The sequence below is a fragment of the Stenotrophomonas sp. a6 genome (assembly GCF_030913325.1).
GTDB lineage: Bacteria > Pseudomonadota > Gammaproteobacteria > Xanthomonadales > Xanthomonadaceae > Stenotrophomonas > Stenotrophomonas maltophilia.
Genome location: NZ_CP133161.1, coordinates 1,875,527 through 1,986,893, shown reverse-complemented (window position 1 = coordinate 1,986,893; position 111,367 = coordinate 1,875,527). Strand labels below are relative to the sequence as shown.

At 65.5% G+C, this 111,367-nt stretch carries 108 protein-coding genes and 1 tRNA gene (2 of these 109 cut by a window edge); 40 read left to right on the top strand and 69 right to left on the bottom strand.

Annotation, left to right across the window (positions count from 1 at the left end; genetic code table 11):
- The 11 genes from Q9Q79_RS09305 to hisS all read right to left on the bottom strand — a co-directional run.
- A protein-coding gene (locus Q9Q79_RS09305) for a calcineurin-like phosphoesterase family protein (RefSeq protein WP_172711738.1) crosses the window boundary here: on the bottom strand, positions 1–959 show its 5' portion. Its footprint begins 631 nt before the window's first position; the window shows 959 of its 1,590 coding nt (coding positions 1–959); the start codon lies at positions 957–959; its stop codon lies off the left edge, out of view.
- A gap of 154 nt (positions 960–1,113) precedes the next feature.
- Entirely contained in the window at positions 1,114–1,734 is a 621-nt protein-coding gene (hisIE, locus tag Q9Q79_RS09300) for a bifunctional phosphoribosyl-AMP cyclohydrolase/phosphoribosyl-ATP diphosphatase HisIE (RefSeq protein ID WP_012480037.1), read from the bottom strand.
- The gene (gene hisF, locus Q9Q79_RS09295; protein WP_005409431.1) at positions 1,724–2,500 is read right to left on the bottom strand and encodes an imidazole glycerol phosphate synthase subunit HisF; all 777 of its coding nucleotides are present in this window, start codon (positions 2,498–2,500) and stop codon (positions 1,724–1,726) included. Before hisF ends, hisIE begins: the two co-directional genes overlap by 11 nt.
- Positions 2,494–3,228, bottom strand: coding sequence for a 1-(5-phosphoribosyl)-5-[(5-phosphoribosylamino)methylideneamino]imidazole-4-carboxamide isomerase (gene hisA, locus Q9Q79_RS09290; RefSeq protein WP_114618757.1), 735 nt, complete (start codon positions 3,226–3,228; stop codon positions 2,494–2,496). Before hisA ends, hisF begins: the two co-directional genes overlap by 7 nt.
- Positions 3,225–3,827, bottom strand: a complete 603-nt coding sequence (gene hisH, locus Q9Q79_RS09285) for an imidazole glycerol phosphate synthase subunit HisH (protein WP_087803382.1) — start codon at positions 3,825–3,827, stop codon at positions 3,225–3,227. The genes hisA and hisH overlap by 4 nt, the downstream gene beginning before the upstream one ends.
- Entirely contained in the window at positions 3,824–4,897 is a 1,074-nt protein-coding gene (hisB, locus tag Q9Q79_RS09280) for a bifunctional histidinol-phosphatase/imidazoleglycerol-phosphate dehydratase HisB (RefSeq protein WP_005409428.1), read from the bottom strand. The genes hisH and hisB overlap by 4 nt, the downstream gene beginning before the upstream one ends.
- A complete protein-coding gene (hisC, locus tag Q9Q79_RS09275) occupies positions 4,894–5,988 on the bottom strand; it encodes a histidinol-phosphate transaminase (RefSeq protein WP_005409427.1) in 1,095 nt (364 codons plus the stop codon). The genes hisB and hisC overlap by 4 nt, the downstream gene beginning before the upstream one ends.
- Positions 5,985–7,280: a histidinol dehydrogenase gene (gene hisD / locus Q9Q79_RS09270; RefSeq protein ID WP_201862124.1), complete on the bottom strand. Its 1,296-nt coding sequence runs from the start codon at positions 7,278–7,280 to the stop codon at positions 5,985–5,987. Before hisD ends, hisC begins: the two co-directional genes overlap by 4 nt.
- A complete protein-coding gene (gene hisG / locus Q9Q79_RS09265) occupies positions 7,277–8,188 on the bottom strand; it encodes an ATP phosphoribosyltransferase (RefSeq protein ID WP_099524030.1) in 912 nt (303 codons plus the stop codon). The genes hisD and hisG overlap by 4 nt, the downstream gene beginning before the upstream one ends.
- A 34-nt stretch (positions 8,189–8,222) precedes the next feature.
- Positions 8,223–8,531, bottom strand: coding sequence for a YerC/YecD family TrpR-related protein (locus Q9Q79_RS09260; RefSeq protein WP_005416326.1), 309 nt, complete (start codon positions 8,529–8,531; stop codon positions 8,223–8,225).
- Between the two features lie 312 nt (positions 8,532–8,843).
- A complete protein-coding gene (gene hisS, locus Q9Q79_RS09255) occupies positions 8,844–10,238 on the bottom strand; it encodes a histidine--tRNA ligase (RefSeq protein WP_005413164.1) in 1,395 nt (464 codons plus the stop codon).
- A 126-nt stretch (positions 10,239–10,364) separates the two neighbouring features.
- Here hisS and Q9Q79_RS09250 point away from each other — a divergent pair, with 126 nt between their 5' ends.
- Positions 10,365–11,117 (top strand): helix-turn-helix domain-containing protein, encoded by a 753-nt coding sequence (locus Q9Q79_RS09250; protein WP_065183926.1) that lies wholly within the window; start codon positions 10,365–10,367, stop codon positions 11,115–11,117.
- A 102-nt stretch (positions 11,118–11,219) separates the two neighbouring features.
- Here Q9Q79_RS09250 and thrC read toward each other — a convergent pair whose 3' ends face one another.
- Genes thrC through thrA form a run of 3 tightly spaced genes read right to left on the bottom strand, consistent with a single transcriptional unit; the run spans position 11,220 to position 15,951 of the window.
- Entirely contained in the window at positions 11,220–12,506 is a 1,287-nt protein-coding gene (gene thrC / locus Q9Q79_RS09245) for a threonine synthase (protein WP_065183927.1), read from the bottom strand.
- Positions 12,507–12,535: 29 nt separating this feature from the next.
- Positions 12,536–13,450: a homoserine kinase gene (locus Q9Q79_RS09240; protein WP_109337426.1), complete on the bottom strand. Its 915-nt coding sequence runs from the start codon at positions 13,448–13,450 to the stop codon at positions 12,536–12,538.
- The gene (gene thrA / locus Q9Q79_RS09235; protein WP_099605854.1) at positions 13,447–15,951 is read right to left on the bottom strand and encodes a bifunctional aspartate kinase/homoserine dehydrogenase I; all 2,505 of its coding nucleotides are present in this window, start codon (positions 15,949–15,951) and stop codon (positions 13,447–13,449) included. Before thrA ends, Q9Q79_RS09240 begins: the two co-directional genes overlap by 4 nt.
- A 27-nt stretch (positions 15,952–15,978) precedes the next feature.
- Here thrA and Q9Q79_RS09230 point away from each other — a divergent pair, with 27 nt between their 5' ends.
- A complete protein-coding gene (locus tag Q9Q79_RS09230; RefSeq protein ID WP_165710189.1) occupies positions 15,979–16,272 on the top strand; it encodes a hypothetical protein in 294 nt (97 codons plus the stop codon).
- Between the two features lie 35 nt (positions 16,273–16,307).
- Here Q9Q79_RS09230 and Q9Q79_RS09225 read toward each other — a convergent pair whose 3' ends face one another.
- Together Q9Q79_RS09225 and Q9Q79_RS09220 are read right to left on the bottom strand one after the other, a co-directional pair.
- Positions 16,308–17,258 carry a DMT family transporter gene (locus Q9Q79_RS09225; protein ID WP_005409418.1) on the bottom strand — a complete coding sequence of 317 codons (951 nt, stop codon included), beginning with the start codon at positions 17,256–17,258 and terminating at the stop codon, positions 16,308–16,310.
- Between the two features lie 119 nt (positions 17,259–17,377).
- On the bottom strand, positions 17,378–18,076 hold the full coding sequence (locus tag Q9Q79_RS09220; protein WP_005409417.1) for an AraC family transcriptional regulator: 699 nt from the start codon (positions 18,074–18,076) through the stop codon (positions 17,378–17,380).
- An 81-nt stretch (positions 18,077–18,157) separates the two neighbouring features.
- Here Q9Q79_RS09220 and Q9Q79_RS09215 point away from each other — a divergent pair, with 81 nt between their 5' ends.
- Positions 18,158–18,937, top strand: a complete 780-nt coding sequence (locus Q9Q79_RS09215; protein ID WP_201862123.1) for a DUF6491 family protein — start codon at positions 18,158–18,160, stop codon at positions 18,935–18,937.
- Here the strand turns inward: Q9Q79_RS09215 and Q9Q79_RS09210 are convergent.
- The 3 genes from Q9Q79_RS09210 to Q9Q79_RS09200 all read right to left on the bottom strand — a co-directional run bounded on the left by Q9Q79_RS09210 (position 18,934) and on the right by Q9Q79_RS09200 (position 20,903).
- Positions 18,934–19,986, bottom strand: a complete 1,053-nt coding sequence (locus Q9Q79_RS09210; RefSeq protein WP_012480021.1) for a linear amide C-N hydrolase — start codon at positions 19,984–19,986, stop codon at positions 18,934–18,936. The genes Q9Q79_RS09215 and Q9Q79_RS09210 overlap by 4 nt on opposite strands.
- A 69-nt stretch (positions 19,987–20,055) precedes the next feature.
- Complete coding sequence (locus Q9Q79_RS09205) at positions 20,056–20,469, bottom strand: DUF6691 family protein (protein ID WP_005409414.1); 414 nt, start codon at positions 20,467–20,469, stop codon at positions 20,056–20,058.
- Positions 20,466–20,903, bottom strand: a complete 438-nt coding sequence (locus Q9Q79_RS09200) for a hypothetical protein (RefSeq protein WP_005413154.1) — start codon at positions 20,901–20,903, stop codon at positions 20,466–20,468. Before Q9Q79_RS09200 ends, Q9Q79_RS09205 begins: the two co-directional genes overlap by 4 nt.
- Before the next feature lie 86 nt (positions 20,904–20,989).
- Here Q9Q79_RS09200 and Q9Q79_RS09195 point away from each other — a divergent pair, with 86 nt between their 5' ends.
- The gene (locus Q9Q79_RS09195; protein ID WP_012480019.1) at positions 20,990–21,310 is read left to right on the top strand and encodes a metalloregulator ArsR/SmtB family transcription factor; all 321 of its coding nucleotides are present in this window, start codon (positions 20,990–20,992) and stop codon (positions 21,308–21,310) included.
- 15 nt (positions 21,311–21,325) lie between these two features.
- On the opposite strand, the gene Q9Q79_RS09190 is transcribed toward Q9Q79_RS09195, so the two are convergent.
- Genes Q9Q79_RS09190 through Q9Q79_RS09170 form a run of 5 tightly spaced genes read right to left on the bottom strand, consistent with a single transcriptional unit; the run spans position 21,326 to position 27,142 of the window.
- On the bottom strand, positions 21,326–21,460 hold the full coding sequence (locus tag Q9Q79_RS09190) for a hypothetical protein (protein ID WP_005413152.1): 135 nt from the start codon (positions 21,458–21,460) through the stop codon (positions 21,326–21,328).
- Positions 21,461–21,514: 54 nt separating this feature from the next.
- The gene (locus Q9Q79_RS09185; RefSeq protein WP_012480017.1) at positions 21,515–22,648 is read right to left on the bottom strand and encodes a hybrid sensor histidine kinase/response regulator; all 1,134 of its coding nucleotides are present in this window, start codon (positions 22,646–22,648) and stop codon (positions 21,515–21,517) included.
- Positions 22,645–23,220, bottom strand: a complete 576-nt coding sequence (locus tag Q9Q79_RS09180; RefSeq protein WP_005409409.1) for a chemotaxis protein CheB — start codon at positions 23,218–23,220, stop codon at positions 22,645–22,647. Before Q9Q79_RS09180 ends, Q9Q79_RS09185 begins: the two co-directional genes overlap by 4 nt.
- Positions 23,220–24,044: a CheR family methyltransferase gene (locus tag Q9Q79_RS09175; RefSeq protein ID WP_005409408.1), complete on the bottom strand. Its 825-nt coding sequence runs from the start codon at positions 24,042–24,044 to the stop codon at positions 23,220–23,222. Before Q9Q79_RS09175 ends, Q9Q79_RS09180 begins: the two co-directional genes overlap by 1 nt.
- Entirely contained in the window at positions 24,041–27,142 is a 3,102-nt protein-coding gene (locus tag Q9Q79_RS09170; RefSeq protein WP_201862122.1) for a response regulator, read from the bottom strand. Before Q9Q79_RS09170 ends, Q9Q79_RS09175 begins: the two co-directional genes overlap by 4 nt.
- Positions 27,143–27,320: 178 nt before the next feature.
- Between Q9Q79_RS09170 and Q9Q79_RS09165 the strand changes: the two genes are divergently transcribed.
- Together Q9Q79_RS09165 and Q9Q79_RS09160 are read left to right on the top strand one after the other, a co-directional pair.
- Entirely contained in the window at positions 27,321–28,457 is a 1,137-nt protein-coding gene (locus tag Q9Q79_RS09165; protein WP_201862120.1) for a PAS domain-containing sensor histidine kinase, read from the top strand.
- On the top strand, positions 28,447–28,806 hold the full coding sequence (locus Q9Q79_RS09160) for a response regulator (protein WP_005409405.1): 360 nt from the start codon (positions 28,447–28,449) through the stop codon (positions 28,804–28,806). Before Q9Q79_RS09165 ends, Q9Q79_RS09160 begins: the two co-directional genes overlap by 11 nt.
- A gap of 31 nt (positions 28,807–28,837) precedes the next feature.
- Here Q9Q79_RS09160 and Q9Q79_RS09155 read toward each other — a convergent pair whose 3' ends face one another.
- Positions 28,838–29,404, bottom strand: a complete 567-nt coding sequence (locus Q9Q79_RS09155) for a TetR family transcriptional regulator (protein WP_201862118.1) — start codon at positions 29,402–29,404, stop codon at positions 28,838–28,840.
- Between the two features lie 172 nt (positions 29,405–29,576).
- Here Q9Q79_RS09155 and Q9Q79_RS09150 point away from each other — a divergent pair, with 172 nt between their 5' ends.
- Positions 29,577–30,407, top strand: coding sequence for a universal stress protein (locus Q9Q79_RS09150; RefSeq protein ID WP_012480012.1), 831 nt, complete (start codon positions 29,577–29,579; stop codon positions 30,405–30,407).
- On the opposite strand, the gene Q9Q79_RS09145 is transcribed toward Q9Q79_RS09150, so the two are convergent.
- The gene (locus Q9Q79_RS09145) at positions 30,355–31,248 is read right to left on the bottom strand and encodes a helix-turn-helix domain-containing protein (protein WP_005409402.1); all 894 of its coding nucleotides are present in this window, start codon (positions 31,246–31,248) and stop codon (positions 30,355–30,357) included. The two genes, Q9Q79_RS09150 and Q9Q79_RS09145, sit on opposite strands and share 53 nt — an antisense overlap.
- 146 nt (positions 31,249–31,394) lie before the next feature.
- On the opposite strand from Q9Q79_RS09145, the gene Q9Q79_RS09140 reads away from it, so the two are divergent.
- Entirely contained in the window at positions 31,395–31,955 is a 561-nt protein-coding gene (locus Q9Q79_RS09140; protein ID WP_024956894.1) for a GNAT family N-acetyltransferase, read from the top strand.
- A 7-nt stretch (positions 31,956–31,962) separates the two neighbouring features.
- Here Q9Q79_RS09140 and Q9Q79_RS09135 read toward each other — a convergent pair whose 3' ends face one another.
- The 3 genes from Q9Q79_RS09135 to Q9Q79_RS09125 form a co-directional block, all read right to left on the bottom strand.
- Complete coding sequence (locus tag Q9Q79_RS09135; protein ID WP_012480009.1) at positions 31,963–32,427, bottom strand: GNAT family N-acetyltransferase; 465 nt, start codon at positions 32,425–32,427, stop codon at positions 31,963–31,965.
- Between the two features lie 173 nt (positions 32,428–32,600).
- On the bottom strand, positions 32,601–33,083 hold the full coding sequence (locus Q9Q79_RS09130) for a hypothetical protein (RefSeq protein WP_099485193.1): 483 nt from the start codon (positions 33,081–33,083) through the stop codon (positions 32,601–32,603).
- A 253-nt stretch (positions 33,084–33,336) separates the two neighbouring features.
- A tRNA-Arg gene (locus Q9Q79_RS09125) sits at positions 33,337–33,413 on the bottom strand.
- Between the two features lie 183 nt (positions 33,414–33,596).
- Here Q9Q79_RS09125 and Q9Q79_RS09120 point away from each other — a divergent pair.
- The 7 genes from Q9Q79_RS09120 to Q9Q79_RS09090 all read left to right on the top strand — a co-directional run bounded on the left by Q9Q79_RS09120 (position 33,597) and on the right by Q9Q79_RS09090 (position 40,261).
- A complete protein-coding gene (locus tag Q9Q79_RS09120; protein ID WP_012480007.1) occupies positions 33,597–35,129 on the top strand; it encodes an aldehyde dehydrogenase family protein in 1,533 nt (510 codons plus the stop codon).
- A complete protein-coding gene (locus Q9Q79_RS09115; RefSeq protein ID WP_201862116.1) occupies positions 35,129–35,968 on the top strand; it encodes an SDR family oxidoreductase in 840 nt (279 codons plus the stop codon). The genes Q9Q79_RS09120 and Q9Q79_RS09115 overlap by 1 nt, the downstream gene beginning before the upstream one ends.
- A gap of 179 nt (positions 35,969–36,147) precedes the next feature.
- Positions 36,148–36,432, top strand: a complete 285-nt coding sequence (locus Q9Q79_RS09110; protein WP_005413144.1) for a DUF4190 domain-containing protein — start codon at positions 36,148–36,150, stop codon at positions 36,430–36,432.
- A 4-nt stretch (positions 36,433–36,436) separates the two neighbouring features.
- Positions 36,437–37,207, top strand: a complete 771-nt coding sequence (locus Q9Q79_RS09105) for a class I SAM-dependent methyltransferase (RefSeq protein WP_201862115.1) — start codon at positions 36,437–36,439, stop codon at positions 37,205–37,207.
- An 8-nt stretch (positions 37,208–37,215) separates the two neighbouring features.
- A complete protein-coding gene (locus tag Q9Q79_RS09100) occupies positions 37,216–38,271 on the top strand; it encodes a quinone-dependent dihydroorotate dehydrogenase (RefSeq protein WP_024956899.1) in 1,056 nt (351 codons plus the stop codon).
- Between the two features lie 8 nt (positions 38,272–38,279).
- Positions 38,280–39,341 carry a UDP-N-acetylmuramate dehydrogenase gene (gene murB, locus Q9Q79_RS09095; RefSeq protein ID WP_005409364.1) on the top strand — a complete coding sequence of 354 codons (1,062 nt, stop codon included), beginning with the start codon at positions 38,280–38,282 and terminating at the stop codon, positions 39,339–39,341.
- A gap of 32 nt (positions 39,342–39,373) precedes the next feature.
- A complete protein-coding gene (locus tag Q9Q79_RS09090) occupies positions 39,374–40,261 on the top strand; it encodes a DMT family transporter (RefSeq protein WP_032966688.1) in 888 nt (295 codons plus the stop codon).
- A gap of 153 nt (positions 40,262–40,414) precedes the next feature.
- On the opposite strand, the gene Q9Q79_RS09085 is transcribed toward Q9Q79_RS09090, so the two are convergent.
- The 3 genes from Q9Q79_RS09085 to Q9Q79_RS09075 form a co-directional block, all read right to left on the bottom strand.
- On the bottom strand, positions 40,415–41,455 hold the full coding sequence (locus Q9Q79_RS09085) for an aminoglycoside phosphotransferase family protein (protein WP_012480001.1): 1,041 nt from the start codon (positions 41,453–41,455) through the stop codon (positions 40,415–40,417).
- A 99-nt stretch (positions 41,456–41,554) separates the two neighbouring features.
- On the bottom strand, positions 41,555–42,589 hold the full coding sequence (locus Q9Q79_RS09080) for a heparan-alpha-glucosaminide N-acetyltransferase domain-containing protein (protein WP_099497624.1): 1,035 nt from the start codon (positions 42,587–42,589) through the stop codon (positions 41,555–41,557).
- Positions 42,586–43,176 (bottom strand): TetR/AcrR family transcriptional regulator, encoded by a 591-nt coding sequence (locus tag Q9Q79_RS09075; RefSeq protein ID WP_024956902.1) that lies wholly within the window; start codon positions 43,174–43,176, stop codon positions 42,586–42,588. Before Q9Q79_RS09075 ends, Q9Q79_RS09080 begins: the two co-directional genes overlap by 4 nt.
- Positions 43,177–43,319: 143 nt before the next feature.
- Between Q9Q79_RS09075 and Q9Q79_RS09070 the strand changes: the two genes are divergently transcribed.
- Positions 43,320–43,745 (top strand): DoxX family protein, encoded by a 426-nt coding sequence (locus Q9Q79_RS09070; protein WP_088430215.1) that lies wholly within the window; start codon positions 43,320–43,322, stop codon positions 43,743–43,745.
- Here the strand turns inward: Q9Q79_RS09070 and Q9Q79_RS09065 are convergent.
- Together Q9Q79_RS09065 and Q9Q79_RS09060 are read right to left on the bottom strand one after the other, a co-directional pair.
- Positions 43,718–44,521 (bottom strand): APH(3')-II family aminoglycoside O-phosphotransferase, encoded by an 804-nt coding sequence (locus tag Q9Q79_RS09065; RefSeq protein WP_201862114.1) that lies wholly within the window; start codon positions 44,519–44,521, stop codon positions 43,718–43,720. The two genes, Q9Q79_RS09070 and Q9Q79_RS09065, sit on opposite strands and share 28 nt — an antisense overlap.
- 41 nt (positions 44,522–44,562) lie before the next feature.
- Entirely contained in the window at positions 44,563–45,066 is a 504-nt protein-coding gene (locus Q9Q79_RS09060; protein ID WP_076738959.1) for a DUF2938 domain-containing protein, read from the bottom strand.
- A gap of 55 nt (positions 45,067–45,121) precedes the next feature.
- On the opposite strand from Q9Q79_RS09060, the gene Q9Q79_RS09055 reads away from it, so the two are divergent.
- The 3 genes from Q9Q79_RS09055 to Q9Q79_RS09045 are packed head-to-tail and all read left to right on the top strand — an operon-like array spanning position 45,122 to position 47,275.
- Entirely contained in the window at positions 45,122–45,787 is a 666-nt protein-coding gene (locus Q9Q79_RS09055; protein WP_005409356.1) for a metalloregulator ArsR/SmtB family transcription factor, read from the top strand.
- Between the two features lie 14 nt (positions 45,788–45,801).
- Positions 45,802–46,530 (top strand): GNAT family N-acetyltransferase, encoded by a 729-nt coding sequence (locus tag Q9Q79_RS09050; RefSeq protein ID WP_087803434.1) that lies wholly within the window; start codon positions 45,802–45,804, stop codon positions 46,528–46,530.
- A 28-nt stretch (positions 46,531–46,558) separates the two neighbouring features.
- On the top strand, positions 46,559–47,275 hold the full coding sequence (locus Q9Q79_RS09045; protein WP_043035046.1) for an SDR family oxidoreductase: 717 nt from the start codon (positions 46,559–46,561) through the stop codon (positions 47,273–47,275).
- Here the strand turns inward: Q9Q79_RS09045 and Q9Q79_RS09040 are convergent.
- Positions 47,269–48,780, bottom strand: coding sequence for an MFS transporter (locus Q9Q79_RS09040; protein WP_171968860.1), 1,512 nt, complete (start codon positions 48,778–48,780; stop codon positions 47,269–47,271). The genes Q9Q79_RS09045 and Q9Q79_RS09040 overlap by 7 nt on opposite strands.
- A 120-nt stretch (positions 48,781–48,900) precedes the next feature.
- On the opposite strand from Q9Q79_RS09040, the gene Q9Q79_RS09035 reads away from it, so the two are divergent.
- Together Q9Q79_RS09035 and Q9Q79_RS09030 are read left to right on the top strand one after the other, a co-directional pair.
- Positions 48,901–49,803 (top strand): LysR substrate-binding domain-containing protein, encoded by a 903-nt coding sequence (locus Q9Q79_RS09035; protein ID WP_201862147.1) that lies wholly within the window; start codon positions 48,901–48,903, stop codon positions 49,801–49,803.
- A 63-nt stretch (positions 49,804–49,866) separates the two neighbouring features.
- Positions 49,867–51,813 (top strand): EAL domain-containing protein, encoded by a 1,947-nt coding sequence (locus tag Q9Q79_RS09030; RefSeq protein ID WP_201862113.1) that lies wholly within the window; start codon positions 49,867–49,869, stop codon positions 51,811–51,813.
- Here the strand turns inward: Q9Q79_RS09030 and Q9Q79_RS09025 are convergent.
- Positions 51,810–52,421, bottom strand: a complete 612-nt coding sequence (locus tag Q9Q79_RS09025; protein WP_060380552.1) for a TetR/AcrR family transcriptional regulator — start codon at positions 52,419–52,421, stop codon at positions 51,810–51,812. The genes Q9Q79_RS09030 and Q9Q79_RS09025 overlap by 4 nt on opposite strands.
- Positions 52,422–52,525: 104 nt before the next feature.
- Here Q9Q79_RS09025 and Q9Q79_RS09020 point away from each other — a divergent pair, with 104 nt between their 5' ends.
- A complete protein-coding gene (locus Q9Q79_RS09020) occupies positions 52,526–53,602 on the top strand; it encodes an MBL fold metallo-hydrolase (RefSeq protein WP_059034253.1) in 1,077 nt (358 codons plus the stop codon).
- Positions 53,603–53,629: 27 nt separating this feature from the next.
- On the opposite strand, the gene Q9Q79_RS09015 is transcribed toward Q9Q79_RS09020, so the two are convergent.
- Positions 53,630–54,127: a DNA-binding protein gene (locus Q9Q79_RS09015; protein WP_012479990.1), complete on the bottom strand. Its 498-nt coding sequence runs from the start codon at positions 54,125–54,127 to the stop codon at positions 53,630–53,632.
- Between the two features lie 513 nt (positions 54,128–54,640).
- Here Q9Q79_RS09015 and Q9Q79_RS09010 point away from each other — a divergent pair.
- Complete coding sequence (locus Q9Q79_RS09010; RefSeq protein WP_201862112.1) at positions 54,641–57,760, top strand: discoidin domain-containing protein; 3,120 nt, start codon at positions 54,641–54,643, stop codon at positions 57,758–57,760.
- Positions 57,761–57,818: 58 nt separating this feature from the next.
- Here the strand turns inward: Q9Q79_RS09010 and Q9Q79_RS09005 are convergent, their stop codons facing one another.
- From Q9Q79_RS09005 to Q9Q79_RS08965, 9 genes are all read right to left on the bottom strand, one after another.
- Positions 57,819–58,796: an ABC transporter substrate-binding protein gene (locus Q9Q79_RS09005; protein ID WP_024956912.1), complete on the bottom strand. Its 978-nt coding sequence runs from the start codon at positions 58,794–58,796 to the stop codon at positions 57,819–57,821.
- 15 nt (positions 58,797–58,811) lie between these two features.
- The gene (locus tag Q9Q79_RS09000; RefSeq protein ID WP_080334809.1) at positions 58,812–60,557 is read right to left on the bottom strand and encodes an amino acid ABC transporter permease/ATP-binding protein; all 1,746 of its coding nucleotides are present in this window, start codon (positions 60,555–60,557) and stop codon (positions 58,812–58,814) included.
- Positions 60,554–61,105, bottom strand: a complete 552-nt coding sequence (locus Q9Q79_RS08995) for a GNAT family N-acetyltransferase (protein WP_005409345.1) — start codon at positions 61,103–61,105, stop codon at positions 60,554–60,556. The genes Q9Q79_RS09000 and Q9Q79_RS08995 overlap by 4 nt, the downstream gene beginning before the upstream one ends.
- Positions 61,102–62,322 carry a M20 aminoacylase family protein gene (locus Q9Q79_RS08990; RefSeq protein WP_099473017.1) on the bottom strand — a complete coding sequence of 407 codons (1,221 nt, stop codon included), beginning with the start codon at positions 62,320–62,322 and terminating at the stop codon, positions 61,102–61,104. The genes Q9Q79_RS08995 and Q9Q79_RS08990 overlap by 4 nt, the downstream gene beginning before the upstream one ends.
- A gap of 4 nt (positions 62,323–62,326) precedes the next feature.
- Complete coding sequence (locus tag Q9Q79_RS08985) at positions 62,327–63,670, bottom strand: LLM class flavin-dependent oxidoreductase (RefSeq protein WP_005413124.1); 1,344 nt, start codon at positions 63,668–63,670, stop codon at positions 62,327–62,329.
- Between the two features lie 17 nt (positions 63,671–63,687).
- Positions 63,688–64,665: an MsnO8 family LLM class oxidoreductase gene (locus Q9Q79_RS08980; protein WP_005409342.1), complete on the bottom strand. Its 978-nt coding sequence runs from the start codon at positions 64,663–64,665 to the stop codon at positions 63,688–63,690.
- 14 nt (positions 64,666–64,679) lie between these two features.
- A complete protein-coding gene (locus Q9Q79_RS08975) occupies positions 64,680–65,042 on the bottom strand; it encodes a DUF3088 family protein (protein WP_005409341.1) in 363 nt (120 codons plus the stop codon).
- Between the two features lie 157 nt (positions 65,043–65,199).
- A complete protein-coding gene (gene msuE, locus Q9Q79_RS08970; protein ID WP_111150897.1) occupies positions 65,200–65,781 on the bottom strand; it encodes an FMN reductase in 582 nt (193 codons plus the stop codon).
- 52 nt (positions 65,782–65,833) lie between these two features.
- Positions 65,834–68,410 carry a TonB-dependent receptor gene (locus Q9Q79_RS08965; RefSeq protein ID WP_201862111.1) on the bottom strand — a complete coding sequence of 859 codons (2,577 nt, stop codon included), beginning with the start codon at positions 68,408–68,410 and terminating at the stop codon, positions 65,834–65,836.
- A gap of 434 nt (positions 68,411–68,844) precedes the next feature.
- Here Q9Q79_RS08965 and ftrA point away from each other — a divergent pair, with 434 nt between their 5' ends.
- From ftrA to Q9Q79_RS08950, 3 genes are all read left to right on the top strand, one after another.
- Positions 68,845–69,846: a transcriptional regulator FtrA gene (ftrA, locus tag Q9Q79_RS08960; RefSeq protein ID WP_154267848.1), complete on the top strand. Its 1,002-nt coding sequence runs from the start codon at positions 68,845–68,847 to the stop codon at positions 69,844–69,846.
- 94 nt (positions 69,847–69,940) lie between these two features.
- The gene (locus tag Q9Q79_RS08955; RefSeq protein ID WP_201862110.1) at positions 69,941–70,375 is read left to right on the top strand and encodes a BLUF domain-containing protein; all 435 of its coding nucleotides are present in this window, start codon (positions 69,941–69,943) and stop codon (positions 70,373–70,375) included.
- A gap of 23 nt (positions 70,376–70,398) precedes the next feature.
- Positions 70,399–70,950, top strand: coding sequence for a chemotaxis protein CheW (locus Q9Q79_RS08950; protein ID WP_224481844.1), 552 nt, complete (start codon positions 70,399–70,401; stop codon positions 70,948–70,950).
- Positions 70,951–70,961: 11 nt separating this feature from the next.
- Here the strand turns inward: Q9Q79_RS08950 and Q9Q79_RS08945 are convergent, their stop codons facing one another.
- The 4 genes from Q9Q79_RS08945 to Q9Q79_RS08930 all read right to left on the bottom strand — a co-directional run bounded on the left by Q9Q79_RS08945 (position 70,962) and on the right by Q9Q79_RS08930 (position 74,617).
- Complete coding sequence (locus tag Q9Q79_RS08945) at positions 70,962–71,462, bottom strand: hypothetical protein (protein WP_005413048.1); 501 nt, start codon at positions 71,460–71,462, stop codon at positions 70,962–70,964.
- A gap of 92 nt (positions 71,463–71,554) precedes the next feature.
- Positions 71,555–72,142 carry a TetR/AcrR family transcriptional regulator gene (locus Q9Q79_RS08940; RefSeq protein WP_099529756.1) on the bottom strand — a complete coding sequence of 196 codons (588 nt, stop codon included), beginning with the start codon at positions 72,140–72,142 and terminating at the stop codon, positions 71,555–71,557.
- Between the two features lie 86 nt (positions 72,143–72,228).
- A complete protein-coding gene (locus tag Q9Q79_RS08935) occupies positions 72,229–73,998 on the bottom strand; it encodes an oleate hydratase (protein ID WP_201862108.1) in 1,770 nt (589 codons plus the stop codon).
- A 94-nt stretch (positions 73,999–74,092) separates the two neighbouring features.
- Positions 74,093–74,617, bottom strand: coding sequence for a GNAT family N-acetyltransferase (locus tag Q9Q79_RS08930; protein ID WP_005413051.1), 525 nt, complete (start codon positions 74,615–74,617; stop codon positions 74,093–74,095).
- 165 nt (positions 74,618–74,782) lie between these two features.
- On the opposite strand from Q9Q79_RS08930, the gene Q9Q79_RS08925 reads away from it, so the two are divergent.
- Genes Q9Q79_RS08925 through Q9Q79_RS08915 form a run of 3 tightly spaced genes read left to right on the top strand, consistent with a single transcriptional unit; the run spans position 74,783 to position 76,025 of the window.
- The gene (locus Q9Q79_RS08925) at positions 74,783–75,238 is read left to right on the top strand and encodes an SRPBCC domain-containing protein (protein ID WP_201862107.1); all 456 of its coding nucleotides are present in this window, start codon (positions 74,783–74,785) and stop codon (positions 75,236–75,238) included.
- An 11-nt stretch (positions 75,239–75,249) separates the two neighbouring features.
- Positions 75,250–75,564: a metalloregulator ArsR/SmtB family transcription factor gene (locus Q9Q79_RS08920; protein WP_201862105.1), complete on the top strand. Its 315-nt coding sequence runs from the start codon at positions 75,250–75,252 to the stop codon at positions 75,562–75,564.
- Positions 75,565–75,566: 2 nt separating this feature from the next.
- Positions 75,567–76,025: an SRPBCC family protein gene (locus Q9Q79_RS08915; protein ID WP_201862104.1), complete on the top strand. Its 459-nt coding sequence runs from the start codon at positions 75,567–75,569 to the stop codon at positions 76,023–76,025.
- A 54-nt stretch (positions 76,026–76,079) separates the two neighbouring features.
- Here Q9Q79_RS08915 and Q9Q79_RS08910 read toward each other — a convergent pair whose 3' ends face one another.
- Positions 76,080–77,366, bottom strand: a complete 1,287-nt coding sequence (locus Q9Q79_RS08910) for an alpha/beta hydrolase (RefSeq protein WP_201862103.1) — start codon at positions 77,364–77,366, stop codon at positions 76,080–76,082.
- Positions 77,367–77,511: 145 nt separating this feature from the next.
- Between Q9Q79_RS08910 and Q9Q79_RS08905 the strand changes: the two genes are divergently transcribed.
- Positions 77,512–77,889, top strand: coding sequence for a DUF4180 domain-containing protein (locus Q9Q79_RS08905; protein ID WP_201862101.1), 378 nt, complete (start codon positions 77,512–77,514; stop codon positions 77,887–77,889).
- 97 nt (positions 77,890–77,986) lie between these two features.
- Positions 77,987–78,751 carry a hypothetical protein gene (locus tag Q9Q79_RS08900; RefSeq protein ID WP_201862099.1) on the top strand — a complete coding sequence of 255 codons (765 nt, stop codon included), beginning with the start codon at positions 77,987–77,989 and terminating at the stop codon, positions 78,749–78,751.
- Here the strand turns inward: Q9Q79_RS08900 and Q9Q79_RS08895 are convergent.
- The 4 genes from Q9Q79_RS08895 to Q9Q79_RS08880 form a co-directional block, all read right to left on the bottom strand.
- Positions 78,748–79,530: a 3-hydroxybutyrate dehydrogenase gene (locus Q9Q79_RS08895; protein ID WP_201862097.1), complete on the bottom strand. Its 783-nt coding sequence runs from the start codon at positions 79,528–79,530 to the stop codon at positions 78,748–78,750. The two genes, Q9Q79_RS08900 and Q9Q79_RS08895, sit on opposite strands and share 4 nt — an antisense overlap.
- Before the next feature lie 83 nt (positions 79,531–79,613).
- Positions 79,614–80,093 (bottom strand): hypothetical protein, encoded by a 480-nt coding sequence (locus tag Q9Q79_RS08890; protein ID WP_227832772.1) that lies wholly within the window; start codon positions 80,091–80,093, stop codon positions 79,614–79,616.
- A 74-nt stretch (positions 80,094–80,167) separates the two neighbouring features.
- On the bottom strand, positions 80,168–80,899 hold the full coding sequence (locus tag Q9Q79_RS08885; protein ID WP_197567578.1) for a hypothetical protein: 732 nt from the start codon (positions 80,897–80,899) through the stop codon (positions 80,168–80,170).
- Between the two features lie 91 nt (positions 80,900–80,990).
- On the bottom strand, positions 80,991–82,343 hold the full coding sequence (locus Q9Q79_RS08880) for a DUF1963 domain-containing protein (RefSeq protein WP_201862096.1): 1,353 nt from the start codon (positions 82,341–82,343) through the stop codon (positions 80,991–80,993).
- A 546-nt stretch (positions 82,344–82,889) separates the two neighbouring features.
- Here Q9Q79_RS08880 and Q9Q79_RS08875 point away from each other — a divergent pair.
- Positions 82,890–83,465 carry a hypothetical protein gene (locus Q9Q79_RS08875; RefSeq protein ID WP_201862095.1) on the top strand — a complete coding sequence of 192 codons (576 nt, stop codon included), beginning with the start codon at positions 82,890–82,892 and terminating at the stop codon, positions 83,463–83,465.
- 94 nt (positions 83,466–83,559) lie between these two features.
- Here Q9Q79_RS08875 and Q9Q79_RS08870 read toward each other — a convergent pair whose 3' ends face one another.
- Complete coding sequence (locus Q9Q79_RS08870) at positions 83,560–84,399, bottom strand: type 1 glutamine amidotransferase domain-containing protein (RefSeq protein ID WP_201862092.1); 840 nt, start codon at positions 84,397–84,399, stop codon at positions 83,560–83,562.
- 96 nt (positions 84,400–84,495) lie between these two features.
- On the opposite strand from Q9Q79_RS08870, the gene Q9Q79_RS08865 reads away from it, so the two are divergent.
- On the top strand, positions 84,496–85,413 hold the full coding sequence (locus tag Q9Q79_RS08865; protein WP_201862090.1) for a LysR family transcriptional regulator: 918 nt from the start codon (positions 84,496–84,498) through the stop codon (positions 85,411–85,413).
- A 552-nt stretch (positions 85,414–85,965) separates the two neighbouring features.
- Positions 85,966–86,322, top strand: a complete 357-nt coding sequence (locus Q9Q79_RS08860) for a hypothetical protein (RefSeq protein ID WP_201862088.1) — start codon at positions 85,966–85,968, stop codon at positions 86,320–86,322.
- Between the two features lie 146 nt (positions 86,323–86,468).
- On the opposite strand, the gene Q9Q79_RS08855 is transcribed toward Q9Q79_RS08860, so the two are convergent.
- Positions 86,469–87,884: a hypothetical protein gene (locus Q9Q79_RS08855; RefSeq protein WP_201862086.1), complete on the bottom strand. Its 1,416-nt coding sequence runs from the start codon at positions 87,882–87,884 to the stop codon at positions 86,469–86,471.
- A 1,150-nt stretch (positions 87,885–89,034) separates the two neighbouring features.
- Between Q9Q79_RS08855 and Q9Q79_RS08850 the strand changes: the two genes are divergently transcribed.
- Positions 89,035–89,340 (top strand): hypothetical protein, encoded by a 306-nt coding sequence (locus Q9Q79_RS08850; protein WP_201862085.1) that lies wholly within the window; start codon positions 89,035–89,037, stop codon positions 89,338–89,340.
- Between the two features lie 74 nt (positions 89,341–89,414).
- Complete coding sequence (locus tag Q9Q79_RS08845; RefSeq protein ID WP_201862083.1) at positions 89,415–90,137, top strand: hypothetical protein; 723 nt, start codon at positions 89,415–89,417, stop codon at positions 90,135–90,137.
- 863 nt (positions 90,138–91,000) lie between these two features.
- On the opposite strand, the gene Q9Q79_RS08840 is transcribed toward Q9Q79_RS08845, so the two are convergent.
- The 4 genes from Q9Q79_RS08840 to Q9Q79_RS08825 form a co-directional block, all read right to left on the bottom strand.
- A complete protein-coding gene (locus Q9Q79_RS08840; protein ID WP_111177189.1) occupies positions 91,001–92,755 on the bottom strand; it encodes a UvrD-helicase domain-containing protein in 1,755 nt (584 codons plus the stop codon).
- Positions 92,752–94,776 carry an ATP-dependent endonuclease gene (locus Q9Q79_RS08835; protein WP_201862079.1) on the bottom strand — a complete coding sequence of 675 codons (2,025 nt, stop codon included), beginning with the start codon at positions 94,774–94,776 and terminating at the stop codon, positions 92,752–92,754. The genes Q9Q79_RS08840 and Q9Q79_RS08835 overlap by 4 nt, the downstream gene beginning before the upstream one ends.
- 158 nt (positions 94,777–94,934) lie before the next feature.
- Entirely contained in the window at positions 94,935–95,747 is an 813-nt protein-coding gene (locus tag Q9Q79_RS08830) for a hypothetical protein (protein WP_146257488.1), read from the bottom strand.
- A 264-nt stretch (positions 95,748–96,011) separates the two neighbouring features.
- Positions 96,012–96,236: a hypothetical protein gene (locus Q9Q79_RS08825; RefSeq protein ID WP_236672461.1), complete on the bottom strand. Its 225-nt coding sequence runs from the start codon at positions 96,234–96,236 to the stop codon at positions 96,012–96,014.
- Between Q9Q79_RS08825 and Q9Q79_RS08820 the strand changes: the two genes are divergently transcribed.
- Positions 96,235–96,798, top strand: a complete 564-nt coding sequence (locus tag Q9Q79_RS08820) for a hypothetical protein (protein WP_236672462.1) — start codon at positions 96,235–96,237, stop codon at positions 96,796–96,798. The two genes, Q9Q79_RS08825 and Q9Q79_RS08820, sit on opposite strands and share 2 nt — an antisense overlap.
- Before the next feature lie 154 nt (positions 96,799–96,952).
- On the opposite strand, the gene Q9Q79_RS08815 is transcribed toward Q9Q79_RS08820, so the two are convergent.
- From Q9Q79_RS08815 to moeB, 6 genes are all read right to left on the bottom strand, one after another.
- A complete protein-coding gene (locus tag Q9Q79_RS08815) occupies positions 96,953–98,038 on the bottom strand; it encodes a restriction endonuclease (protein WP_111177193.1) in 1,086 nt (361 codons plus the stop codon).
- A 323-nt stretch (positions 98,039–98,361) separates the two neighbouring features.
- A complete protein-coding gene (guaA, locus tag Q9Q79_RS08810; protein ID WP_111177195.1) occupies positions 98,362–99,927 on the bottom strand; it encodes a glutamine-hydrolyzing GMP synthase in 1,566 nt (521 codons plus the stop codon).
- A gap of 103 nt (positions 99,928–100,030) precedes the next feature.
- The gene (gene guaB, locus Q9Q79_RS08805) at positions 100,031–101,488 is read right to left on the bottom strand and encodes an IMP dehydrogenase (protein ID WP_005416248.1); all 1,458 of its coding nucleotides are present in this window, start codon (positions 101,486–101,488) and stop codon (positions 100,031–100,033) included.
- A gap of 491 nt (positions 101,489–101,979) precedes the next feature.
- A complete protein-coding gene (folD, locus tag Q9Q79_RS08800) occupies positions 101,980–102,858 on the bottom strand; it encodes a bifunctional methylenetetrahydrofolate dehydrogenase/methenyltetrahydrofolate cyclohydrolase FolD (protein WP_005409307.1) in 879 nt (292 codons plus the stop codon).
- A 1,110-nt stretch (positions 102,859–103,968) separates the two neighbouring features.
- A complete protein-coding gene (locus Q9Q79_RS08795) occupies positions 103,969–105,801 on the bottom strand; it encodes a monovalent cation:proton antiporter-2 (CPA2) family protein (protein WP_201863884.1) in 1,833 nt (610 codons plus the stop codon).
- Between the two features lie 249 nt (positions 105,802–106,050).
- A complete protein-coding gene (gene moeB / locus Q9Q79_RS08790; RefSeq protein ID WP_111189632.1) occupies positions 106,051–107,187 on the bottom strand; it encodes a molybdopterin-synthase adenylyltransferase MoeB in 1,137 nt (378 codons plus the stop codon).
- A gap of 88 nt (positions 107,188–107,275) precedes the next feature.
- Here moeB and Q9Q79_RS08785 point away from each other — a divergent pair, with 88 nt between their 5' ends.
- The 3 genes from Q9Q79_RS08785 (at position 107,276) to Q9Q79_RS08775 (ending at position 109,645) form a co-directional block, all read left to right on the top strand.
- Positions 107,276–108,091, top strand: a complete 816-nt coding sequence (locus Q9Q79_RS08785; RefSeq protein WP_201863886.1) for an AraC family transcriptional regulator — start codon at positions 107,276–107,278, stop codon at positions 108,089–108,091.
- Positions 108,092–108,165: 74 nt separating this feature from the next.
- Complete coding sequence (locus Q9Q79_RS08780) at positions 108,166–108,801, top strand: LysE family translocator (protein ID WP_201863888.1); 636 nt, start codon at positions 108,166–108,168, stop codon at positions 108,799–108,801.
- Between the two features lie 94 nt (positions 108,802–108,895).
- The gene (locus Q9Q79_RS08775; protein WP_087803559.1) at positions 108,896–109,645 is read left to right on the top strand and encodes a lysine transporter LysE; all 750 of its coding nucleotides are present in this window, start codon (positions 108,896–108,898) and stop codon (positions 109,643–109,645) included.
- A gap of 138 nt (positions 109,646–109,783) precedes the next feature.
- Here the strand turns inward: Q9Q79_RS08775 and der are convergent, their stop codons facing one another.
- Together der and bamB are read right to left on the bottom strand one after the other, a co-directional pair.
- On the bottom strand, positions 109,784–111,181 hold the full coding sequence (gene der / locus Q9Q79_RS08770) for a ribosome biogenesis GTPase Der (RefSeq protein WP_012479950.1): 1,398 nt from the start codon (positions 111,179–111,181) through the stop codon (positions 109,784–109,786).
- A gap of 17 nt (positions 111,182–111,198) precedes the next feature.
- On the bottom strand, positions 111,199–111,367 hold the end of the coding sequence (bamB, locus tag Q9Q79_RS08765) for an outer membrane protein assembly factor BamB (RefSeq protein WP_005409300.1). The gene runs 1,040 nt beyond the window's last position; only the last 169 of its 1,209 coding nucleotides appear in the window; its start codon lies off the right edge, out of view — the gene reads right to left on this strand; its stop codon occupies positions 111,199–111,201.

The following is a 111,367-nucleotide window of genomic DNA, read 5'->3' as shown; positions in this document are numbered from 1 at the left end:
AGCACGTTGCGGAAGTCCTTCAGCAGGTCGAACAGGCGCTGGCGGTCGGCATGGCGGAAGGTCTCGCGTCCGGGCGCCGCGTCGAACAGCGGGATGTGCATGCCCAGCACCAGCAGGCGATCCTTGTGCAGGCCCTTCAGGTAGCTGGCGAGGAAGGCGAACTGGTCTTCGCGCAGGCCGCCGATGTACTTCGGCTTGGCCTTGGGGTCGTACACCACGTCGTCCAGGAACACGAAACTGGCGCCGCCCTCTTCCACCGCATAGGTGTCTGGACCGTAGATGTTGCGCCAGCTGTCCAGCGAGTGTTCGTCGCTGGCCGCATCGAAGTCGAGATCGTGGTTGCCCGGCACATGGAACCACGGCACGCCAAGTCCGGTGGTGACCTTGTTGATCGCCGGATACAAGGTCAGGTCGTCGTTGACGATGTCACCCAGAGTGGTGCCCATGCGCGCCTTGGTCTGTCCCACCAATGGCGCGACGATCGACTGCTGGTAGTAGCCGATATCCTTCAGGCTGGCGGTCTGCGAATCGGTGAACACCAGCATCTGGAAGCCGCGCCGACTGTCATGGCGATCCGACTGCAGGGCGAAATCCCAGTTGCGGGTGACGTCGCTGGTCGCGGCGATGCCGCCGTACTTCAACGCCGGCGAACCGTTCGGGCGATAGTGCCGCCAGAACGAAGGCAGGCCGTCGGCCGCTTTCGGGAAGGAATACGCATCGGGCTTGATCACGAACACGGTCTGGCCATCACGCAACGGCAGGCTGTAGCTGCCGTCTGCAGCCGTCTTGACGATGGCCTCGCCGTTGGAGACCTGCACGCCGGCCAGGCCCGGATCGGTCGCACCGCGGCCGGGTTTGCCGTCGCGCTCCAGATAGACCTTGCCGGTGACCACGGTATCCGCGGCCCAGGCCGGCGAGGTCAGCAACAGGCAGCACAGCCAGGCGGCAGGCAGTTTCATGGGCGGTCCGGGTAAAGAAAGACCGCCTATTGTAGATTCCGTTGATGACATCGCGCACGCGATGACGCATGCCGGTAGTGCCGGCCGCTGGCCGGCAGCCTCATGAACGTCGGGCATCCGGGGCTTGCCGGCCGCTGGCCGGCACTACCACACGTCAACGATGGCGTTTTTCCAGCACCGCACGCGCATCATCCAGCGACAGCCCGCGCGCGCGCAGCAGCACCAGCAGGTGGTACAGCAGGTCCGAGGCCTCGCCCAGCAACGCCTCATCATCCTGCGCCACCGCCGCCAGGGCGGTCTCCACCCCCTCCTCGCCCACCTTCTGTGCGATACGGCGGATGCCGCCCTCGAACAGGCTGGTGGTGTAGCTGCCCGGCGGGCGTTGCGCCTCACGCATCGCCACCAGCTGGCCCAGCCCGCCCAGGAAATCCTTCGGCGCCTGGTCGAAGCAGCTCTCTGCACCGGTGTGGCAGGTTGGCCCCGCCGGCCGTGCCATCACCAGCAAAGTATCGGCATCGCAGTCGACGCTGATCGACTGCACCACCAGTACGTTGCCGGACTGCTCGCCCTTGGTCCACAACCGCTGCTTGCTGCGGCTGAAGAAGGTCATGTGGCCGATGGCCAACGTGGCCGCCAGCGATTCGGCACTCACATAGCCCAGCATCAGTACCTGCAGGGTATCGGCATCCTGCACCACCGCCGGCAGCAGGCCGTCGCCCTTGCTCCAGTCCAGCGCCTGCAATGCGTCCAATGACGGCCTGACTTCAATAGACATCCCGCACCTCGATCTGCTGTCCGCGCAGGTAGCGCTTCAATTCCGGAATGGCGATCGCGCCGCTGTGGAACACGCTGGCGGCCAGCGCGCCGTCGACGTCGGCCTGGTCAAAGGCTTCGGCGAAGTGCTCCATCGCACCCGCACCGCCGGAGGCGATCAGCGGCACCTGGCACAATGCCCGTGCCTGCTGCAGTTGCACGACATCGTAGCCACGGCGTACGCCATCGCTGTCCATGCAGTTCAGCACGATCTCGCCCGCGCCACGCCGTTGCGCTTCGACGATCCAGTCCAGGGTGCGCAGCGGCACCGCCTGGGTCTTGTCCGGATCGCCGCTGAAACGACGCACCCGCCATTGCCCGTCGGCCTCGCGCACCGAATCGACACCGACCACCACGCACTGCACGCCGAACTCGTCCGCCAGCTCGGTGATCAGCTCCGGGCGCCCCAGCGCCGGCGAGTTGATCGACACCTTGTCGGCACCGGCAAACAGCACGCGGCGCGCGGTTTCCACACTGTCGATGCCACCGGCCACGCAGAACGGAATGTCGATCAGCCGCGCGATGCGCTCGATCCAGGCAACGTCGACCGAACGCGCCTCGGGGCTGGCGCCGATGTCATAGAACACCAGCTCGTCTGCCCCCTGGTCGCGATAGCGCTGCGCCAACTCGGCGATGTCGCCCATGTCGACGTGGTCGCGGAAGCGCACGCCCTTGACCACGCGGCCATCGCGCACGTCCAGGCAGGGAATGATGCGGCGGCTCAACATGCCAGCGCCTCCGCCAGGTCCATGCGCTGCTCCAGCAGTGCCTTGCCGAGGATCGCACCGCCACAGCCGGCGGCACGCGCCTCGGCCACATCGGCCACGTCGCGGATGCCTCCGGAGGCCTGCACGGCCACGCCCGGCAGCAGCGCCGACAGGTGCTGGTAGAGGCTGATGTTGGGCCCGGCCAGCATGCCGTCCCGAGCGATATCGGTGCACAGCAGGTGGCGCATGCCGGCGCGCGCGTAGCGCTGGGCCAGGTCATCCAGGGTCACTCCGGCGTTCTCGGTCCAACCGTGCACCGGCAATTGCCACTGCCCCTGTGCGTCCTGGCGCGCGTCCAGCGCAACCGTGATGCGATCGGCGCCGAATTCCTCCAGCCAGCCGACCACTTCATCGGGGCGACGCACCGCCAGCGAGCCGACCACCACGCGACCGGCGCCGGCATCGAGGATGCGCGCCACATCGTCGCGGCCGCGCACGCCACCGCCGGTCTGCACCTGCAGCGATGTCTGCGCGCGGATCGACGACAGTAGCGGCGCCAGCGTATAGCCACCGGCGCGCGCAGCGTCCAGATCGACCAGATGCATCCACTGCGCACCCTGCGCGGCGAAGGCCTGCGCGCGTGGCAACGGATCGTCGCCATACGAGGTTTCCTGCGCGTAGTCGCCCTGGCGCAGCCGCACCACGCGGCCGTCGCGGATATCCAGCGCGGGGTAGACGATGAAACTCATGCAGCAGTGCCCTCGAGAAAATTGCGCAGCATCAGCGAGCCGGTCTCGCCGGAGCGCTCGGGGTGGAACTGTGCGCCGTAGTAACGCCCCTGCTCCACCACGGCAGTGAACAGGCCGCCGTGGTCGCAGGCAGCGACGGTGTGGGTATTGAGGGGCGCGGCGTAGCTGTGCACGAAGTAGGCGCTGGCACGCTCCGGCACGCCGCGCAGCAGCAGCGATTCGCGCAGCGGCAGCAGGCGGTTCCAGCCCATGTGCGGCACCCGGATGCCGCAGGCCGGCACCAGCTTGCGCACCACGCCGGGAATCAGTCCCAGTGTCTCCACACCCGCCTCCTCGGAGCGTTCGAACAGCAGCTGCATGCCCAGGCAGATTCCCATCAGCGGCACCTCCAGTCGCTGCAGCGGTTCCACCAGGCCTTGCGCATGCAGGTGTTGCATGCCGGGACCGGCGGCGCCGACGCCGGGCAGGATCACCCGCTGCGCACCGACCAGACCGTCCGCATCGCGCACCAGCCGCACAGTCGCACCCAGGCGCTCCAGTGCGTAGCGCACCGAGCCCAGGTTGGCGCCGCCGGCATCGATCAGCGCAACGTCACTCACAGCGCCCCCTTGGTGGAAGGCAGCGCTGTGCCCTGGCGGGCCAATGCCGGGCGCAATGCGCGCGCCAGCGCCTTGAAGCAGGCCTCCACCTTGTGGTGATCGTTGTCGCCGCGTACCTGCAGGTTGAGGTTCAGGCCGCTGGCATCGCACAGCGAGCGGAAGAAATGCGGCACCAGCTCGGTCGGCATATCGCCCACGCGTTCGCGCTTGAACTCGCCCTCGAACACGAAGTACGGGCGGCCACTGAAGTCCAGCGCAGCGCTGGCCAGCGTCTCGTCCATCGGCAGGGTGAAACCGTAGCGGCCGATGCCGCGCTTGTCGCCCAGCGCCTCGCGCAGCGCCTGGCCCAGGGCCAGCCCCGTATCCTCGATGGTGTGGTGTTCGTCGATGTGCAGGTCACCCTCGGCCTGGATGTCCAGCGCGAAGCCACCGTGCTTGCCGATCTGTTCCAGCATGTGGTCGAAGAACGGCAGGCCGGTGGAGATGCGTGCATCACCCGCGCAATCCAGGTCCAGTTCGACGCGGATCTTCGTTTCTTTCGTGTTGCGCTGGACCACGGCGGTGCGCGGCGCATCGGCCAGCGCATGGGCAATGCCCGGCCAATCCCACTCGCCACCAAACTGCGCGGTGCGCAGCTGGAAACCGCGGATGTTGAGGTTGTCGGCAAACTGCAGGTCGGTGATGCGATCGCCGACCATGCCCGAACGCGCCCAGTCGATGCTGCGGTCCTGCAGATAAGCCGTCATCAGTCCGATGCCCGGCTTGCGGGTCGGCGCATTGTCGTGCGGCCAGCTGCAGTCGATCAGCACGTCACGGAAAGTGATGCCCTGGCTTTCGAAGATCTGCAGCATCAGCTCGTTGGGGCCATCGAAGCTGGCACGCGGGTAGCTGTCGCTGCCCAGGCCATCCTGGTTGGTGACGATCACGAACTGGTAGCCGGCATCCCGCAGCTTCAGCAGCGCCGGGATCACCTGCGGCACGAAGCGCAGCTTCTCGTAGGCGTCGATCTGGAAATCGGACGGCTCCTCGATGAGGGTGCCGTCGCGGTCGATGAACAGGATCGGGGTCATGCTGCGGCCCTCCGCGCCGACAGGGCCGCGAGCACGCGGTCATTCTCTTCCGGGCTGCCGATGCTGATGCGAAGCGCATCGCCCAGCTGCGGCGCGGCGCGCTGGTCGCGCACCACCACCCCTGCAGCAAGCAGCGTATCGAACGCCGCCTGCGCATCGGCGAAGCGGACCAGCAGGTAGTTGCCGGACGAGGCGTACACCCGGCGTACACCGGGCAGGCTGGCCAGTGCCGTTCGCAGGCGTTCGCGCTCGGCGATGACCGTGGCCACGCGCTCGGCGGTGCGTGCCAGCGCGGCCGGCTGCAGGGCCTGCACGGCCAGTTCCGCGCACGGGGTCGGCACCGGATACGGCGCCTGGCAGCGGCGCAGCACGGCAATCAGTTCCGGCGCGGCGATCAGCGTTCCAATGCGCGCGGCCGCGAGTGCGTGTGCTTTCGACAGCGTGCGCAGCACCGCCAGGTTGGCGTGCACGGCCAGCAACGTGGTCGCCGACGGACGCTGCGCGTACTCGACATAGGCCTCGTCCACCACCACCAGTGCCTGCCCGCGCAACGCAACCGCCACCCGTTCGACCTCGTCCAGGGCGATATCACTGCCGGCCGGGTTCGACGGTGCGCACAGGAACACCAGCTTGGCATTGCGCGCCCTGGCGGTGTCGATCACCGCATCCAGATCGGCGCGCAGGCCATCCTCGCTGTCCACCAGCGGCACTTCAATCAATGCGGCGCCCTGCAGGCGTGCGCAGACGGCGTACATGCCGAACACCGGCGGCGTGACCAGTACGCCATCGCGGCCCGGCACGCACAGGGCACGCACCAGCAGATCAATGGCTTCGTCGCTGCCGCGACCGATCAGCAGCTGCTGTGGCGTCACGCCGTACAGCGCCGCAAGTCCCTCGCGCAATGCCAACGGCTGCGGTTCGGGATAGCGCCGGCTGCTGCCCGCGGCATCAGCGGGATTGGCCCAGGCCGATTCATTGGCGTTCAACCAGACCTCGCCCTGCACCGCCGCGCTGCGCGCCGAGCTGTAGCCGGCGAAGGCCTGCAGATCCGGGCGAACCAGTGCCAGCACATCATCGATAGCCGCGTTCATGCTGCCACCTCCATGCGCACTGCGACCGCACGTTCATGTGCATCCAGGCCTTCGGCACTGGCGATGATGCGCGCGCAGCCGCCAATCGCTGCGAGGCCGGCGGCGCTGGCGCTCTGCACGCTGATCAGGTTCTGGAAGCTGGCCACACTGACACCACTGTAGGCACGTGCGGCACCCGCGGTGGGCAGCACGTGGTTGGTGCCGCTGCAGTAGTCGCCCAGTGCCTCGGGGGTGTAATCACCCAGGAACACCGAGCCGGCCGCCTGCACCTTGTCCAGCCACGCACGCGGATCACGCAATGCCAGGATCAGGTGCTCCGGTGCATAGCGGTTGCTGATCGCGAAGGCTTCGTCCAACGAGTCGACCTGGATCAGCCGCGAGGCCGACAGCGCCTGGCGTGCGATCTGCTGGCGCGGCAGCAAGGCCACCTGGCGCTCGACTTCAGCCTCGACCGCCGCCAGCATCGCGGTATCGTCGGTCAGCAGCAGCACCTGCGAATCCGGGCCGTGCTCGGCCTGCGACAGCAGGTCGGCTGCAACGAACGCCGGGTTTGCACCTGCATCGGCAATCACCAGCACTTCGGAGGGACCGGCCGGCATGTCGATGGCGGCGGCGCCGTCCTGTGCGACCTGCTGCTTGGCTTCGGTGACGAAGCTGTTGCCCGGCCCGAACAGCTTGTCACAGGCCGGAATGCTGGCCGTGCCGTAAGCCATCGCAGCGATGGCCTGGGCGCCGCCCAGCTTGAACACGCGCTGCACACCGGTCAGGCGTGCGGCCACCAGCACCGCAGGATCGGCCGTGCCGTCGGCGCGTGGCGGCGTGCACAGCACCACCTGCGGGCAGCCGGCCAGCTGCGCGGGCACGCCCAGCATCAACGCGGTGGACGGCAGCGGTGCGCTGCCGGCCGGCACATACAGGCCCACCCGGCCGATCGGGCGCAGCATGCGTTCGCATACCACGCCCGGTGCGGTTTCCACGGCATACCCCGTACCCATGCCGGCGGCGTGGAAACGGGCGATGCGTTCGGCAGCTTCGACCATCGCCTGGCGCAGTTCGGCGGGGACGGCGGCATCAGCCGCTGCGAACTCGGCTTCGCTCACTTCGAACGATCGCAGCTCGACACCGTCGAAACGTGCGGTGATCGCACGTAGCGCGTCGTCGCCCTGCGCGCGCACCTGTTCAATCAGCGTCGCCACCGCGTCACGGGTCTGCTGCGCCACGGTCTGCACCGGGCGGGTCAGTGCCGCGCTGCGCGCGGCCTCATCAAGTCGGGACCAGATCAGACGGTTCATGCCAGCGACCGCTCCACGCTCAGTACCATCAGGCCCTGCGCGCCGGCGCGCTCGAGTTCCTCCATGCGTTGCCAGCTCAGCGGGCCCGGGCACATGGTCTGCAGGCGCAGCGCGCCGCCATCGGCCGGCAGCCGCACCAGCGGCTCGGCATCGGCCAGCAGCTGCGCCAGCGCGTCGACGCGATCCTCGCTGGCGCGGAACATCAGCAGCTTGCGGTCCTGGCGCTGCACCACGCCGTCGAGGCGGCGCAGCAGCATCGCGCGCAGCGATGCACGTGCGTCATCCGGCACGCGCACCGCACCGGCCAGCACCGCTTCGCTGTCGAGCAGGTTGTGCACCGGGGTCAACTGGTTGGCGCGCAGCGTGGCGCCACTGGAGACCAGGTCGCAGATCAGGTCGGCGGTGCCCAGGCGCGGGGCGATTTCCACCGACCCGGACAGCTCGACCACCTGTGCGTCCACGCCCTGTTCGGCCAGCCATTGCTTGAGGATGGCCGGGTAGCTGGTGGCAATGCGGGCACCGGCCAGCTGCGTCGGTCCCTGCCACTGCCACTCCTCGGGTACCGCCAGCATCAGCCGGCACTGGCCAAAGCCCAGCCCGCGCAGCGCCTGGTAGGCATCCGGCAGGCCGACCTGGCGACGTGCCGCGGCCTGCTCGTCCAGCTCGTTGCGACCGACGATGCCGAGGTCGCAGACGCCGTCGGCGATCAGGCCGGGGATGTCGTCGTCGCGCACCAGCAGCAGGTCCACCGGCAGCGATTCACCGTAGCAGAACAGCTTGTCGCGGCTCTCGCGCCAGCTCAGGCCACAGGCACTGAGCAGGTTGCGGGCGGGCTCGGCCAGCCGGCCACTCTTCTGGATGGCGATACGCAGCCGGTCTCGTGCCGGCGCTGCCTGGGTTGCACTCATGGGGGAGGTCTCGAAGTTCGGAACGGGGCGCGGATCAGCGCGAAGCAAGGCGGTCGATGGCGGCGGCATAGCCTCGATGGCCATGCTCGAGCGTTCGCGCCACCCGTCCGGTGGTGGTCACGCTGACCCCGGTGCGCTCGTGGATCTCGCGATACGGCACGCCCTGCTGCAGCAGCGGCACCACCTTCCAGCGGTCGGCCATGGCTTCCAGCTCGGCCGGTGTGCACAGATCGCGCAGGAAGGCCTCGACCTGTTCCGGCTCGCGCAGGGCGGCAAAGGCCCGGGCCAGGGCTTCAAGGTCGGCCTTCGGGTCTTTGGCGGCAATTTCGGGGCGGGCTTTCACGGGGTCGTTTCCATGCATCAATGTAATAGCGCGTTAGTACATTAGCGCATTCTTGCGCAGTGCGTCAAATCGAGGGTTGAGGGTGCGGCAGGGCTGCTGCCCTGCACCCGCACCCGCAGAGGCCGGAGCATCGGCACAGCTGGGTTCCGGACCGACCCCGCCCTCGACAGGTGGCCGCGAGCTGTCGGGACGGCCGGGGTCGGATCTGTTTTCCAGAGGAAAACGGCTCTGACCCCGGAACGGGGCCCGGAAACGAAAACGCCCACCGGTTGGTGGGCGTTTCGTTGAAGCGCTGCATGCTGCCAGGGGCCGTTACATCACCTTCGACTGCTCCAGCTCGACCTGCAGGGTGCTGGCCAGCTCGTCACGGGAGACTTCGAACTGCTGCTCGCGCAGCAGGTCCTTCACTGCCACCACGCCGCGCGCCAGCTCGTCCTCACCGGCCAGCACCACGAAGCGGATGCCGGCCTTGGCGGCGTACTGGAACTGCTTGCCGATCTTCTTCGGCTCCATCTGCACTTCGGTGTTGATGCCACCGGCGCGCAGGCGGCGCGCGATGTCCAGCGACTGCGGCATGCCCTGCTCGTCCATCAGCGCCACCAGCGCCTGCACGCTGCTGCCCTCGATGCCATCGATCAGGCCGGCTTCGCGCAGCTGCCAGAACAGGCGCGACAGGCCGATGGAGATGCCCACGCCCGGCAGCTTCGACTTGCTGTAGTGGCTGGCCAGGTCTTCGTAGCGGCCGCCCGAGCAGATCGAACCGATCTGCGGGTGGTCGGTCAGCGTGGTCTCGTAGACGGTGCCGGTGTAGTAGTCCAGGCCGCGCGCAATGGAGAAGTTCAGGCAGTACGCGGTTTCCGGCACGCCCAGCGCCTGCACCAGCTGCAGCACTTCGCGCAGTTCGGCGACGCCGGTACGCAGGATCTCCGAAGAACCGGCGTCGGCTTCAAGCGTGGCCAGCTGCGCCAGTGCATCGGCATGGCCCTGCGAACGCACGGCCACGAACGCCAGGATCTTCTCGACCTGCTCGGCCGGAATCTCGAAGCCCTCGCCCACCAGCGTCTCGCGCACGTAATCGGCGCCGCGCTTGTCCAGCTTGTCCACTTCGCGCAGCACTGCCAGCTGGCGCTCGCCCTCGGCCACGCCCAGGCTCTCGAAGAAGCCACGCATCAGCTTGCGGTTGTTCAGCTGGATGCTGAAGTCACCGATGCGCAGTTCCGAGAACACCGCGTGGATGACCGCCAGCACTTCGGCGTCGTATCGCACGCTCAGGCTGTCCTTGCCGATCACGTCGATGTCGCACTGGTAGAACTCACGGAAGCGGCCGCGTTGGGCGCGCTCGCCGCGGTACACCCGCTGCATCTGGTAGCGACGGAACGGGAAGGTCAGTTCATGCTCGTGCTCGGCCACGTAGCGCGCCAGCGGCACGGTCAGGTCGAAGCGCAGCGCCATTTCCGGCAGCGAACGGTCACCCGATTCGGCGGCGTTGGCCAGCGCACCGGTGGACTGCACGAAATACACCTGGCGCTCGGTTTCGCCACCGGACTTGGTCAGCAGCACGTCGGACAGCTCGAACACCGGCGTCTCCACCGGCAGGAACCCGAAGCGCTCGTAGTTGCGACGGATCACGTCCAGCATGCGCTGGAACGCAATCTGCTCGCGCGGCAACAGTTCAAGGGTGCCGGGCGGGGTACGGGGCTTGATCACGGGCGGAACTCCTGCTGGAACGGGACGTGGGAGGGGGCGACATTCTAGCGCCCCCGCCTCGGGCAGGGTCGAACGGCCGCTTGAAGTATCATAAGGCCCTCCCCGCCCGCGATACGCCCCCGCAACATGTCACGGCCTTCCGGCGCTCCGCCCGCCACCAACGATCCCGCCTCGCCGTCCTGCAACACGCTGGACTGCCTGCACTGCTCGGTTCGCCACCTCGCGGTGTGCTCGGCGCTGTCGCCCGATGAAGTGCAGGCACTGGAACAGGTCACCGTTTCCCTGCAGGTCAGCATGGGCAGTACCCTGGCCCGCACCGGCGAAGAGCGCGACCATGTCTATACATTGACCGGCGGCGCCCTGCGCCTGGTGCGCACCCTGGCCGATGGCCGCCGCCAGATCAATGGCTTCGTGCTTCCTGGCGACTACCTGGGCCTGAGCGGCAGTGACCACCACCGCTACGATATCGAGGCCATCGCAGACAGCCGCGTATGCCGTGTCGCGCTGCCGCAGATGAAGGCGCTTCGCAGCCGTTTCCCGCACCTGGAACGCAAGCTGCTGCAGCGTGCCTGCCAGGAGCTGGACGCCGCGCAGGATGCCGCGCTGGCACTGGCGCGGCTGCAGCCGGCCGAGAAAGTGGCCGACTTCCTGCTGCGCCTGGCCGCGCGCGAGGCCAAGCTGGGTGGCGATGGCCTGCGCGTCTCGCTGCCGATGGGGCGTGGCGACATCGCCGACCATCTGGGCCTGACCATGGAAACGGTCAGCCGTACCTTCACCAAGCTGCGCCAGCAGGGGTTGATCGCCCTGCCCCACCTGAACGTAGTGGAGATCCTCGACGAGGACGGGTTGCGCACGCTGGCCGGTGAAGGGTTGATCTGACCGCATCGCGGTTGGCTGGGTTGCCGGCCAGCGGCCGGCACTACCAGGTGGACGCAGCACGGGTAGTGCCGGCCGCTGGCCGGCAACCCCAGATGCCTTCGATCAACGCAGCAACACCTCACGCAACGCCGCATACTCCGCAGCCAACGGTTCCGCGTGCGCGGGCCGCTGCAGCAACGCATCCAGCGCCGGCGGCACGGCCACTGCTTCGCCAATCAAGGGCTCCACCACTGCCTCGAACTTGGCCGGATGTGCGGTAGCCACCACCGCCCAGTCGCCCTTGGCGCCGCGCGCGCGCAGGTCCTGCAACATCTTCACCGCCGTCGCCGTGTGCGGGCAGAACAGCTCGCCACTACTGGCATGCGCGGCCGCAATTGTCGCGCGGATGGTCACGTCATCCACCGCGAACGCGCGGAAGGCGGCGCGCAGCTCGGCATCATCACCGTGATAGAGCCAGCGCAGACGTTCGAAGTTGCTGGGCGCCCCCACATCCATTGCGTTGGCAACCGTGGCCACACTGGCCTGCGGCTGATAGTCGCCACCGTTGAAGTACGCCGGCAGCACCGCATTGGCATTGGTCGCCAGCACGATCTGCCCGATCGGAACGCCCAGCGCGCGCGCCAGCACTGCGGCCATCGCATTGCCCAGATTGCCGGTCGGCACCACCAGGTTGAGCCGACGACGATGCGCTGCGTAATGGGTCAACGCCGCATGTGCGTAGTAACTCATCTGCGGCAGCAGCCGGCCCAGGCTGATGCTGTTGGCCGAGCTGAGCGGCACCTGCGCCTGCAGGTCACGGTCGGCCAGCGCCTGCTTGACCATGGCCTGGCAATCGTCAAACGCCCCGGCCACACGCAGCGCCTGGATGTTGTCGCCGAAGCAGCCAAGCTGATGCGCCTGGCGCGGTGACACGCGGCCATCCGGGTACAGCACCACCACACGCACGCCCGGCTGGCGGTGGAAGGCTGCCGCCACGGCGGCACCGGTATCGCCAGAGGTGGCGACAACGATCGTCAGGTCGCGGTCCTTGCCGGCCTGCAGCCGCGACAGTGTTCCGGCCAGGAAGCGCGCACCGATATCCTTGAACGCCGCCGTCGGCCCATGGAACAGCTCCAGCACATGGTCACCGCCGCCCAGTGGACGCAGCGGCACCGGAAAGTCGAACGCCTCGCGGCAGATCGATGGCAGCGCCGCCTCCAGAGCATCACCTGCGAAGAACGGTGCCAGCAGATCGGCGGCGGTATCGGCCAGCGTTGCGCCGGCCCGCAGCTCACGTGGCGCCGGCAGCACCTGCGGAACATACAGCCCTCCATCGGGCGCCAATCCTGCAGCGATCGCCGCACTGAGGCCAACGGCCGGGGACTGACCCCGGGTCGAAACAAATTGCATGGGTTCGGTATCCAGTAAAGGGGAAGGATTCAGCACAAGCGGGCTCCCGCTGCATCCAGCGGCGACACCCAGGCATCGCTGTCGAAACCGGCGGCGGCAAATGCCGCCTGCACCGGTGCGGCAGCGGCGCGGGCCTGGTCGGCGTCCTCGAACCAGGCGAACACGCTGGGTCCGGCACCGGAGATGCCCGCACCCATTGCATGGGCCGACAGCGCCGCATCGCGGGCTGCTTCGAAACCTGCAATCAGGCCGGCCCGCCGTGGTTCGACCAGCACATCGCGCAATCCAGCCCGCACCAGCGCCGCATCACTACGATGGCAACCACTGAGTACCAGCGCGAGGTTCGCACTCTGTGCCACGAATTCACCCAGCGCGTAGCTGCCCTGCAGCACCTGGCGCGCACGGCGTGTTTCCAGCACCGCGTGCGGATGCACCAGCAGGCTGTGCCAGGCCGCCGGCACAGGAATTGGCAGCAGGCGGTCGGCCGTACACAGCGCAAGACCACCCAGCAGCAGCGGCCCCACGTTGTCGCCGTGGCGGCCACCGCTGGCCACTGCCTCGCCGTCGAGCGCAAACGGATACAGCGCCTCGCGCGACAGCGGTACATCCAGCAGCGCGTTGCCGGCAACCAGCGCAGCAACGCATGACGCTGCCGAACCGCCCATGCCGGAACCGAACGGAATGCCCTTGTCGATCTCCACCACGAATCCGAAATCCAGGCCCAGGCCTTCGCGCAGTGACATCAGCGCAGCGCCCGCGGTGTTCCCGGCGGCCTCCAGCGGCAGCTCGACCGCACTGCCACGGATCGCTTCGATGCAGACCACCGGTTCCTCGATGCGGCGCACGCTCACGGTATCGCCAACACCGGCGATGGCATGACCAAGAATGTCGAAGCCCACCGCCACGTTGGCCACCGAGGCCGGCGCGAACGCACGTGCGATCACAGGCGCGCTCCTTCACCGGCCGCGACCCGCAGCAGGTCGGCAAACACACCGGCGGCGGTGACTTCCGGGCCGGCGCCCGGACCCTGCACCACCAACGGGTTGTCGCAGTAGCGACGGGTACGGAACTGCACCACGTTGTCGGTCAACCGAAGGTTGGCGAAGGCGTGGTCGGCGGGCAGTTCCTGCAGGCCCACCGAGGCACCGTCAGCGCCCAGCTGTGCCACGTAGCGCAGCACCGCGCCACGCGCCCGCGCGTCCTGCAACCGCTGCAACAGGCTGGCATCGGACTCGCCCAGCCGCGCCATGAAGTCATCCACGCTGCCGTCGCGCAGCAGCGCCGGCACCAGGCTTTCCACCTGTACCTGTTCCAGGCTGAGCGCGTGGCCGGCCTCGCGGGCGAGGATCACCAGCTTGCGCGCCACGTCCACGCCCGAAAGATCATCGCGCGGGTCCGGCTCGGTGTAGCCCATCGACCGCGCCTGCGCGACCAGCTGCGAGAACGGCTGACTGCCGTCGAAGCGGTTGAACAGCCACGCCAGCGTGCCGGAGAAGATGCCTTCGATCGCCAGCACCTCGTCGCCCGTATCGACCAGATCACGCAGCGTGGTGATCACCGGCAGGCCCGCGCCCACCGTGGCTTCGTAGCGGAAGCGCGCACCACTGGCCGCCGCAGCAGCGCGGATGCGCTGGTAGCGCGGCAGCGGGCCAGCACCGGCCTGCTTGTTCGGAGTCACCACGTGGATGCCGGCGGCCAGCCAGCCCTCATAGCGCTCGGCCACGTCGGCGCTGCCACTGCAGTCGATCACCACCGCATGCGGCAGGTGCGCGGCCAGCAGGTGTTCGGTGAAGCGATCCAGGTCGCTGGGCTCGCCCGCGTCCTGCAATGCCTCCCGCCAATCGGCGTGCAGGCCATCCACTTCCAGCCGCATGCGCGAACGCGAGGCCAGCGCGCGCAGGCGAAGATCCACATTGGCCTTGGCCAGCAGCTGCGGGCGGGCCGCCAGCAGCTGGTCCAGCAGTGCCGCGCCGACGTTGCCCGGCCCGATCACACCGACCGCGAACGTCTGCGGCGACAGCCAGAAGCCCGCATGTGCGGCCCGCAATGCGCGGGTGGCATCGGCACTGTCCACCGCCACAGAAATATTGCGCTCCGACGAGCCCTGCGCGATCGCCAGGATGTTCACCTGCGCGCGTCCCAGCGCCTCGAACAGGCGCGCCGCCACACCGGGCTGGCCGGCCATGCCGTCACCCACTGCCGCCAGCACGCTGACGCCCTCACTGACCTGCACCCGCTGCACCTGCCCTACCGACAGTTCATGCGCGAACGCGTGCAGCAGTGCCTCACGGCCACGCGCCGCCTCGGCGGCGCGCACCACGCAGCAGATCGAATGCTCTGACGAACCCTGCGAGATCATCACCACCGACACCTGCGCCTGGCGCAGCGCCGCGAACACGCGCTCGGCGGTACCGGGCACGCCGATCAGGCCGGTGCCTTCCAGGTTCAACAGGGACAGCCCGGGGCTCAGGGTCAGGCCCTTCACCGGCCCGCGCGGCGAGCGCTCGGCGCTGATGCGCGTCCCCGGATGCGCCGGCTGGAAGGTATTGCGGATGAAGATCGGCAGGCCGAGGCGGATGGCCGGCGACATCGTCTGCGGGTGCACCACCTTGGCGCCGAAATAAGCCAGCTCGCAGGCCTCGTCGTAGCTCAGTGATTCCAGTTGCACCGCTTCGGGCACCAGTCGCGGGTCGGCCGACAGCACGCCGTCGACGTCGGTCCAGATGTGCAGTTCATCGGCATTGAACAACGCGGCGAAGATCGCGCCGGAATAGTCGCTGCCGTTGCGGCCGAGCGTGGTGATGCGGTCATGGCGGTCACGGGCAACGAAACCGGTGGCGACCAGGCGCATCTGCGGATGCCGCAGGCGCCACTTGGCCAGGCGGTCCGCGCTGGACTCCCAGTCGACATCCACACCCAGTTCGCCATGCCCGACCACCAGCACGTCGCGTGCATCCAGTACCGCACAGTCTTCGCCCAAGGCACGCAGGTGGGTGCCAAGCAGTTGCGCGGAGAATACTTCGCCCAGGCCCTGCACGCGGTCGAGTACTTCGCGCGGCAGCTCGCCGATCACCGCCAGCGCCGCCAGCACTTCGGCCAGTTGATCGAAGCGGGCGTCGATCCATTCGACGGTCTCGCCCACCTGCTCGCCCAGCAGGGCCACGGCGGCGCCACGGTGACGCGCGCGCAGCGCATGCCAGGCCTCGCGCCAGCCTTCGTCGCCCTTGGCCGCCAGCTGGGCCAGTTCGATCAGCGCGTCAGTGACGCCCTTCATTGCCGAAACGACAGTGACCTGCAGCGATTCGGGACGGGCCAGCAGCAGGCCCGCAACATGGCGGTAGCGTTCGGCATCGGCCACCGAGGTGCCGCCGAACTTGTGCACGACGATGGACGGTGCAGCCAGATCGGCCGGGGCAACGGGATGAGCGGGGGCGTGGGAAGACATGTAGACCTCGGCAGGAGGCCCCGTCGCATGCAGGTGTCGAGTTTCCCCGCCACCTGTATGGTGCGGGGCCGTGGTTTTCGGGAGTTACACGAAGACGACGGGCCGCACCAGGGCAGTGGTGGCGGTGGTGGTGGTAATGGTGGTGGTGGCGACCGGCGCAGTCGAACGGCCCGCAGTGGCGGGGGCGATCAGGCTGGCGTGGGCGGCATCAAGAACCATGACGCACAGAAAACACTGTGCGCCGGCCTGCTGTCAAGTGCTGCGATGCAAAAACCAGTGCCGCGATCATCGCTCAACGTGCCGGCATTTGGTTGCATCTGAGACCAAGGCAGCATCAGCACGCTTGACGCACGCATTCAGCCGGCATGTTCGGCGATCGCCCGTGGACTGCGATGGGCATGCGCGCACAGCATCACGCCGGCCACCAGGAACACGATCGCCAGCGCTTCCAGCAGCGAAGGCCAGCGCTGCTGCCAGGCGAAGGCATACGCCAGCGCGAACAGCGTCTCGAACACGATCATCTGGCCGGTCAGGGTCAGCGGCAGCAGGCGGCTGGCGCGGTTCCAGAACGCATTGCCGAGGATCGAGGCCACCACCGCCACACCGGCGCTGATTGCCCAGAAACCACTCCACTGCGCCGCCGTGTGCCCGCTGGTGTGGCCGATGAAGGCCATCGGCACCAGCAGCAGGGCCAGGCCGCCGGTGGTGACGCCGGTCAGCAGCGACCAGTCGTGGCTGGACAAGTCCGGTCGACGCGCCAGCCAGCGGCTGTTGCCGATCGAGTACAACGCCCACGAGAACAGCGCGCCGAACGCGCACAGCAGGCCGATCAGGCGCTGCCGCCACGGGGTTGCCAGGTGCTCGGACATCAGTGCTTCCCAACCAACCAGGGCCACGCCCAGCACGCACAGGCCCAGTGCCGGCAGCAGCTGTTTCAAAGGCACTGCACCCTGTTCGCGCACGCCGACCAGGGTGACCACCACCGGAATCAGGCCGACAATCAGCGACGCCGCCGCACCGCCAGCCCACTGCACCGCCGTGGCCAGCAGCAGGAAGTACACCAGGTTCCCGGCCAGGCTCAGCCACAGCAGCCCGATCCATTCGGTGCGACCCAGCTGGGGTGCCAGACGCTTCCAGCGCGGGAGCAGCAGTACTACGGCGATCAGGCCGTAGACCAGATAGCGGCCGGCCGACAATTGCAGGGCGTTGAACGACTGCAGCACGGCGGGCGCGAGGAAGACCACGCCCCACAGCGCGCCAGCGGCAACGCCATTGGCGATGCCCAGGGCCATCGGGTTGTTGCGCATTCGGGTTCTTCGGGGGGAGAGAACAGGCCGCGCAGTGTAAGCGCTGGCCAGCGGGCGCTCTTGACCGAGGCTATTGCCCTGACCGGCCGCGCGTGCGCAAAGCCGAGCGTGGCTCGACCCTACAGTCCGGCGCCCCGGCGCCACGCTGCGGGAGTCTGGCCGCACTCGCGGCGCAGCGCACGGGTCAGTGCGCTCTGCTCGGAATAGCCCGCGGCCAGCGCGATATCGCTGATCGGCGCCACGCTGGTGCGCAGCTGGTGCTTGGCCCAACGCAACCGGCTTGCACTGAGCCAGGCCTGCGGGCTGAGCCCGAACTCCTGCCGGAACAGCGCATGCAAACGGCTCTCGCTGACCCCGACGAACCCCGCCATGCGCGCCACCGGCCACGCCTGCCCGGGGTCGGCCTGGACCGCCGCACACAGACCCTGCATGCGCGCGCCACTGCCAGCAGGTGCAAATACCTGCAGCAACTGCGGCAGCAGCGCCGGCATTGACTGCCCTGCCTGCACCTCAGCCAGGCGTCGGCGCAATGCCAGCGGCAGATGCAGCCAGCGCTGCCGGCACAGATGCTCCTGCGTGCCGTCATCAAGTACGCCCGGAGGACAGTCAACGATCACGAAACCATTGGGACCATCAGCCATCTGGTCATGCGCCTCACCGGCGGCCACGAATGCCCCCTGCAGCACGTCCAGCCGACCTCCGCGACCTTCCATTTCGAACTGCAGTTCACCCTGCACTGGCAGCACCCACTGCGCGTAGTCATGGCGGTCCAGGCCGGTGGCCTGGCCGTAGTGCCGCAGATGGAAGATGGCGCCCATCCGGGCAGTGTGCGCGTGTAACAACGGCCGTGCAAACCGTTGCTATAGTCGAACCGTCATCCAACGCAGGGAGTGCAGGACATGACCCATCAGCAGGTGTCCCTGGCGCTCGCCACCGGCCTCGGCCTGGCGCTCGCCGCTTCGGTCTCCGCTCAGGAGCGTACGCCCCCGGCTCCGCACTGCATGGACGCCGTCGGCGTACAGGAAGTGGAGCAGGCATCACCGCGCTCGATCGCACTGCGCGCCACCTCCGGCCAGGCCTATCGGATCGACTTCAACGAAGATTGTCCCGGCGTCCGCGGTGCCACTTCGCTGAAACTGGAAGCCCCCGCCGGCTGGGCCTGCGGCCGCCCCAGCGAACGCGTCGTGGTCGACGGCCGCCGATGCACCATCAGCGCGGTCACCCCGCTGCAGAATCGCGATTATGCCAGCGTCGCCCGCGACAGCGACCGCCTGCGCACCGCTACCCTGCCTGCCGTAACCATCCGCGAACGCAAGGAGGTGCGTCGCAGCTTCGGCGGCTCACCGTCCTACTGCTTTGCCACGCGCAACGTGCGTGCCTGGTCATCCGACCCGCAGGGCATGCTGGTGGAGACCAATCCGCGCCGCAATGGCGGCCATCGCTACTACCGGGTCGAACTCGGCAGCCACTGCCGCCAGCTCGACCGCGCGCCGCAGCTGAGCTTCCACTCGGGCCTGCAGAACGGCCTGATCTGTGGCAATCCCGGCGATCGGATCATGACTGCCGAATTCGAGACAAACGATCTGCGCGGTGAAAGCATCGCCCCGCTGCCGCAGTACACGCGCGGCAGCTGCACGATCCAGGCGGTCTACCCGGCCTCCAGCCAGGCGTCGAACTAACCGTCGACGCCGAGGAAGGCGAACGGTGCGCTGGGCACGAACTGGCCCAGTGCATCACCGGCGAAGGTATTGCGCTGGTCCTTGCCGAGGTCGAGCTTGAGCACCTTGCCGGCGAAATCGACCTTGTTCAGATCGACCCAGAAGGTGTTCGGGGTCAATGCCGATTCGAAGAAGTACAGCCGCCGCTTGTGGTCGGCCACGGTGCGCCAGCGCGTGGATGAGATGTTCGGCTCACCCGGCGTGGTGATGCCATACGGCACCGACGCGTTGCGGATCACGCTGAACACACTGGCCAGGGCCTCCACCGGATCCTCGGCCTTGGGAATGGCGTTGATGTAGAACGAGGCGCGCGCGAAACGGTCAGCAGAGCGGTTGGTGCCCGGCAGCATCACCGTGCCGCCGATCTGCTGCCAGTAGCTGTTGAGCGCCAGCTGCTGCTCGAAGATCGGCGAATTGGTCATTACCTGGTAGCGCCGGTCATGGTGGATCACCTGGCGCCCGCCGATGTACTCGACGATGGCACTGTCGCCGCTGGCATCGGACAGCGACAGGTGCAGCGTCGCCTGCCGATCTTCACCGGGCACCTTGTCGGTGACGATCGAGTACGGCTCGCGCTTCAACGCGGCGACCGCCTCTTCCACGGTAGCGAAGTTGTCCAGCACATACTGCGCCCACAGCGAAATCGCCAGACCCGGCTTGTTGCCACGCTGCTGCGGATACTCCGATTCGACCAGCCACAGCAGGTTGGCCACCAGGCCCTTTTCGTTCATGCCATCGGTGGTCGACACGTCGTAGCCGGTGGCCACCACCGAGCCGTAGCGCGCGGTCCACGCCAGCGACTTCGGGCCGGCCTGGCCGGTGCGCGCAATGCCGCGCGGCAGTATGTAGAGGTTGGTCGCCACATCGACCTTCCAGTCCATCGAGCGCGCGGTGATCACATCGCCGTTGTCACCCAGGTACACCGCGCGCGTGCAGGCCAGTGCCGGTGCCACGGCTGCGGCCAGCGCGACCGCCAGCATTCCCCTTCCCATCCACTTCATCCGTGCCATGTCGTTGCACTCCTTTTCCCCGTGATCCGAAGATAGGACCCCAGGCAGGGTGAGACAGGGGTGAAAGCCTCAACGGACGAAGCGGTCGTGCAGCCAGAATCCTGCAAGCATCGAAGGCACGAACCACAGGGCTTCGCGCGACGCCACGGCCACCCCGGCGATGGCCGGGCCTGGGCAATAGCCCGCCCAGCCCCAGCCGATCCCGAACAGCGCGGCACCCAGCAGCAGGCGAGCATCCACACGCCGGGTAACAGGCAGCCGGAAGCGGTCTGCGTACAGCGGCTGCTGTCGCCGCAACACCCACCGCTGCCCGATCGCGCTGACCAGCAGCGCCGAGCCCAGCACCCACAGCAGCGTGGGATCGAAGTCACCGGTGATGTCGAGGAAGCCGAGGACACGACGCGCGTCGGTCATTCCCGAAAGTGCCAACCCCATGCCAAACAACGCGCCCGCCGCGCCGGCGGCCCAGACTGCGCGGCTCATGTCGGGCCTCCGCCATGACGGACCAGGAAGGTGGTCAGCATCGCGCAGACCATGAACACCAGCACGGCCGCCAGCGATCGCTTCGAAGCGCGGGCCATGCCGCACACACCGTGACCGCTGGTGCAGCCGTTGCCCAGCCGCGTACCGAAGCCGACCAGCAGGCCGGCTCCCATCAACTGCCATGCCGGCAGCGCATCACGCAGCAGCGCACGCGGCGATGCCTCGGGCACCGATTGCCACCACAGCACCAGCCCCGCCGATGCGGTCAGGCCGGCCAGGAAGGCCCAGCGCCAGGCACGCTCGCCCTTGCCTGCGCGCAGGCTGCCTGCGGTGATGCCGCTGATGCCCGCCACGCGTCCGATGGTGGCGAGCAACAGCACCGCGGCGGCGCCGATCAACGCACCACCTGCCGCCGCACTCCATGGCAGGTTCATGCCCTGCCCTCTTCGCTGCCGCACATGGGATTGCCCATTTGTTTAGATTATTCTAAATTAGATCATTCTAAACAAAATGGTCAACCATGGCCCGGACCCAGCTCGACAGCGCCGCGATGGCCGAACACGCGTCGCAGGCAGCCACGCTGCTCAAAAGCCTGGCCCACCCGGCCCGGCTGCGGGTGCTGTGCCGCCTGGTGGAAGGTGAAGCGCCGGTACCGGAACTGCAGGCACTGACCGGCCTGAGCGCATCGGCGTTGTCACAGCATCTGGCGGTGCTGCGCGGACTGGATATCGTGGCGACCCGGCGCGAAGCGCAGGCGATCCACTACCGGGTTCTTGAAGGGCCCGCACTGGGCGTGCTGCAGGCGCTGCATGCGGCGTACTGCGGTGCCGCTTCGCGCTGAATCCGGCGCAGACCATCAGCCTGCGTGCAGCGCCGGCTGCACCACCTGATCGAGCAGGTCCACTGGCGTCGGTGCCGAACGATCGCCCTGCAGGCGCCGGGAGAATCCGGACCAGTCACTGCAGGAAAGCTGGCGAGAATAGGCGCCCACGCTGGCAGTTGCGGACCAGTCCGTCTCAGTCCGCCGGGATGCTGGCTGAAGCGCTTAGGTTGCCGCCAAGACCGTGCCGTCGCAGCGTCGTGGCAGCATTGCCTCGAACACCACCTGGCCCGCTTCGTTGCGGGCCGCAATGCGCCCGCCGTGCGCGCGGACGAACTGATCGACGATGTACAGGCCCAGGCCCAGGCCCTTGCTCTGGTGGAAGCTGGCCTTGAACGGTTCGAACAGTCGCGGCAACAGCGCGTCATCGATCCGGCCGGCGTTGCTGACCCGCAGCAATACGCCGCGCGGGTCGCGCCCATCCACCTGCACCCTCGCCTCGCTGCCATGGGTCAGCGCATTGCCGACCAGGTTGGCGGCGACCTGGCCAAGGCGATCCAGATCGCCCTGCAGCCGCGTGTCTCCCTGCAGGTCCAGGTGGATCCGGTCCGCCCCATGCGCGCTGCCCGCCTCGGCGACTACCGCGCGCGTCACGTCGGCCAGATCGCAGGCACTTGCCTCCAGCCTCAGGCCACCGCTGCGGATCCGCGAGAAATCCAGCAGCTGCTCGACCATCCGCGCCATCCGCAGGGTGCTGGCTTCCAGGTACTGCAGGGTCTGCTGCGCGCCTGCGTTGTCTTCCGGAAGCTCCAGCGCCAGCTTGTCGGTGCACAGCAGGATCGCCGACAACGGCGTGCGCAGGTCGTGGGTCAAAACGGCAGCCATCGTCTCGTTGAGCTTCAGCGCCCGCTCCAGTGCCTCGTTGCGCGCCTTCAGCAGCTGCCGCTGCTGGTACAGTTCGATGAAGACGTTGACCTTGCTCAGGATCACCTGCGGCGCCACCGGCTTGTGCAGGAAATCGACCGCACCGCTTTCGTAGCCCTTGAACACGCGCAGGGGATCATCCGGAGAGGCGGTCAGGAAGATGATCGGCACGTCGCGGCTGCGATGCGAACCGCGCATCAGTTCGGCCAGGGTGAAGCCATCGATCTCCGGCATGTGCACGTCAAGCAGGGCCAATGCCACCTCGTGCTCGAGCAGCAGCTCCAACGCCTGCGCGCCCGAGCCGGCCAGCAGCAGGTTGACCCCTTCGCGCTGCAGCAGGGCCTGCATGGCTACCAGGTTCTGCGGCACGTCATCGACGATCAGCAGGTTGACCGGGGTCTGCGACTGCGCAGGTTCCGGTGGCAACAGGTTCATGCAAACAACTCCTTCAGGCGGCGACACATCAGTTCAAGGGGCAGCACGGCATCGGCGCCGGCGTACTGCAGGGCGGAAGCGGGCATCATCGACGCCTCGGCTTCCTCGGGACATTGCAGCCAGGCATGGCCACCGGCACGGCGCACGGCGGCAACGCCCTCGCTGCCATCACTGCTGGCACCGGTCAGCAGCAGGGCCAATACCTGCGCGCCGAACACCGCCGCAGCGGAGTCGAACAGCGGATCGATGGCCGGACGGGAAAACAGCACCGGTGCATCCACCGACAACGCCACCGCCCCCTCGTCCTCCACCAGCAGGTGGTAATCCGGCGGCGCGAACGTCACCGTGCCCGGCTGCAACGGCTGCTTGTCTTCGGCTTCGCGCACCGGCAACGCGCAGTACGGCGCCAGCACCTCGGCGATGCGGCTGGTACGGTCACGCGGCAGGTGCAGCACGGCCAGTACCGGTACCGGCAGCTTCGCCGGCAGTGCACCGAGCACCGCCTGCAGGGCCGCCACCCCACCGGCGGACGCGCCGATCACCAGCACGGCCGGACGCACCGGCAGCGTCATCAGGCCACCTTCCGGTACAGGCGGTGCTCTCGCGAACAGACCTCGAAGGCATCGTGGTGGCACCCGAACTGCAGCGACTCCTTGCTGCCCAGGCCAAGGAAGCCCCGGTGCACCAGCGCTTCGCGGAACAGGCCGACGGCACGGTCCTGCAGGTCGCGGTTGAAATAGATCAGCACGTTGCGGCACGACACCAGGTGCACTTCGGAGAACACGGTATCGGTGGCCAGGCTGTGGTCGGCGAACACCACGTTGCGGCGCAGTTGGCGGTCGAACACGGCACCATCGTAGGCGGTGGCGTAGTAGTCCGACAGCGACGCGGTGCCACCGGCGGCCAGGTAGTTGCGGCTGAACTGGGCCATCCGGTCGATGCCATAGGCGCCCGCCTCGGCGGTGGCCAGCGCGGCCGGATTGATGTCGGTGGCATAGACGATGCTGCGCTCGAGCAGGCCTTCTTCATGCAGCAGGATCGCCAGCGACCACACTTCCTCGCCCGTGCTGCAGCCGGCCACCCACAGCTTCACCGAGGGATAGGTACGCAGCACTGGCACCACCTGCTCGCGCAGCTCACGGAAATACGCAGGGTCACGGAACATCTCCGAGACCTGCACGGTGAAGAACTGCATGGCCTGGGCGAACAGGTCCGGCTCGTGCAGCAGCCGGTACTGCAGGTCGACCAGCCGCTCGCACTCATAGCGCTGCATCGCCTGGCGCATGCGTCGGCGCAGCGACGACACCGCATAGCTGCGGAAATCGTAGTGGTAGCGCTGGTACAGCGCCTCCAGCAGGACCTTCAGTTCGAGGTCGAACAGCGCCTGTTCGTTCATTGCCGCGAGCACCAGACCCGGCACAGCGAGACCAGCTTGTCGACGTCGATGGGCTTGGCGATGTAATCGTTGGCGCCCGCCTGCAGGCAACGCTCACGGTCGTCCGGCATGGCCTTGGCAGTCAGCGCGATGATCGGCAGGTCCTGCAGGTGACGCTGCGCGCGGATCTCGCGCATCGCGGCCAGGCCATCCTTCTCCGGCATCATGATGTCCATCAGCACCAGGTCGACTTCGCGCTCGGCCAGGCGGTCCACTGCCTCCTGCCCATTGCGCGCGATCTCCAGCGTCACACCCAGCGGCTCGAGCACGCTGGACAGCGCAAAGATGTTGCGCACGTCGTCCTCGGCCAGCAGTACGGTGCGTCCATCGAGCACGGTGTCGCGACGGCGCGCCTCGCGCAGCAGGCGCTGCTGGTCGGTGGGCAGGCTGGCTTCCACGCTGTGCAGGAACAGGGTGACTTCATCCAGCAGGCGCTCGGGCGAACGCGCGCCCTTGATGATGATGCTCTTGGAATAGCGGCGCAGGCGCTGTTCTTCCTCGCGACCGAGCGCGCGGCCGGTATAGACGATCACCGGCGGGAAGCCGACGTCATCGTTGCCGGCCATGTGTTCGAGCAGGTCGTAGCCGCTGCCGTCAGGCAGTGACAGGTCCATCACCATGCAATCAAAGGTGACCGTGCTGAGCTGCTCCAGCGCGCCAGCAAGCGTTCCCACGGCGACGATCTGCAGCTGATCACGGCCCAGCAGCAGTTCCAGGTTGTGGCGCAGCTCGCTGTCGTCCTCGACGATCAGCAGGCGCCGCACGTCGCGCTGGCTGGTCTGTTCCAGCTGCTCGATGGCGCTCACCAGGCGCTCGCGCGTGGTCGGCTTGATCGCGAACCCGATCGCGCCGAGCTCGCGCGCCACCTGGCTGCGGTCCGTTGCCGAGACCACGTGCACAGGGATATGGCGGGTATCGGGGTTGCGCTTCAGGCGCTCCAGCACGCTCAGGCCGGACACGTCCGGCAGGCCGATATCGAGCAGGATGCCGTTCGGTCGCAGTTCGCCGGCCAGGGCCAGCGCCTCTTCGGCCGTCCCGGCCACCACGCAGTCGAAATCCAGTTCATGGGCCAGGGCCACCAGCGCTTCGGCGAACGTAGCGTCGTCCTCGACGGCCAGGATCAGGCGGCCCGGGTGCTGGCGACGACCGCGGTCGTCGGCCACGCTGGGCACCGTCGTCGTCGGCGCCACCGGAGCCCTTGCTGGCACCTGCATCACCGGCACAGCGGCCGCGACCGGCGAGGCCACGGGGGCTGCGGCGATGTCCGCGGCGCTCGACGCGGGCGCGCCCTGCAACGGCAGTTCCAGAATGAAGCAGCTGCCACGGCCCGGTTCGCTGTCAACCTGGATGCTGCCGCCCATGCGCTCGGCCAGATCGCGCGAGATCGACAGCCCCAGGCCGGTGCCACCGTAGCGGCGACGGGTGCTGCCATCGGCCTGGCGGAAGGCTTCGAAGATGACCTGCAGCTGCTCGCGGGCAATGCCGATACCGCTGTCGCAGACCTCGAAACGGATGCGCCCCTGGCCGGCCGCGCGCACGTGCAGGCTGACCTTTCCATGCTCGGTGAACTTCACCGCATTGGCCAGCAGGTTCTTCAGGATCTGCTGCAGGCGCTGGCTGTCGACCACCAGCTGGCTCGGCGCCAGCGCATCGGCCTCGATCTGCAGGGCCAGGCCCTTCTGCCGCGCCATCGGCTCGAAAGTCTCGCGCAGGCGCTGCAGCACGCTGTCGGTCACCACCACTTCATCAGCCAGCTCGACGTGGCCGGCCTCGATGCGCGACAGGTCCAGGATGTCGTTGATCAGCGCCAGCAGATCGTTGTTGGACGACAGGATCGCACGCGCATACTTCACCTGTTCTTCGGTGAGCGTGCCGTCCTTGTTGTCGGCCAGCAGCTTGGCCAGGATCAGCGAGCTGTTCAGCGGCGTGCGCAGTTCGTGCGACATGTTGGCCAGGAACTCGGACTTGTAGCGCGATGTCGCGGCCAGTTCGTTGCTGTTGCGCACCAGCTGGCTCTGCGCGACCAGCAGTGCCTGCTTCTGCGCCTCCAGCTCGTGGGTCCGCTCTTCCAGCTGGACGTTGCTCTGTTCCAGCTCGGCCTGCTGTTCTTCCAGATGGCTCTGCGACTGCAGCAGGCTGCGGCTCTGCTCTTCCAGTTCCTCATTGGCCACGCGCAGCTCTTCCTGCTGGGCCTGCAGCTCCTCGCCCTGGCGCTGCGATTCCTCCAGCAGCACCACCAGTTGTGCGCGCAGCAGCGATGCACGCAGCGCCATGCCGATGGTCTCGGCGCAGCGCTCCAGCAGCTCGCGATCCAGGTCGCGCTGCGCACCCGCCCGGGCGCGTCCCAGCTCGACGATGCCTACCACGGTGCCGTCACTGCTGATCGGCGCCAGGATGCGCTCGCGCACCGGCAACCGCCCCAGGCTGGTCTGCAGTTCAAGTACGGCGTCGTCGCTGCCCTCCAGGTGACGGATGCACTCATCCCGCGCCACCTGCCCGGCCACGCCCTCCTGCAATGCCAGCGACGCCGGCATGCCGGACGGCAACGCCAGGCCGCCGGTCAGCTGCAGTCGTCCGCCTTCCAGCCGGTACACGGCGCCGACGTCGGCCTCCAGTTGCGCGCCCAGGCTGGTGGCTGCCGCCTCGGCAATCTGCTCCGGGCCGAGGTCGCCGCGCAGGCTCATCGCTACCGCGTTCTCGGCCTCCTGCAGCCACAACGCCCGCATTGCGTCCCGGCGTGCCTGGATCGCGCGGGAGACGATCAGCGCGATCATCAGGAACGCACAACCACCGATGCTTCGGTTGACCAGCGAGAACGCCGAGTTCGAGCTGGCCGGGGCGATGTTGAAACCGATGACCAGCAGGACGCAGGCGAGCACAGCCACGATGAACGGCGCGCGCGCACTGCGCTGGAACACCGTGACGCCCACGGCCAGGAAATACGCCAGCCATACCGCATAACCGAGCGGTACCACCAGCTCCAATGCGATGGTCGCAGCCAGCAGCACGGCGGACGTCATCCAGATCCAGCGGTCACGCGTAGTCGCACCAGGACGCATGCAGGTCGGTTCCAGAACAAAAAGGGTGGGTGATGGTACTCCGTGTCGTATTCAGCCGCACAGGACAAATGGCACGTGTCCCGCCTCCACGCCTCCTTCACACTTGAATGCCTAGCTTCACGTCCCTCACAGGGGTAACACTTATTTTTACGTGGACGCTGCCGCCTCTACGACGTCCGTGCTGACGGACCCTTCCCGCCAACTGCGACTGCTGATCGACAGCGTGCGCGACCATGCGCTGTACCTGCTTGATCCGGATGGCATCGTCTGCAGCTGGAACCCGGGTGCGGAGCGCATCAAGGGCTATTCAGCCGATGAAGTGGTGGGCACCCACTTTGGTCGCTTCTACCTGGCCGCCGACCGCGAGGCAGGAGAACCGCAACGCCTGCTCCGTCATGCAGCGCAGCATGGCCACGTTGCCAATGAGGGCTGGCGGGTACGCCGCGATGGCTCGTCGTTCCGTGCCAGTGTTGTCATCGAGCCGGTGGTTGAAGCGGGTGAGCTGCTCGGCTTCGTCAAGATCACCCGCGACATCACCGAGCAGTGGCAGGCACAGCGCCTGCTGCGTGATGCCCAACGAGCGCTGCGCAATACCCAACAGTTCGAGACCGTCGGCCGACTCAGCCGCGGCCTGTCGCACGAGTTCAACAACCTGCTGACCACCATCGGCAACGCACTGGACCTGCTGTCCCTGCGCGTTGGCGGTGACGATGCGCGCGCCGCCGAGCTGCTCGATGCCGCGCAGAGCGCGACCGATCGTGGTGCGCTGCTGACCCGCCAGCTGCTGGCGTTCAGCACTGGCCAGACCCTGATCCGCGAACCACTGGATATCAATGTGCTGATACAGCAGTGGCTGCCGGACCTGCAACGCGCCTGCCCGTCCACGGTGATGCTGGATGCCCAGCTGGCACCCGGCCTGCCTGCGGTCAACACCGATGCGCTGCAGCTGCAGACGGCGCTGGCCAATCTGGTCGCCAATGCCGCCGATGCTACCCTTGAAGGCGGCCGCATCCTGATCGGCACCGCGCTGGAGCATCGCCTCGACCCGGACGCGGACTCCACGCTGCAACGTGGCTATGTCACCCTCAGCGTCTGCGATGAAGGCCACGGGATGGCGGCCGACATCGCCGAACGGGCCACCGAGCCCTTCTTCACCACCAAGGACATCGGCAAAGGCAGCGGCCTGGGCCTGAGCCAGGTGTTCGGATTCACTACCCAGAGCGGCGGCTTCGTCGACGTGTCCACCACGCCCGGTGTCGGCACCACGGTCAGCCTGCTGCTACCCGCAATGGAGGAACCTGCCGATGACCGATGATCCGATCCGTGTACTGATGGTGGAAGACCAGACCGATCTGCGTGAAATGATCGGCCTGGCCCTGCGCGACCTCGGCATCGATGTGGCCACGACCGCCGATGGCCACGAGGCGGCGGAACTGCTCAAGGGCGAAGCACGTTTCGACGTGGTGTTCAGCGACGTCAGCATGCCCAACGGCATGTCCGGCATCGAGCTGAGCGAGCATGTGGCACGCGAACAGCCGCAGGCACGGATGATCCTCTCGTCCGGCTATGCCCGCTCGCAGCTGCCGCCGCTGCCCGAGCAGGTGGAGTTCCTGCCCAAGCCCTATCGCCTGCGCCAGCTGGTGCAGCTGCTCAGGCAGGCGTAAGCCACGGCGCTCCCGCAGGAAACCCCTGCGGTCAACCCATCATCGCCCCCCGCTGGAACGACGCCAGCAGCGTAGAGGCTGCCGCTGCCGGCGCCAGCCGACCGCGTGCCAGTGACCAGGTGATGCCGTAGAAACAGCTCCAGTAGAAGTCCGCGAGCCACACCGCGGTGAAACCGACGTTGAACTCTCCGGCCGCCTGACCCCGCAGGAAGAAGGCCTCGAAGCGCTCGCCGATCGGCGCCCAGCGCTCCGGCAGCAGGTGCAGGTCGCCCAGGCGCTGCTGTTCTTCCATCATCCGTGCGAACAGCAGCGTCACCAGCTCCCAGTCCGCCAGCAGCGTGGCGGTGACCTGCTCCAGCACGTGGCGTGCATCACCGCCCTGGTCGAACCAGGCCGCCGCCGCTTCCACGCGCTCGAAACCGGCCGCGAACAGGGCCTCGTCGATCGCCTCCCGGGTAGGCGCAAACCGGTACAGGGTCGCGCGGCTGACGCCCGCCCCGCGCGCGAGTTCGCTGAGGGTGCAGCGTGGATGGCTGACCAGGGTGGCCGCCAGCGCATGGGGCAGGTCGCGTCGTGTACGTGCTGCGGCAGGTCGCATGAAAAGCGAGGGGGTGTGGGCTGGCCCTCACGCTAGCATGAATCATCAATTAATAAACTGAATCAAATATGATTCACACGAATCACGAATGCGCTACAACAGCGGTGCGTCCGGTGCACCCGGGTCCGTGCACGGCAGGGAACGCGTCACAGGCATCGAGGGAGACAACGCCATGCTGCACCCACTACGCGATATCGCCGTGCTGTTCGACGCCAGCGACGCCGGGCACCGCGTTCTCAACATCGCCGCCGACCTGGCGCAGGCCCAGCAGGCGCATCTGGTCGCAGTCTCCACGGCCCTGCATCCCACCGACATCGCCAACGGCTTCGCGCGCGGTGCCGGCATCGCCGCCGCGCTGGACCACGAGGCCCGCGCGGATGCCGCCTGCACCGCACAGCTGATGCAGAACCTGCGTGCCGTGTCCGAGCCGCTGCAGATCAGCACCGAACTGCGCATCGTCTCGGACTACCTGGGTGGCGCCGACCTGGCGCTGCAGTCGCTGTACTGCGACCTGATCATCGCCGGCTATCCGCACACACCAGGCGCGCCCTCCGGCTGGCATCCACTGGGCACGCTTCGCCAGACCGGGGTACCGATGCTGCTGGTGCCGCCGCACTGGAAGGGCGAGCAGGTCGGCCGGCGTATCGTGGTGGCCTGGAATGCCAGCAAGCAGGCCCGTCGTGCGGTGGCAGATGCCCTGCCTCTGCTGGCCCGGGCGCAGGCCGTGCACCTGCTGATGGTCGACACGCCCAAGGCTGAAGCGGCACCCGGCGCTGAAATGGCCCAGCATCTGGCGCGGCACGGCGTTGAAGTGGAGATCCAGGCGATCAGCTCCAGCCAAGGGGGCGTAGCTGCCACCATTCGCCAGCATGTACTTGATGCCGAAGCCGATCTGCTGGTGCTGGGGCCCTACAGCCGCAGTCGCGTGGTCGAGCGCGTGCTCGGCGGGGTCACCGAGGATCTGCTCGCCGAAGTACCGGCGCCCTTGTTCGTATCGCACTGATACCGCCCTGCCCCGCCCGGCGGTAGCCGGTCAGCGATTGGCCGGTGTGCCGCCGGAAATAGCGGCACAGGTAGGACGCGTCCTCGAAACACAGGCGTTCGGCGATGCGTCCGATCGGCAGTTCGCTGTAGCTCAGCAGCGCCTTGATCTCCAGCACCACCTGGCGGTCGATCAACGCCTTCGGCGTTTCGCCGAAGCATTCCCGGGTCACCTGCGAGAGATAGAACGGGGTAATGCACAGCGCCTCGGCGTAGGACTGCACGTCGCGTTGGCGCGTGCTGCGCTGGCCGACCAGCTCCCAGAAGCTCCAGGCCAGGCGCTCGCGCCGGCCGACCTGCGGCGCCGCCTCGTAGTATGCCGGGAGCAGTGTGGCGAACTTCAGGAAAAAGGTCTGCAGCAGGTTGCGCAGCATCACGTGCCGATGTCGGCCACCGTTGTGCTGGGCATCCATCAATTGCTGCAGCCAACCCTGCAGCAGCGGAACCTCCAGCGGTGACGGCACACAATGGGGGTGCTCGTGCAGGAACTTGAACAGTGCGTTGGGCAGCACATAGGCCACCTCCGATGCCAGCGCTTTCGGCACCAGGCAGGCCACCGCAAGGAAGCCGCGCGAACGCTGCCGCAGCAGCGCCAGCGTATCCTCCGCCAGCACCAGTACGTCGTGCCGCTGCACCGCCACTTCGCGGAAGTTCAGTGCGAACCGCGCACGCCCGGACACGCACACCAGCACCGTCAGATAGGCGTGCCCGAACGACAGCGGAACACCCAAGCCTTCAGCCAGCGTACTGACTTCCAGACGCATGGATTCGTCCTGTTCCAGAAGCTGGGGAATGCGATCCATGGGCCGATCCACTGGGATATCGCGGCAGAGCATATCCGCCCGAACGAAGAAGTTGTGAAAAGTACCGAAACCATCAAGGTCCCGCCCTGTGCTCCCCGCCCGTCGAAACCTAGCCTGTGCACTCTCTTTCCACCGACGGACCCGCCATGCAACTGGCCACCCAACGCTTGATCCTGCGCCCTTGGCGCGACAGTGACGCCGCCGATCTGTACGAGTACGCCCGCGACCCGCGCGTGGGGCCCGCCGCCGGTTGGCCACCGCATGCCAGCGTAGAGGAGAGTGCCGACATCATCCGCACCGTGTTCAACCGACCGGAGGTCTACGCCCTGCAGAGCCGCGAGAACGCGCGTGCCATCGGTTGCGTCGGCATCCTGATCGGTGCAGACAGCAACTTCAGCTTGGGCGAGCGCGAGGGAGAGATCGCCTACTGGATCGGCGTACCGTACTGGGGTCGTGGCCTGGTACCCGAAGCTGTACGTGAGGTGATGCGGCATGCCTTCCTGGATCTGCAGCTGGATGCGTTGTGGTGCGGCTACTTCGACGACAACCTGCAATCGATGAGCGCGCAGGCCAAATGCGGTTTCCGCCATCACCACACCGAGGTCAACCAGTTCAACCGCTTCCTCGCCGACTACCGCACCGAGCACATCAGCCGCATCACTGCCAGGGAATGGCAGGCGCAGCAGACCGTACCACTACCCACATGATCACGGCTCAGCCGTCGCTGCGCTGCATGAACAACAGTTCCGGCGTCGAAGCATCTTCCACCGGCTGGAAGCCGACATCGCGGTAGAGCGCCAACGCTGCGACGTTGTCACGATAGACACGCAGGCTCAGGCGCTGCACATCCGGCGACCGCAGGGCCTCGGCACACAACAACTGCATCAGCACCCGTCCCAGGCCGCGCCCACGCGCCTGCGGCGAGACAATGATGCGGCCCAGGTGGGCAGTGCCGGGCGCGGTCAACCAGTACTGGCCGAACCCCATGCACGCACCCTCCCCGTCCAACAGCACCCAACCCGGGCGCTCGGCCAGTTCAAGAGCCCGTGCGAATGCCTCAGGCAGCAGAGGAAACGCAACGCCCGGGCCAGCCCAGCGTTGCGTCGCTGCAACCGAATCGAGCCAGCCAGCGATACGCGGGTAATGCCGAGGTTGAACCGGCTGCAACTGTGCGGGCATGAGGATGCCTGTGTGGTCCCGTCAACCCGCCGCGGTCACTGCCTGGATTGGAGGGTGATGAGCAGACGCTTGCAGCGGACGTGCTTGCGCGAACTGGGCTGCGGTAACAGTGCGTGGGACGGATGTCCCATGCAGGAAGCCGCCGCACTCGACGGCGGCGACCTGTCGGCGCTTTACCGGCAGACGTACTCGCGTGCCGATTCGATGGTGTCCACGTCGAGCTCTTCGTATTGGATCTCGACGGTTTCCATGCTGGACGCGGTGACCACCGCGCGCGCGCCAAGATTGCAGGCGGCAGGCAGCCCGCCAGCGTACGCTTGGCCATTGATCGCATACGCCAGGCCGTAGCAGGCCGAGCCGAGCTGGAACGGATTGTGGCTGCAGGCCATGAGCTGACTGTTGGCAAGGTCACTGGAGGCCGTGTAGTTGGACGTCCAGCCACTGCCGGCATCGCTGCCGCAGCTACCCGGATACCCCTGGATCTGCGCACCGCTGGAGTCGCAGGTGTGGTAGGCGAAACTGCCGAAGAAACTGGTCTTTACGTACGCGGTGCGGCCGCTGTCTACCCATTGTGCCGCAGCTGCGCTCTGGGCAAAGGCGGACAGGCCGAGCAGGCACACGGCGGCAGCGGTGAGAGGTTTCAATCCCTTCAACATGACTATCGTCCTCGGTATTGGCGTAGTGCACGCATCATGCGTGCCAACCGAGTCTACCCCGCAGGTATACGGGCAAATATGACAGGCTCGACAGTCTGGGCCCTTCTGCGCACCTGATGCCTGAAGGGGAGGACGGCTTCGTGGCGAGGGCCGCCTGTTGACTGGCCATTGTGACCACTGTGACCAAAGCACTGGAAGGTGCCGTGGAACAAGGAGCGCCACTCGATCACCAATCGTCGCAAGTGACTGATTCTGGTGACCCCGGCCCGATTCGAACGGGCGACCTTCCCCTTAGGAGGGGGACGCTCTATCCAGCTGAGCTACGGGGCCATGCAGCCGGGAAGTTTACAGGCAACACACCCTGCCCTCCAAGCATTCGTGCTCCACACGGCGGCGCTGGCGCGTTGCACCATGGCCGGACAGGCCGCTCTGCTACCATCGGCGATTCAGTTCATCGCGCCCCCCACCTGCCCGCGATGGCACCAAACAACGTAACGAAACACAGGAGTCCGCATGTCTTCCGAGCTGCTCAAGTCCCTTGGCCTGGACGCGATCAACGCTGGCACGTACCTGGGCAACGGGGAGTGGTCGAGCGCGACCAGCGGTGAGCTGATCACCCCGGTCAACCCGACCACCGGCGAGCCGATCGCGCAGGTCCGCGCGACCACCGAGGCCGAGTACGAGACCGTCGTCGCCCGCGCCCAGGAAGCCTTCAAGATCTGGCGTACCACGCCAGCCCCGCGTCGCGGCGAAGCCGTGCGCCTGTGCGGCGAAGCACTGCGCAAGCACAAGGACGCCCTGGGTTCGCTGGTGGCGCTGGAAATGGGCAAGAGCAAGCCGGAAGGCGACGGCGAAGTGCAGGAGATGATCGACATCGCCGATTTCGCCGTGGGCCAGAGCCGCATGCTGTACGGCTACACCATGCATTCCGAGCGCCCCGGCCACCGCATGTACGAGCAGTACCACCCGCTGGGCCTGGTCGGCATCATCTCCGCCTTCAACTTCCCGGTCGCGGTGTGGAGCTGGAACTCGTTCCTGGCCGCCATCTGTGGCGACGTGTGCATCTGGAAGCCGTCCAACAAGACGCCGCTGACCGCCATCGCCTCGCTGAAGATCTGCAACGACGCCCTGCGCGAAGCCGGTTTCCCGGACATCTTCTTCCTGATCAACGATGCGGGCACCGCGCTGTCGGAAAAGATGGTCGATGACCGTCGCGTGCCGCTGATCAGCTTCACCGGCTCGACCCAGGTCGGCCGCACCGTCAACGAGAAGGTCGCGCGTCGCCTCGGCCGCTGCCTGCTGGAACTGGGTGGCAACAACGCCATCATCCTGGACGAAACCGCCGACCTGAAGCTGGCCGTGCCGGGCATCGTGTTCGGCGCTGTCGGCACCGCCGGCCAGCGCTGCACCACCACCCGCCGCCTGATCGTGCACCGCTCGATCTACGCCGACGTGCTGGCCACTCTGGTCAAGGCCTACAAGCAGGTCGAAGGCAAGATCGGCGACCCGACCGATGCGGCCAACCTGATGGGCCCACTGAACAGCGACGGCGCCGTGCAGCAGTTCCTCGATGCCATCGCCCAGGCCAAGGCTGCCGGCGGCACCATCGAAACCGGCGGCACCCGCATCGACCGCGCAGGCAACTTCGTGCTGCCGGCCATCGTCTCCGGCCTGAAGAACAGCGATGCCGTGGTCCAGCACGAGACCTTCGCGCCGATCCTGTACGTGATGCCGTACGACACCCTCGATGAAGCCATCGACATGCAGAATGGCGTGCCGCAGGGCCTGTCGTCCTCGATCTTCACCCAGAACCTGAAGACTGCCGAGAAGTTCCTGTCGGCCGCTGGCAGCGACTGCGGCATCGCCAACATCAACATCGGCACGTCCGGTGCGGAGATCGGTGGCGCCTTCGGTGGCGAAAAGGACACCGGCGGTGGCCGCGAGTCCGGTTCGGACGCCTGGAAGGTCTACATGCGCCGCCAGACCAACACCATCAACTATTCGGACTCGCTGCCGCTGGCCCAGGGCATCAAGTTCGATCTGTGATGGCAGACGTTTCTGCCATGGCTGCGGGTCAGAGCCCCTCCGGGGATCTGACCCCTGCCCAGGGCCGGATCCTCAATGGGGCTCCGACCCTCGATTTCACCGGTCGCCGCGTGCTGATCGCCGGCGGCAGCAAGGGCATCGGTCGTGAAATGGCGCTGGCATTCGCCGGCGCCGGTGCGCAGGTCTCGGTCTGCGCCCGCGGCCAGGCCGGCCTGGATGCCCTGCGTGCCGATGCGCAGGCACAGGGCACCCCGCTGCACACCGTCTCCGCCGACCTGGCCGACGCCGGCCAGATCCAGGCCTGGCTGCAGGCCGCTGCCGATGCACTCGGCGGCATCGATGTACTGATCAACAACGCTACCGGCTACGGCATGGCCGACGACGAGGATGGCTGGGCCGCCAGCCTGCAGATCGACCTGATGGCGGCGGTACGGGCCTCGCGCCTGGCACTGCCATGGCTGCGCGCATCCAGCGATGCCTGCATCCTCAACCTGTCCTCGATCGCCGCACAGCAGCCACGCCCCGGTGGCGCGCCCTACGCCGCCGCCAAGGCCGCGCTGTCGCACTACACCACGTCGCAGGCATTGGCGCTGGCCAAGGACCGGATCCGGGTCAACGCCATCGCCCCCGGTTCGATTGAATTCGATGACGGCCTGTGGGATCGCCGTCGCACCGAAGATCCGGCGCTGTACCACGGCACCCTGGCGAAGATCCCGTTCGGCCGCTTCGGCCATCCGCGCGAAATTGCCGACGCCGCCCTGTTCCTGTGCTCGCCGCTGGCGCGCTGGGTCACCGGCAGCGTGCTCAACGTGGATGGCGGCCAGGTGTTGATGGGCTGATACCGGCAATCCGGTAGCTGCCAACCTTGGTTGGCATGCCTTTCGTCGACCAAGGTCGACGCCTACCAGGGCTGGCACCTCGTTTGTCCACCAGGGTCCACGCCTGCCATCGCATCCGCCGGGCATGGGATTGCCCGGGCAGAGGCACTATCATGTGCACACTGCCAAGGAGGACCCCGATGAGCGTGGCACCCCGACAGACAAGCGCCCTGGCCGTGGTCAGCCTGGTCATGGGCATCGCCAGCTGGACCGTCCTGCCCTTCGTGGCCAGCATCGTGGCCATCATCACCGGCCACATGGCCCGCGCCGAGATCCGCCGCCGCCCGCATGAACTGGAAGGTGATGGCCTGGCCGTCACCGGCCTGGTGCTGGGCTGGGTGATGGTCGGCGCCGTGCTTGCCGCCATCCTGGTCTTCATCCTGTTCTTCGGTGGCCTGGCGTGGCTGGCCGCGGTGTCGAACTGACGCCATGACCACTTCCGACAGCACTGAACGCTTCAGCAGCCGCGTCGCCGACTACGTCCGCTACCGGCCCGATTACCCGCCCGCGCTGCTGGAATGGCTGCACGGCCCGATGGATGTCAGTCACCAGGCCCGTGTCGCCGACATCGGTGCTGGCACCGGCATTTCCAGCCGTCAGTTTCTGGCCAGCGGCCATCCCGTTGTCGCGGTTGAACCCAACGCCGCCATGCGCGCCGCCGCCGAAGAGTGGCTGGCACCGCAGTATGCGGGCTTTTCCGCCGTCGATGGCCGCGCCGAGGCCACCGGCCTGGACGATGCCAGCATCGATCTGGTCAGCGTCGCGCAGGCGTTCCACTGGTTCGACACCGTGGCGGTGCGCGCCGAGTGGCAGCGCATCCTCTGCCCCGGTGGCCTGGCACTGATCTACTGGAATTCGCGCCTGCTCGATGCCAGTCCATTCCTGGTCGGCTACGAACAGCTGCTGCTGGACTACGGCACCGATTACACCGCGGTGGCCGAGCGCTACCAGGACGATGCCACCATGCAGGCCTGGTTCGGCCGCGGCCTGCGCGGCATGGTGGAGTTGCCGAACGTACAGCATCTGGACTTCGACGCCCTGCGCGGGCGCCTGCTGTCCTCCTCCTACGCACCCCAATCCGGTCATCCTCGCCACGCGCCGATGATCGACGCTCTGCAGGACCTGTTCGCCGCCCACGCGGTCGACGGCCAGGTCGCTTTTGAATATCGAACCCGAGCCTTCCTCGGCACGCTGGACTGAACCGACGCATGTATTCGCTTGCCCGCCCCTTCCTGTTCTCGCTCGACGCCGAGCGCGCCCACGGCCTGGGCCTGTCCGCACTGGACCTGGCCTACCGCACCGGCACCACGCCGCTGCTGGCCGCACGCATCGCGCCGATGCCCAGCACGGTGTTCGGGCAGACCTTCCCCAATCCGGTCGGCCTGGCTGCCGGCCTGGACAAGAATGGCGAGCACATCGATGCGCTGTTCGCGCTCGGCTTCGGCTTCGTCGAGATCGGCACCATCACCCCGCGCCCGCAGGCCGGCAACCCGCAGCCGCGCCTGTTCCGCCTGCCGGAACACAACGCGATCATCAACCGCATGGGCTTCAACAATGCGGGCGTGGACGCGCTGGTGCGCAATGTCGAGCGCGCGCGCAACCGCCGCGGCCTGCTCGGCATCAACATCGGCAAGAACAAGGACACCCCGAACGAACAGGCGGTGGACGATTACATCGCCTGCCTGGACAAGGTGTATCCGCTGGCGGACTACATCACCGTCAACATCTCCTCGCCCAACACCGCCGGCCTGCGTGAATTGCAGGAAGAGACCGCGCTGCGCCAGCTGGTCAGCCAGTTGCGCGACCGCCAGGAAGATCTCGCGGCGCGCCACGGCCGCCGTGTGCCGATGCTGGTCAAGGTTGCACCGGACCTGAGTGACCGCGACATCGATGCCGCCGCGCGCGTGCTGGGCGAACTGCAGGTGGACGGCGTGATCGCCACCAACACCACCATCGACCACAGCAAGGTGGCCGGCGACCCGCTGGCCAACGAGGCCGGCGGCCTGTCCGGTGCGCCGGTGCTGGAGCAGTCCACCCTGGTGCTGCGCCGCCTGCGCTCGCGCCTGCCCGAGTCGGTGCCGCTGGTGGGTGTCGGAGGCATCCTGTCCGGTGCCGATGCGGTGGCCAAGATGGCCGCAGGCGCGGCGCTGGTGCAGTGCTACAGCGGCTTGATCTTCCGTGGCCCGGCGTTGGTCTCCGAATGCGTGGAGGCGATCCGTCGCCGCCGCGAAGCGCCGAGCCGCGGCGCGGTGGCCCCACTGTGAGCGCGCCCATGGATACCGTCGACGGCAACGCCCCGCTGCGCTGGACGCTCACCCGCAATGCGCCACTGCAGGCGCTGAACACCTTCCACGTGCAGGCCAGCGCCGCGCAGCTGCTGGAACTGCACGATGCCGCACTGCTGCCGGAAGTGCTGGCATTGCCCGAAGTGGCCAGCGGTCCCCTGTTGGTACTGGGTGCCGGCAGCAACGTACTGATCGCCGAAGACCTGCCGGGCACCGTGCTGGTGTTCGGCAACCGTGACATCAGTTTCCTGGAACACCGCGCTGACCACGCAGTGATCCGCGCCGGGGCCGGCGTCCCCTGGCATGGCCTGGTGATGTGGTCGCTGCAGGAAGGCTTGTCCGGGCTGGAGAACCTGGCCCTGATTCCCGGCACCGCCGGTGCCGCGCCGATCCAGAACATCGGCGCCTACGGTGCGCAGGTCGGCGAGTTCATCCAGGCGGTCGAGGCCTGGGACTGCCAGGAACAAACCTGGGTACGGCTGGACAACGAGCAGTGTCGCTTCACCTACCGCGACAGCGTGTTCAAGCAGCAGATGGACCGCTACCTGATCACCGCCATCGAACTGAAGTTGCCGCTGCTGCACGACCTGCGCATGGACTATGCCGGCATCCGCGAGGAACTGCAGGCACAGGGCGTGGAGCTGCCGAGCGCAGTGGACGTGGCCAACGCGGTGATCGCGATCCGCCGCCGCAAGCTCCCCGACCCGGATGTGCTGGGCAACGCCGGCAGTTTCTTCAAGAACCCGGTGCTGCCGCTGGAACAGGTCGACGTCCTGCTGCAGCACTTCCCCGACCTGCCCGTGTTCCCGGCCGAGCAGGACGACAAGCGCAAGGTCTCGGCGGCATGGATGATCGAGTCCTGCGGCTGGAAGGGCTTCCGCGAAGGCGATGCCGGCGTGGCCCCCAGCCACGCGCTGGTACTGGTCAACCATGGCAATGCCAGCGGTGCTGAACTGCTGGCGCTGGCGCGACGCATCTCCGCTTCGGTGCTGGAGAAGTTCGGCGTGCCGATCGAACCGGAGCCCCGCCTGCTCGGCGCACAGTGGTGAACACCCCCGCCCTCTCCCCCAGCGCCACCCCGATGCGGGCGGCGCTGCTGATGCTCGGCAGCACGATGGCATTCGGCCTGATGGCCGTCGCCATCCGCTACGCCACCCGGTACGTACCAACCCAGGAAGTGGCGTTCTTTCGCAATGCCTTTGGCCTGCTCGCGTTGCTGCCGATGCTGCTGCGCCCCGGCCATGCACCACTGAAAACGCAGCAGCTGCCGCGTTATTTCGTGCGCAGTGCGATTGGCTTGGGTTCGATGCTGTGCGCGTTCTGGGCACTGGGCCATCTGCCACTGGCGCAGGCGGTTTCCCTCTCGTACTCCACGCCGTTGTTCGTCACCATCGCCGCCGTGCTGTGGCTGGGCGAGACCGTGCGTATACGGCGCTGGGCCGCGGTGGTGGTTGGATTCATCGGTGTGCTGGTGATCGTGCGCCCCGGTACCGCCGGCTTCACCGCGGGCAGCCTGGTAGCGGTGGCAGCCGCCGTGCTCAGCTCATTGGTGGCGATCCAGATCAAGCAGCTGACCCGTGTCGACAGCGCTGACACCGTGGTGCTCTACACCTACGTGTTCTGGGTGCCGCTGTCGCTGGTCCCGGCACTGTTCGTCTGGGTCTGGCCCTCCGGCATGGCGTGGCTGTGGCTGCTGGCCACCGGCGTGCTGGGCACCGTCGGTCAGCTGCTGTGGACGCGGGCGTTGCGGCTCGGTGAAGTCTCGGCGCTGACCCCGATCAGCTTCCTGCAGCTGCCGCTGGTAACGCTGCTCGGCTGGCTGCTGTTCAACGAAAGCGTGGATCGCTGGACGCTCATCGGTGCCGGCATCATCCTCGCCGCCAACGCCTACATCGCCCACCGCGAAGCGGTGTTGTCGCGCCGCGCCGCAAGCGCGGCGGCCTCGGCAGCAGCCAAGCCCGCCGAATGAAAACCATCTGCATGGACAAGCCATGGGGCCTGCACGGGCAAGCCACGGGTCGTGCATGGACAGGCCATGGGTAGAGTCGACTGTTAGTCGACTCCCGCGCGCAGCGCGGGCTTTGCCTGTTCCAATCGAAGCGCAGTCGACTAACAGTCGACTCTACCTAGGGCGATCCTGGCAACGGCCTGGAACCTGATCCAGCGCGCGATATACCCGCTCCGCCGCATCGAACACATTGCCCGGTGCGAACTGCTCCCCCAGGTAGTGCAGCGACTGCCGGCGCAGCTGCGGCGATCGGTCCTCTCCGTCACTGCCCAGCAGCACCTGCTGGAACTCGATCAGGTCCTGCAGAATGCGCCAGTGCCGGTACCAGGCGATCCAGCGTGGGTCACCGCGGTCGCTGCCGTAGCCCTCCTCGAACCCCAGTGGATTCTCGCGACCCCAGCGCCCGCCAACAGCGGCACCGATGAACATCAGGTCACGCTCGCGCGGGGCCAGCGACAGACCATCCCAATCGATCAGGTGCAGGCCCCCGTCATTGCCCATCAGCAGGTTGCCGGCATGCAGATCGGTGTGGCACAGATGCAGGTCTACCGGCGCGTCCTGCAACGCCGCGAGCAGCTCCCGTGCCTGCGCATGCAGCGCCGCGATGCGCGCATGCTGCTGGTCCCATACCGAAACGAATGCGCGGCCCAGCCCGTCCTTCGCAGCCGCCAGGCCCTCGCCGGCCAACCATTGCCCGACGGTCTCCAGCGCCGCGGTTTCCAGCCGTACGATCGGCAGTGCCTGCTGCAGTTCCGCTGGCAACTGCGCGCCATGCAGCCGCCGCAGCACCTCCCCCAGCCGTTTCCACTGCGTGCGGCTCAACGCCGCCTCGAACCCGGACTGGCCTTCCACATACGGGAACAGGGTGAACTGCAATCCCCAGCGCTGCACAGACGCACCACCGGTCAACGCCGGCCACGGCGCGACGATCTCATCGATACCCAGCGTGCCGCGCATCCAATGCAGGCTGTCCCACACCGCTGGGGCGACCTGGTAGGTACGGCATTTCAACCACCACTGCCCGTGCCGCGCATCGACGCGATACACGCTGGCATTGGCGTCGGCGCCCACCGGGCGTGGCACCACGGCGGTGGGGGTGATGCCATAGGATTGTTGCAGGACTTCGCCGAGATGCTGCGCCGAAGCGAATGACATGGATGCAAGCAGAAAGTGTTACCTGCCACCACTATCGCAGATGCGTTCGCCGCGGCACAGACATGTCCGTCACAACATCGCTTCAGCACCACCAGGGAACTAGCCTGCGATGCGCCGCATCACCGTCTCCAGCGGGCCGCGTGCGAACTGCCACGACCATAGCCAGGCCGCGCCCGTCGCCAGCATCAGGAACAGCAGCGCCCACAGCAGCACCGATGCGAGCGACGCGCTGCCATCGAGCAGGCCCAGGCTTTCCAGCGTGCCCATGCCCAGCAGGATGTGGCCCACATACAGGGTCAGGGTCATGCGTCCGGCCGCGGTGAACGGCTCCAACCAGTCACCCGGTCGCACACGCGCCAGCCACAGGCACGCGGCGATGACACTGCAGGCCGCACCCGCACCCGTAAGCACATAAGCCGGTCCCGGCGGCATCGGCTGCGTTCCCAGCCACACCTGCCAGGGCGTTCCCTGCGCAAGCTGCTGCACGCCATGTCCAGCCCCGATCAACAGCAGCCCCAGCACCAGCAATGCATGCTGCACCCGCGGCTGCGACAACTGAAGCCGTGCCAGCAGCATCCCCAGCAGGAAGAAGCACAGCCACGGCATCAACGGGTGGAAGCCATTGAACAGCAGGTTGCGGGCCGCGCCCGGCCACTGCCACAGGCCGGCGTATTCCAGCGTCTGCCAGTTCCATCCCTGGCTGTAATCCCAGTGCAGCAACGCCCAGAACGAACAGGCCGCCAGGCCCACGATGCTGGCCAGCAGCACGCGCGGCGAGGCACGCAGCCACACCACGGCCAGCGCGAAATACACCGCGTAGTAGTGCAGGATATCGGCCGGGAACAGGGTCAGGTTGAGCAGGCCCAGCACCATCAGGAACAGCGCGCGCCTCCAGGTCTGCACGCTGGCCGGCCACCCCCCTTGCCGCTGCGTGGCCAACACCAGGCCCAAGCCAGCCAGCGTAACGAACGTCGCCGAAGCCTTGCCTTCCAGAAAGTGGAAGAAGCCTGCCAACCATCCGGCGCCCTCTGCCGGCACGGCCATCGCCAGGCGGAAGTTGACCAGCACCATGCCGGCCAAGGCCAGGTAGCGCGCCAGATCAAGGCCGTGCAATCGCCGGTCAACGGCACTCATGCGCGCGCCCCGAGCAGCAGCGCGAGCAGTCCAAGATCCAGCGATGCCTCATCGCCGCCACCGGCCTCGCCCAGCCCCCGACGCAGTGCATCGCTTTCAATGGCATCCAGCAGCACCTGCGCCTGCAATGCGGGGGCCAACACGGGACGCCGGCGTTCGCGCTGTGCCACCTGCTGCAGCGCTTCGGCCAGGACCGCCTGCAACTGCCTGCGATTGGCCGCAAATGCCTCGGCTACGGCCGGATTGCGTGCGCTCTCGGCCAGCACTTCGACGGCGAGCGTCGCCCATTCCGGCTGCCGGCACAGTGCGTGGAAGTCCCGAAGGAAAGCCAGCACCTGTGCGCGCTCGCCTTCGGACGCGGCCAGTCGCTGCAGCAACGGTGCCAGCTCTTCGCTCTCAGCCACCGCCACGGCAAGGATGATCGCCTCCTTGCCCGGGAAGTGGTTGTAGAGATTGCCCAGGCTGACACCGGCCGCCTGCGCGATGTCACGCATGCTGGTCTGGTGGAATCCCTTCGCGAGGAAGCACTGCAGGGCGGCCTGCAGGATCTGCGCGATGCGTTGCTCGTTGCGGTCGGCTCGCTTCATGGCGCAAATAGTGAACGAACGTTCGTCCAATTAGAAGGCAACAACCCGACCACCATCGGGCTTCGTTCAGCCAGCCTTGACCTCAACCGCGGTTGAGGCCCGATGCTGCCCGGCCCGCCCCACGCTCAACCCGGAGTTCCTGCATGCCACGGATGATCGCCACCCTGCTCGACAGCCGCGTGCTGTGGTTCCTCGCCCGGCTGCTGCTGGCCGTGGTGTTCCTGTCCTCGGGCCTGGCCAAGCTGCTGGCGTGGGACAACAGCGTGGCCGAAATGCAGGCCGCCGGGCTGCAGCCGCCTGTGCTGTTCAACCTCGCCAGCGCGGTGGTGCTGCTGGGTGGCTCACTGTGCCTGCTGCTTGATCGCCTGCTCTGGCTGGGCAGCGGCGTGCTGGCAGTGTTCATGCTGCTGACCATCGTCGTCGTGCATACCTTCTGGACCAAGCACGGCGCGGAACAGCAGCTGGCCCTGTTCTTCGCGCTGGAGCACCTGAGCGTGGTGGGTGGCCTGATCTGCGCGGCCATCGCCAGCCACGCGCGGGGTCAGAAGAACTCGTCGAGCAAGCGGTAGAACGCCAGCCGGCGCTCGTCGGCCACCGCGCCGTAGCGCTGGAACAACGGCGCCACCCAACGCGTGTCGCCGAAGTTGTGGACCAGGCTGCGCGCAGCCAGCGCCAGGTCCTGGTAGCGGTCGGCAACACCCAGTCGCCCACAGTCGATGAAACCGCTGAAACGCCCCTCGACCACCATCAGGTTCGGCAGGCAGGCATCGCCATGGCTGACCACCAGGTCTTCATGATCGGGTCGGGTGCTGCACAATTCGGCGAAGACCTGCTGCGGACTCTGGCCCAGGCGCTCATCATCGAAATCATCGGCGTCCACCAGGCCCGCTTCGACGCGGGCCTGCGCGGCCTGCAGGCGCGAGACCAGTCGCTGGTCAAACGGACAGGCTGCCACCGGCAACGCATGCAGCCCGCGCAGCGCGTCGGCCAGCAGTTCCACCAGCTGCTGCGGCGCGAGTTCCGGCGACGAAGCCAGGTCGCGGCCGGGCAGCGCGCTCATCAGCAACCAGCGCCGGCCCGCTTCTTCGGCGGTGGCAATTACCGTTGGTACCGGTTGTCCCTGTTCCTGCAGCCAGCGCAGGCGCGCGATCTCATCACCGAGCTCACTGAAGGCGTCGATCACTTCCGACTTCACGAAGGCATCGGCCTGCCCCGGCCGTTGCACACGGGCTACATCCGCGCGCGACACGCCGATCGACTGCCGCTCGATGCGCGCATCGGCCAACGTTTCCTGCCATGCCCACGGTAGCGGCATGCCATCAGCGAAGGGATCAGGTGCTTCCATGCCGGGGTGTTCCTGTTGCCGGTGACCCCACCGATTTTCGCTCACCCTGCACGAACCGCGGCCAACAGCAGCGCGGAAAGGTACATGCCCACGCCGAACACGCTGTGCGCCACCAGGCTGCGCAGGCGTGCCTTGCCCGGCGCCGGGGTCTTCGAAGCAGCAATGCCGGCACCCATGCCCGGCTGAAGGATGAAGAACGGCGCGGCAACACTGAGAATGCCGAAGGCCAGCGCCGGCCACAGGGTGGGTGCCTGCCCCCAATCGCTCCCGACCACGACCAGCAACAACGTGGCGAACACCACACCGATCACGTAATGCGCGGTCCACCCCAGCGCGCGCTCGCCACCGACCGCTGCCGCGCGGCCGATGCCATCGTGGCGGAAGCGCCCGCGTGGCAGGTGCCCCAGCCAACGCCCGACCATCGCAAAATCCAACGAGGGAATGCCGAACAGCCGCCGCTGCACCACCGCCCACAGGTCCATTACTGCGGTCGCTCCCACGCCGACTACCACCGCATCCATCACGAATGTCGCCTGGCCAAGCATATCGCACACCTTCAATTATTTGCTTGAATGATAGAGCGATGCTAGCGTGCCCCGCATGAACGCTGCAACAGAGCCACCACCCTCACCGCTTGAGGCCTTGGCCGAGATCGCCCGCACGCTCGGCCATGCCCATCGCCTGGCCCTGCTGGAGCACATCGCCCAAGGCGAGCGCGCCGTGGAACGCCTGGCTGAACTGACCGGCCTGTCGGTGGCCAATACCTCCCAGCACCTGCAGCAGCTGCGCCGTGCCGGCCTGGTACAGACCCGCCGTGACGGCAAGCGCATCCTCTACCGCAGCGGTGATGGCCCGCTGGGCAACCTGCTGGCCGCACTGCGCGACTATGCCGACCACCAGCGCAGCGAAATGCACGGCGTGATCCACGACAGCCTGCAGCGCCGCGATGCGCTGGAAGGACTGACCGTGGAGCAGCTGCTGGAACAACGCAGCAGCGTGGTGCTGCTGGATGTGCGGCCGCGCGAGGAATTCGATCTGGGCCACCTGCCCGGCGCGCTGAACATTCCCGTTACGGAACTGCGTGCACGGATGGACGAACTGCCGCGTGCCGTCCACATTGTCGCGTACTGCCGCGGCCCCTACTGCGTGCTGTCCAACGATGCGGTGGCGATGCTGCGCGAGGCCGGACTGACCGCGCAGCGGCTCGCCGCCGGTTACCCCGAATGGAAGGCCGCCGGCCTGCAGGTGGACCTGCCCCGGCACTGAGCGAGACACCGGTCATGGATGATGTGTTTGCCCCGTTGATCGATGCGACCTGGCGCGGCGTGTTCTGCGGGCAGCGCACGCTGCAGGATGATCCACTGCTGCAGTTGGCGTGCAGCGATGATTTCGACGAGGGCGAGGACGGCATGCTGCTGCATCCACTCGTCGGCCCCGCTCGCGCACTGTTGCGCCCTGCCCTGGCGGCTCGCCTGCACCTGCATGCGCAACCGCACTGGACGCTGGCACAGCTGCAACAGCGCCTGCAGCAGCTCGGCCAGCGCACGCATGGTGCGGATCGTGTCTTCTACTTCCCTGCCGCAGAACTTGCGGCCCTGGCCGCGCGCCCTGCACCACCACATATCCGCCGTCTCGACCCGGCCGACGCAGCCGCGTTCGAGGTGTTCCAGGCCAACGCCAGCGAAGAGGATCTCGATGCCGCCTGGGTCGAGCTGGACCACTGGCAGGTGTTCGGCGCCTTCGATGGCGAGCGGCTGGTTGCCGCGGGAAGCATGTACCCGTGGAGCCTGGATCCAGCCCTGGCCGACATGGGCGTGCTGACCCTGCCCGAGGCCCGCGGTCGCGGGCACGCGCGCCAGCTGGCACACGCCATGGCCATGTCCGCGCAGGCGGCCGGGCTGCAGCCTCAGTACCGTTGCCAGCTCGACAACACCGCCTCGATCATTACCGCCGAGCGCAGCGGCCTGCGCGCGTTCGCCGACTGGGACACCATTCTGGCTGCCGACTGAGGCCGCCGCAGTACAACAAGGAAGCAACATGAAATTGATGGTCATCGGCGCCAGCAGGGGCCTGGGTCGGGCGTTCGTGGAAGGCCTGTGCAGTGCGGGCGACACCGTCATCGGCGTTTCGCGCAGCCGTCCGCGCGACCTTGAATGCCCCGAGGGTGTCATCCTGCAGTGGATCGAGGCCGATCTGTCCCAACCCACCCTGGCTGCCAATCACATCGCAGCGCAGGCACCGGCCGATCTGGATGTGCTGATCCACAACCTGGGCATCTGGGAAGAGACCGCCTTCAGCGACGAGTACGCCTTCCTCGACGAGAGCGATGCCGCGCTCACCCAGCTGGTCGACGTCAACATCACCGCGACCCTGGTGCTGCTGCAGCGCCTGCTGCCGCGGGTGCTGGGCGCGCCACGCCCGCAGCTGGTGCTGACCGGGTCGACCTCGGCACTGCCGCGCAGCGGCCGCCCGGAAGTGGCGTTCGGTGCATCCAAGTTCGCACTCAACGGCATCGCCGATGCACTGCGCGAGGGTTTCCGCGATCGCCGCCTGGCGGTGACCAGCCTGCAGCTGGGCTACCTCAACACCGACGATGCGCTGTCGGTTCCGGTTTCAGAGGCCGCAGCGCGCGGCGACGGTGAACTGGTGCCGGTGCACGACGTCGTTGCGATGGTGCGCGCGCTGCTGCAGTTGTCACCGTCCGGCTTCGTGCGCGAACTGGTGCTGCCGGCCATCGCCGACCCGCGCTACTGACTGCCCCTGCTCAGGCCAGGCTCGACCTCTTCGCGCAACAGGTACCCAAGCACGATGGCGGTCAGCACGGTCGCCATCGCCAGGACAAACAGCTGGCCACGGACGGCCTCCACGTATGCCTGGGCAAGCGCCGTTCTCGAAACGCCGGGCAATGCCTCCACCGCTCCGCCAAGGTCGCCCATGGACAGCCTGCGCACGGCGGCACGGGCCACGACGCCGGCCTCCAGCATCATGTTCCCGCCAATCCGGGCCGAGAGCATGATGCCGACAAGCGCGAGGGCAATGGAATCGCCTGCCAGTCGCATCGCATTGAAGATGCCAGCGGCCATGCCGGCCTGTTCCTTGCCGACCACGCTGACCGCCAGGCCATCCATGATCCCCCAGGGAAGGCCGATGCCGATTCCGATGACCAGCATCGGCATCCAGCGCACCGACGGGAACTGGAACACCTGCGCCAGCCATGCCAGCCCAAGAGCACCGATCAGCAGGCCCGCACAGCACAGCGTCCGCGCCGGAATCCAGCGCAGCAGGTAGCCGGCAACCAGGGGAACAACCAGCAAGGGTGCAGACAGCGCTGCCATCGCCAGTCCAGCCTCGGTGGGTCGCAGTCCTTCAACACCGATGAAGCCCGCCGGCAGCACGACCAGAAGGACGACGTAGGAGAACGCGGGTGCAGCGGCGAGAATCTGCACGCCAACAAAGCGCCGGTTGCGGAACAGGCCGAGATCCAGCAGAGGTGTTCGATGGGAGCGCTCCACGGCAATGAACAGGCCCAGCAACACCACCGGGAGCGCCAGCAGTACCAGCGTCTGCGGATGCAGCAAGCCACGTTCCGGCAACACGATCATGGCGTAGGTGAGTGAGCCCAGCGCCAGCATGAAGGTGATGGCCCCCAGCCAATCCAGGCGCGGCGAACCGGCGTTTCTCGATTCGGCGGATGACAGGGCGACCAGCGGTACGGTCAGGGCGGCCAGCAACGCAGGCAGGAAGAACACCCATTCCCAGCCCAGCGCATCGATCAACCCGCCCGCCAGCAGCGGACCGCCTGCGGCCCCTGCACCAAAGGTGGTGCCGATCAGGCTGAAAACCCTTGCCCGCGCCTGGCCGTCGAACACCTGCGCCAGCGACGCCATCGCGCCGGCAAACGCTGCCGACGCCGCCATCCCCTGGAGCAGTCTCAGGACATTGATCCACGCCACATCGGGCATCAAGGGAATCAGGCCGGTGACGAGCGCAAACAACGCGCCGCCCAGAATCCAGATCCGGCGCCTGCCATGCAGATCGGCCAGTCCACCGGCCACCAGCGTGGTGCAGCCGTAGGTCAACAGATAGGCGTTGATGATCCAGGACAACGCCGCAGGGGAACCGCCCAGCGCGTCCCGGATGGCAGGAATGCCCACGGCGGGGCTGGCAATGCTCAAGGGAATGGTGAGCGCCGTCAGACACCCTGCCAGCACCACGCCAAAGCGTGATGATCCGGCCGTCTCAGCAGAGGCAACAGACATGTCGATGAAACTCGAGCGTGGCCAAGCGCCACCGCATTGATGCTATCGACGACGCTATTGCGTAAGAATCCGTCATTCGCTCCATACTTTAATGACACAAACGTCATCAATGGCCACGTCATGGACAGCTTTGCCGGTCTCAGCCTCTTCGTTCTGGTCGCCGAAGCACGCAGCTTCGCGGCCGCAGCACGACAGCGTGGCATCACCCCTTCGGCCGCAAGCAAGACCATCGCCCGGCTGGAAGAGCGCCTGGGCGCCCGCCTGCTGAATCGCAATACCCGCAGCGTCAGCCTGACTGCCGAAGGCGAGCAGTTCCTTGAACGCTGCCGCCGCATCATGATCGAGGTCGCTGCGGCAGAACGCGAACTGACCGATGCCCACGCCGCGCCCAGCGGTCGCCTGAAGGTCAGTCTTCCACTCGCCAGCGGTCTGATGCTGCCGGTGCTTTCGGCGTTTGCGCAGCGCTTCCCCGCCATCGAACTCGACCTGCACTTCAGCGACCGCCTGGTCGATGTCATCGAGGAAGGCTTCGATGCCGTCGTCCGCACAGGCAGCCCCGCCGACTCCCGGCTGCACGGCCGCAACCTCGGCAGTACCCGGTTGTTGTGTGTGGGCGCGCCTGCCTACTTCGCCAGACGCGGTACGCCGCAGCACCCGGATGACCTGAGCGGCCACGCATGCCTTCTCCATCGCTTTCCCGGCACCGGCCTGATCGAACGCTGGCCACTGCCCGCACGTGAGGGAGGCGCTGAAACCCGGCTGACTGCCGCAGTGACCGCCAATCATCTTGAGACGATCCTGCACATGGCCATCGATGGCCATGGCATTGCGTGCCTGCCCGACTTCGCCACGCGTGATGCGCTGGACCGTGGTTCGCTCGTCAGCGTTCTGGACCCATGGAGCACCGAGCGAAGCACCTTCTGGGCCCTCTGGCCAAGCCATCGCCATCAGCAGCCGCGTGTTCGGGTGTTTGTCGATTTCATGGCCGAACACCTCCTTCCCGGAAACGACCGCTGCAATTGAACCTGCGCGCTGCTGCGACTACGCTGCTCGTCACTGGCCGTCGGTCACAGGCGGGAACCTGCTATGGATGCGCTTTCACGGGTTTCGGCCCAGGTCCTGGACAGCGCCCTGCCCAGCCTGCCGCTGTACCTGCTGCAGGCCACGGCGGTGATCGGCATGATCGGCGTGCTGCTGATCGCCACCCGCCGCGCCGGCCACGCCATTGAAGGCCGCCGCCTGTATGTGGGCGTGGCGCTGGGCCTGATCTACCTGTTCAATTCCTGGTTCGTGGCCCGCTACAGCCAGGGCGTGGTCAAGCTCCACCTGGGTTTCGACATCCTGCTGGTCAGCGGCCTGCTCGGCGGCTGGCGCGGTGGCCTGGCCTGCCTGGGCGCCAGCCTGCTGGCCCGCTACCAGTTCGCCGGCACCCAGTATTTCCTGCCTGCCAGCCTTGAGGCCGTGTTGCAGATGGTGGCCGGCGTCTGGCTGCGCAGGCGCCTGCACCCGCGCATGCTCAATGAACTCTCGCTGCGCATGATCCTGCAGGCCTGGGGCGTTCGTATCATCGTCACTGCGTTGGGCCTGGCACTTGGGGTAGCAATCATCGGCGCCCATCAGCTACCCGTGGAGGAGTTGGCAATCCAGCGCCTGCTGGCACTGCCACTCTCACTGCTGATGCTCGGCGCGGTGTTCGCACTGGTCTACAACGATGCGCAGATCGATGCACAACGCCAGCGCGAACAGGCCTGGCTGCGCATCGATCCGATCAGTGGCCTGCCCAACATGCGTGCGCTCGGCGAACGCCTGCAGCACTACTGGCGCGACAACGACGGCATCGGCAAGGCCTGCCTGATCGTGGCCGAGATGGGCAACCTGCGCGATCTGCGCCTGCGCTATGGTCCGCTGCAGGACAACGGTATCTGGCAGCGCGACAGCACCGAAGAAGTACATCGGCTGCTGCCCTCGCTGCCGTCCGCGCAACTGGAGATCTACCAGTTCGGCGATGCCGTGCTGGCGATCCTGGTGCGCGACCTGGCCTTGTCCGAACTGCGCACGCAACCGCAGATCACCGAGCTGGCCAGCAACCTGGCCGAGCAGGTCGGCCACGATTGGCCCGGTTTCCGGCCGCTGTTCCGCTGTGCGGTAGTCGAATTGAAGCCCCCCGTAGATGCGGACGAAGGACATCTTCCGTTCCGTGCGATCACCGTTGCACTGAGTGCGATCGAATCCGGCGTCGTGTTCTTCGACGACCCGATCCAGCGCGACAGCGAAATCGACGCCCTGATCGAAGTCGCTCTCGAACGTTGGCTGCAGCAGGGCGACGCACCGCTGTGCTACCAGCCCAAGCATCGCCTGCAGGATCGCCAACTGGTCGGCGCCGAAGCACTGCTGCGCATGCGCGACGGCGAGGGCCGGCTGATCGCGCCGATGCGGGTGATCTCCCTGCTGCGCCGGCAGGGGCGATTGGCTGAACTGGAATGGGCCACGCTGCAATCGGCCATCCACTTCCTGCAGCAGTGCCGACGCGATGGCTGGCAGCTGAAGATCGCAGTGAACGTTTCGGCCGAGTCACTGCGCCTGCCCGACTTCGGCCTGCGCCTGCAGGAACTGCTGCAGCTGCATGATGTGCCCGGTGCGATGCTGCGCCTTGAGATTGTCGAATGGACCGAGATCGTCGAGCGCGACGCGGTCGATGCCAACATCGCACAGCTGCTGGCGGCAGAGGTCACCCTGTCGCTGGATGATTTCGGCGCTGGCTATTCAACCCTGATCCTGCTCTCGCAGCTGGCCATCGCCGAGGTCAAGATCGAACAGGCGCTGATCGCCACACTGTCCGACGCCAAGTCGCAGTCGATCGTGCGCTTCATCGTCGAGGTTGCGCACCGCTGCGGCGCGATCGTGGTGGCCGAAGGTACCGAAACCCTGGCGCAGGAGCAGAAGCTGCGGGCCCTGGGCGTGGATGTCGGCCAAGGCTATCTGTACTCGGCGGCGCTGCCGGCCGACGAGTTCCGCCGCTTCGCCGCCAGCTAGACCGCGTAGAAACCCAGGAACATCGCCACCGCCGATTCGGCCACGCGTGCACGCTCCTCTGCGTTCAACGGCGCCTGCCCCATCGTCACCTGGGGCCAGAACGCAAAGCTCTTCACCAGCCCGTGCAGCTGGTGGCCAGCGAACTCCGGATCAACCTCACGCAACCGGCCATCAGCGATGGCCGCGCGGATCCACGCACTTTCGCCACTTTCCTTCTCGCCCATGCGGCAGACGATGGCCTGCGCACGCTCCGGTGAGTGGATGATCTCGGCCATCGCCACCCGCGCCAGGTCGATGAAGTTGGCATCGCTGAGCAGTTCCAGCTTCTGGCCCAGCAACTGCAGCAGCTGCGTCTGCAGCGGCTGGTCGGCGCGGTACGGCAATGCGTCGCTGGCCACGCTGCGCTCCCACAGCTCCTCCAGGATCATCGAGAACAGCGCTTCCTTGCTCGGGAAGTGGTTGTAGACGGTGCGCTTGGAGACCCCGGCCGCCTCGGCAATGCGGTCCATGCTGGTCGCCTCGTAGCCCGCGGCACGGAACTCCTCCACCGCCGCGCGCACGATGGCTTCGCGTTTGCGGTCGGTCAGGCGTTGCGGGGCACGGGGCATGGCGGGAACCGGATAACTGAACGGATGCTTCCATTTTACACTCGGCAGTGTACTTTTGGAAAACCCGAAACTACACTGTGCAGTGTACTCAGCGGACGTCACCCATGAAGCGCCTGCTCCTTGTCCTCCTGCTTGGAATCCTCGCCGTGACCGCCTACACCTTCTGCAAGTCCTGGTCCCTCCCCGACTTCCCCGAGTCGCCGCAGTACCGTGATGGCAAGTTCCGCAATGCCCTGCCCCGTCCAGCGATGGGCCTGCGCGACGGCCTGGAGATCTGGTGGACGTTCCTCTTCAACAAACCCAAGGGCACCGTGCCCGCGCACCCGATTCCAGTGCAGCCGCTGGACCGCGCCACACTGGACGCCGCGCCGGACCGCAGCCTGTTCCGGCTGGGGCACTCTACGATCCTGCTGAAGCTGCGCGGCCAGTACTGGCTGACCGACCCGGTGTTCTCCGAGCGCGCCTCGCCGGTGCAGTGGATGGGCCCGGCCCGCTTCCATGCGCCGCCGATCAGCATCGACGATCTGCCGCCGATCGCCGGCGTGATCCTCTCGCACAACCACTACGACCACCTCGACCACGCAGCGGTGATGCAGCTGGCCGGCAAGACCGCGCGCTTCATTGCACCGCTCGGCGTCGGCGACCAGCTGATCGCCTGGGGCGTGGACGCCAGCAAGGTCGAACAGCTGGACTGGTGGCAATCGACCGAGGCCAATGGCCTGCGCCTGACCGCCACCCCCGGCCAGCATTTCTCCGGCCGCGGACTGGGCGACAGTGATCGCAGCCTGTGGGCGTCATGGGTGATCCAGGACGATGATTTCCGCATTTTCTTCAGCGGTGACACCGGCTACTTCGATGGCTTCAAGGCCATCGGCGAAAAATACGGTCCGTTCGACCTGACCATGATCGAGACCGGTGCCTACGATCCGCGCTGGGCGTTCGTGCACATGCAGCCGGAACAGACGCTGCAGGCGCACCTGGACCTGCGCGGCAAGTGGCTGCTGCCGATCCACAATGGCACCTTCGATCTGGCCCTGCACGCATGGCAGCAGCCGTTCGAACGCATCACGGCATTGGCGGCCGCAAAGAATGTGCCGGTGGCCACGCCGATGATGGGCGAAGCACTGGACATGCAGGCGCCGCAGGCGGGTACGCGATGGTGGGAGACGGTGGAGCTGTAATGCGATGGGCTCCGATTCTGGCCGCTGCTACGTCTTCGGGTGAAGCCTGCGCCCTTCCCGGGCCAGATTGATCTGCAGCGCAGCGGCGGCGAGCTCGGTCATTTCCGTCGTGACTTTCCCGCTGCCGCGCGCTCGCAGCCAACCGAGAATGTCGACCAGATGCCAGATCGAGGTCGAGCCGTCATGCACGGGGGACGGAAACGACTGCGGGTTGGCCAGCATGAGCTTCCGCATGTTCTGGCGCGACATTCCGAGCAGGTCTGCGACGTCAGTGAGCCCCACCAGATCGGGGCTCACTTCAACCAGTTCGGCACCGGGCACGGCCCGCTGCACATCGTCCAGCGCCGAACGCAGGGCAGCCCCTGCGCTGTCTGCTTCGCGGCAGAACGCCAGGGCCAGCCGTCCCGGCAGCCCAAGGCCCACAAGCGCGTCGTCACAGCCGCCTTCGGCCAGGCGCTGCTCGAGGACGCCGATTTCATTGCCTGTGTCCGGCAAGCGGTACTTCAGGGTGAAGTTGAATTCCATGATTGACCCCTTCGCTTCTGACGAAGCCTGATCTCATTGCTCACGACTGCAGTTCTCGACCACACGCCGCAAGGCCCTTGCATGATGGCTGCCGCTTCGCGGCGTGCTCCAGACGCTCACGATGCAGAACTCCCCGCATCGGCAATCGGTGTCGTTGTAAGGGCAATACATCCGGCCCCACGCATGGCCGCACGCCATACGGAGCCTCCACCCACGGTCCTCCGCGAACTGCAACGCCGCTTCGATGTCCTTGTCTGGATGACGCGCTCGAGACATTCCTTGTTCTCCATAGTCTGCACACGGCTCACGTAAGTTGTCAAATGACAACCAAACTAAAAGACTTGCGATGTGACCCTAGCCAATCCGCGCTACACGTCCAGAGCCACATCCGTCAGCCCTCCCGTGATGGCGGGGCCAGCGTCCAGCGGCGCTGCAGTGCGTCATGTAACCGATTACATCCCTTGCTAGCGTAGCGCTCGCCCGATTCCGGTCGAACCTGCGAGGCTGTCCGTAATGACGTTGCGCGCCGAACGCTCCAAGGTCTCCACCCCGCTTTTCCCGTTGCGCCTTGCCGCGGCCCTGCTGTTGGCCGCCCTGGTCTCCAGCGCACAGGCACAGACCCTCACCCCGCGCAGCCAATCGCAGGCCAGCAGTTCATCGCAACAGGTACCGGCGATGGCGATCGGCCACCTGATCGACGGCGACCCGAAGACCGTGACCGGCGGCGCCTTCAGCCCCGGCCACTGGTTCCAGATCGACCTGGGCGCGCCCACCCTGCTGTCCGGCGCGCGCCTCACCTGGGATGTCTCCAATCCGGAAGGCTATTCGCTACAGACCTCACTGGATGGCACGCAGTGGCAGACCGCGTACACGATGGCCGATTCACTGGGCGATGTGGAAACGCTGTACTTCGCGCCGCGGCAGGCGCGCTATCTGCGGCTGGCCAGTCCGCAGCGCACTTCCGACTGGGGCGTGTCGATCTTCGAGATGGAGCCGCTGGACAGCACGCTCAGCGCACGCATCAGCGGTATCGATGCAACGCAGGCAGCAGCGCTCTGGCAAGGCGGCGGCACCGTCCCGATTCCGGCCGGGACAAATGGATCCCATGCGTTAGAGATCACGCTGCCGCAGGCTCAATCGACGGCTGGTCTGGTGGTCGACTGGGCTGATGGCAGCCGCGGCCCTGCCCGATTGCAGGTTCAGGATGCACAGGGCCGGTGGCAGGACCTCGCGCACGATGCGCAGGCGGCCAGCCACCGCCAGAGCTGGCTGGCCGCCAATGCCGCACAGGCCGTGCGTGCATTCCGCCTGAGCGTGGATGGATCTGCACCAAAGGTGGCACGCCTGCGCCTGCTCGGCCCAAAAGCCGTGATGACACCGATGAAGCAGTATCAGATCGCCGCCAGCGGCGCGGAGCGCCCGTTGTTCCCAGCCTCACTGCAGATGCAGCAGACCTATTGGACGGCCGTCGGCGTGCACGCAGGACGACAGAAATCGATCTTCGACGAGTACGGAAACCTGGAAGCCTTCAAGGGCGCGCCGTTGGTGCAGCCGATCTGGCGCAGCGCCGATGGGAGCACTGCGGGTGCGGCCGGGCAGAACGTGCAGCATGCATTGCGGGACGGCTGGAAGCCGATGCCCTCCGCTACCTGGTCACCGCAACCTGGCCTGGAGCTGCGCAGTGAAGCGTTCGCCATCGAGCGCAATGGCCAGCCGGTGACCTTCCTGCGTCATCGCCTGCACAACACCGGCGGCACCAGGATCGACGGCACGCTCAGCCTGGTCGTGCGCCCGATGCAGATGAATCCACCGTGGCAGAACGGCGGGCTGTCACCCATCCGCGATGTGGCGATCGATGGACAGGCCGTGCGCATCAATGGACGCACGCTGCTGCAGTCGCTCACGCCGGTGGCTGCGTCCGGCGCGGCGCCGTTTGGCAGGGAAGGCGCAACGGAAATCACCGCGACCCTGGCTGCCGGCCAGCTGCCCTCCACGCAACAGGCGCGTGATGACCAGGGTCTTGCCGCCGCCGCGCTCAACTACCGTGTATCACTGGCACCGGGCGCCAGCGATGCCATCGTGGTCGCGTTCCCGCTGGGTACTGCCGCCGCCGATAGCAAGGGCGCACTGCCCGAGGCGCCTGCGCTTGATCTGGCCACGCTGCCCCGCGATGCCAATACGGCGTTCGATTCCCTGGCCACGCAGGCCTCTGCGGACTGGCAGGCACGGCTGGGCCAGGTCGGGCTGCGCCTGCCCGATCCCTCACTGGTCGACATGCTGCGCGCGCAGGCCGCCTACATGCTGATCAACCAGACCGGCCCGGCCATGCAGCCCGGGCCCCGCAACTACAACCGCTCCTTCATCCGCGACGGCATGGCCACCTCGGCGGTGCTGCTGCGCATGGGCGAAGCACGCGTCGCGCGCGACTACCTGGCCTGGTACAGCGAACACGGCGTGCATGCCAACGGCCTGGTCTCGCCGATCCTCAACGACGATGGCAGTGTCAACACCGGCTTTGGTTCGGACATCGAGTACGACAGCCAGGGCCAGTACGTGACGCTGGTGGCCGATGTCGCGCGCCTCGATGGCGGGCCAGAAACAGTGCGCGCCTATCTGCCGAAAGTGAAAGCGGCGCTGCGCTTTCTGCAGGAACTGCGCGAGCGCACGCTGGTGCCCGGCTACAAGGCCGACCAGCCGGCACCGGAACGCTTCGCGGGCATCATTGCGCCGTCGATCAGCCACGAGGGCTACCCCTCGCCCACCCACAGCTACTGGGATGACTACTGGGGACTGAAGGGCTGGCACGACGGCGCGTGGCTGGCCGAGGCACTGGGCGACCACGAGACTGCTGTCTGGGCGCGCGAGCAATACAAGCTGCTCTACGGCGCGCTGCACGCCTCTATCCAGGCGACGATGGCGTGGAAGGGCATCGACTTCATCCCCTCCTCGGCCGACCTGGGCGATGGCGATCCAACCGGCGTATCGATCGCACTGGACCCCACCGGTGCGCAGAGCGTGCTGCCCGCCGAGGCACTGCGGACCACCTTCGCGCGTTATCTGGAGGATGTGCGCAAGCGCAGCCAGCCCGAAGCGCTGTACGCCTATACGCCGTATGAGATCCGCAACGTGCTGAGCTATGTGCACCTGGGCCAACCGCAGGTTGCCGATGAGCTGCTGCAGGGACTGCTGCATGATCGGCGCCCGCTTGAGTGGCAGGTACTGGCCGAGGTCGTGCACTCGCGGCTGCGTTTCCCCCGCTACCTGGGCGACATGCCGCATACCTGGATTGGTGCCGAGTATGGCCGCACGCTGTTCGGCATGCTGATGCGCGAAGACGATGATGCATTGTCATTGCTGCCGGGCACGCCGCTGTCGTGGGTGGCGGGCGATGGGTTGGCGGTGGAGCGGCTGCCGACCGCGTATGGCACGTTGCAGATGCAGGCGCGGCAGCGCGACGGCACGCTGACGGTCACGCTGGGCAAGGGGTTGCGCAGCGGGACGGCAGTGAAAGTCTGGTGGCCGGCGCGCACCATGCCGAAGACGGTGCGTGTGGATGGGCATAGCGTTTCCGACTTCGATGCCGAGGGTGTGCGGCTGGCGAAACCGTTCAAAACGCTGGAGGCGCGCTGGTAAAGCAGCCGAGCAAGGCTTGGCTCTACAAAGCGGGGGGTCACCCGGGCCACGCCCGGTGTCATTGCAACGTTGGCAACCCCGGCGGATTGGTCTGCGACTGCGGCACGGCTTCCTCGGCCACGTTCCATCGCTTCAGCGCCTGCGCATAGGTACCACTGGCAATCTGCGTGTTCAGCGCCTGCGTCACCGCATCAGCCAGGCCGCTGCCCTTGCGGGTGGTCACCGAGATCGCCGCAGCGTTCGGCCATCCGCCGGGGAACAGGCCCACGCGCCGCACCTTGCCGTCGCGTGCCGAGTACGCGCCGGTGGCATTGGGCTCGAACGAGACATCGGCCCGCCCGGTGATCACCGCCAACCGGCCGACCACCGCGTCATCGAAGTACTGGTACTCCACCGGCTTCAAGCCGGCAGCGATGTTCTGCTGGTCCCACTGCCGCAGGATCTGGTCCTGGTTGGTGCTGGCACCGACCACCACCTTCAGCCCGGCAACGTCGGCCGGCTTTTCGATCTTCTGGATCGGCCCATCAGTGCGCGTGTAGATGCCCAGCAGGTCGTAACGGTAGCTGGAGAAATCGAACTTCTTCTTTCGCTCCTCGGTGACCGTCACGTTCGACAGCACCGCATCGTACTTGCCCGATTCCAGCCCCAGCGGCCAGTCGGCCCACGCCACCGGCACGATCACCAGCTTCAGGCCCAACGCATCGGCGATCAGCCGTGCGATGTCGGGCTCGATACCGACCACGTCCTTGCTGTCGGCGCCGTAATCGGCCAGCGGCAGCTGCCCCGGGTGGGTCGCCACGGTGAATGCGCCCGGCGTGACGAAGCGGTAGCCAGCCGGAATCAAGGCCTGCGCCTTCGGGTCGAGCGTGCCCTTCAGGATGGCGGTGTTCGCGCCGGCCAGGCTGGTCGCGGCCACGGCGCCGGCATCCGGGGCCTGGCGCACGCGCGAGTAGACGATGCCGGCGATGCCGATGACCAGCACGCCTGCGATCAACAAGGTGCTGCGTGAGGGGCGACGGGGTGCTGCAGGGCTCATGGCATTCCTTGAGGGTTACAGGGTCTTGGCCAGGAAATCGGCGGTGCGTTGCTGGCGCGGGCGCTCGAACAGGGCCTCGGGCGTGCCCTGCTCGATCACCCGGCCCTGGTCCATCATCACCACGTGGTCGGCCACGCGGCGGGCGAAGCTCAGCTCATGGGTGACGATCACCAGCGTGGTACCCGAACGGGCCAGTTCTTCGATCACGCTCAGCACCTCGGCCACCAGTTCCGGATCCAGCGCCGACGTGGGTTCGTCGAACAGCAGCACCTTCGGCTGCAGCGCCAGCGCGCGGGCGATCGCGATGCGCTGCTGCTGGCCACCGGACAGCTGGCGCGGGAACGCATCGGCCTTGTCGGCCAGGCCGACCCGCTCCAGCAGCGTGCGCGCCTGCTGCTCGGCCTGCGCGCGCGGCACACCGCGTACTGCGATCGGCGCTTCGATGATGTTCTCCAGCGCGGTCAGGTGCGGGAACAGGTTGAAGCCCTGGAACACCATGCCCACTTCCGCACGACGGCGGCGGATCTCACGCTCGGGCAGTTCGTACAAGGTGTCACCCTCGCGGCGGTAGCCGATCAGCTGGCCGCCCACGGTCACATAGCCGCTGTCGGCACGCTCCAAGTGGTTGATCAGCCGCAGCAGCGTGGATTTGCCGGCGCCGGACGGGCCGATCAGAACCGTCACGCTTCCAGCGCGCAGGTCCAGGTTCACGTCTTCCAGCACCGGCTGCTCGCCGAACACCTTGCCCACACCATGCAGCGACACCGCAGCGCCCTCGCCCGCTTCAACCTGGGTGGCGATGCGCGGGCGGTTGGCCACGCGCGGCGCGGCATCGCTCTGCACACGCGGGGGCGATGACACTCGCGACACCGAACGCTCGCGCTGCAGTTGGCCGCGCGCGAAGCGCTGTTCCACGCGCCGCTGCAGCAGCGACAACACGGTCAGGATCACCAGGTACCAGACCGTGGCCACCATCAGCAGCGGCACCACTTCCAGGTTGCGGCGGTAGATCACCTGCACGGTGTAGAACAGCTCAGGCAGCGCCAGCACGTAGACCACCGAGGTGCTCTTGGCCAGGCCAATCACATCGTTGAACGCGGCCGGCAGGATCGAACGCATCGCCTGCGGCAGGATGATGCGGCGCACCTGGCGACCGCGCGGCAGGCCGAGTGCGGCCGCGGCCTCGTACTGGCCGTGGTCGACCGAGAGGATGCCACCGCGGATCACCTCGGCCGAGAACGCGGCCTGGTTCAGGGTCAGGCCCAGTACCGCGGCGGTGAACACACCGATCAGCTGCGTGGTCGGGTACGAGAACAGGCTGATGCCGGTGAACGGCACGCCCAGCTCGATGGTGCTGTACAGGTAGCCCAGGTTGTTCAGCAGCAGCAACAGCACCAGCAGCGGGATCGAGCGGAACAACCACACGTAGCCCCACGACACCGCCGACAGCAGCGGCGAACCAGAGACGCGGGCCAGCGCAAGCAAGGTGCCCAGCGCGAAACCGAGACCGGTACCGAGTGCGGTCAGCAGCAGCGTGCGGCCCAGGCCCTCGAGCACCGGGCGTGCGAAGAACCACTCAGCGAAGGTGCCCCAGCCCCAGCGCGGATTACCCAGTACGGACTGCAACCCGATCAGGATCAGCGCCAGTGCCAATACTGTGCCGAACACCTGCAGCGGATGCCGGGCCGGCACGATCTTCAGCGCCGGTGCGGGCGCCGGCCGGGTTGCAATGCCATCCAGCGCGGTCGAAGGCGTGCTCACGCGTGGGCTCCTTGCAGCTGGGTCTGCGCAGGCACGATGACGGGCGCCGGTGCCCGCAGGTGCTTTTCGAACGGCAGGTGCGCAATGGTTTCGGGATCCGCATCCAGATCGAACAGCGCGGTGTAACCATGGCTGAGGTACAGGCCAACCGCTTCAGGCTGGCGGAAGCCGGTGGTCAGGAACACCCGCCGGTATCCTTGCCGCGCCGCCTGGTCTTCCAGCTCCTGCAGCACGCGCCGCGCGATGCCCTGGCGACGCAGCCCGGGCAACGTCCAGATCCGCTTGAACTCGGCGGTATCCGGATCGCGGTGCGGCATGAACGCGCCGCCGGAGATCGCCACCCCGTCGCGCAGCAGCAGCACGAAGGCACCGACCGGGGCCGCAAAGGCCTGCGCCGGGTAGCGCTGCAGCTCCTCGCGGGCGCTGCCGCCGATGCGTCGGCGCACGTCGGCGTAGCGGCTGTCGTACTCCTGTTCCAGGCCATCGAACAGAGGCCGTGCCAGCGGATCATCCACCGAGGTGTAGAAGAAGCGTTCGTTGCTGCTCATGCCACGTCCTTCACCAGATAGTCTTCGGCCAGCCGTGCCCACAGGCTGGCGGCGGGTGCGATTGCGGCGTCGTTGAACACGTAGCGCGGGCTGTGCAGCGGCGCGCTGTCGCCGTTGCCGACGAACACGAAACTGCCCGGCCGCGCCTGCAGCAGGAAGGCGAAATCCTCGCTGGCGGTGCGTGGCGCGAATTCGGGCACCACGTGTTCTGCACCGAATCCCCGCACAGCGACCTCGCGGATGTAGGCAGTCTGCTGCGGGTGGTTGATCACGCTGGGGAAACCGCGCGGGAACTCGATCTCGGCGCGCGCACCGAACGCGGCAGCGGTCTGCTCGGCAATCCCGGTGACCCGGCGCCGCAGGGTGTCGCGTACCTCCGGCAGGTAGGCGCGCACGGTCAGTTTCAGCTCGACCACGTCCGGAATCACATTGGCGGCCTGGCCGCCGTGGATCGAGCCGACGGTGACCACGCCCATCTGCCGCGGATCGACATTGCGCGACACCACGCTCTGCAGCGCAGTGATGATGTGCGCGGCGACCAGGATCGGATCCACGCTGCCCTGCGGCTCGGCACCGTGGCCACCCTTTCCGATCACCTTCAGCCGTGCCCAGTCCACCGACGCCATCGCCGGGCCATCGACAAAGCCGAAGTGGCCCACCGGCACGCCCGGCCAGTTGTGCAGGCCATAGATCGCGTCCACCGGGAAGCGCTCGAACAGGCCGTCGGCAATCATCTTCGATGCGCCCGAACCGGTCTCCTCGGCCGGCTGGAACACCAGCTGCAGGGTGCCGTCGATATTGCCGTGATGGGCCAGGTAATGCGCGGCGGACAGCAGGATGGCGGTGTGCCCATCGTGGCCACAGGCATGCATCAGCCCTTCGTTCTGGCTGGCGTAGGCCAGCCCCGAGTCCTCGTGGATCGGCAGTGCATCGATGTCGGCGCGCAGGCCGAGGCGACGGCTGCCCTGCCCGCGCTGCAGCGTACCGACCACGCCGGTGCCACCGAGGCCGGTGGTCACCTCATAGCCCCACTGCTGCAGCAACTCGGCCACACGGGCGCTGGTGCGGTGCTCATCGAAGGCCAGCTCCGGATGCCGGTGCAGGTCATGGCGGATCGCGATGGCCGCCTCGGCGCGTGCCGCGATTTCGGGCAGCACGCCGATGGACGCGGGGTCTCGCCGGGCATGGCCGGGCGCTACCGAATTCTCTCCGCTCATCGCCCTACCCCGCCTTCCGCGCCGGTTCGGCATCGGTCGAATGGCGGCTGGCCTTGTACGGCAGGCCCAGATGCTCACGCAGCGTCTGCCCCTGCAGTTCACGCTGGTGGTAGCCACGGGCCTGCAGGATCGGCAGCACCTGGGTCACGAAATCGTCCAGGCCTTCGCGCTGTGCGGCGAATCCAAGGATGAAGCCGTCGCTGGCACCGGCGTCGAACCAACGGATCAGCTCATCGGCCACGTGCTCCGGCGTGCCGATGAAGTTTGGTCGCGGGCTCACCGCTTCAAGCGCCACCTGGCGCAGGCTCAGGCCTTTCTCACGCGCGTCCTGCTTGATGCGGTCGGTGGTGGAACGGAATGAGTTGCTGCCGATGTCACCCAGCTCCGGGAAAGGTGCATCCGGATCGTACTGGCTGAAATCGTGGTGATCGAAGAAGCGCCCCAGGTACGCCAGTGCATCCTCCAGCGTAGCCAGTGCGGCGATCGCCTGATACTTGGCTTCGGCCTCCTCGGCCGTGCGGCCGACGATGGGACCGATACCCGGGAAGATCTTCACGTCATTGCCGCTGCGGCCGTGCGCAATCGCCGAGTTCTTCACCTTCTGGGTGAACGCGCGGGTTTCTTCCAGCGATGGCGAATGGGTGAACACCGCATCGGCGTACTTGCCGGCCAACGCGATGCCATCATCGGAAGAACCCGCCTGGAAAATCACCGGCTGTCCCTGCGGCGAGCGCTGGATGTTGAGTGGGCCTTCCACCTGGAAGAAGCGGCCCTTGTGGTCGAGCCGGCGGAACTTTTCCGGCGCGAAGAACGCGCCGCTGTCACGCTCGCGCACGAAGGCATCGTCATCCCAGGAATCCCACAGCCCCTGCACCACCTCCAGATACTCGTCGGCGATCTGGTAGCGCAGCGCATGCTCCGGGTGCGGCCGGCCATAGTTGCGACCCGAACCTTCCAACGGTGAGGTCACCACGTTCCAGCCAGCACGGCCGCCGCTGAGCAGATCCAGCGAGGCGAACTGGCGGGCGACAGTGAACGGGTCGCTGTACGAGGTGGACAGCGTACCGGCCAGGCCGATCTTCTTCGTTGCCGTGGCCAGCGCCGACAGCAGCGAGATCGGCTCGAAGCGGTTGAGGAAGTGCGGAATCGACTTCTCGTTGATGTACAGGCCGTCGGCAACGAAACCGAAGGCGATGCCGTTGTCCTCGGCGGTGCGCGCAATGTCGATGTAGAACTGCAGGTTGACGCTGGCATCGGCCGGGTTGGACGGATGCTTCCAGGCATGCATATGGCTGCCGGGGCCCTGCAGCATGATGCCGAACGGAATGTGGCGCGGAGTGGTGCTCATGGAATCGCTCCTGCAGGTCAGGCCACCGCCGCGCGCGGCGCGGGCGACAGCAGTTCAAGGGATGTCAGGCGTGCGTCGAGGTCGGCCACCGGCGCATCGAGGATGAATTCACCCACGCCGAAGCGCCGGTGCAGCGCGTCCAGTTCGCCGCGCACGTGCTGCGCATCGCCGGACAACACGCTCGGACGTGTTTCCTCGATGCGGAAGTCGGCCACGCCCACCTGGCGTGCGTACTCGGCAGCCGCCTCTGGGCTGGGCAGGTTCACGGTCTGCCCGGGACCGAGGTGCAGCTTGTAGACGCGCAGCGCACCAATATGACGCGCAGCGGCTTCGGCAGTCGGCGCGGCGAAGGCCACCGTAGCCAGCAGCGGTGGCTGCGAGGAGACGCTGCGGTAGGCGTCGAACGCGGCCTCGATGTGCTTCGGGTCGCCGTCGAAGTGCGCGGCGTAGACGAAACGCCAGCCCAGCTCGGCCGCCTGCCGTGCACTCTGCGGGCTGGCACCGAGCAGGAAGCGCTCCGGCGCCTGCTGCGGAATCGGCCGCGCCAGCACATCGGCTTCGGCGCCGGACAGATAGCCCTCAAGATCGCGCAGTTGCTGGTCGAAGTCGGCAAACGCCGGCCGCCCCGCTGCCAATGCAGCGGTAGATGCCGGCAGGCCGCCGGGCGCCTTGCCCACGCCCAGATCCACGCGCCCTGGCGCCAACGCCGCCAGCAGGTTGAAGTTCTCCGCCACCTTGTACGGCGCGTAGTGACGCAGCATGACCCCACCACTGCCGATGCGGATGCGCCGGGTCTGCGCCAGCACCCAGGCCGCCAGCACTTCCGGTGCGGGGCTGGCCAACGTCGGCGCGGCGTGGTGCTCGGCAAACCAGTAGCGGTGATAGCCCAGCTGTTCGGCGCGCTGCGCCAGCTGCAGGCTGTTGCGCAGCGCCTGCTCCGGTGAGGCGCCTTCGGCCACCGGGCTCTTGTCCAACACGCTGATCTGATAGCTCATGGTCGCGTCCTCGCTCAGGGATGGGCCACGGGGATGCCGAGCAACCCGTTCAGCGCGGCCAGGATCGGCTCGGCACCGGAGATGTACTGGCGGTCCTGGTGCACGCCACTCGCGAGGTCACTGCGCACGCCCTGCGGCAGCACCAGCTTCGGCAGCGACTGGTCCTGCTCGCCGATCTCGGCGATCACCTCCCGGCGCGGCCGTGCGAAACCGATGCGGCGCACGTCCAGCTGCGCGTCCAGGCCGTCGATGCTCGACAGCGCACCTTCCAGCAACAGGCTGTGCCGGCAGAAGAAGCGCTGGCCGGGAATCTGTCCGTCCTCGAACTCACGGTCGAGCAGGAACAGGATGGGCTTGTCGGTTGCGTCCAGACTCACGGGGTCGTCCTCATCGGGGGGCGGCAATGCGATGCCGCTTCGATATCGATGCTAGAGATGACGGCGGTCGGCACGGCGATGCCAGGCGACAATCGGCGGCCAGATCCGGCCATGCAGATGCGCCTTGGCCATAAGCAAAGCGCCGCCGGTTATGCCGTCAGGCGATCCTTCGCAGCGGCGCCGGTACCGCCAGCGCCTGCGAAGCCAGATGCCCTGCCGCGCGCTCGGCCGCCAGTGCGATGCGCGCCTGCAAGGCTGCACTGTTGATGTGCTCGCCATCGAAGTCGGCAGGCGTGGCATACACCCCGATCGGCAGCGTGTGCGCCTGCAGGAAACTGAACAACGGCCGCAACTGGTGGTCGATCACCAACGCATGGCGCTCGCTGCCACCGGTCGCCGCCAGCAGCACCGGCGTATCCACCAGCGCTTCCAGCCCGATGAAATCGACCAGGTGCTTGAACAACCCGGGATAGGAACCGCGATACACCGGTGCCGCGACCACCAGGAGCCCGGCCTCCTCGATTGCCTGCAGTGCCTGCTCTACGGCTGGCTCCGCTTCATCGCGCGACAGCGACTGCCCCAGCGAACGCGCGATCGGCGCCAGCTCCACCAGCTCCACGCTGGCATGCACCCGCTGCTGCAACGACTCCAACAAGTGCCGCACCAGCAGCAACGTGCGCGACGTCGCCGAGATGGTCGGTGACCCCACCACTGCCACCACCTTCAATGCAGAAGACATGAAATGCTCCTCGATGATGCCGGACCACGTCCGGCCGCCTTTGGCGTGGACCTCAGAACCGGTAACTGACCCGCCCGTACCAGTACGCGCCGACGTTGCCCAGCACATCGCCGTTGTCCCAGGTCGTTTCGATGCTCGCCACATCGGTGGCACTGCGCGCGTACTCCGGCACCTTGCGCGTGCGCTTGTCGAACACGTTGTTGATGCCCAGCGCCGCACTCCAGCCTGCGCCCAGTTCCACGGCACCGGAGAGATTGGTCACCAGCACCGGCGGCTGCTTGTACTCCACGCCGTTGTTCAGGCGCTTGATCGGGCCGTAGTAGGTGAAGTCGACGTTCGAGCGCCAGCGCCCGTTCTGCCAGCCCAACCCCGCCACCTGCGTGTAGCTGGGCGTGCGGAAGCGCAGCGCGTACTCGCTGCTCTTGGTCAACAGGTTGATGTTCGGCAGCCCCTGCAGCGCCGCCGGAATGTCGCTGACCTTCTGGATGGTGGTGCGCCCCACGTTGGCCGCATAGCTCCAGCGCAGCTTGCCCCACGCGGTTTCCTGGTTGGCCTCCAGGGTCAGCTCGACACCGCGTGTGCGGGTATTGCCCACGTTGGTGAAGTAGCTGGCATAGAACGCATCACCCGGCAGGATGCTGATGCCGGCCGAACCCAGCAGCGCATCGATGGTGTTCTTCTGCGCCGCGCTCAGCACCGTGCCGCTGTTGTCGGTGACGCGTGCAGGATCCTGCGCGTTGTAGCCGATCTGGCTGGACTGGCCGAGCTGGCCACGGATGTCGATCTGGTAGGCATCCACGGCCAAGTGGAACGCAGGGCTCGGGTCCCAGGTCACGCCCAGGCTGTAGTTGGTGGCCTTCTCGGGCTTCAGCGGCGTAGCACCCAGCGCAACCGCCGCCGGCGAAGACACCTGCGCCACCAGCGTGGTACCGCACGGGCAGCTGCCGGTGGCCTGGTAGTACTGCGCGCCGAGGCTGGGCGCATGGAAACCATTACTGACCGTCGCGCGTACACCCAACGCGTCGGTGAAGTCGAAGCGCGTGGTCAGGCGGCCGGTGGAGACACTGCCGAAGTCGGAATGGTCTTCCCAGCGCGCCGCCGCATCCAGATACCAGCGCGAGGTGATGTTGGTGGCCGCACCCACGTACACCGCCTTGCTGTTGCGCGTCGCCTTCACCGCGTCCGCAGTGGAATAGCCGACGAAGGCCGCAGCACCAAAGCCGGTGTACGACTCCCACTGCCCTGCCCCACGCTCGTACTGTTCGTGCTGGTACTCGGCGCCCGCGCTCACCTCCAGCGGCGACGCAAACGCCGCCACCTCGAAGCCGCGGCGCAGGTCCAGGTTGGCGATGCCCTGCTGGTAGTCCAGCTTGCCGTCGTAGAAGTCAGTGGGCGAGCCGGGGTACGGCAACGAGTAGTTCACCGAGTTGCGCGTATAGGTGCGCACCGTACTGCGGTTGCCGGTCAGGCTGGCGTCGTAATCCCAGCCCGCGATCTGCCCTTTCACGCCCGCAGTGCCGGTGTACTGCTTCTCCTTGGTTTCCAGCACGGGCAGGAAGCCATCGGGAAACACGCTCAGCACCCCGGGCGCCTTGTAGGTAGTGAAGATGGTCGCCGGCAGGCGGAAGTTCTGGATTGCCTGCGCGGTGCGATCGCTGGCGGTGGCGTTGGCGTAGAACTGCGCGCTCTCGCCCAGGCCATGGCCCACGTTCACCGCGAACGCCTTCAGCGCATACGACGGGGAGCTGAGGATGGTGTTGGCCTCGGCATTGCGGCTGGCTTCGGCCGGGTTCGGCGATGCGCCGGCCGGCAATCGATTATTCGGCCGCAGCGCCACCAGATTGCCGCTACCATCCACCGCCGGGTAGCTCAGATAGCCATCGATGTAGCGGCGGGTGCGGATCGCATGATGCTGGCGGGTGGTCTCGCCGGAGAGGTTGACGAAGCCATCGGCACCCCACGGCAGGCCAACGTTGGCACGCACGCTGGTTCGCGAGCCATCGCCATCAATGCTCTGCCCGCTTTCCACGGCGAACTCGCCACCGTGCGCCTGCGACTTCAGGATCACGTTGACCACACCGGTAATCGCATCGGAGCCATAGATGGCCGACGCACCATCACGCAGCACTTCCACGTGGTCGATGGCCGACACCGGAATCAACGCCAGGTCCGCCCACGCATGGCCTGGGAAGCCGCCCCCATTGGCACCGCTTACATAGGCACTGGCATTGCGGCGCTTGCCGTTCACCAGCACCAGCGTGTAGCCGGGCGACAGGTTGCGCAGCTGGTAGCCACGGATCAGGCTCTCCTGGTCGCTCTGGTAGCCACCAATCTGGCTGAGCGACGGCAGTGCGCGCTGCAGTGCTTCCAGCAGGTTGGCCTGGCCGGTGGCGGTGAGGTCTTCGGCGGAGATCACGTCGATCGGCGTGGAACTGTTCTTCACCGTACGCGTACTGGTGCGCGAGCCGGTCACCACCACCGCATCCAGCGTGGACGCGGCCACGTTGGCCGTCGCAGCGGCGGCAGCAGGATCCGCATCGGCTTCAGCCGCATGGCTGGGCGAAGCGGCGAGGATGGCTGTGATCAGAACAGCGAGAGTGCTCAGGACAGGGGCGTGGGCGGCAGGCATGGGGGCTCGTGGGGGTGGGCCGGAAACACGCTTCCATTCAAGGGCCTGTCCGCCCACCGCGACAGGCGCGATCGCGTCACCCAGCCGTAACATCCGGCCACCCACATGACTGCTGGTAATGACGTTAGGCAGCCCTGCGCACCACGCCCATGGGACGGCGATGGGCAATCGACGCTGGATGATGTGCGGTGGGTGATGGGTGATGGGCGGCGGGCGGCGGGCGGCAACCTACGGGGGTAGAGTCGACTGTCAGTCGACGATCGCGCGCAGCGCGGGCTTCTAGGCGGTATCGCCAACAGCAGTCGACTAACAGTCGACTCTACCCCGTCGGGTGCCCAAGCCAGACGAATGCCCCCCGTGCACATGCTCCACAGGCATCACCTCATGCCCGCGCAGCATTCTGCGGCGCACATCACCACCCGTAGCATCAAGCCATGCCCAGCCCACCCGCCGATCCCAGCGCACCGCTCGTCGCCATCGTTGCCTGCCACGGCCAGGGCCTGTTCGAGTTCGGCTGTGCGGTTGGCCTGTTTGCGCCGGTGCGGCCGGAACTCGGTGTGGCCTGGTATCGCACCCAGCTGTGCGCGGGTGAACCTGGTGCGCTGCGCATGCTTGGCGGAACGCAGGTGCAGCTTCCCTACGACCTCAGCACAGTTGATGACGCCGACATCATCGTCATTCCCGGTTGGCGCGAGCCCAGCGAGCGCCCGCCACAGGCGCTGCTTGATGCACTCATCCGTGCCCACAGCCGTGGCGCGCGCATCGCTTCGATCTGCTCCGGTGCCTTCGTGCTGGCGTGGGCCGGGCTGCTCGATGGCCGCCAGGCCACCACCCACTGGCGCCTCACCGAAGCGCTGGCGCGCGAGTTCCCGCGCATCGATGTGCGCGAAGATGCACTGTATGTAGACACCGGCAGCATCATCACCTCGGCCGGCTCGGCGACCGGCATGGACATGATGTTGCACATGGTGCGCAAGGATTACGGCGCGCGCGTGGCCAACCTGGTGGCCGAGCGACTGGTACTGGCGCCATGGCGCGATGCCGAACGCAGCCAGCGCGTCAGCCGCGCCATTCCGCATGGCGAGCCCACGCGGCTGGCAAAGCTGATGGAGTGGATGCGCCGCAACCTGCGCGAACCGCATTCACTGGGCAGCCTCGCCGAGCAGGCGGCCCTCAGCCAACGCACCCTGCAGCGGCAGTTCCTGGAGGCCACCGGCCTGTCGCCGATCGACTGGCTGATCCGCGAGCGCGTGGCCTACGCCCGTGAGCTGCTGGAAACCACCGACCGGCCGCTGCAGTGGATCGCAGAACAGGCTGGCTTTGGTTCGCAGGAATCGTTCCGTCGTCACTTCCGTGGCCAGGTCGATGCGAGCCCTACCGAGTACCGCAACCAGCACCGCAGCGGTCTCGGTGCCGACCGCCTGGTGGGCTGTTGACCCAGTGCGCGGTGCCAGGCGTGGCGTGAGCAAAGCCTCACGACGGTGCGAGCTTGCGTGCGTATAGTGACGTGCGTCACACGAAGCCCCTTCCATGCTCCACGCATTTGCTTACTCCAGCCACATGTCGGCTGGGCTTTCCGATGAAACCCTCCGCCAGATCGTCTCGGGCTCTGCCGCGTTCAATCGCCGGGTGGACGTCACCGGAGCGCTGCTCGTCGACGGGCAGCGGTTTTTCCAGTACATCGAAGGCCCGCCCGACGGCCTGGAGGCGGTCAGGCGCCGCATCCACGACAGTCGTTCGCACGCCGCCGTCGCCCCGGTACTGGACATGGCAATCGGCGCACGCGCCGTACCCTACTGGGCGATGACCCGCATCGAGACCGGGCAGATCGTCGTGTCCGGGCTGGTCAATGCGCGATGGGACGAATTTGGCCATTCCGTTCCAGGCATGGATCAGCTCGTTGGCCTGCTGCGTCCGCATTTCCCACGCATCGGCACCGTCGAGCCGCCACGCGCCCCCGCCTGATACAGACTGAACCGTCGCCTTGCGTGCGCCTGCCGACGCGGCCGTGCGCTACGTTCGGGCGTCATCATCAGGATCCTCCTTCCCGCTGTCTTCGCCACGCCCATCGCATGCCAGTACCCGCCCCACCTGCAATGGAAAAACGCGCATCGCCCGCCGACCTGTTCGAGATCGTCATCGTGCGTGCAGGCACCGCCCTGTTCGCGATTGACATCCAGGCTGCCGTCGAAATTCGCGGCCTGGAGGCATTCGGCCCTGCAGACCGCAACGGCAGGCCGACCCTGGAAGTCCGTGGGCAGCCATTACCCGTGGTCGACCTGCGCCGCATGAGCGGCCAAGCGGCATTCGACGGTGGCAGCCCGGCCATGCTGTTGATCAATGCCGGTACCGCAACGCTGGCGCTGGCCGTGGATGAGGTGCTGGAGATTGAGACACCGGACGCGAGCGCACGCGTCCCCGAGCGTGCCGCAGGCCGATCGTTCGGCTTCTGCAGCCGGCACATTCAACTTGACCCGGCGCGCTCGGCTGCACTGATCGAACCGGTGGCACTGCTGGGCGCACTTGCCGCGCCGGAGTGACCGGCGGCGTCTCAGGATCGTCCTGCCAAGGCACGGTTTCGCAGCCTCCAGCACTGCGCGGCCACGCCGATCACGAACACCACCAGGCAGACCAGCAGCGTGTGCAGCACCACCGGGGCCATCGGCGCGGCAGCAATCGGATGCGCTGCCGGCACGCGGGTCAGCGTTTCGTTGACGCCGGGCACCAACGACAGCAGGAAGCTGAAAGACAGCGCAAACGTCGATGCATAAGGTGCTGCGCGCCCCAGCCAGCGCAGCCGCGCGGCCAGCACGCCGCCGAATGCCACCAGCAGCACGATCACCCCGAATGCGTGGCCGGGGTTGATCCCGCCCGTGCTGGACACGGTGAACGAGGTGGCCACCGACAGCACCAGCCCCACCAGGTACAGCTTGCCCGCGCGCGTGGCGGGATCGATTGCGCGATGGCGAATGAAGGCATACAGGCCACTCAACACCGGGATCAGGCTGACAGCGGTATGGATCACGCCAAGCGTGGACAGAGGGTGGGACATGGGACATCTCCAGGGATAGAATGAACCTACTAGTAGGTAGGCATTGGACTCAAAAAGAAGGCCCGCGTCGCCGCAGGCCCACCACACATCTCTCAGAGCGCCGCACTCACCCGCGCGATCGCCAACCGTGCCAGTGCCGCGAAGGTCGCCGCGTCACCAAAACCGCGCGCGGCCAGCATCGCGCCGTGCACCGAGGACATGAACGCCCTGGCCTCGTCCGCAGGGGAACCCTGCAGGCGCAACTGGCCCAGCGCCGCGCCCTTCTCCAGCGTCACCGTCAGCCACCCGCTCAGATCCTCGAAATGCCCGCGCACTTCATCGGCAATCTCCGCAGGGATCATCGGCGCCTCCGCTGCCAGCATCGCGCAGATGCAGAACGACGACGTCCCCCCTGCAATGCAGCTGGACCAGTACTCCACATAGGCGTTGAGCTCCTGCAGCGGGTCGTCCAGCTGCCGGTCCAGCAGCGCCAGGCCTTCGCGCGCCTCGGCCCGGTACAGTTCAACCACCGTGCGCACCAGGTCCGCCTTGCTGGGGAAGTGGTGATGGATGCTGGCCTTGCTGATGTTCACCCGCGCGGACACGTCGGCGTAGCTGAAGCCGTTGTAGCCACCGGCCTCCAGCAGCGAACGGGCATGGGCCAGGATCTCCTGGGCCTTGGGCGAGAGCGACTCTTTCATGCCGTCAACCTACTAGTAGGTTGACGTTGTGTCAATAACCCGCTGCTGGACCCGCCGGGCGTGGCCCGGCGCTACCGAGATCCCGATCAGTCCTCCTGCACCAGCTTGAACTCGCGCAGCAGCCCGCCGATCTGGGTCTTGTCCAGCTTGTTCATCAGCAGGTTGCGCAGGAACACCGGCCCGGGAATGTCCAGTTCCTTGCCGTCACGCAAACGCCCGGTCGCGGCCAGCAGCGAGCGCACGTCATACGTGGAATTGAACACCTCCGGCACGCCACGCTCGATCCCCAGCAAGGTGTACACCGCCTCCATCGGCGTGCGCACCGAGTACTCGGTGGTGAAGATGCAGTCGCGCTGCTTCGATTCGGCGAACTGGCCGATGAAAGCGAAGTTCACCGCACCTTCCGGCACCACGTCCGGGCGGTCACCTGCCTGGCGTGGCATGAAGAACGCCGTGATGTACGGCATCATCACCGGCACTGTCTTCGCGCCGGTCGCGGCCAGCTCATCGATCTCTTCCACCGGCACGCCCAGGTGATACAGCCATTCGCGCGTGATCTCCTCGCCGGTGCAGTCCTGCATCGGCTTCTTCACGTAGTCGCCGGGCGTATCCACGAACAACGAATACACCCAGACCACGATCTGGTCCTTGGGCTGGTTCTTGAAATGTGGCTGGCGATTCACCGTCCAGCTCATCAGCCAGCGCGAGTCGCGCACGCTGACGATGCCGCCGGTCACCACTTTGCCGCTGAAGGGATCGCGCTTGGCGATCTTCTGGATGTAGGCCGGAATGCGCGCATCCAGCGTGGTCACCGTTGCCGATTCCCACTTGGTTTCTGGAATGTGCGCGCCGAACACATCCGGACGCCCGAACGCGTCATCCTTCGCGGCAATGCGGCGCCACAGGTCCCAGGCAGGCGCCGGGCCTTCGTTCAGGCGTGCCGCAGTGTGGTGGTCGCCATTATCCGAGTTCTCGGTCAGCGAACCGATGGTCATGAACAGCAGATCATCCGCGCCGAGTTCCACGCCACCGGCTACACCGTCATGCATCCAATGGATGCGCGTGGCCTGCTTGCGGTCCGGCTGCAGATCAAAGTCGACGTCGGTCACCTCGGTACCGTACTGGAACACCACGCCTTGGTCCTGCAACCACTTCACCAGCGGCAGCACCAGCGATTCGTACTGGTTGTACTTCGTGAACTTCAGCGCCGAGAAATCCGGCAGGCCGCCGATATGGTGGATGAAGCGATGCAGGTACAGCTTCATCTCCAGCGCCGAATGCCACTCTTCGAACGCGAACATGGTTCGCCAGTACAGCCAGAAGTTGCTGTCCAGGAAATCACGGCCCAGTACTTCGTTGATGCGCTTGTTCTCCATCTCCTGACGGGTGGCCAGGAACAGCGCGATGATGTCCCTCTGTGCCTGCTCGGTCAGCGTGAACAGGCCATCGGTGTGTGCATCCTCGCCGCGATTGATGGTGGCGCGCTGCAGCGAATAGTTCGGGTCGTCCTTGTTCAACCAGTAGAACTCGTCCAGCACGCTGGCATCTTCGATCTCCAGCGACGGTATCGAGCGGAACAGGTCCCACAGGCACTCGAAATGATCTTCCATCTCGCGGCCACCACGGATCACGAAACCCTTTTCCGGCACCTTCAGGCCATCCAGCGCACCGCCAGGAATCTGCTGCTGTTCAAGAATGGTGATGCGTTCACCGGCCATGCGCCCATCGCGCACCAGGAACGCGGCGCCGGCCAGCGAGGCCAGCCCCGACCCCACAAACCAGGCGCGCTTGCCATCGACACCGGCGGGCTTGCGCGGGCGCGCGAAGGCTTCGTAGTTGCCACTGCTGTAGTACATGCGCTGCTCCTTCCTGGAGGGATCCTCCCCACTCTAGCGCCGAACCGATGTACCGATTCCTGCATGCATGCTGCGACCGAATGACGCAGCGGCGTCAGAGCTGGCGGCCCAGCAGCATGCCTGGCCAGCCGTCCACGTTGAACGGCGCAATTCGCGTGTAGCCGCAGGACTCGTAGAAGCGCACCAGATCACCGCTGCCTCCGCCATAGCAGTCCACGCGCAGATGGTCGAGGCCGGCAGCGCGCGCCTGCTCATCGGCAAACGCCATCAGGCGACGGCCAATGCCGCGCACGCGCGCATCACGCGAGGCCACCAATACCCGCACGTACAGCTCCGGCCCATCGGGCGCCGGCACATAGGGCATCGACTCGCCCAGCGCCAGGAACGCACGCACCTCACCCTGCTCGTTCTGGGCCACCCATGCGCCAGGCAGCGCGCACGCATCGGTCACCTGGGTGATCCGGCGTGGCACCGTGGACCATGGCTCGCTGCCCCATTGCTGCAGATTGCCGATCGACACGAACCATTCGATCACCTCGTCGAACAGCGCCAGCACCGCAGGGGCATCTGCCGCACTGGCGCGGCGGATGGTCAAGGTGTCCTTTCCTGTTTCAGTCATGCACGTACTCCTGTCAACGCGTCAATCAGCTGTCACGAGGATGCCGGCCAGCGGCCAGCACTACCAGGGTCGGAAGTCCCTGGGCCGGATTTGACATGCAGGCATTTACCTGCATATAGTCCATCCCAAGGGCGGCGCCTGCCGGCCCATCGCGAGGAACCTGCAATGGTGGATATCGCACACAGGGTCGGCATCAAGGCCCCCGCAAGCCAGGTGTATCAAGCACTGGCAACCCCCGAAGGCGTCGCCGCCTGGTGGGCCGAAGACACTCACGGCGCCCGCGAGACCGGCGGCACGGTCAAGGTCCGTTTCACCAATAACGGCCAGGAAATCGGTGCCATGGAAATGCAGCTGGAACAGCTCATTCCCGGCGAGCTGGTGCTCTGGAAGTTCCTGGCCGGCCCTGCCGAATGGATCGGCACGCATGCGCGTTTCGCGCTGAAACAGGAAGGCGACTACTGCATCGTCCTGTTCACCCATGAAGGCTGGAAAGAGCGCGTCGAGTTCACCTCCCACTGCAGCACCAAGTGGGCGGTGTTCCTGATGAGCCTGAAGGCACTGCTGGAAACCGGCAAGGGCCAGCCCAACCCACACGACATCAGGATCGACAACTGGAACTGAAGACACCCCGCATGAATGCAGACAAGGTGTTCAAGGCCTTGGCCGACCCCACGCGCAGGACGCTGCTCGACCTGCTCTGCGAGGACAACGGCCAGACCTTGGGCCAGTTGTGCGAGCACCTCGACATGGCCCGGCAATCGGTCACCCAGCACCTGGGCCTGCTGGAAGACGCCAACCTCATCAGCACGGTGCGTCGGGGCCGCGAGAAGCTGCACTTCATCAACCCGGTACCGCTGCATGAAGTCTACGAGCGCTGGGTACGCAAGTTCGAGCAGCAGCGCCTGAGCCTGCTGCATGACCTGAAACGCGAACTGGAAGGACAATGACGATGTCTGCAGAGTCAACCCGCTTCATCCACGTGATCTACATCGCGTCCACGCCACAGAAGGTGTTCGAGGCCATCACCCGGCCCGAGATCGCCAGCCGCTACTGGGGCCACGAGAACCTATCGGACTGGAAGCCCGGCTCGCGCTGGCAGCACGTGCGCGCCAACGAAACACGATCGGTCGAGCTGGTCGGTGAAGTGGTGGAAAGCACCCCGCCCTCGCGCCTGGTCATCACCTGGGCCGCCGCCTCGCAGGCCGACAACCCGGATGCTTACAGCCGCGTCACCTTCGACGTCGTGCCCTACCAGGACATGGTGCGGCTGACGGTTACCCATGAGGAGCTGGAACCGGGCAGCGGCATGGATACCGGCATCCGCCAGGGCTGGCCGATCGTGCTGTCGAGCCTGAAGTCGCTGCTGGAAACCGGCAAGGGATTGGACGTATTTGCGAAGCCGAACTGAGTCGTGCCGCAATCGGCGGCGGAGCGCCATCCGCCGCTGGCGCTCCCCATCCGGTCAATCGCTCAATCTGCGCGAACGCCCATAGCGCCCACTCACATCCTGCTTGATCCAATCGGCCAGCAGGCGCAGATAGCCGTCGGTGATCCGCGTCGACACGCGGTTGCCTTCGGCATCGATGCGGAACTCCACCATGCCGTGGTCGGTGTCCGGGAACAGGTAGGTCTCAATCGGCTGCTCTGACGCGCGCAGGCGCGACAGAATGGTGCGCGTGGCCGCAATCGGCGCAGCCCGGTCCTGCTCGGCCAGCACCCACAGCAACGGCACCTTCAGGCGGCGCAGCGCGGCCTCGGCGTCGTAGTCCCAGATCAGCTCCAGGTTGTCGAAGCGCGCGCGACCGATCCGGCGCAGGTCGGCGTCACTCATGCGCAGCATGTCGCCGCTGTACTCGCCGTTGATCGTCTTTGCCCACGGCGCGGCACCGATCTGGCTACGCACCCTGGCCAGCGCTTCGAACCCTTCAGTGAAATGCGTGCGCATCAACTGCGCGGTTGCGTCTGAAAGCTGCCCAACCTGCGCCAACGCCGCCGCATCCAGCTGCATGCGCCGTGCCTCATCGAACAACTGTTCGCGGTCCTCCTCGATGGGCGACACCACCAGCCCGAAGCCGATCGCCACGAAATCCGCCTGCGAGCGCGTCGCCGCCAGCGGGGCGATCCAGCCGCCCTGGCTGCCACCGAAGTAGCCGGCGCGGCCGAACCGGCCTCTCGCCAGTTCGCGCGCCTTGGCAAGCGCCGCCGCTGCGTCGTCGGCCAGCAGCTCGAAGTTCTGTGTGTACTCGCCTTCCGAATCGCCGGTGCCACGCTTCTGGTAAGCGAACACCGAAATACCCTGCGCCACCAGCATGCGCTGGTAGATCGCCGCAACCGCCATCATGCGTTCCGAGCCGTGCACCAACACCACCAGCGGCCGCGTCGGGTCGGCCGGCCCTGCCGGCTCGATCAACTGCCCAACCAGCTTGGTTCCCGCGCTGATGAACGTTGCATCGGTATCGCGGGTCGGCAGTCGCTGCCAGCGCTGCGTGGCTCCCGCAGACGACCTGAAGCTGACCACATCGTCGCTGCAGCTCACCGGCGCGTTGGCATCACCGGTGGCGCCACGTCGCCCGTCCAGCATCAGATAGCGCTGGCCTGTGGCAGGCGCCGCAGCGGGTGCGCCGAGCACCACGATGTTGCCCTGCTCGTCACCGTAGGCACTGGCCGTGCATAGCTCGGCGGCCGCGGCCGGCAGACCCGAACACACCAGCACCGCCATCAACAACGAACGTCCTTTCCACCCTGCCATGCCCTTTCCCGGTATCGTGAACCCGCCTCGTGCGGGCGCCCGGCGCAGCCTAGCGCGTTCGTTCGCCAGATTCATGCTGCATCTGCTTACTGTCGGCCTCTCCCATGGCCATACTGGGCGGACGATACGGACTTCAGAGCGCACCATGCACACACATGTCGAACAGATCGGCAGCACCCGCATCCTGCGCAGCGCCGATACAGGCCCGCTTCTGGATGGCAACGCCCTGCGCGACCTGGTCGGCGATGCCCTCGGGCACCAGGCCGATTGGATCGCCGTGCCGGTGCAGCGCCTCTCTCCAGACTTCTTCGAGCTGCGCTCCGGCATGGCCGGGCAGTGGCTGCAGATGCTGGTGAACTACCGCCTGCACTTCGCCGTACTGGGCGATGTCAGCGGCTACCGCGCACAGAGCGAATCGCTGGACGCGTGGATCACCGAGTGCAACCGTGGGCACAACGGCTGCTTCGTGGCCGACTGGGACGCCCTGCTGGCACGCCTGCCGGCCCCCGCCAGCACCGGCTGAACGCCGCCCCCACGCTCACTCTCGCCGAACCCGGTTCCGACCGCGCTCTGACGCCCGCCGCCACAGCATCACCCGCAGGCTTCCCAGGCGACGTTCGATGAGTGCTTCAGACGCAGATTCCCTGCACAGCAAAGTGGCGGCGGTCACCCTCGGCTTCTGGGTGATGAAGATCGCCGCCACCACGCTCGGCGAGACCGCGGGTGACCTGCTGTCGATGACGCTCAACCTGGGCTACGTGGCCAGCTCGGCCATCCTGCTGGCGATCTTCGCTGGCCTGCTGGGCATGCAGTTGTCGGCACGGCGCTTCCACCCGGTGCTGTTCTGGTCGGTGGTGCTGGCGACCAGCACCGCCGGCACCACCCTGTCGGACCTGATCGACCGCACGCTCGGCCTGGGCTACGCCACCGGCGCCAGCCTGCTGGCCGGCTGCCTGGCGCTGGCGCTGCTGGCCTGGCGGATGTCGGAGAAGTCGATCTCGGTCAGCAACATCGCATCGCGCCGCGCCGAAGGCTTCTACTGGACCGCCGTGCTGTTCTCCAACACGCTCGGCACCGCGCTGGGTGATTTCCTCGCCGACGATTCCGGGCTGGGCTTCACCGGCGGCGCCCTGCTGATCGGCAGCCTCATCGCGCTCACCGCACTGGCCAGCCGCATCAAGGGCATCAACCAGGTCATCCTGTTCTGGATCGCCTTCGTGCTCACCCGCCCGTTCGGCGCCACCTTCGGCGACCTGCTCACCAAGCCGCTGGAAAAGGGCGGCCTGGGCTTCGGCACGGTCGGTTCGTCGCTGGTGCTGTTCACCATTCTCGCCACACTGGTGGCACTGCCGATGCTGCAGCGTAAGGCGCAGCCAGCCAACTAGCGCGCCGTCCAGCCCCCATCCACCGGCAGCGCCGTGCCGGTGATCTGCGCCGCAGCGTCCGACGCCAGGAACACCACCATTTCTCCCAGCTGCTCGGGCGTCACGAACTGCAACGACGGCTGCTTCTCAGCCAGCAGCGCACGCGCGGCGGACTCCTGATCCGTGCCCTGGCGCTCGGCCAGCGCAGTGATCTGCTGCTCGACCAGCGCCGTCCGCACCCAACCCGGGCAGATCGCATTGGCGGTGATGCCGGTGCCCGCATTCTCCAGTGCGGTCACCTTGGTGAAGCCCACCACGCCATGCTTGGCCGCCACATAGGCCGACTTGTTCACCGAGCCCACCAGGCCGTGCACGGATGCGATGTTGATGATGCGGCCGGCGCCCTGCTGCTTCATGTGCGGCAAGGCCGCCGCCGTTGCATGGAACACCGCCGAGAGATTCAGCGCGAGGATCGCATCCCACTTGTCGACCGGGAACTCCTCGATCGACGCCGTGTGCTGGATGCCTGCGTTATTTACCAGGATGTCGATGCGGCCCATCGTCGCGACGGCATGCTCAATCATCCCGCGCACTGCCTCGCCACGGGAAAGATCGGCGCCGTCATGCGCCACGCGCACGCCGAACTCGGCTTCCAGTTTGGAACGCATGCGTTCGATCTCCGCCGCATCGCCGAAGCCATTCAGCACGATATCGGCACCTTGCCGCGCCAGCGCGGTGGCAATGCCAAGACCGATACCACTGGTGGAGCCGGTGACCACCGCAACCTTTCCAGAGAACATGGGCGAGCTTCCATCGGGCACAGGCGGCCAGTGTAGCGTCACCGGCTCGCCGCTTTAACTGACACCCTCAAGTCGGCCCACAGCTAGAAGCGGATGCCTGCCCGATCAACGGTCGCCAACGGGTTGGCCTTCCGCACCGCCTCCAGGAACAGCAGGAAGTCGCGGTTGAACAGCGTCAGGTTGTTGGTGAACGTCACGCACTTTCTGCCCGACGCTTTGCTGAAACACACCTGCCAGACATAGCGCCCGTAGATCCTGTCGGACGTTCGTATGACTGAGGTGATCTGCGAAAGCGGAACCGCCGTGGGCACCGGCCCACGCCGCAGGTAAAAGGAGGCCGCATCAAAGAAGTAGTGCTCCCGATCCTCTTTTCCATCCACCATCACCAGGGTCATGGACTTACCGGAAATCCGGCGAGGGGGATTCAAACGCAGCCCGGATTCCAATGCAGAACGCGCGGTCGCTGACATTCGCCGAAGGATGAACCAAAGGATCACCAACGGAAGCGCCGCAACGACAATGAAGCCTGCAGTCTTCAAAACAGTTTCCAGCGTGCTTGGCACACAGATCTCCAGGATGAACTTTCAGGCGATGCCCAATCCACGCCATGCGTGGATGATTCTCCCCCAACGCCTTTTCACTTCCAATGATCCGGCCCCAGGAACGGCAGGCTCAGCACAAACACCGGAACCGCCACAGGGATCAACGCCGCCCCCAGCACCTTGCCCGCCGCCGAACCCACACCCGGCTTGTCCTCCCGCTCCGGCAGGATTCGCTGCGCCCGCGCATTGATCGGCTGGTCCAGTTTCCCCTTCTCTGCCAGCGCCGCAGCATCCGGCAACTGCACCCGCTCGCCGTCGCCCTCGAACAGCGCGCTGTAATAGCTGCCGCCCTTCCTTGAAAGATTGCAGGCGCGGTCAAACGCCAGCGCGTAACGGGTCCGGTCCATCGGCAGGTAGTAGCGCGCCCGCTCCTCCACGGCCTTGGCCTCACGCGGGAGCACCTCAATCCGCTCCAGCTTGAACTGCGCGGCCTGTTCCGCCGTCACCTGCTCCGGCCGCAGCAGCAGCGCATAGCTGCCGTGCACCTTGGCCTTGTTGGCCGGGTCGCGCCAGTCTTCATGGAAGTACATCTGCGCGCAGGCCACCGCCTCGCGCAGCGGGCTGTCCATCAGCGCGCGGTACTCGCGGAACGGCGCGGCATTGAAGCGCATCGGCTCGTCATAGCGCGGCAACAGGTACAGCTGGCCGTCGTCGGCCACGAATGCGCCGGTGATCTCGCGGCTTGAGGCGTGTTCCTCCGGGCCACTGGCACAGCCGGACAGCAAGCCAAGGCACAGGGCGGAGAGAATGAAAAAAGACGTTCGCATGTCGTGTTCGAGGGCTTCCCTGGGAAAACGGCCCCGCCCGGAAGGACGAGACCAGCCCATCATGGTGCCATGCCGACCTTGCCCTGCCCAATCAGTGCGACTCCACCACACCAACGACGCGGTCAAACCTGCAGCTGCGCAGATCCTCGCGACTCAACCAGAACGTGGCCTGACCACAGTCACCAAACACCAGATCAATCGTCGGATCACACGCCAACTGCAGCAGGCAAACCGCGTCGCCCTCGCCTTCCACGTCGGGCACGATGCCGTGCAAGCGCGGTACGTGCCCCAGCATCTGGTGCACGCGCGTCTCGGCGCAGCGCTTGCGCCCATCAGGCAACGTGCCCAGGCTTTCATCAAACGGCAGATGTTCGTCCTGCAGGTGGCGGTACATCAGTGCAGGTATGCGCGCGGCCGCAGCCGGCGAGCCCGCCGCGTACGCAACTGCCGCCAGCAATCCCTTTGTGAACGCCCGCCCCATGCCCAGGTCGGTCAGCGTCATACACTCGAAGTCGTCGCTGATCTGTCCGATAATCCACTCACGGAATGCCTCCCGCGTTGCATCATCCGGGGCTTCGTCCAGGCCAATGGCGGCGGCGCGCGTCACCCATGCGCGTACGTCGGCGTAATCGATTTTCCCGCGCTTGCCTGCACGCCGCTCATTGCCGATCACCCGCGAAAGGCGGTCAATGATGATGCCTACCTGGGGGAAATCGGTCTGGTAACGCAGCCATTGCACCGGGAAGGTCCACGCAGGCGACTGCGGGCGCTCCCATTCCGTGGCTGCATCCGCGCGCGGAAACAGGCCCGTGGCCGCCACCACCGCACCCAGCCGCATTTCGTCCCGGCGCGAGGGGTAAATCTCGTAATGCGGCCGATCCTCCTCACCCGGCGGCAGCTCCAGCTCGTCCGGCCAGGTATCCATGCGCCGCGCCACCAAGGGCCATTGAACATGCACGCACGGCCCATCCTCCTCAGGTAGCAGCCATGCGGGATTGCGGTGCGCATGGTCTGAGGGGCCTTCACCCAGAATCGGACGCATACCGTCCGGCAGCGCACGCACGTGCTGATCGACCGCGACCTCAGCCGCGTACAGCACTCGCACGCGTTGCTGTGGTTCGTCCGTGTCCCATATCTGCTCTTCGTCGTTCATGGCGAAGAAGAACAGCATGCCTTGCGAGGGCATATCGGGATCCACGCGTGGCAGCTCGGCGCAATCGATCTGCGCCAGGAAGTGCATCGGCGCCGCTTCGCCGTAACTCTCGCCAACCGGCCAATCCATCCCATCGGGCAATTGCGGCAGACCGCCTAGACGGCTGCGAACCCTGGGGAATGCCGCCGGCGGGTAGAAACGCTGCAGCACCAGGGCCGGGGTTCGGTGCTTAGCGAAGAAGGCCTCAAGCACGGCGTCGGCATGGTGGTCGCGCTGGTCGGCGTGGTACATTGAATCTGCCTGAGCATCCATTTCGTTGACGTCCTTTTGAGTCTGGATCGAGCGCCACAGGTATATCACCCCCCAGCCTGCCTGTAGCGCCCGGCGATGATCCAATCACCAGCGCGCCAGATTGCGCCTTGGTTGGCGAAGTGGGCCAGGGGGTGCGGGCCGTGCGTCCTGGCCAAGTGCCAGATCAGCCACCCGGCAAGCCTTTGAAGAAGCGCCGCGACATAAGCCGATTTTCCAGCATGCCGATTACGGCATCTGCCGGGCGGCGTCACCGTGATGCGATGCCCATCGCAGTTTCGATTCTGGCGGGTAGTGCCCGTAGCGTGTGGTTACAGCGCGGCGCACTGTTCCGCTGCTGCAGCGCCTGGTCGGCCCTGAAGGCACTCTGATTTTCCGCAAGGGCGTGGGTCGCAGGCCCCTGCTGCCCTGGACCGACGCCAGCGGCATCGCAATTGCTGCCATGTCCGTCGCCATCACCAAGCACTTTGCCCCACTACTGGGGAACGGATGAAGAAGAAAGCCCACTCTTGAGAGGAGAACGCGCAAATGAACGCTGATGATCTGAAGACCATGCCGGTGATGGACCCTCTAGCCAACCAGCACACAGGTGGATCGAGTGCATCCAGACGCACCATCTACGTAGATCTTGATGGCGTAATGGCCGACTTCGACGCGGCATTTCCCGCCCTGTTTGGCCTGGACCATCGCTTGCTTGCCGACGATGAAATGTGGGGGCACATCAACAACCACCCGTCGTTCTTCCGCGACCTACCGCCGATGCACGGTGCAGTGGAATTCTTCCACAGCATCCACCACTTGAACCCGGTGATTCTCACAGCCTGCCCGAAATCGAACTATCCGCTCGCCGCGATGCAGAAGCGACAGTGGGTTCGCGAACACCTGTCAGCAACGTGCCTGGTATTGCCGGTCCTCGGCGGGAGGCACAAGCCCCTCTTCATGCACCAGCCGGGCGATGTTCTGATCGACGATTTCGAAGCGAACTGTGATGCCTGGACAGCGGCCGGAGGCGTGGCGATCAGGCACTCCGGCGATTGGGCCGCGACGCGTCACGCCCTTTGCCAGATTGAAGATCTGTCAGGAATAGCGCTCGCGAAGGGCTGATGCCCTCTCTGCCGACCACGTTGAGACTTCCATAGTCAGGCCGAGGCGCTGGCCCCTCGGCCCCAAGGCTGGCAACCTGCTGTGCAGCCCCGCCCTACTTCAACCGCTCCACCAACCGCTGCCCCACCTCCAGCGCCGAGGCCGGGTTCTGCCCGGTAATCAGCTCGCGGTCCACCACCACATGCCCGGTCCACGGCGTGGTGTTGCTGCTGAACTTCGCGCCCGCCTGCTGCAGCGCCGTCTGCGGGTAGAACTTCATCTCACCACCGCCGAGCAGCGGCTTGGCCTGCTCTTCTTCCTGGTTGCTGATCACCGTCATCTGGTAGCCGCTGTAGATCCACTTCGGCGTGGCCGGCATCGCACCGGCATCCAGCTTCGCCACGAAACCCGCCGCATCCGGTAGCGTGGACAGCAGCGCGATCGGCCCGTGGCAGACCAGCGCGGTAGTCTTGTTGCGCTGGTGGAAGTCGGCCAGCAGCCGGCCCAGCGCCGGGCTCTTCAGCAGGTCCTGCATCGGCGCGTGGCCACCGGGAATGTAGACCGCATCGAAACGCGCGTAGCCCTGCTGCTCCACGCGCGCCAGGCTGACCACCGGCGAGGCGGTCGGCGAGGTCAGCGCCAGTTTCTCCAGCAGATCCTTGTGCAGCGTCAGCTGCGCGGCGTCGTTGCCGAAGTAGGCCGGCGTCACCGAGGACGCATCCACCGTCGGCGCCCGCCCCTGGGGCGTGGCGAAGGTCACCGCGTGGCCCGCGTCCAGCAGCAGCTTCACCGGCTGCATCAGCTCGTTGAGATAGAAGCCGGTGGACAGCACCTTGCCGTCCTTCAGGTCCAGGTGGTTTTCGTCGGACAGCACCACCAGCACGTTGGCGGCATGCGCGCCGGTGGCGGCCAGGGTCAGGGCCAGCGCTGCGGCCAGCCGGGTCATCAGGTTCATGGGGAGCTCCTATCGGGGAATGGCCGCCACTTTATTCATCGCCCCAGCGGCGATAAATTGGCCCCATCGCAAAACACCTGTTCCCCGGAGAGCCAAATGAGCCGTAAGTTCGACTACCTGGGCGATGTGGAGGTGTTCCTGGCGGTGGTCGAGCACGGCTCGTTCACGGCCGGCGCGGTGGCGCTGTCCACCACGCCCTCGGTCCTGAGCCGCGCGGTCACTCGCCTGGAAGCGCGGCTGGGCCGGCAGCTGCTGCAGCGGACCACCCGCCGCGTAGGCCTGACCGACGCCGGGCGGCTCTATCTGGAACAGGTGCGCACCGCCTTCGGCCTGCTGGACGACGCCGAGCGCGACGTACTGGCCCAGGATGGTGCGCTGGCCGGCCGCGTGCGCCTGAGCGTGCCCACCACCTATGGCCACTACCGGCTGCCGCCCGTGCTGGCGCGCTTTGCGCAGCAGTACCCGCAGGTGCAGGTGGAACTGAACATCACCAACCGCAACGTGGACCTGGTGGCCGAAGGCTTCGACCTGGCCATCCGCCTGGGCCAGCTGCCGGACAGCGGGCTGGTGGCGCGAAAGCTGGAAGACGCTCCGCTGCTGCTGGTGGCCGCGCCGGAGTACCTGCAGCGCCGCGGCACGCCGCAGACGCTGGACGACCTGCAGCAGCACCTGTGCCTGCCGTTCGTGATGCCGCGCACGGGGCGGCTGGCGCCCTGGATCTTCCGCGACGGCGAGCGCGACGTGGACTGGCTGCCACGTTCGTCCATCGAGACTTCCGACGATGTGCTGGGCGTGGTGTCGCTGGCCGAACAGGGCATCGGCATCTGCCAGAGCTATGCGTTCATCGTGCGCGAGCGGTTGCAGCGTGGGGAGCTGGTGGAGGTGCTGCCGCAGTTGCGGGGAAGATCGCGGCCGTTCTCGGTGATCTATGCGCCGCATCGGCGGCAGTCGGCGGCGGCGCGGGCGATGATTGAGCTGCTGGTGGGGAATGCAGCTGAGACTGGCGTTGGTTGAAGCTGCGAGGTTCGCTGGAGGTGTCGGGTTTGAACCGATTTTCGGGGTGTGCGGTCTGTCGGGTGCCACTGCCTGCCGAAGCAGACTAAGAACTGTTGCAAAGAAGACCGTCGCGCTATTCGCTTGTGGCGTGGGCGATTGCGCCAGTTTGATTCGCCATCAGCAGAGCAGCTGCGCGAATGCGTCCGGCGGTGTCGCGCGCTGCACGAATGGTGCGTGCAACAATAGTTCTTCGCTCTCGGATTCGGCGATTCGTTCGCGAATTTCTATTGGCATTCGAAGCGGCGGCGTAAACACCATGACGCGCCACCGACAACGGGTGGCCGGGTCTGCAAACCCGCATTGATGTACGCGTCTGTAGTTTGCGCTTGCCCGCCGGCACCGCCCTTAACCGGTGCCGGCGGGCAATCCGTCGGCCTTTCTGGCGGGCGGTGCGTGGGGGTCTTCGGATCCACCGGTTCTATGACGCTACATCATCCCGGTTTGCAGCCATGCATCGTCCGCCACCCCTTCACGGTGGCGCTGTTAAGCACAGCCACGGAAGCCGACGCCATGAACGAATCCGACACCCTCTCTTCGTACACCGTTGTTGAGCCCATCAACGACGACACGCCCCTGCCCGACCTGAACTCCCTGCTCGGCATCCTTAAGCGCATGCGCGGCTGTGAAGGCGCTGACGGGCACCCCTGGCCAGAAACCGATGTATCACCCGGGCGGCGCGTGAGCCTGGCTAGGAGCGAGCGCGCGATGGTGGGTGCACTGACGGTGCTGGAGGTGCTGCATGCCGCCGACCGCTGCCGGGTGGCTGCGGACCCGGAACGGCATTTGGATGAGGGCGTTGTGGATGGGCTGTTCCTGGCTTGCCGGGGGTTGGTTGAGTGGGCTTGTCATGAGGTTAGGCCGGGGTGATCTGCTTGCCGGGGCATGCTCACGACAGACTTCGCTACGCATAACATCGAACAACGTCCGCTTCCGGCCACAAGCGGACGTTCAAAGCCTGAGTTAGGCCGAGCCGCGAAGCGGATTCGGCTTGAGTGAATTGTTACTTTTCAGCCTCAGTAAGAGTTGATAGTTCTCAGGAAGCCACTGTCTTTGCCAAGGTGGGGGATTTGTTGATCCGTAGCTGCGACGATCGCGTTCATAGCAGCCAGCGTGATCTGGTTCGTAGTTAGCGGCAATAACGACTGTACGACAGCACGATAATTGGGCGCGCACGAACGCAGGAAGAGACGAGCGGCAAACTCTCGGTCTGTGGGGAGCTTTACGAGTTCTTTAAACTCTTCTTCAGTGAAGCGATCAATCATCGCGTCGTAGTTTGGAATGGCCAATCCTGATACACCATAGCCGTTGCCAATCTTTGCCATAACCAGAGTTTTTACGTAGTGACGTCTAATGGCCTCCGGGATACGACCTGTCGTTGGAACGTAAGCGAGGAGGCTCTTTGCGTGAGGGGGTTCGTTATAGAAGTTATTGTAGGCGCTGTGAGCGTTGTAAAGAGCTGTTATGCGCTCAGCCATCTCTACGGCGAGAGTGTCGGGAGGAAGGTAGCCCAAGCCTTCGACCCCACTCAAAAATTCATTGGCCGCCGTTCTTCTCGTGACTTCGCCATTTGCAGCGAAGGTTGAGAAACGTAAGCCGCACTCATATCTTGCATCTTCGGGGGCAAGGTCCCAGCACTTGCGAGCAATCAGCCTGATGTTAGATCGAACTTGGGTGGTTGCGTTGTCAGCGGTGTACATGCCAAAGAGTGTTCTGAGCAAAGATCTAACTATGTCAGCAGGTAAATGCTCCATTCCGGATCGAATGTGCTGAGCATCCTGCTCCAATAAACTCGAGTTGCGAATGCTGCTAAGGAAGCGTTTGACTTCTATCGCAGCAGCTTCTGGATCTTTAGCTATTACCTCCTTTATGCATGTTTCCAACCAAGAGATCAGTTGCAGCCCACTGAGATCGTTCTGGTTTGGATGGGCAGCGCTTGCCCAGTTGCGCATATCCCGTATGTAGTCAAGGTGGCGATATCCGATATCTGAGAGAATCCCCGTTAGATGGCAGCCGCGAATCAGCTCCCACTCCTCGATTTTTGTAAGATCGGCTTCATCACGCAACTTAGATCTACGTGCTGGATCAGTGACTACGCTGTCATAGAAATACTCAAGGTCAAATCGAGCGACCTTTCTTCTGAGATGAACTACTGTTTCGTCCCAAACGAAGTTCAAGGCAGCGTCGAACAATCCTGCGCCGCATGCCGCAATGAACTTAGAAAGATAAAGTGCGTCTCCGCGCTTCGCATGTTCGATTAGCGCAATGACGTCGGGCAGGTTAGCAATGACCCGCTGTCGCTCCGCAGTAGGGACGAGAACGTTCTGGGTCGGAAGGCCAAGCTCGCCCAGGTAGTTTACGAGAGCTCCTGTGAACTGGTCGACCCGCTCGACAACTTGGTTCTGGCTTACAACGATCGTAGGTATCGACATAGTTTCCCCCTGCAAAATAGCTAACTAATAGAAGGACCCCAAGGTCCGGTTATACGACTTATCCGCAAATCCATATGGTTGGCTTTCCCCTTGATACAGCTCGATCTTAGGGCGGCTGCGTCCGGCTAACAAGCCTGCGTATAGCCGGACCCAGCGTTAAGCTCGGGCACGGCACCAATGACCGCTATGGGTCGCATAACGCCCAGCTTCTCGAGCTAGGTGAACGCTGACCAATCCCTCTACCAGGAGTTGGCCATGGTAATTTTCTACACACTTCAACCCTTCGAACCCTGGAACAAAGGAAAGTTAGTCGGCCAGAAGGCCCCACTGAAGCTGAAGGACATTTGGGCTATCCAGATCAGACTTCAGCTCGGCCACAAGATCCGCGACCTCGCTCTGTTCAACCTAGCGATTGATTCGACGCTACGCGCCTGCGATCTGGTTAAGCTTCGGGTATCTGACGTCTCGCATGGTGGCCAAGCAGCATCCCGCGCAATCGTGATGCAACATAAGACGAGGCGACCTGTCCAGTTCGAGATCCCCCAATCGACTCGCGAGGCCGTCTAGGCATGGATCGCCCATGCCAACCTCAAGGCTTCGGAATTCCTGTTCCGCAGCGGCGTGGCGGAATCGCCCCACCTGTCGACGAGGCAGTACGCCCGGATCGTCCATCGCTAGGTGGAAGATGCCGGCCTCGAGTCGGGCTCCTACGGCACGCACACGATGCGCAGGACCAAAGCTTCGTTGACCTACCGACGCGCGCGAAACCTTCGGGCCGTTCAGCTCTTGCCTGGGCACACGAAGCTGGAGAGCACCGTTCGCTATCTGGGCATCGACATCGAGGACGCCGTGGAGATCGCCGAGCGGACCGATGTCTGAGCCCGGAAAGCTGATCCTCGTCCTGCAGAAGGTCGAGGATCGGCCAAAAGCAGACATTTGCACACCTGTTGGCTGACGGCTGGATCGGCCTCCGAGCCCACCACTCTGTCCGGTTACGCGTCAGCTTGTTAGCCGGAGCCGCTCACCCTAAAATCTAGCCGCGTCAACGGTATGCGACATCACCTTGTGGTCTGTGGGTAAGGCGAATAGTCGGATCTGCGGATCCGTCCGATCACCATCTAATCAATAGTTTGTCGCTTAAGGAGACCATATGCGTGCCGAGAAGAAGAAAATCGAGGGTGATCTAACTCTTACGGACGGTCTCGCTCTCTACGGACAGGCGTCGGGGAATATTGTCGTAACTAACGGTGGCGAGCTGCTCCTTTACGGAGTTTGCGGTCGCAACCTCACCGTCCAAGAAGGCGGGAAGGCCATCATCTACGGCATGGTCAGTGGCCATGTCGTCAATGACGGGGGACACCTTCAGGTACTGGGGACAATCGTGGGATCGTTGCGCTCGCCCAGCGGGGACACCGAGGTCAATCCAAATGCGTCAGTTATTGGCGGCCGCGGCTAACAGTTCATTCAAGCCGAACCCGCTTCGCGGCGCGGCTTAACTCAGGTTTTAGGCGCTCAACGGGGGAATAGGCTTTGAAGCTACCAAATTGGTTCAAGATCATCTGGTGGCTGCTACTAGTCGGCCTACTATCCGCGTTCTTGTTGCATCGCTACCCAGAGCTAGCGCTCGGTCGTGCGGTTCCAGCAGACATCGTAGTATTTGTCATTTGGGTCGCGCTTCTGCTAGCTCCGCTGTTCAACGAGGTGTCGCTACTTGGGGTCACCCTCAAGCAGCAGATTGACGAACTTAAAGAACACGTCGCAAACCAGATCACGGAAGTAAAGAGCGAGGTTAGGAACGCAGTCGATGTCCGTGCCACGTTCAGTCCACACTTCAACATCCCTGCGCCCGCAGCTGACGCACAGCTTCCCGAAATAGAGCGACGCATCAAGTCGGCAGTCTCGGATGCGTTGGCAGAGCACGGAATTCGGCAGCCGCCCCCGCCAGCTCAAATTTCTGTATCTAACGATGTGGCGCTCTTGTTCGCCACTCGCTACAACCTAGAAAAGGAGCTTCGCCGTATCAGTGAGGCACGACAACTTACGCTGGAGGCGCGTCGTTCGATGCCGTTGCATCATCTCATTCGTGCACTCATCCAGGCCGAGCTGCTAGAGTCTCCGATGGCAAGCGCTATTCGAGAGGTCTATTCCGTCTGCACGCCCGCGATCCATGGCGAAGAAGTGACCTCGGCTCAAATTGCGTTTGTACAAGACGTTGGTCCAGAACTGATTGCAGCGCTGAGGGCCATCACATGAGACACACTCCTAACAACTCATTCAAGCCGAATCCGCTTCTCGGCACGGCTTAATTCAGGCGTTGAACCCCCGCTTCTGGCCTCAGGATGACTACCAACTCACAGTCCTCGTTACTGGGATCAGTGAGGTGGCAGCAGAGGTGGGCGCACTGCGGTAGGCTGTCCGGAAGGTCGGACGCTCATGACGAGCTACGTTTTTACGGGAAGCATGCTTCGGCGAATTGAATCTATTTCTCAGGCCGCAGCTTGGGACGGTTATGGCGGATGAGGGAGCTCAGCGCCTGACTTCGCTCGATACAAGCTGATTTACGGCTGGAATGCTCCCGGCAAAACAACTCTTTCCCGTGTCTTTCGGCTATTGAACGGGCCGACCGTCAGCCGGTTGCCTGCCGGCGCACATGTGCGCGTCAGCATGGGGCAGGAAGTTCTGGATAGCCGGAACAGGATTGGGGGCGGGTCCCCGTGTGCATCTTCAATCGGGACAGCGCGTTGAGATTGAAGGTGCAAAGTTCACCAATGACGGGGAAGCGGATGTTGCGCTTCTGCAGGCTGGGCTGGGGATCGGGCAGCACTTGTCGATATGCGTCCGGCTATTGATAGAGCGCGGCGAGCTTGTCGAAGTTCTCCCTGACTGGTCCCGGCCGTCGTTTCCACTCCACATCATCTATCCGCCAGGCGGACTTAAGAGTGCGCGGCTATCGGCGTTCATCGACTGGATGCTGAAGTACTGGGGAGACTCAAACCGGCTTGGGTAGCTGGTGCTTCTCCAATGTCCGCTTCCGGCCAGATGCGGACATTGGAAGGGTAACCCTTTTGGGATTTCTTCCGCTGACTCTACAGCTGAACTCTTGGCAGGAGCTATGGTCAGTCCTCCTGTGGCGCGGGAGCTGGTTCGGCCGCCCCGTTGAACCAGTTGTCGAGCGTTGCCAGTGACACTTCGGAAAGCTCCTGGGTGAAGAGCAACGCCAAGCGCGTTGTCGGACGGGAACAACACACATAAAACAGGTTGCGGCACCTCTCGAACGCATCCCGCTTACCAGCCGGAACTCCTTCGGCCGACCATTGCAAGAACTGGTCGAAGTTATACTTATTCCAGCCGCGCCCGAGAACAACCAGGACGCTCTCGAACTCGTCACCCTTCACGCTGTGCTTGGTAGCAAACGGGGTATGACCGTCGATGAATCTGTCCAATGCGATGACCTCCTTGTAGGGAACGCCCCGCAATTGCAGGATCTGCTGGATCCGGCGCGGTGGCTCCTCCTCTTCCTCAACATGCCATTCATCGGCCTCGGCAAGCGCGCCGAGCACGGTGTCCGGCAGCCGTGGATGCTCATGCTCGATCATATAGTCCAGCACTTGGCCTATGGTTCCCTCGAGCCTGATGTTGGCGAGGCCCTCCATCGAGGAGGACCACGCGACCTTGTCCGCATGCGAAGAAACCGCAGACGTCGAGCCGCCCAGCAACGAGAACATCTCCCCGAACCGCTTATGATGGAACGCCGCGCATCCGGGTTCGAGCACGTCGCAAAAGAACGCTATGAGCGGATCCTCCTTCTTGATGAACTGGTCCGTGTGGGAAAAAATCTTGGCGATCGAATCGTAGCCCTGCTCCGATGCGAGAATGCTGTGGGTTAGCATGAGAACCTTGGTTCTCTGAGGAGCCAGGTTCCAGCCATCCGATTCCAGCTTCTTGATGAGCGTTTCTAAATAGGCATGGGCTGCCTCGGCGGGGAGATCGCCTTTCCAGTGTCCGCCCCCTGCGCCGGATCGGCGTTCGCCTTGCCAAGCGTTGGTATGGAACGCGACCGCCGAGCCAATGAAGCCCTCGTCCCTCACCGCTTGCGGCAACTCTGGCCTCATCTTGTTCAGAACGTCGACTATCTTGGTCGCTGAGCGGAAATTCGCCTTCTTACCGATTTCCGCCAGCGAACCATGGGCGACGTGGCCGCATGTCTTGTCATAGATGCGTTGCCAGTGGTCGCCGAACAAACCGATGATCGGGCCTGCCGCGCGTCCGAGCAGGTGCTCGCTAATGCTAGTCATCACCGCTACGTCCGTATCCTGGTATTCGTCTATCAACACGAACGGATACTGCTGCGCAAGAAGTGTCTGAAACTTCACGTTCGGGAGCAGAGAGACCATTAGCGCCAAGACATCGTCATGGTGCAGGGTGACGGTGTCTGCGGTGACGCGGCGGTAGCCGAGCTCATACTCGACGACCCGGCTGCCGATTCCGTCGGCCTCGGCCAACTTCTCTTCCCATTCCGGCATCGCCGCGACCAGTGACCTCAGCGCTCGCTGAAATTTCCTTATCAACGACCAGCAGAACGCATGGATGGTGTCGACGAAGACCAGCGGGTTGCTGTCGATGCGGCTGTTGATGACAGCCGTAGCAGCATTGGTGTAGGTGATGCAAGCGATGCGCTGGTGGTTCCTGCGCAGCTTGAGACCCTCGTGTTCAATGAGGTGCTTGAGCGCCTCGACTAGCGAATAGGTCTTGCCCGCGCCGGCGCCTGCTTCGAGCAGGAAGTTGCGGTGGTCCTGTAAGGACTGTGCGACAAACGTCCCCGCTTCTCGGGCAGCGATCAGTGCGGGGCTGGCTTCAGTTATGGCATTCATGCAGCCACTCCCGCATCGTCGGTTGGTGCGGCCATAGGGGCCGGGTCGCCTTCAGCGAGCCAAGTCAACCCGTTCCGGATGTAGCGTGGGATGTTCCAGTCGCCATCAGACAGGGCAAGTTTAAGTGCGAACGTGGATTTCTTCACCTCTTTCGCTTCTTCCCAAGCTTGGGTCTCCCTTTCCTGCGCGCCGGGCCCCGGCAACGGGAAGATCTCAGGGTTTGCCAACATGAACGCGTCTTCGAAGCTGCGACCGCAAGGACTCGTCTCGGCTTCGGGACATTGGTACACGAGCCGCAAGAGGCCTTTGGTCCTGGCTGCTTCATCGGCCGCCAGTAGTTCCGTCGGGGTGATGCTATCGTTTCCGTACCAGGACTTCAGGCAGGCATTGCTGGTCTGGTGCCCCTGCGACACCTGGCAGGCTACGAGCTTGCCGGCGCCATTGGCCTTCACGCTGTCGAGGTCCGTGATGACCAACGTCCGGAGTTCAAGGAAATTGACGAGGTCGAAGAAGATGTGCGCGTAGGCGCCGCCGACCTCGACGACGGAGAGATATTGGCTGCCAAGCGTCTTTCCCTTCGCCAGATCCTTGTCTATCATCCTGATGATTCTTGGGAGCAGCAGTCTCTCCGTTGTGCCCTCGATCAGGACCGCCTTGTCCGCGAAGAACAGATCGCATCGGGTGAGGGTCATGTACTGATGGAGGAAGGTACGACCGGGCTCAGGTTTATCGGCAAGCCCCTTCCTGAGATCCTTAACCTTGGTGCTGATGGTGCCATTTTTGTCCGCCGAGGCAAGGAAATACCGGATCGTCTCGAAGTGTGCTTCATTGGCGACATGGGACGAGTGCGTCGAAACGACAAATTGCACGGGCCACGATACGCCGGTTTCCTGGTTGAACGCAGATGCGATGTCCGCGATCTTTCGGATGAAGACCTCCTGCATCTGAGGATGCAGGTGGACTTCAGGTTCCTCAATGAAAACGAGGTGCACCGAGGGCCTGGGTTCCATCGCAAGAAAGAGCTTAAAGAACTCCCGGAGCTGCAGGAGGATCAGGATGATGTTGCGCGTTCCTAAACCGTTGTAGGCTTCAGGAAGATGGATGCCATTGGATCCGGCATACCGAACCTTCGTGTGGTTGGTTAGAAGCTTGGCGACGTCGAGAGTTGTTTCGGTCAAGAGCTTGGGATCGTTGAGGCCCGGATATCCAAACAGCGACAAAGCGGGAAGCAACTGGTCAAGCTTCTCGTTGAAGTCGTAGCCAATCTTGTCTTGAATGGACTTGACCGCGATCTCGAGTTCCTGGGCGGTGGCGTGGCTACCCGTATCGTCAGGGTTGCTCTTGGCTGTCGAGAACAGGTTCTCCAGCACCTTGCCGATAACTACGCGTTCCTTCTGACTCGCGTCATCCAGTCCCCTCTGTGCGCTGATAAAGCCGCCGGCGCACAACTTTCTCAGCGTCGACCTTTCGATGCCCTTCTCATTGGTTTCATCGTTCGGGTCGACGGCAACCAGCGTAGTTTCGTAAAGCGACGGAACTCGGTGACGGAGCAGGCGGAAAAATTCCGGTCTCGCATCCTCGTCCGTCTCCGCAAAGTCGCAAAACAGTTCGGTCAGCTTCCCGTCCTTGAGCGCGTATCGCACGATGGCCAAGGCTTCCTTACATTCGGGGTCAAGGTCGACGATCAGCTCGCTAAGCAGACCTAGATGCTCGTCCTCTTCGTACGAAAAAAGAAATCGAACTTCTATCGCAGGCAAGATCTTCCTTATCTCGACCTCTTCCTCGCCCCTGGAATTCCGGAGATGGGAATCCCAGAACTGGTCGTAGCAACAGAATGAGAAGTCCTCCAGGGAAAACGAGGGAGAGGCATCGGACAGAAGACGCTTCATCACTTCCGTCAAGGATGTCTTGCCGCTGTTATTGCGTCCGACGATGACGGTGGTTCGGTTCTCCAAAAGCAACTGGGTGTCGTAAAGCAGTCTGAAGTTCTTGACTTCGATTTGCTTGAGGTGCATGTCCATCCCCCCCCGAATCGCGCGATAGTACGCGAGTTAAGTCAGCCTTTACACCATGAATGTTCGCCGAGGTCGAGGCTGGACTCTGGTAGAAGCGGGCATCTAATCGCCTCTCAAATAAGCCAACTCGCGCAGCGGATTCGACTTGAATTAACTGCTAGATATCAGCCAGAAAGCTCCACCTTGAGAATAGTAAGGGCTTGGAGTGCACTTGCGAGGCCTTCGGTAGCCGCGGGGCCTAACTCGGCCCGTTCGCGCTGCGCGCCTCTCAAATCACGGACATAATCCAGCAACCGTTCGGCTTCGGTCGTAGGCGACTCCAGAAAGCGTGCGCGCAAGGAGCTGGCAAGTTCTTCCGGCGTGATGGATCGACCTTCCACCGGTTCGCTGCACCAAGTAGGCAGCATTGAAGGCAGGTCAAAGAAGATGTGGTGCTTCTTATTATCAGTGAAATCACTAGGACAACTAGCGACATCGACAAGATGCAAGGTACTCAGATCTACTTCTTTGACATACAGTTCCGCCTTGTCAAATATCGCAGGGCACGCGTAGTAAGTTAGCGCATTTTTGTTCTTGCATAGATTGAAAAGCAACTCGTGCTGAGATTGCCCTGTACCAAGATTGGCCTGGCTACTTATTTTGGCTCGACCGAACTGAGCGGACTTTACGGGAGGCGGATTTTTTTTTGAGTGACGAACCATCCTTTGTACAACTTTGTACTGAAGAAAGTACCCAACGTAGCGCCCATTAAGCTTGTACGAATCGCTCTGCGCGGCATGTTTCAGGTCTTCGAAGAGCTTTTCGTCAGATACTTCAGTCATTACCCAAGCCTGGTCGAACCCTACAAAACACTCCTTCTGAGGTGAGTATTTGTAGAAGCTGATCTTTCCGCTTGTTCCGACTCCAAACACAGAACGGAAAAGATCCATCAGCGCATGATGATAGTGCATTTCCAGCACGGTTTCATTGATTGACACGTTCACCCCCCTTGCAGCTCTACCACCTAGAAGCCAGATAATTGCGCCCGGTCATACGACTTATTCACAGCGCAACGCATGATGTGATATCCCCTTGATACGATTCGATCTTAGGGCGACTTGGCCAGACTCACAAGTCGTCCCAGCGAGCCGAGCGGGCCATGTTTCAAGAGCAGAGAAGCAGCACCGATAGATGTCCACTGTGGGTCTTATCACGCCTCGCTCCTAGGCTTGGCGCAAGCCTGACCAATCCTCCGCCGGGAGTTAGTCATGGCATAGCTTCGCTGTTACACAGCCGGAGCCGGAGCGTAAGGGAAAAACCAACCTAGACCCGGCCGCGCGGGCGTGCAACGTCGCGGAGAAGCCGAACGCTTGGCGAGACAGATGGACCACGTGCGGGTTGCGTGCCTTCATCCTCTGATTCGGGATTATCCAGAGCTTGGCCTCGAAATCGACCTCATCCCAGGTGGCATGGATCAGCTCGCTCATGAGAGCAATCGTCAGCAGGATCAAACGCAACGTCAGCTTGATGGTCGGATATGTCGCCACCGAATCCAGCTACTGCACGAACAGCAGGATCTCCAGCGGCCACAAGGCGCGATCCCTCGGCACGAAGGCGGTGAGCGAGGCTGCACGCACGTACGCTGTCGACAGGGTTGTCCACATGCTCGCCTTGGGCGATGGCGTATACCTAGACCCGTTTCGCGATATCCCGAATCTAGACCGTCGTGGACGGAGCCGCACGTTCTTTGACCTCGTCGTACAAGGCTCGCTGGTAATCGGCCTGAATTTCACTCAACGGGTGGTTCCGGAAAACCGGAAGAATGTCCCGGTCGATTATGTGCCTGCGCACCGCGCGGGTCCTGTCGACCAACCTTGCGTTGGCCAGCCAATTGTCCATCGCCTTGCCGAATCTCTCGATGGCCCCCGCCCGGCGTTTCCCACACTGTTTCTCCAGCGCGGGCAAGATGCTGTTGAGAATGCTCTTTCGCACATCAGGCAGCAGCTCGCGTGCCATTGGCTGCAAAATTCCGTTGCGTTCAACCCTTAGGACAGAAGCTCTTTCGGAAAACCGATGCCCGCCACGCTGGCCACGCTCGCCACCGGTGCCGTACGACGGCGGAAACCGAGTCAACTATCGATCGGCAGGTTTCAGATGTCAAAGGCATGAACTTCCGACGCGCCTCAAGATTTCAAAAAAACTATCAACGTGCCAACCCCGCTACGAAGTCGTAGATTATCTGGTCCAGAATCTCAGTCGGATCATTCGCCTGCATATCTTCCACGGTACCGCCCTCCTTGAGCTGCGCATCCTTGGCTCGGAGCATCTTTGTCAAATCATCGTCAGACAGGAAGACGAGCAGCTTGCCAGACTCTCGCATGACGCCCGACGCTGCTTGAACAGCGTGAGGATGCGCGGGTTTCCGACTAAGCACAAAGCAAACGGGTCGAAGGGCGCTCGAGCTAAGATAGCGCTCCGTGGTAAATACCTGCATTGCACCTATTGGCTTGCCATAATTTTTGCACTCAAAAAGCACGACACGCGCTCGAAAGTCGCGCGTGAGAGTAACCCAGAACGGGTGCTTCGGACTGACGCGATATATTAGGTCGTAAATGTTTAGGCCGTCCGCCGTCCTCTTTTGTGAGCGCACATCTCGAAGATCATCACCAAAAAGGTAGTCGATGATGTCCTTGCAAATGGCCTCGTACGTTTTGGAGTCCTTCTTCCCAGAAGAAATGGCAGTCAAACTATTGATCAGCGCGTCGCCGGGTGGCTGGGGCCGAGGATCCGATAGCTCCTGTTCCTGCAGCGCAAATCTCATCGTAGGCGCCAATGTCATTTTCTGTGCGGACAACGACGACTGCACTCTCATTTCGTCTACATTGGCGAAGAATCCACGTAATTCGTCATAGGCCAGACCTGCCTTCTGGAGCAGTAGTTCGCGATCCCAAATTTCGATCCGAAACTCCTCCTCCGCCCAATCACGCCGAGCAGAATCAATGTACGCACCATAGACGAGAAGAGGTCGTGCATTCATCGCGACCTCCTTCATACTGGCAGTTTGAGAGCTCGCATCGCGGAGCTGAGAGAGAGAGACCCGCTCCCGCACTGTAAGCTTAACCTCAATTGGGAGCACCACCCCATTTGGATTTCGCGCCAAAATATCGATTTCCCTGACGCTCCCCGCAGCGCTGCGAGTCCACTGACTGCGAAGATCTACGTCAAAGCCTAGTGACTGAATAACTCTCCCGACAATGGCTTCGAACTCGGCCCAAACCTTACGATCCATCCCCCCCCCTTGTTGCCGAGAATAGATCTCGGACTATTCCTGAATTTCGATCAAAAATTACTTATGCGCTAGACGATGTTTTAGGGCATTTCGCAGAACGAAGCCGCCTTCGCCTAGACCAGTTCCACCGAGAGCACCTGCGTCGTTCCAGGCGCAAATGATGAAAATCCTAGAAAGGGCCGACTCAAAAAAATTGGATTATTATAAGCCTCGTATGCTGTTATTGGCGCATCCCGAGAGCTGCCTTAGAATAGAAAAGCCCGCAATTTCGCGGGCTTAACGGTTAACATGCAATTAGGCACGTGATTGCGCCAAGCGTGAACTCACTCCCACTCAATAGTCGCCGGCGGCTTCCCCGAGATGTCATAAACCACCCGCGACACCCCCCGCAACTCATTGATGATCCGGTTGCTCACCGTACCCAGGAACTCATACGGCAGATGCGCCCAATGCGCCGTCATGAAATCGATCGTCTCCACGGCCCTTAGCGCAATCACCCACTCATACGCACGCGCGTCGCCCACCACGCCCACCGACTTCACCGGCAGGAACACGGCAAACGCCTGGCTGGTCTTGTCATACAGATCCGCCTTGCGCAGCTCATCAATGAAGATGGCATCGGCCTTGGCCAGCAGTTCGGCGTATTCGCGCTTCACTTCGCCCAGAATGCGCACGCCCAGGCCCGGGCCCGGGAACGGATGGCGGTAGACCATGGTGCGCGGCAGGCCCAGCTCAACGCCCAGGCGGCGCACTTCGTCCTTGAACAGCTCGCGCAGCGGCTCCACCAGGCCCAGCTTCATGTGCTCCGGCAGGCCGCCCACGTTGTGGTGGCTCTTGATCACATGTGCCTTGCCGGTCTTGCTGCCGGCCGACTCGATCACGTCCGGGTAGATGGTGCCCTGCGCCAGCCACTTGGCGTTCTTCAGCTTGTTCGACTCTTCGTCGAAGATCTCAACGAACAGGTTGCCGATGATCTTGCGCTTGGCTTCCGGGTCGCTCACGCCTGCCAGCGCGGCGAAGTAACGGTCGGCGGCATTCACGCGCACCACCTTCACGCCCATGTGCTCGGCGAACATCGCCATCACCTGGTCGCCTTCCTGCCAGCGCAGCAGGCCGGTATCCACGAACACGCAGGTCAGTTTTTCGCCGATGGCCTTGTGCAGCAGCGCAGCCACCACGGACGAATCGACGCCGCCGGACAGGCCCAGGATCACTTCGTCATCGCCCACCTGTTCGCGCACGCGGGCGATCTGGTCGTCGATGATGTTGGCGGCGGTCCACAGGGTCTGGCAGCCGCACACGTCCACCACGAAGCGGCGCAGCAGCGCCTGGCCCTGCAGGGTGTGGGTCACTTCCGGGTGGAACTGCACGCCGTACCAGCGCTTTTCTTCGTTGGCCATGGCGGCCACCGGAATGCGGTCGGTGGTGGCGGTGATGGTGAAGCCCGGCGGCGCAACAGAAACGTGGTCGCCGTGGCTCATCCAGACATTCAGCTTCGGCTCGCCGCCGTGGTCGCTCAGGCCCTTGAACAGTGCATCGGGGTTGATCACGTTCACTTCGGCGTGGCCGAATTCGCGCTGGTCCGCCGCTTCGGTGGCACCGCCCAGCTGCGCGGCCAGGGTCTGCATGCCGTAGCAGATGCCGAAGATCGGCAGGCCACTGTCGAACACTTCCTGCGGCGCGGCCGGGGCACCCGGCAGCGTGGTCGATTCCGGGCCACCGGACAGGATGATGCCCTTGGCGCCGAACGCGGCGATCTCGGCCGGGTTGTGGTCCCACGCCCAGATTTCGCAGTAGACGCCCAGCTCGCGGATGCGGCGGGCGATCAGCTGCGTGTACTGCGCGCCGAAATCGAGGATGAGGATCTTGTCGTTATGGATGTTGGTCATGGCGCCCCGGCAATGCAGTAGGGAAAACGAAATCAGATTTACGGCGGCAGATGGAGAAAGAGGAACGGGAAGTGCTTCCCCGTTCCTCTTTGCTCGGCCCGCATCAGGCGCGGTAGTTCGGCGGCTCTTTGGTGATCGTCACGTCGTGGACGTGGCTCTCACGCTGGCCGGCGCCGCTGATCTTCACGAACTTGGGCTTGCTGCGCATGTCTTCGATGGTGGCGCAGCCCACGTAGCCCATGGTGGCGCGCAGGCCGCCCATCAGCTGGTGGATGATGCCGCCCACCGGGCCGCGGTACGGCACGCGGCCTTCGATGCCTTCCGGCACCAGCTTGTCGGCGGTGGCGGCGTCCTGGAAGTAGCGGTCCTTCGACCCCTTCTCCATGGCAGCCAGCGAACCCATGCCGCGGTAGCTCTTGTACGAACGGCCCTGGTACAGCTCGGTCTCGCCCGGCGATTCCTCGGTACCGGCCAGCAGGCCACCGACCATGATGGTCGAGGCACCGGCGGCCAGCGCCTTGCCGATGTCGCCGGAGTAGCGGATGCCACCGTCGGCGATCAGCGGGATGCGGTCCTGCAGCGCTTCGGCCACCAGATCAATGGCGGTCACCTGCGGCACGCCGACGCCAGCGACGACGCGGGTGGTGCAGATCGAGCCCGGGCCGATGCCGACCTTCACTGCGTCCGCGCCGCTGTCCAGCAGCGCCAGTGCCGCTTCGCCGGTGCAGATGTTGCCACCGATGACCTGCACGTTCGGGAAGTTCTTCTTGACCCAGCTGACGCGGTCCAGCACGCCCTGCGAGTGGCCGTGCGCGGTATCGACCACGATCACGTCCACGCCGGCGGCGACCAGCGCTTCCACGCGGCGATCGGTATCGCCACCCACGCCGACGGCAGCGCCGACCAGCAGACGGGTCGACAGATCCTTGGCAGCGTTCGGGAAGTCGGTGTTCTTCTGGATGTCCTTGACGGTGATCAGGCCACGCAGTTCGAACGAATCGTTGACCACCAGCACCTTCTCGATGCGGTTGCGGTGCAGCAGCTGCAGCACTTCGTCGGAGGCGGCGCCTTCCTTGACCGTGATCAGGCGATCCTTCTTGGTCATGATGTGGCGGACCGGATCGTCCAGCTCGGTCTCGAAGCGCATGTCGCGGTGGGTCACGATGCCGGCCAGCTGGCCGTCGCTGCCCACCACCGGCACACCGGAGATGTTGTGCGCCTGGGTCAGGGCCAGCACGTCGCGGATGGTGGTTTCCGGGCCGACGGTGATCGGGTCGCGGATGACACCGGCCTCGAACTTCTTGACCTTGGCCACTTCCGCGGCCTGCTGTTCAAGGCTGAGATTCTTGTGGATGATGCCCATGCCGCCGAGCTGTGCCATGGCGATGGCCAGGCGGGCTTCGGTGACGGTATCCATGGCTGCGGACAGGATCGGAAGCTTCAGCTTCAGGTCGCGAGTCAACCGCGTTTCGAGGTTGACGTCCTTGGGCAGGATGGTCGAGTGGGCGGGGACGAGCGAGACGTCGTCGTAAGTGAGTGCTTCAGCCTGGATGCGCAGCATCGGCATACCCGAGATGTGGGGAAGCGCGACATTTTACCCTGTTTTCGCGCCGCGTGGCAGGGGGTAGATGCGACGCAGTGTCGCGCCGGCGGCGATTGGTTCAGGGGGCCATCCGGGCCGGCGGCATACTGCCTTTGGTAGGTGCCAACCTTGGTTGGCACCTACCAGGAGCGAGTCATCGGCCTGCCTTTGGTGGGTGCGGACCGTTGGTCCGCACTACCCTTCAGACACCTGTGTCTCCTGCATTGTGCCGACCAACGGTCGGCACCCACCTTAAGAGGATCACTCGGGCCAGCCCTGGAGCGCCTTTGGTAGGTGCCAACTTTGGTTGGCACAAACAGCCAGAGGCCTTCACCCCACCTGGGGTCCAGGTGCCGGACGGATCGTGCCAACCAAGGTTGGCACCTACCAGGAGCGGGTCATCGGCCTACCCCGGCATTGTGCCGACCAACGGTCGGCACCCACCAACAGCAGATCTCCCCAATCGCAGGTCAGCTCAGCGCTTCCGCGGCTTCCAGGGTGTTCTGCATCAGCGTGGCCACGGTCATCGGGCCCACACCACCCGGCACCGGGGTGATCCAGCTCGCCCGCTGGGCAGCGGCCTCAAACCCGACGTCGCCCACCAGCCGGCCGTCATCCAACCGGTTGATGCCGACGTCGATCACCACCGCGCCCGGCTTCACCCACTCGCCCGGCACGATGCCGGGGCGGCCCACGGCCACCACCAGGATGTCGGCGTTGCGCACGGCCTGTTCCAGCACGTCCTTGGGGGTGAACTTGTGGCAGCTGGTCACGGTGCAGCCGGCAATCAGCAGCTCCAGGCCCATCGGGCGGCCGACGTGGTTGCTCACGCCCACGATGGTGGCGTTGCGGCCGCGCACCGGCTGGTCGGTGTGGCCCAGCAGTGTGGTGATGCCGCGCGGGGTGCACGGGCGCAGGCCGAACTCGCGCAGGGCCAGGTGGCCGACGTTTTCCGGGTGGAAGCCGTCCACGTCCTTGCGCGGGTCGATGCGCTGGATCAGCCGGCGCGCGTCGGGGATGCCCGGCAGCGGCAGCTGGATCAGGATGCCGTTGATCTTCGGATCGGCGTTGAGCTGGTCGATCAGGTCGAGCAGCTCAGCCTCGGTGGTACCGGCCGGCAGATCGTAGTCATGTGCTTCGATGCCGACCTTCTCGGCGGCACGGCGCTTGTTGCGCACGTACACGGTCGAGGCCGGGTCACCACCGACCAGCACCACGGCCAGGCCCGGACGGCTGCCGCCAGCGGCCACGCGGGCGTCGACGCGCACCTTCAGGCTGTCGAGCAGGTCCTCGGCGATACGGCGGCCATCGAGGATGCGGGCAGGAAGCTGGGAGGCGGAATCGGTCATCGGGAGCGGGCGTGGGGCGGCGGGGACGCTATTGTCCCTGATTCAGGCCCCCTCGCCCACCGCCGCGCGCCGACACCGCGCACCGGTAGTGCCGGCCGCTGGCCGGCAACCCCATGACGTCGGAACGTTTCCGTATCTGCCGGCCAGCGGCCGGCACTACCAACCACCGGCTTCGGCAATTCCCCACACGGTAGTGCCGGCCGCTGGCCGGCAACCCCACGACGTCGGAACGTTTGCGCATCTGCCGGCCAGCGGCCGGCACTACCAACCACCGGCTTCGGCAATTCCCCACACGGTAGTGCCGGCCGCTGGCCGGCAACCCATGACGTCGGAACGTTTCCGTATCTGCCGGCCAGCGGCCGGCACTACCAACCACCGGCTTCGGCAATTCCCCACACGGTAGTGCCGGCCGCTGGCCGGCAACCCATGACGTCGGAACGTTTCCGTATCTGCCGGCCAGCGGCCGGCACTACCAACCACCGGCTTCGGCAATTCCCCACCCGGTAGTGCCGGCCGCTGGCCGGCAACCTCATGACGTCGGAACGCTTCCGTATCTGCCGGCCTGCGGCCGGCACTACCAACCGCCGGCTTCGGCAATTCCCCACACGGTAGTGCCGGCCGCTGGCCGGCAACTCCATGACGTCGGAACGTTTCCGTATCTGCCGGCCAGCGGCCGGCACGACCAACCGCCGGCTTCGGCAATTCCCGACCCGGGTAGTGCCGGCCGCTGGCCGGCAACCTCATGACGTCGGAACGTTTCCGTATCTGCCGGCCAGCGGCCGGCACGACCAACCGCCGGCCTGGGTAATCCCCACCCGGTAGTGCCGGCCGCTGGCCGGCAACCCCACGACGCCGGAACGCTTCCATATCTGCCGGCCAGCGGCCGGCACTACCAACCGCCGGCTTCGGCAATTCCCGACCCGGGTAGTGCCGGCCGCTGGCCGGCAACCTCATGACGTCGGAACGTTTCCGTATCTGCCGGCCAGCGGCCGGCATAACCAACCACCGGCTTCGGCAATTCCCCACACGGTCGTGCCGGCCGCTGGCCGGCAACCCCATGACGTCGAAACGTTTCCGTATCTGCCGGCCAGCGGCCGGCACGACCGGGCTTTACTCTTCCTCTTCCGGCACGTCCTGCGGGTTCAACGTCTTGCTCGCCCGCTTCGGCGCGGTGAACGGCGTCGGCGTCGGTACGCCCTGGCCGGAGTTGCCGAACACCATCTTGGCGCCGGCATTCAGACCACCACCGGCAATCTCCAGCTCGAAGCGCTCGGCATCGCGGCGGCGAATCTGCTCGGCAATCTCCACCGCATCGTCTTCATCCGCACCCAGTTCCACCAGCGCGGCCTGGCCGAACAGCACCGCCGACTCAAACGTCTCGCGGATCTGGAAATCGACACCGGCATGGATCAGCCGCAGCGAATGCTCGCGGTCGAACGAGCGCACCATCAGCTTGGCCTGGGGGAACTCGTGTGCCACCAGTTCAACGATGCGGTCGGCGGCCTCGGCCTTGTCTACGCACACCGCAATCGCACGTGCGGTGGCCGCGCCCGAGGCATGCAGCACGTCCAGTCGCGTACCGTCGCCGTAGTAGATCTTGAAACCGAAACGCGCGGCGCTCTGGATCATCTCCACATCGTTGTCGATGATGGTCACGTCCACGTCGCGCGCCAGCAGCGACTGGCTGGCGACCTGGCCGAAGCGACCGAAGCCGATCAGCAGCACGCTGCCGGAGAGGCCATCGGCCTCGTCCACGCCGTCCATGTTCACCGTCGGCTTCGGCGCCACGCGCTTGTAGAGCAGCACCACCAGCGGGGTCAGCGCCATCGACAGCACCACCACGGCGGTGAAGTTGGCATTGATCTCCAGGTTGATCACGCCGGCCGATGCCGCGGCGGAGAACAGCACGAACGCGAACTCGCCACCCTGCGCCATCAGCACGCCCCGGTCCAGCGCCTGCGCGTGGTCGCTGCCCATGATGCGCGCCACCACGTAGATGCACAGCGCCTTGGCCGCCATCAACGCCAGCACCAGGCCGAGGATCAGCTGCCAGTTGCCAGCCACCACGCCCAGGTCCAGCGCCATGCCCACGCTGAGGAAGAACAGGCCCAGCAGGATGCCGCGGAACGGTTCGATGTCCGCTTCGATCTGGTGACGGAAGGTCGATTCGCTCAGCAGCACGCCGGCCAGGAACGCGCCCATCGCCATCGACAGGCCGGACAGCTGCATCAGCAGCGCCGCACCCAGCACCACCAGCAGCGCGGCGGCGGTCATCACCTCGCGCGCCTTCGATTCGGCCAGCAGGCGGAACAGCGGGTTGAGCAGGAAGCGGCCGACCAGCACCAGGCCGACGATGGCACCGACGCCGATCGCCACCGACAGCCAGCGCGAGCCCTCGCCATCGGCGCTCCCCGCGCTCGGGCCCATCCAGGCCACCAGCGCCAGCAACGGCACGATCAGCAGGTCTTCAAACAGCAGGATCGAAACGATCTTCTGCCCCGACGGCAGCGCGATGTCACCGCGCTCGGCCAGCAGCTGCATCACCACCGCGGTGGAGGTGAGCACAAACCCGGTGGCGCCGATGAAGGCCACCTGCCACGGCAGGCCGAACAGCTTGGCGATGCTGGTCAGCACCAGCGCACAGGTGACGATCTGCAGCGTGCCCAGCCCGAAGATTTCCTTGCGCAGGCTCCACAGGTGCGAGGGCCGCATTTCCAGGCCGATCACGAACAGGAACATCACCACGCCGAGCTCGGCGGTATGCAGGATGGCCTGCGGGTCGGAGAACCAGCCCAGCCCGAACGGTCCGATCGCCAGGCCAGCGGCGAAGTAGCCCAGCACCGAGCCCAGGCCGGCCCGGCGGAACAAAGGCACCATCACCACCGCCGCGCCCAACAGGGCGACGACCTTGACCAGCTCGCTGGTCGCTGCTTCTACCGCCATGCGGTGTGTTCCCCAAGATCCAGAATCGGGTTCAACAATAGAGCAATGCCGATGACGGCAATAGCACGCATGTTGCGCCGGATTGTCTTGGAGGTGGAACGATGTGGGGAGCTACCCCCAGCATCATCCCGAAACCATGCATCCGCGTCGTTGGGTGCCACCATGCACCCGCTTCGGTAGGTGCCAACCTTGGTTGGCACGAAAACGCCGACCAAGGTCGGCATCTACCAAGGCATTCCCCGGCCAGCCTCACCCACCCCGGCAGAACGCGGCGTAATCGATATACCCCGGGAATGGCACGTCCGGCGCGCACACCGGGCAGTGCGGGTCCGGACGGATGCCGGTCTCGCGGAAGCGCATGCCCAGAGCGTCGAAGCGCAGTAGGCGCCCCACCAGCGGCTCGCCGATGCCCAGCAGCAGCTTCAGCACTTCGGTGGCCTGCAGCACACCAGCCAATCCCGGCAGCACGCCCAGCACACCGGCCTCGGAACAGTTCGGCGCAAACTCCGGCGGCGGTGGCTCGGGGAACAGGCAGCGGTAGCACGGCGCCACGCCGCGCTGGCGGCCAGCGTCAAACACGCTTACCTGGCCATCAAAGCGCTCGATGGCGGCATACACCAGCGGCGTGGCGTGCTTGATGCAGGCGTCGTTGAGCAGGTAGCGCAGCGGGAAGTTGTCCGAGCCGTCCAGCACCACGTCCACGCCCTCAAGCAACGCATCCACGTTCTCGGAGGTGACCCGCTCCGGCACCGCCTCGACCTTGATCGAGGGGTTGAGCGCCAGCAGCCGCTCACGCGCCGAATCGACCTTGAGCTGGCCCACGCTGGCTTCGGTATGCACGATCTGCCGGTGCAGGTTGCTGCGCTCCACGCGGTCGTGGTCGGCGAAGCGCAGGTGCCCTACCCCGGCGGCGGCCAGATAGAAGCCCGCCGGCGCGCCCAGCCCACCCGCGCCCAGCACCAGCACGCGCGACTGCTGCAGCCGGCGCTGGCCGGCCTCGCCCACCTGCGGCAACAGCAGGTGGCGCGAATAGCGGTCGTAGAAGTCGCGGTCGGCGGCGCTGGCCAGCGGCTGCACCAGCGGCAGCGACTGCTCGCGCCAGGCCACGGTGCCGCCCGTCACGGAAGCGACGTTTGTGTAGCCGGCCTGCAGCAGGAACTGCGCGGCATCGGCCGAGCGCTTGCCGCTCTGGCAGATCAGCAGGATCTCCTGGTCGTGCCGCGGCAGGTGTGCGGTCGGGTCGGCCTGCAGCTCGCCCTTGGCCACGCCTCGCGCGCCCTCGGCCATCCCGCCGGCCCGTTCGTGCGCTTCGCGCACATCGATCAGCACCGCGCCATGGGCCAGGCGCTCGCGTGCCTGCGCGGGGGAAAGCTCTTGGATGCTCATGGCGGCATTATCGCGCAGACACCCTCGACGCGCCCTGCCCCGAACATGGCACCATGCGGGCGTTGCCCCTGCATCCCGGAACCGCTGCATGCGCTCTGCCACCGAATTCTGGCGTGACCCGCGCATGCCCTTCGTCGAAAGCCGACGGGCGTGCGACAGCCTCGCCTGCCATCGCCCGCACAGCCATGACACCTTCTCGATCGGCGCCGTCGACGCCGGCAGCAGCCTGTTCACCGGCGCCACGGAAGGGCCGCGCCTGCTGCAGCCCGGCAGTCTGGTCGGCGTGCCAGCAGGCCGCGTGCACGCCTGCAACCCCCTGCCCGGCCAGGTCTGGAGCTACCAGATGCTGCATCTGGACCCGCGCTGGATGGCCGAGGTCCGCGCCGAGTATGACGACCTGCCCGAACCCGACTGGCAGCAGGAACCGATCCGGATTTCCAACCATCGCCCGCGCTACCAGCAGTACTGCCAGCTCAACGAGACGCTGTTCTCCGGCGATCCAGTCAGCGTCAAGGAAGCGGCCCTGATCGCGTTCGTCGGCGATCTGGATGAACACGATGGTGTTGCCGTCGCCGGCCCGCTTGAAGATGCCGCGTTACAGCAGCGCTTGCAGCCGGTGATGGACGTTCTGCGCCAGCGGCTCGAACACACCCCGGCCCTGCAGGAGCTGGCATCGCTGGCAGGCATGAGCCGCTACCAGCTGATCCGCGCCTTCCGACGCGCCACGGGCCTGACCCCGCACGCCTGGCAGATCGACCAGCGCATCCAGGAGGCCCGCCGGCGGCTGTGCGAAGGGCAGGCACTGGCCGTGGTCGCGCATGCGCTGGGTTTTGCCGACCAGAGCCATTTCCAGCGGGTCTTCAAGGCCCACGCCGGTGCGACCCCGGGCCAGTACCGGCGCTGAGCCTGCAATAACGTTCAATACCGTCGCCCGGCGCATCCCCAGACTGGCGCCCCAGCCAGCCGCCGCCGGACCCGATGGAACAGTTCCTGGTCATCGCCACCGTACATTTTCTCGCCCTGCTCTCACCCGGCCCCGACTTCTTCCTCGTTGCACGCACCGCGATCACCTCGGGATGGCGCACTGCCAGTGGTGCCTGCGCAGGCATCGCCCTCGGCAATGGCGTCTTCATCGTGGCCGCTTTAACCGGAACGGCCATGCTGCGCGCAGGCAGCGCAGGGTTCATTGCGGTGCAGTTGGCGGGCTGCGGGTTCCTGCTGTACCTCGGCACGCTGTTTCTGCGCCATGCGGGTTCGACGACGTTGCAGGCACCTGAAGCTGCCGACGGATCGCGAGCGGGTGGTGCCCACGGATGGTGGAGGGCGGCCGGGCTGGGCGCCCTGTCTGCGCTGCTGAACCCGAAGAATGCGCTGTTCTACGCAACGCTGGCGGCAATGCTCAACGGTCCGCAGGCCAGCGCCGCAACGAAGTTCTTCTATGGCGCGTGGATGTTCGGCATCGTCCTGCTATGGGATCTGCTGGTTGCCGCGCTGGTTGGCCACCCGTGGGTGCTGGGTCGATTCGCGCGTGCCCTGCCCTGGCTGGAACGGGCCGCAGGACTCCTGATGATTGCGCTGGCGCTGTGGATCGCCGTGTCGCTGTGGCTGGGCTGATGCCGGTAATTCGCGCCTGTCGCAATAGCGTTCAATACGGCGCGTCCGCCGCAGCCCACACTCGGCACTTTCTGTAGTTTGGTGGCAGGTTTTCGTGCAGCAGTTCTTCATCGTCGCGGTGCTGTACGGCTTCGCCATGCTCCTGCCTGCGTCGAATCACGCGAAGATCCTGCGCACCGCGATGGGCGCGGGCGGGCACGCCGCCATGGCCGCATCGTTCGGTATCGCCATCGGTACGGGCACCATCTGCGCCACGGCCTTCGTTGCGGCGGGCATGCTGGGAAACCGCGGCCTGTGGACGCTGGCGATGGAGTGCGCGGGCTGCCTGCTGCTGCTGCGCCTGGCGGGCATGTGCCTGCGCGACGCCGGGCTGACCTCCCTCTCTCCGCTTTCCCTGCAGATGCCCCGGGGCCTGAAGGCCCGCTCCCGTTGGCCGCACGCCGAGGCTGGATGCCTGTTGGCGCTCGCCAGCATCAACAACTGGACGCTGCAGTTCGCGGTTGCCGCCCTGGTCAGCGGCCTCGTTGCCGACATGGGTACAAAGGCCGCTTACGTGGCCTGCCTGGGCGGCGTCGCGCTGTCGCTCGGCCTGCTGATGGCGTGGCTCGGCAGCCATCCGCGCTGGGCACAGGGGTGTTGCCGATTGCTTCCGTGGCTGGAGCATGCGGCGGGTCTGGTGATCGGCGCGGTGTCGGTGGCGTACCTGGCAGGGGTACTGGGTACCACCCTGGTCTGGGCAAGCCTCTCGGGGCAGGCGCAGCTGCCCGAACCGATGATGGCCGCGCCCCGCAGCGCCCCATGCGCGTTGCCGCATTGCCGCGCTCGTCGCAACAGTTCGCCATGATTGAGGACTGTAGACGTAGGGGTAGTGCCGGCCGCTGGCCGGCAACCTCGTGAACACGCCAGGCATCATCGGGTTGCCGGCCAGCGGCCGGCACGACCACACACAAGAAAGGCGGCCCTGCGGCCGCCTTCCCGTGAATCACTTGCCCTTGACGTGCTTCATCAAGCGCCGCTTGGCCTTGACCTGCCGCTCGGTGAGGACGTTCTTCTTGCCCTCGTACGGGTTGGTGCCCTCGCGGAAGATGAAGCTCACCGGCGTACCGATCAGCTTGAAGCGCTTGCGGAAGAAGTTCTCCAGGTAGCGCTTGTACGATTCCTGCAGCTCCTTCAGGCGGGTGCCGTGCACGATGAAGGTCGGCGGGTTGGCGCCGGCCGGGTGCACGTAACGCAGCTTGGAGACGTGGCCGCGGATGGTCGGCGGCGGATTGGTCTCGTACGCCACTTCCAGCGCCTTGTTCACTTCGCTGGTGGTGAAGGTCTTGTTCGCCGATTCGTGCGCGCGGTGCACCGCACGGAACAGCTCGCGCAGGCCCGAGCCGTGCTTGGCCGAAATGCGCACCGATTCGGCCCAGGGCACGAAGCCCAGCTTCAGCGACAGCATGGTTTCGGCCTGCTCGCGCTGGTACTCGGTCAGGCCATCCCACTTGTTGATCGCGATCACCAGCGCGCGGCCGGCATCGAGCACGGCACCGAGCACGGTGGCGTCCTGGTCGGTCACGCCTTCGGTGGCGTCCAGCATCAGCACGGCGACCTGGCACTGCTCGATCGACTGCATGGTCTTGACCACCGAGAACTTCTCGACGACCTCGTCCACGCGCGAACGGCGGCGCAGGCCGGCGGTGTCGATCAGGCGGTACTCACGTCCATCGCGCTCCAGGTCCACCGCGATCGAGTCGCGGGTGGTGCCCGGCACGTCGGAGGCGATCATGCGCTCCTCGCCGAGGATGCGGTTGACCAGGGTCGACTTGCCCACGTTCGGACGTCCGACGAAGGCGATGCGGATACGGTTCGGATCGTTGTCCAGCTCTTCTCCGCTGCCTTCTTCCGGCAGGCGCTGGATCACTTCGTCCAGCAGGTCGTCCAGGCCCTGGCGATGCGCGGCCGAAACGGTCAGCATCTCGCCGAAGCCGTAACGGGCGAATTCCGAACGCACGCTGTCCTCGTCGGTGCCGTCGATCTTGTTGATCAGCAGCAGCGTCGGGCGCGACAGCTTGCGCAGCCAGGCCAGGATCTCGTCGTCCAGCGCCGAGGTGCCCTCGCGGGCGTCGACGACGAACAGGATCAGATCGGCTTCGGCCGCCGCAGCCCGGGCCTGGCGCGTGGTGGCACCCGCCAGGCCTTCGTCTTCCCCGGCAATACCGCCGGTATCCACGACGAGGAAATGGTTGTCCTCGTCGAGGCGGCAGACGCCGTAGTTGCGGTCACGGGTGACGCCGGGCTGGTCATGGACCAGCGCGTCGCGGGTGCGCGTAAGCGCATTGAAAATAGTCGACTTGCCGACATTCGGCCGTCCAACCAGGGCGACCAAAGGCAGCATCGCGATTACTCCAATTTTTAATTTGCCAACCGGAAGGCGGTCAGCTTGCCATCCACGTTCTGCACCAGCAGCACCCCGTCGACGACGACCGGCTGGGCCAGCAGGGCGTCACCGCCGCTCTTCGCCCGTGCCGCCATCGCACCATCGGAGGTCTTCAACCAGTGCACGTATCCCTTGTAGTCGCCG

Bases quoted from the DNA above. Each gene is read 5' to 3' on its own strand.
- Q9Q79_RS09065 (WP_201862114.1), bottom strand. From the start codon at position 44,521: ATGGAAGCACCTGATCCCTTCGCTGATGGCATGCCGCTACCGTGGGCA.
- thrC (WP_065183927.1), bottom strand. From the start codon at position 12,506: ATGCAATTTGTTTCGACCCGGGGTCAGTCCCCGGCCGTTGGCCTCAGT.
- Q9Q79_RS08965 (WP_201862111.1), bottom strand. From the start codon at position 68,410: ATGCCTGCCGCCCACGCCCCTGTCCTGAGCACTCTCGCTGTTCTGATC.
- Q9Q79_RS09160 (WP_005409405.1), top strand. From the start codon at position 28,447: ATGACCGATGATCCGATCCGTGTACTGATGGTGGAAGACCAGACCGAT.
- Q9Q79_RS09090 (WP_032966688.1), top strand. From the start codon at position 39,374: ATGCGGGCGGCGCTGCTGATGCTCGGCAGCACGATGGCATTCGGCCTG.
- Q9Q79_RS09200 (WP_005413154.1), bottom strand. From the start codon at position 20,903: ATGAACCTGCCATGGAGTGCGGCGGCAGGTGGTGCGTTGATCGGCGCC.
- Q9Q79_RS09060 (WP_076738959.1), bottom strand. From the start codon at position 45,066: ATGCTTGGCCAGGCGACATTCGTGATGGATGCGGTGGTAGTCGGCGTG.
- Q9Q79_RS08980 (WP_005409342.1), bottom strand. From the start codon at position 64,665: ATGAGCTATCAGATCAGCGTGTTGGACAAGAGCCCGGTGGCCGAAGGC.
- Q9Q79_RS09215 (WP_201862123.1), top strand. From the start codon at position 18,158: ATGACCCATCAGCAGGTGTCCCTGGCGCTCGCCACCGGCCTCGGCCTG.
- Q9Q79_RS08875 (WP_201862095.1), top strand. From the start codon at position 82,890: ATGAACGCTGATGATCTGAAGACCATGCCGGTGATGGACCCTCTAGCC.
- Q9Q79_RS09025 (WP_060380552.1), bottom strand. From the start codon at position 52,421: ATGCCCCGTGCCCCGCAACGCCTGACCGACCGCAAACGCGAAGCCATC.
- Q9Q79_RS09185 (WP_012480017.1), bottom strand. From the start codon at position 22,648: ATGAACCTGTTGCCACCGGAACCTGCGCAGTCGCAGACCCCGGTCAAC.
- hisIE (WP_012480037.1), bottom strand. From the start codon at position 1,734: ATGTCTATTGAAGTCAGGCCGTCATTGGACGCATTGCAGGCGCTGGAC.
- Q9Q79_RS08795 (WP_201863884.1), bottom strand. From the start codon at position 105,801: ATGGCGGTAGAAGCAGCGACCAGCGAGCTGGTCAAGGTCGTCGCCCTG.
- Q9Q79_RS09080 (WP_099497624.1), bottom strand. From the start codon at position 42,589: ATGAGTGCCGTTGACCGGCGATTGCACGGCCTTGATCTGGCGCGCTAC.
- Q9Q79_RS09085 (WP_012480001.1), bottom strand. From the start codon at position 41,455: ATGTCATTCGCTTCGGCGCAGCATCTCGGCGAAGTCCTGCAACAATCC.
- Q9Q79_RS08930 (WP_005413051.1), bottom strand. From the start codon at position 74,617: ATGACTGAAACAGGAAAGGACACCTTGACCATCCGCCGCGCCAGTGCG.
- Q9Q79_RS09210 (WP_012480021.1), bottom strand. From the start codon at position 19,986: ATGGCACGGATGAAGTGGATGGGAAGGGGAATGCTGGCGGTCGCGCTG.
- Q9Q79_RS08825 (WP_236672461.1), bottom strand. From the start codon at position 96,236: ATGAGCGAGCTGATCCATGCCACCTGGGATGAGGTCGATTTCGAGGCC.
- Q9Q79_RS08895 (WP_201862097.1), bottom strand. From the start codon at position 79,530: ATGTTCTCTGGAAAGGTTGCGGTGGTCACCGGCTCCACCAGTGGTATC.
- Q9Q79_RS09015 (WP_012479990.1), bottom strand. From the start codon at position 54,127: ATGGAATTCAACTTCACCCTGAAGTACCGCTTGCCGGACACAGGCAAT.
- Q9Q79_RS08785 (WP_201863886.1), top strand. From the start codon at position 107,276: ATGCGCTCTGCCACCGAATTCTGGCGTGACCCGCGCATGCCCTTCGTC.
- Q9Q79_RS08925 (WP_201862107.1), top strand. From the start codon at position 74,783: ATGGTGGATATCGCACACAGGGTCGGCATCAAGGCCCCCGCAAGCCAG.
- hisA (WP_114618757.1), bottom strand. From the start codon at position 3,228: ATGAGTTTCATCGTCTACCCCGCGCTGGATATCCGCGACGGCCGCGTG.
- hisC (WP_005409427.1), bottom strand. From the start codon at position 5,988: ATGAACGCGGCTATCGATGATGTGCTGGCACTGGTTCGCCCGGATCTG.
- Q9Q79_RS09040 (WP_171968860.1), bottom strand. From the start codon at position 48,780: ATGTCTGTTGCCTCTGCTGAGACGGCCGGATCATCACGCTTTGGCGTG.
- Q9Q79_RS09180 (WP_005409409.1), bottom strand. From the start codon at position 23,220: ATGACGCTGCCGGTGCGTCCGGCCGTGCTGGTGATCGGCGCGTCCGCC.
- Q9Q79_RS09220 (WP_005409417.1), bottom strand. From the start codon at position 18,076: ATGGGCGCCATCTTCCATCTGCGGCACTACGGCCAGGCCACCGGCCTG.
- Q9Q79_RS09105 (WP_201862115.1), top strand. From the start codon at position 36,437: ATGACCACTTCCGACAGCACTGAACGCTTCAGCAGCCGCGTCGCCGAC.
- hisG (WP_099524030.1), bottom strand. From the start codon at position 8,188: ATGAGTGCAACCCAGGCAGCGCCGGCACGAGACCGGCTGCGTATCGCC.
- Q9Q79_RS09055 (WP_005409356.1), top strand. From the start codon at position 45,122: ATGAACGCTGCAACAGAGCCACCACCCTCACCGCTTGAGGCCTTGGCC.
- guaB (WP_005416248.1), bottom strand. From the start codon at position 101,488: ATGCTGCGCATCCAGGCTGAAGCACTCACTTACGACGACGTCTCGCTC.
- Q9Q79_RS09020 (WP_059034253.1), top strand. From the start codon at position 52,526: ATGAAGCGCCTGCTCCTTGTCCTCCTGCTTGGAATCCTCGCCGTGACC.
- Q9Q79_RS08855 (WP_201862086.1), bottom strand. From the start codon at position 87,884: ATGTCGATACCTACGATCGTTGTAAGCCAGAACCAAGTTGTCGAGCGG.
- Q9Q79_RS09140 (WP_024956894.1), top strand. From the start codon at position 31,395: ATGCAACTGGCCACCCAACGCTTGATCCTGCGCCCTTGGCGCGACAGT.
- Q9Q79_RS09195 (WP_012480019.1), top strand. From the start codon at position 20,990: ATGGCCCGGACCCAGCTCGACAGCGCCGCGATGGCCGAACACGCGTCG.
- Q9Q79_RS08780 (WP_201863888.1), top strand. From the start codon at position 108,166: ATGGAACAGTTCCTGGTCATCGCCACCGTACATTTTCTCGCCCTGCTC.
- Q9Q79_RS09075 (WP_024956902.1), bottom strand. From the start codon at position 43,176: ATGAAGCGAGCCGACCGCAACGAGCAACGCATCGCGCAGATCCTGCAG.
- Q9Q79_RS09030 (WP_201862113.1), top strand. From the start codon at position 49,867: ATGGATGCGCTTTCACGGGTTTCGGCCCAGGTCCTGGACAGCGCCCTG.
- Q9Q79_RS08865 (WP_201862090.1), top strand. From the start codon at position 84,496: ATGAGCCGTAAGTTCGACTACCTGGGCGATGTGGAGGTGTTCCTGGCG.
- hisF (WP_005409431.1), bottom strand. From the start codon at position 2,500: ATGTTGAGCCGCCGCATCATTCCCTGCCTGGACGTGCGCGATGGCCGC.
- Q9Q79_RS09035 (WP_201862147.1), top strand. From the start codon at position 48,901: ATGGACAGCTTTGCCGGTCTCAGCCTCTTCGTTCTGGTCGCCGAAGCA.
- Q9Q79_RS09010 (WP_201862112.1), top strand. From the start codon at position 54,641: ATGACGTTGCGCGCCGAACGCTCCAAGGTCTCCACCCCGCTTTTCCCG.
- Q9Q79_RS08905 (WP_201862101.1), top strand. From the start codon at position 77,512: ATGCACACACATGTCGAACAGATCGGCAGCACCCGCATCCTGCGCAGC.
- Q9Q79_RS08955 (WP_201862110.1), top strand. From the start codon at position 69,941: ATGCTCCACGCATTTGCTTACTCCAGCCACATGTCGGCTGGGCTTTCC.
- Q9Q79_RS08920 (WP_201862105.1), top strand. From the start codon at position 75,250: ATGAATGCAGACAAGGTGTTCAAGGCCTTGGCCGACCCCACGCGCAGG.
- Q9Q79_RS09130 (WP_099485193.1), bottom strand. From the start codon at position 33,083: ATGTTGAAGGGATTGAAACCTCTCACCGCTGCCGCCGTGTGCCTGCTC.
- msuE (WP_111150897.1), bottom strand. From the start codon at position 65,781: ATGTCTTCTGCATTGAAGGTGGTGGCAGTGGTGGGGTCACCGACCATC.
- Q9Q79_RS09110 (WP_005413144.1), top strand. From the start codon at position 36,148: ATGAGCGTGGCACCCCGACAGACAAGCGCCCTGGCCGTGGTCAGCCTG.
- Q9Q79_RS09205 (WP_005409414.1), bottom strand. From the start codon at position 20,469: ATGAGCCGCGCAGTCTGGGCCGCCGGCGCGGCGGGCGCGTTGTTTGGC.
- der (WP_012479950.1), bottom strand. From the start codon at position 111,181: ATGCTGCCTTTGGTCGCCCTGGTTGGACGGCCGAATGTCGGCAAGTCG.
- Q9Q79_RS09145 (WP_005409402.1), bottom strand. From the start codon at position 31,248: ATGGATCGCATTCCCCAGCTTCTGGAACAGGACGAATCCATGCGTCTG.
- Q9Q79_RS08900 (WP_201862099.1), top strand. From the start codon at position 77,987: ATGAGTGCTTCAGACGCAGATTCCCTGCACAGCAAAGTGGCGGCGGTC.
- Q9Q79_RS08850 (WP_201862085.1), top strand. From the start codon at position 89,035: ATGCGTGCCGAGAAGAAGAAAATCGAGGGTGATCTAACTCTTACGGAC.
- Q9Q79_RS08860 (WP_201862088.1), top strand. From the start codon at position 85,966: ATGAACGAATCCGACACCCTCTCTTCGTACACCGTTGTTGAGCCCATC.
- Q9Q79_RS09175 (WP_005409408.1), bottom strand. From the start codon at position 24,044: ATGAACGAACAGGCGCTGTTCGACCTCGAACTGAAGGTCCTGCTGGAG.
- Q9Q79_RS08945 (WP_005413048.1), bottom strand. From the start codon at position 71,462: ATGTCCCACCCTCTGTCCACGCTTGGCGTGATCCATACCGCTGTCAGC.
- Q9Q79_RS09120 (WP_012480007.1), top strand. From the start codon at position 33,597: ATGTCTTCCGAGCTGCTCAAGTCCCTTGGCCTGGACGCGATCAACGCT.
- murB (WP_005409364.1), top strand. From the start codon at position 38,280: ATGGATACCGTCGACGGCAACGCCCCGCTGCGCTGGACGCTCACCCGC.
- Q9Q79_RS08870 (WP_201862092.1), bottom strand. From the start codon at position 84,399: ATGAACCTGATGACCCGGCTGGCCGCAGCGCTGGCCCTGACCCTGGCC.
- hisD (WP_201862124.1), bottom strand. From the start codon at position 7,280: ATGAACCGTCTGATCTGGTCCCGACTTGATGAGGCCGCGCGCAGCGCG.
- Q9Q79_RS08840 (WP_111177189.1), bottom strand. From the start codon at position 92,755: ATGAATGCCATAACTGAAGCCAGCCCCGCACTGATCGCTGCCCGAGAA.
- hisB (WP_005409428.1), bottom strand. From the start codon at position 4,897: ATGACCCCGATCCTGTTCATCGACCGCGACGGCACCCTCATCGAGGAG.
- Q9Q79_RS09170 (WP_201862122.1), bottom strand. From the start codon at position 27,142: ATGCGTCCTGGTGCGACTACGCGTGACCGCTGGATCTGGATGACGTCC.
- Q9Q79_RS08985 (WP_005413124.1), bottom strand. From the start codon at position 63,670: ATGAGCACCACTCCGCGCCACATTCCGTTCGGCATCATGCTGCAGGGC.
- moeB (WP_111189632.1), bottom strand. From the start codon at position 107,187: ATGAGCATCCAAGAGCTTTCCCCCGCGCAGGCACGCGAGCGCCTGGCC.
- thrA (WP_099605854.1), bottom strand. From the start codon at position 15,951: ATGTCTTCCCACGCCCCCGCTCATCCCGTTGCCCCGGCCGATCTGGCT.
- Q9Q79_RS09070 (WP_088430215.1), top strand. From the start codon at position 43,320: ATGCCACGGATGATCGCCACCCTGCTCGACAGCCGCGTGCTGTGGTTC.
- Q9Q79_RS08990 (WP_099473017.1), bottom strand. From the start codon at position 62,322: ATGAGCGGAGAGAATTCGGTAGCGCCCGGCCATGCCCGGCGAGACCCC.
- Q9Q79_RS08835 (WP_201862079.1), bottom strand. From the start codon at position 94,776: ATGGACATGCACCTCAAGCAAATCGAAGTCAAGAACTTCAGACTGCTT.
- Q9Q79_RS09225 (WP_005409418.1), bottom strand. From the start codon at position 17,258: ATGCGCAACAACCCGATGGCCCTGGGCATCGCCAATGGCGTTGCCGCT.
- Q9Q79_RS09150 (WP_012480012.1), top strand. From the start codon at position 29,577: ATGCTGCACCCACTACGCGATATCGCCGTGCTGTTCGACGCCAGCGAC.
- Q9Q79_RS09230 (WP_165710189.1), top strand. From the start codon at position 15,979: ATGCAGGTGTCGAGTTTCCCCGCCACCTGTATGGTGCGGGGCCGTGGT.
- Q9Q79_RS09045 (WP_043035046.1), top strand. From the start codon at position 46,559: ATGAAATTGATGGTCATCGGCGCCAGCAGGGGCCTGGGTCGGGCGTTC.
- Q9Q79_RS08910 (WP_201862103.1), bottom strand. From the start codon at position 77,366: ATGGCAGGGTGGAAAGGACGTTCGTTGTTGATGGCGGTGCTGGTGTGT.
- Q9Q79_RS08935 (WP_201862108.1), bottom strand. From the start codon at position 73,998: ATGTACTACAGCAGTGGCAACTACGAAGCCTTCGCGCGCCCGCGCAAG.
- Q9Q79_RS08880 (WP_201862096.1), bottom strand. From the start codon at position 82,343: ATGTACCACGCCGACCAGCGCGACCACCATGCCGACGCCGTGCTTGAG.
- Q9Q79_RS08820 (WP_236672462.1), top strand. From the start codon at position 96,235: ATGAGAGCAATCGTCAGCAGGATCAAACGCAACGTCAGCTTGATGGTC.
- Q9Q79_RS09155 (WP_201862118.1), bottom strand. From the start codon at position 29,404: ATGCGACCTGCCGCAGCACGTACACGACGCGACCTGCCCCATGCGCTG.
- folD (WP_005409307.1), bottom strand. From the start codon at position 102,858: ATGACCGATTCCGCCTCCCAGCTTCCTGCCCGCATCCTCGATGGCCGC.
- Q9Q79_RS09115 (WP_201862116.1), top strand. From the start codon at position 35,129: ATGGCAGACGTTTCTGCCATGGCTGCGGGTCAGAGCCCCTCCGGGGAT.
- Q9Q79_RS08915 (WP_201862104.1), top strand. From the start codon at position 75,567: ATGTCTGCAGAGTCAACCCGCTTCATCCACGTGATCTACATCGCGTCC.
- Q9Q79_RS09250 (WP_065183926.1), top strand. From the start codon at position 10,365: ATGTCACGGCCTTCCGGCGCTCCGCCCGCCACCAACGATCCCGCCTCG.
- Q9Q79_RS09005 (WP_024956912.1), bottom strand. From the start codon at position 58,796: ATGAGCCCTGCAGCACCCCGTCGCCCCTCACGCAGCACCTTGTTGATC.
- Q9Q79_RS09050 (WP_087803434.1), top strand. From the start codon at position 45,802: ATGGATGATGTGTTTGCCCCGTTGATCGATGCGACCTGGCGCGGCGTG.
- ftrA (WP_154267848.1), top strand. From the start codon at position 68,845: ATGCCCAGCCCACCCGCCGATCCCAGCGCACCGCTCGTCGCCATCGTT.
- Q9Q79_RS08940 (WP_099529756.1), bottom strand. From the start codon at position 72,142: ATGAAAGAGTCGCTCTCGCCCAAGGCCCAGGAGATCCTGGCCCATGCC.
- Q9Q79_RS08815 (WP_111177193.1), bottom strand. From the start codon at position 98,038: ATGGATCGTAAGGTTTGGGCCGAGTTCGAAGCCATTGTCGGGAGAGTT.
- Q9Q79_RS08995 (WP_005409345.1), bottom strand. From the start codon at position 61,105: ATGAGCAGCAACGAACGCTTCTTCTACACCTCGGTGGATGATCCGCTG.
- guaA (WP_111177195.1), bottom strand. From the start codon at position 99,927: ATGACCAACATCCATAACGACAAGATCCTCATCCTCGATTTCGGCGCG.
- Q9Q79_RS09100 (WP_024956899.1), top strand. From the start codon at position 37,216: ATGTATTCGCTTGCCCGCCCCTTCCTGTTCTCGCTCGACGCCGAGCGC.
- Q9Q79_RS08885 (WP_197567578.1), bottom strand. From the start codon at position 80,899: ATGCGAACGTCTTTTTTCATTCTCTCCGCCCTGTGCCTTGGCTTGCTG.
- Q9Q79_RS09135 (WP_012480009.1), bottom strand. From the start codon at position 32,427: ATGCCCGCACAGTTGCAGCCGGTTCAACCTCGGCATTACCCGCGTATC.